This is a genomic window from Dechloromonas denitrificans (assembly GCF_020510665.1).
Classification (GTDB): domain Bacteria; phylum Pseudomonadota; class Gammaproteobacteria; order Burkholderiales; family Rhodocyclaceae; genus Azonexus; species Azonexus denitrificans_B.
Genome location: NZ_CP075187.1, coordinates 3,074,381 through 3,189,723, shown reverse-complemented (window position 1 = coordinate 3,189,723; position 115,343 = coordinate 3,074,381). Strand labels below are relative to the sequence as shown.

103 protein-coding genes and 1 tRNA gene (2 of these 104 running past the window's edge) are annotated in these 115,343 nt (G+C 59.8%); 61 read left to right on the top strand and 43 right to left on the bottom strand.

Features of this window, described 5'->3' with window-relative positions:
• The 3 genes in view from KI614_RS15020 to KI614_RS15010 are tightly spaced (at most 42 nt apart) and all read left to right on the top strand, a layout consistent with a single transcriptional unit that may run on beyond the window.
• Window positions 1-321 carry the 3' portion of a chemotaxis protein CheW gene (locus KI614_RS15020; protein WP_226406660.1) on the top strand. The gene continues 192 nt to the left of window position 1, outside the view, so only the last 321 of its 513 coding nucleotides appear in the window; the start codon falls outside the window, past its left edge; its stop codon occupies window positions 319-321.
• 35 nt (window positions 322-356) lie between these two features.
• Window positions 357-2,450, top strand: coding sequence for a methyl-accepting chemotaxis protein (locus tag KI614_RS15015; RefSeq protein WP_226406659.1), 2,094 nt, complete (start codon window positions 357-359; stop codon window positions 2,448-2,450).
• 42 nt (window positions 2,451-2,492) lie between these two features.
• Window positions 2,493-7,868, top strand: a complete 5,376-nt coding sequence (locus KI614_RS15010) for an Hpt domain-containing protein (protein ID WP_226406658.1) — start codon at window positions 2,493-2,495, stop codon at window positions 7,866-7,868.
• A gap of 31 nt (window positions 7,869-7,899) precedes the next feature.
• On the opposite strand, the gene KI614_RS15005 is transcribed toward KI614_RS15010, so the two are convergent.
• Window positions 7,900-9,306 (bottom strand): cryptochrome/photolyase family protein, encoded by a 1,407-nt coding sequence (locus KI614_RS15005; protein WP_226406657.1) that lies wholly within the window; start codon window positions 9,304-9,306, stop codon window positions 7,900-7,902.
• A 38-nt stretch (window positions 9,307-9,344) separates the two neighbouring features.
• Between KI614_RS15005 and KI614_RS15000 the strand changes: the two genes are divergently transcribed.
• The 6 genes from KI614_RS15000 (at window position 9,345) to KI614_RS14975 (ending at window position 13,512) form a co-directional block, all read left to right on the top strand.
• Entirely contained in the window at window positions 9,345-9,905 is a 561-nt protein-coding gene (locus KI614_RS15000; RefSeq protein ID WP_226406656.1) for a YqgE/AlgH family protein, read from the top strand.
• A complete protein-coding gene (gene ruvX, locus KI614_RS14995; protein WP_203467836.1) occupies window positions 9,898-10,332 on the top strand; it encodes a Holliday junction resolvase RuvX in 435 nt (144 codons plus the stop codon). The genes KI614_RS15000 and ruvX overlap by 8 nt, the downstream gene beginning before the upstream one ends.
• Window positions 10,316-10,825 carry a bifunctional pyr operon transcriptional regulator/uracil phosphoribosyltransferase PyrR gene (gene pyrR / locus KI614_RS14990; RefSeq protein ID WP_226406654.1) on the top strand — a complete coding sequence of 170 codons (510 nt, stop codon included), beginning with the start codon at window positions 10,316-10,318 and terminating at the stop codon, window positions 10,823-10,825. The genes ruvX and pyrR overlap by 17 nt, the downstream gene beginning before the upstream one ends.
• Window positions 10,818-11,777: an aspartate carbamoyltransferase catalytic subunit gene (locus KI614_RS14985; protein WP_203467834.1), complete on the top strand. Its 960-nt coding sequence runs from the start codon at window positions 10,818-10,820 to the stop codon at window positions 11,775-11,777. Before pyrR ends, KI614_RS14985 begins: the two co-directional genes overlap by 8 nt.
• A gap of 3 nt (window positions 11,778-11,780) precedes the next feature.
• On the top strand, window positions 11,781-13,034 hold the full coding sequence (locus KI614_RS14980; protein WP_226406652.1) for a dihydroorotase: 1,254 nt from the start codon (window positions 11,781-11,783) through the stop codon (window positions 13,032-13,034).
• Window positions 13,035-13,173: 139 nt separating this feature from the next.
• Window positions 13,174-13,512, top strand: a complete 339-nt coding sequence (locus KI614_RS14975) for a ComEA family DNA-binding protein (RefSeq protein ID WP_264178074.1) — start codon at window positions 13,174-13,176, stop codon at window positions 13,510-13,512.
• Between the two features lie 51 nt (window positions 13,513-13,563).
• On the opposite strand, the gene KI614_RS14970 is transcribed toward KI614_RS14975, so the two are convergent.
• From KI614_RS14970 to KI614_RS14955, 4 genes are read right to left on the bottom strand one after another with little or no spacing between them, the layout of a single operon-like run.
• The gene (locus KI614_RS14970; RefSeq protein WP_226406650.1) at window positions 13,564-13,857 is read right to left on the bottom strand and encodes a DUF167 domain-containing protein; all 294 of its coding nucleotides are present in this window, start codon (window positions 13,855-13,857) and stop codon (window positions 13,564-13,566) included.
• Window positions 13,858-13,864: 7 nt separating this feature from the next.
• Window positions 13,865-14,398 carry a YggT family protein gene (locus KI614_RS14965; protein ID WP_203467830.1) on the bottom strand — a complete coding sequence of 178 codons (534 nt, stop codon included), beginning with the start codon at window positions 14,396-14,398 and terminating at the stop codon, window positions 13,865-13,867.
• 2 nt (window positions 14,399-14,400) lie between these two features.
• A complete protein-coding gene (proC, locus tag KI614_RS14960; RefSeq protein ID WP_226406649.1) occupies window positions 14,401-15,213 on the bottom strand; it encodes a pyrroline-5-carboxylate reductase in 813 nt (270 codons plus the stop codon).
• Window positions 15,210-15,899 carry a YggS family pyridoxal phosphate-dependent enzyme gene (locus KI614_RS14955; protein ID WP_226406648.1) on the bottom strand — a complete coding sequence of 230 codons (690 nt, stop codon included), beginning with the start codon at window positions 15,897-15,899 and terminating at the stop codon, window positions 15,210-15,212. Before KI614_RS14955 ends, proC begins: the two co-directional genes overlap by 4 nt.
• Before the next feature lie 53 nt (window positions 15,900-15,952).
• Here KI614_RS14955 and KI614_RS14950 point away from each other — a divergent pair, with 53 nt between their 5' ends.
• From KI614_RS14950 to KI614_RS14925, 6 genes are all read left to right on the top strand, one after another.
• A complete protein-coding gene (locus KI614_RS14950) occupies window positions 15,953-16,996 on the top strand; it encodes a type IV pilus twitching motility protein PilT (RefSeq protein ID WP_203467827.1) in 1,044 nt (347 codons plus the stop codon).
• A gap of 30 nt (window positions 16,997-17,026) precedes the next feature.
• Window positions 17,027-18,163 (top strand): PilT/PilU family type 4a pilus ATPase, encoded by a 1,137-nt coding sequence (locus KI614_RS14945; RefSeq protein WP_319002666.1) that lies wholly within the window; start codon window positions 17,027-17,029, stop codon window positions 18,161-18,163.
• 24 nt (window positions 18,164-18,187) lie between these two features.
• Window positions 18,188-18,874 carry a DUF4197 domain-containing protein gene (locus tag KI614_RS14940; RefSeq protein ID WP_226406647.1) on the top strand — a complete coding sequence of 229 codons (687 nt, stop codon included), beginning with the start codon at window positions 18,188-18,190 and terminating at the stop codon, window positions 18,872-18,874.
• Window positions 18,875-18,922: 48 nt separating this feature from the next.
• The gene (locus tag KI614_RS14935) at window positions 18,923-19,240 is read left to right on the top strand and encodes a hypothetical protein (protein WP_226406646.1); all 318 of its coding nucleotides are present in this window, start codon (window positions 18,923-18,925) and stop codon (window positions 19,238-19,240) included.
• 98 nt (window positions 19,241-19,338) lie between these two features.
• Entirely contained in the window at window positions 19,339-21,330 is a 1,992-nt protein-coding gene (locus tag KI614_RS14930; protein ID WP_203467823.1) for a UvrD-helicase domain-containing protein, read from the top strand.
• Window positions 21,331-21,468: 138 nt separating this feature from the next.
• Complete coding sequence (locus KI614_RS14925; protein ID WP_226406645.1) at window positions 21,469-21,804, top strand: amine oxidase; 336 nt, start codon at window positions 21,469-21,471, stop codon at window positions 21,802-21,804.
• A gap of 131 nt (window positions 21,805-21,935) precedes the next feature.
• Here KI614_RS14925 and KI614_RS14920 read toward each other — a convergent pair whose 3' ends face one another.
• The 18 genes from KI614_RS14920 to KI614_RS14835 all read right to left on the bottom strand — a co-directional run bounded on the left by KI614_RS14920 (window position 21,936) and on the right by KI614_RS14835 (window position 38,964).
• Complete coding sequence (locus tag KI614_RS14920) at window positions 21,936-22,385, bottom strand: c-type cytochrome (protein ID WP_226406644.1); 450 nt, start codon at window positions 22,383-22,385, stop codon at window positions 21,936-21,938.
• Between the two features lie 226 nt (window positions 22,386-22,611).
• A complete protein-coding gene (locus KI614_RS14915; RefSeq protein ID WP_203467820.1) occupies window positions 22,612-22,794 on the bottom strand; it encodes a hypothetical protein in 183 nt (60 codons plus the stop codon).
• Between the two features lie 98 nt (window positions 22,795-22,892).
• Window positions 22,893-23,468 (bottom strand): molybdenum cofactor guanylyltransferase MobA, encoded by a 576-nt coding sequence (gene mobA / locus KI614_RS14910; RefSeq protein WP_226406643.1) that lies wholly within the window; start codon window positions 23,466-23,468, stop codon window positions 22,893-22,895.
• Window positions 23,468-23,842: a DsrE family protein gene (locus tag KI614_RS14905; protein ID WP_226406642.1), complete on the bottom strand. Its 375-nt coding sequence runs from the start codon at window positions 23,840-23,842 to the stop codon at window positions 23,468-23,470. Before KI614_RS14905 ends, mobA begins: the two co-directional genes overlap by 1 nt.
• Complete coding sequence (locus KI614_RS14900; RefSeq protein ID WP_413464164.1) at window positions 23,835-24,206, bottom strand: glycine cleavage system protein H; 372 nt, start codon at window positions 24,204-24,206, stop codon at window positions 23,835-23,837. The genes KI614_RS14905 and KI614_RS14900 overlap by 8 nt, the downstream gene beginning before the upstream one ends.
• Before the next feature lie 78 nt (window positions 24,207-24,284).
• Window positions 24,285-24,380 (bottom strand) — tRNA-Sec (locus KI614_RS14895).
• 5 nt (window positions 24,381-24,385) lie between these two features.
• Window positions 24,386-26,275: a selenocysteine-specific translation elongation factor gene (gene selB / locus KI614_RS14890; RefSeq protein ID WP_226406639.1), complete on the bottom strand. Its 1,890-nt coding sequence runs from the start codon at window positions 26,273-26,275 to the stop codon at window positions 24,386-24,388.
• 6 nt (window positions 26,276-26,281) lie between these two features.
• Window positions 26,282-26,833: a flavodoxin family protein gene (locus KI614_RS14885; protein WP_226406636.1), complete on the bottom strand. Its 552-nt coding sequence runs from the start codon at window positions 26,831-26,833 to the stop codon at window positions 26,282-26,284.
• Window positions 26,834-26,851: 18 nt separating this feature from the next.
• Window positions 26,852-28,249, bottom strand: coding sequence for an L-seryl-tRNA(Sec) selenium transferase (selA, locus tag KI614_RS14880; protein WP_226406634.1), 1,398 nt, complete (start codon window positions 28,247-28,249; stop codon window positions 26,852-26,854).
• A gap of 99 nt (window positions 28,250-28,348) precedes the next feature.
• Window positions 28,349-29,251 carry a formate dehydrogenase accessory protein FdhE gene (fdhE, locus tag KI614_RS14875; protein ID WP_226406632.1) on the bottom strand — a complete coding sequence of 301 codons (903 nt, stop codon included), beginning with the start codon at window positions 29,249-29,251 and terminating at the stop codon, window positions 28,349-28,351.
• An 85-nt stretch (window positions 29,252-29,336) separates the two neighbouring features.
• The gene (locus KI614_RS14870) at window positions 29,337-29,957 is read right to left on the bottom strand and encodes a formate dehydrogenase subunit gamma (RefSeq protein WP_226406630.1); all 621 of its coding nucleotides are present in this window, start codon (window positions 29,955-29,957) and stop codon (window positions 29,337-29,339) included.
• Window positions 29,954-30,862 carry a formate dehydrogenase subunit beta gene (gene fdxH / locus KI614_RS14865; protein ID WP_226406628.1) on the bottom strand — a complete coding sequence of 303 codons (909 nt, stop codon included), beginning with the start codon at window positions 30,860-30,862 and terminating at the stop codon, window positions 29,954-29,956. Before fdxH ends, KI614_RS14870 begins: the two co-directional genes overlap by 4 nt.
• Before the next feature lie 12 nt (window positions 30,863-30,874).
• On the bottom strand, window positions 30,875-33,940 hold the full coding sequence (gene fdnG / locus KI614_RS14860) for a formate dehydrogenase-N subunit alpha (protein WP_226406626.1): 3,066 nt from the start codon (window positions 33,938-33,940) through the stop codon (window positions 30,875-30,877).
• A gap of 174 nt (window positions 33,941-34,114) precedes the next feature.
• A complete protein-coding gene (locus KI614_RS14855) occupies window positions 34,115-34,468 on the bottom strand; it encodes a DsrE/DsrF/TusD sulfur relay family protein (protein WP_226406624.1) in 354 nt (117 codons plus the stop codon).
• Window positions 34,469-34,510: 42 nt separating this feature from the next.
• A complete protein-coding gene (locus KI614_RS14850; protein ID WP_226406622.1) occupies window positions 34,511-36,067 on the bottom strand; it encodes a PhnE/PtxC family ABC transporter permease in 1,557 nt (518 codons plus the stop codon).
• Window positions 36,058-36,882, bottom strand: coding sequence for a phosphonate ABC transporter ATP-binding protein (locus KI614_RS14845; RefSeq protein WP_226406620.1), 825 nt, complete (start codon window positions 36,880-36,882; stop codon window positions 36,058-36,060). The genes KI614_RS14850 and KI614_RS14845 overlap by 10 nt, the downstream gene beginning before the upstream one ends.
• Window positions 36,879-37,748, bottom strand: a complete 870-nt coding sequence (locus KI614_RS14840) for a putative selenate ABC transporter substrate-binding protein (protein WP_226406618.1) — start codon at window positions 37,746-37,748, stop codon at window positions 36,879-36,881. The genes KI614_RS14845 and KI614_RS14840 overlap by 4 nt, the downstream gene beginning before the upstream one ends.
• 238 nt (window positions 37,749-37,986) lie before the next feature.
• A complete protein-coding gene (locus KI614_RS14835; protein ID WP_226406615.1) occupies window positions 37,987-38,964 on the bottom strand; it encodes a helix-turn-helix domain-containing protein in 978 nt (325 codons plus the stop codon).
• A gap of 646 nt (window positions 38,965-39,610) precedes the next feature.
• Between KI614_RS14835 and KI614_RS14830 the strand changes: the two genes are divergently transcribed.
• From KI614_RS14830 to KI614_RS14780, 11 genes are all read left to right on the top strand, one after another.
• On the top strand, window positions 39,611-40,756 hold the full coding sequence (locus tag KI614_RS14830; RefSeq protein ID WP_226406612.1) for an amine dehydrogenase large subunit: 1,146 nt from the start codon (window positions 39,611-39,613) through the stop codon (window positions 40,754-40,756).
• Window positions 40,756-41,307 carry a MauE/DoxX family redox-associated membrane protein gene (locus KI614_RS14825; protein WP_226406610.1) on the top strand — a complete coding sequence of 184 codons (552 nt, stop codon included), beginning with the start codon at window positions 40,756-40,758 and terminating at the stop codon, window positions 41,305-41,307. Before KI614_RS14830 ends, KI614_RS14825 begins: the two co-directional genes overlap by 1 nt.
• Before the next feature lie 13 nt (window positions 41,308-41,320).
• A complete protein-coding gene (gene mauD / locus KI614_RS14820) occupies window positions 41,321-41,911 on the top strand; it encodes a methylamine dehydrogenase accessory protein MauD (RefSeq protein WP_226406608.1) in 591 nt (196 codons plus the stop codon).
• A gap of 27 nt (window positions 41,912-41,938) precedes the next feature.
• Window positions 41,939-42,466 (top strand): methylamine dehydrogenase light chain, encoded by a 528-nt coding sequence (locus KI614_RS14815; RefSeq protein WP_226406606.1) that lies wholly within the window; start codon window positions 41,939-41,941, stop codon window positions 42,464-42,466.
• A 5-nt stretch (window positions 42,467-42,471) separates the two neighbouring features.
• Window positions 42,472-42,930: a c-type cytochrome gene (locus KI614_RS14810; protein ID WP_226406604.1), complete on the top strand. Its 459-nt coding sequence runs from the start codon at window positions 42,472-42,474 to the stop codon at window positions 42,928-42,930.
• 3 nt (window positions 42,931-42,933) lie between these two features.
• Window positions 42,934-43,365 (top strand): c-type cytochrome, encoded by a 432-nt coding sequence (locus KI614_RS14805; RefSeq protein ID WP_226406602.1) that lies wholly within the window; start codon window positions 42,934-42,936, stop codon window positions 43,363-43,365.
• Window positions 43,366-43,419: 54 nt separating this feature from the next.
• Window positions 43,420-44,790 carry a DUF1329 domain-containing protein gene (locus tag KI614_RS14800; protein ID WP_226406600.1) on the top strand — a complete coding sequence of 457 codons (1,371 nt, stop codon included), beginning with the start codon at window positions 43,420-43,422 and terminating at the stop codon, window positions 44,788-44,790.
• 32 nt (window positions 44,791-44,822) lie between these two features.
• Window positions 44,823-46,601 carry a DUF1302 domain-containing protein gene (locus KI614_RS14795; RefSeq protein WP_226406598.1) on the top strand — a complete coding sequence of 593 codons (1,779 nt, stop codon included), beginning with the start codon at window positions 44,823-44,825 and terminating at the stop codon, window positions 46,599-46,601.
• Window positions 46,602-46,699: 98 nt separating this feature from the next.
• On the top strand, window positions 46,700-49,072 hold the full coding sequence (locus tag KI614_RS14790; protein ID WP_226406596.1) for an efflux RND transporter permease subunit: 2,373 nt from the start codon (window positions 46,700-46,702) through the stop codon (window positions 49,070-49,072).
• Window positions 49,073-49,092: 20 nt separating this feature from the next.
• Entirely contained in the window at window positions 49,093-50,052 is a 960-nt protein-coding gene (locus KI614_RS14785; RefSeq protein ID WP_226409372.1) for a WD40/YVTN/BNR-like repeat-containing protein, read from the top strand.
• Between the two features lie 67 nt (window positions 50,053-50,119).
• Entirely contained in the window at window positions 50,120-51,625 is a 1,506-nt protein-coding gene (locus KI614_RS14780) for an aldehyde dehydrogenase family protein (protein WP_226406594.1), read from the top strand.
• A gap of 139 nt (window positions 51,626-51,764) precedes the next feature.
• Here the strand turns inward: KI614_RS14780 and KI614_RS14775 are convergent, their stop codons facing one another.
• On the bottom strand, window positions 51,765-52,208 hold the full coding sequence (locus KI614_RS14775) for a winged helix-turn-helix transcriptional regulator (protein WP_226406592.1): 444 nt from the start codon (window positions 52,206-52,208) through the stop codon (window positions 51,765-51,767).
• Between the two features lie 103 nt (window positions 52,209-52,311).
• Between KI614_RS14775 and KI614_RS14770 the strand changes: the two genes are divergently transcribed.
• The 5 genes from KI614_RS14770 to KI614_RS14750 all read left to right on the top strand — a co-directional run bounded on the left by KI614_RS14770 (window position 52,312) and on the right by KI614_RS14750 (window position 57,145).
• Window positions 52,312-53,193 (top strand): alpha/beta fold hydrolase, encoded by an 882-nt coding sequence (locus KI614_RS14770; protein ID WP_226406590.1) that lies wholly within the window; start codon window positions 52,312-52,314, stop codon window positions 53,191-53,193.
• Window positions 53,194-53,208: 15 nt separating this feature from the next.
• A complete protein-coding gene (locus KI614_RS14765) occupies window positions 53,209-54,225 on the top strand; it encodes an NADP-dependent oxidoreductase (RefSeq protein WP_226406588.1) in 1,017 nt (338 codons plus the stop codon).
• A 62-nt stretch (window positions 54,226-54,287) separates the two neighbouring features.
• A complete protein-coding gene (locus KI614_RS14760; RefSeq protein ID WP_226406586.1) occupies window positions 54,288-55,103 on the top strand; it encodes an SDR family NAD(P)-dependent oxidoreductase in 816 nt (271 codons plus the stop codon).
• A gap of 22 nt (window positions 55,104-55,125) precedes the next feature.
• On the top strand, window positions 55,126-56,193 hold the full coding sequence (locus KI614_RS14755; protein WP_226406584.1) for an alkene reductase: 1,068 nt from the start codon (window positions 55,126-55,128) through the stop codon (window positions 56,191-56,193).
• A 100-nt stretch (window positions 56,194-56,293) separates the two neighbouring features.
• A complete protein-coding gene (locus KI614_RS14750; protein WP_226406582.1) occupies window positions 56,294-57,145 on the top strand; it encodes an SDR family oxidoreductase in 852 nt (283 codons plus the stop codon).
• Window positions 57,146-57,264: 119 nt separating this feature from the next.
• Here the strand turns inward: KI614_RS14750 and KI614_RS14745 are convergent, their stop codons facing one another.
• The 3 genes from KI614_RS14745 to KI614_RS14735 all read right to left on the bottom strand — a co-directional run bounded on the left by KI614_RS14745 (window position 57,265) and on the right by KI614_RS14735 (window position 59,939).
• Window positions 57,265-57,951, bottom strand: a complete 687-nt coding sequence (locus tag KI614_RS14745; RefSeq protein ID WP_226406580.1) for an SIMPL domain-containing protein — start codon at window positions 57,949-57,951, stop codon at window positions 57,265-57,267.
• Between the two features lie 85 nt (window positions 57,952-58,036).
• Window positions 58,037-58,627, bottom strand: a complete 591-nt coding sequence (locus tag KI614_RS14740) for a lysophospholipid acyltransferase family protein (RefSeq protein WP_226406578.1) — start codon at window positions 58,625-58,627, stop codon at window positions 58,037-58,039.
• A 49-nt stretch (window positions 58,628-58,676) separates the two neighbouring features.
• Entirely contained in the window at window positions 58,677-59,939 is a 1,263-nt protein-coding gene (locus KI614_RS14735) for an Hsp70 family protein (protein WP_226406576.1), read from the bottom strand.
• A 154-nt stretch (window positions 59,940-60,093) separates the two neighbouring features.
• On the opposite strand from KI614_RS14735, the gene KI614_RS14730 reads away from it, so the two are divergent.
• A complete protein-coding gene (locus KI614_RS14730; protein ID WP_413464163.1) occupies window positions 60,094-60,603 on the top strand; it encodes a CinA family protein in 510 nt (169 codons plus the stop codon).
• On the opposite strand, the gene KI614_RS14725 is transcribed toward KI614_RS14730, so the two are convergent.
• From KI614_RS14725 to ubiB, 3 genes are all read right to left on the bottom strand, one after another.
• The gene (locus KI614_RS14725) at window positions 60,604-61,041 is read right to left on the bottom strand and encodes a DUF302 domain-containing protein (RefSeq protein ID WP_226406574.1); all 438 of its coding nucleotides are present in this window, start codon (window positions 61,039-61,041) and stop codon (window positions 60,604-60,606) included.
• Between the two features lie 77 nt (window positions 61,042-61,118).
• Window positions 61,119-64,406: a DEAD/DEAH box helicase gene (locus KI614_RS14720; RefSeq protein WP_226406572.1), complete on the bottom strand. Its 3,288-nt coding sequence runs from the start codon at window positions 64,404-64,406 to the stop codon at window positions 61,119-61,121.
• A gap of 6 nt (window positions 64,407-64,412) precedes the next feature.
• Window positions 64,413-65,933, bottom strand: coding sequence for a ubiquinone biosynthesis regulatory protein kinase UbiB (ubiB, locus tag KI614_RS14715; protein ID WP_203467783.1), 1,521 nt, complete (start codon window positions 65,931-65,933; stop codon window positions 64,413-64,415).
• A 242-nt stretch (window positions 65,934-66,175) separates the two neighbouring features.
• Between ubiB and KI614_RS14710 the strand changes: the two genes are divergently transcribed.
• The 10 genes from KI614_RS14710 (at window position 66,176) to trmB (ending at window position 76,979) form a co-directional block, all read left to right on the top strand.
• Window positions 66,176-67,711, top strand: coding sequence for a sensor domain-containing diguanylate cyclase (locus tag KI614_RS14710; RefSeq protein ID WP_226406570.1), 1,536 nt, complete (start codon window positions 66,176-66,178; stop codon window positions 67,709-67,711).
• 10 nt (window positions 67,712-67,721) lie between these two features.
• Window positions 67,722-68,231: a DNA-deoxyinosine glycosylase gene (locus KI614_RS14705; RefSeq protein WP_226406568.1), complete on the top strand. Its 510-nt coding sequence runs from the start codon at window positions 67,722-67,724 to the stop codon at window positions 68,229-68,231.
• A gap of 47 nt (window positions 68,232-68,278) precedes the next feature.
• Window positions 68,279-70,042 (top strand): arginine--tRNA ligase, encoded by a 1,764-nt coding sequence (gene argS, locus KI614_RS14700; RefSeq protein WP_226406566.1) that lies wholly within the window; start codon window positions 68,279-68,281, stop codon window positions 70,040-70,042.
• A 9-nt stretch (window positions 70,043-70,051) separates the two neighbouring features.
• The gene (locus KI614_RS14695; RefSeq protein ID WP_226406564.1) at window positions 70,052-70,711 is read left to right on the top strand and encodes an SPOR domain-containing protein; all 660 of its coding nucleotides are present in this window, start codon (window positions 70,052-70,054) and stop codon (window positions 70,709-70,711) included.
• A 3-nt stretch (window positions 70,712-70,714) separates the two neighbouring features.
• Window positions 70,715-71,359 carry a thiol:disulfide interchange protein DsbA/DsbL gene (locus tag KI614_RS14690; RefSeq protein ID WP_226406563.1) on the top strand — a complete coding sequence of 215 codons (645 nt, stop codon included), beginning with the start codon at window positions 70,715-70,717 and terminating at the stop codon, window positions 71,357-71,359.
• Window positions 71,360-72,133: an SDR family oxidoreductase gene (locus tag KI614_RS14685; RefSeq protein WP_226406562.1), complete on the top strand. Its 774-nt coding sequence runs from the start codon at window positions 71,360-71,362 to the stop codon at window positions 72,131-72,133.
• Window positions 72,134-72,243: 110 nt separating this feature from the next.
• Window positions 72,244-75,135 (top strand): EAL domain-containing protein, encoded by a 2,892-nt coding sequence (locus tag KI614_RS14680; protein ID WP_226406561.1) that lies wholly within the window; start codon window positions 72,244-72,246, stop codon window positions 75,133-75,135.
• A 51-nt stretch (window positions 75,136-75,186) separates the two neighbouring features.
• Window positions 75,187-75,390, top strand: a complete 204-nt coding sequence (thiS, locus tag KI614_RS14675) for a sulfur carrier protein ThiS (protein WP_226406560.1) — start codon at window positions 75,187-75,189, stop codon at window positions 75,388-75,390.
• A 93-nt stretch (window positions 75,391-75,483) separates the two neighbouring features.
• Window positions 75,484-76,266: a thiazole synthase gene (locus KI614_RS14670; protein ID WP_226406559.1), complete on the top strand. Its 783-nt coding sequence runs from the start codon at window positions 75,484-75,486 to the stop codon at window positions 76,264-76,266.
• Window positions 76,263-76,979 carry a tRNA (guanosine(46)-N7)-methyltransferase TrmB gene (trmB, locus tag KI614_RS14665; RefSeq protein WP_203467773.1) on the top strand — a complete coding sequence of 239 codons (717 nt, stop codon included), beginning with the start codon at window positions 76,263-76,265 and terminating at the stop codon, window positions 76,977-76,979. The genes KI614_RS14670 and trmB overlap by 4 nt, the downstream gene beginning before the upstream one ends.
• Here the strand turns inward: trmB and KI614_RS14660 are convergent.
• On the bottom strand, window positions 76,960-79,743 hold the full coding sequence (locus KI614_RS14660) for an EAL domain-containing protein (protein WP_226406558.1): 2,784 nt from the start codon (window positions 79,741-79,743) through the stop codon (window positions 76,960-76,962). The genes trmB and KI614_RS14660 overlap by 20 nt on opposite strands.
• A 109-nt stretch (window positions 79,744-79,852) precedes the next feature.
• On the opposite strand from KI614_RS14660, the gene KI614_RS14655 reads away from it, so the two are divergent.
• The 7 genes from KI614_RS14655 (at window position 79,853) to KI614_RS14625 (ending at window position 87,366) form a co-directional block, all read left to right on the top strand.
• Complete coding sequence (locus KI614_RS14655; protein ID WP_226406557.1) at window positions 79,853-80,293, top strand: bacteriohemerythrin; 441 nt, start codon at window positions 79,853-79,855, stop codon at window positions 80,291-80,293.
• A gap of 67 nt (window positions 80,294-80,360) precedes the next feature.
• Window positions 80,361-81,278 carry a recombination-associated protein RdgC gene (locus KI614_RS14650; protein ID WP_226406556.1) on the top strand — a complete coding sequence of 306 codons (918 nt, stop codon included), beginning with the start codon at window positions 80,361-80,363 and terminating at the stop codon, window positions 81,276-81,278.
• Window positions 81,275-81,679, top strand: coding sequence for a YchJ family protein (locus KI614_RS14645; protein ID WP_226406555.1), 405 nt, complete (start codon window positions 81,275-81,277; stop codon window positions 81,677-81,679). Before KI614_RS14650 ends, KI614_RS14645 begins: the two co-directional genes overlap by 4 nt.
• Window positions 81,676-83,355, top strand: coding sequence for an ABC-F family ATP-binding cassette domain-containing protein (locus tag KI614_RS14640; RefSeq protein ID WP_226406553.1), 1,680 nt, complete (start codon window positions 81,676-81,678; stop codon window positions 83,353-83,355). The genes KI614_RS14645 and KI614_RS14640 overlap by 4 nt, the downstream gene beginning before the upstream one ends.
• A gap of 88 nt (window positions 83,356-83,443) precedes the next feature.
• Window positions 83,444-84,814, top strand: coding sequence for a sigma-54-dependent transcriptional regulator (locus KI614_RS14635; protein ID WP_226406551.1), 1,371 nt, complete (start codon window positions 83,444-83,446; stop codon window positions 84,812-84,814).
• 33 nt (window positions 84,815-84,847) lie between these two features.
• Window positions 84,848-86,878, top strand: coding sequence for a cache domain-containing protein (locus tag KI614_RS14630; protein ID WP_226406549.1), 2,031 nt, complete (start codon window positions 84,848-84,850; stop codon window positions 86,876-86,878).
• Window positions 86,879-86,958: 80 nt separating this feature from the next.
• Window positions 86,959-87,366 (top strand): YidB family protein, encoded by a 408-nt coding sequence (locus KI614_RS14625; protein WP_413464162.1) that lies wholly within the window; start codon window positions 86,959-86,961, stop codon window positions 87,364-87,366.
• A gap of 94 nt (window positions 87,367-87,460) precedes the next feature.
• Here KI614_RS14625 and KI614_RS14620 read toward each other — a convergent pair whose 3' ends face one another.
• Window positions 87,461-89,083 carry a methyl-accepting chemotaxis protein gene (locus KI614_RS14620; RefSeq protein WP_226406545.1) on the bottom strand — a complete coding sequence of 541 codons (1,623 nt, stop codon included), beginning with the start codon at window positions 89,081-89,083 and terminating at the stop codon, window positions 87,461-87,463.
• A gap of 236 nt (window positions 89,084-89,319) precedes the next feature.
• Between KI614_RS14620 and KI614_RS14615 the strand changes: the two genes are divergently transcribed.
• Complete coding sequence (locus tag KI614_RS14615) at window positions 89,320-89,625, top strand: hypothetical protein (protein WP_203467764.1); 306 nt, start codon at window positions 89,320-89,322, stop codon at window positions 89,623-89,625.
• A 14-nt stretch (window positions 89,626-89,639) separates the two neighbouring features.
• Here the strand turns inward: KI614_RS14615 and hemW are convergent, their stop codons facing one another.
• Genes hemW through KI614_RS14590 form a run of 5 tightly spaced genes read right to left on the bottom strand, consistent with a single transcriptional unit; the run spans window position 89,640 to window position 94,026 of the window.
• The gene (hemW, locus tag KI614_RS14610; protein ID WP_413464161.1) at window positions 89,640-90,839 is read right to left on the bottom strand and encodes a radical SAM family heme chaperone HemW; all 1,200 of its coding nucleotides are present in this window, start codon (window positions 90,837-90,839) and stop codon (window positions 89,640-89,642) included.
• Between the two features lie 3 nt (window positions 90,840-90,842).
• Entirely contained in the window at window positions 90,843-91,430 is a 588-nt protein-coding gene (gene rdgB, locus KI614_RS14605) for an RdgB/HAM1 family non-canonical purine NTP pyrophosphatase (RefSeq protein WP_226406543.1), read from the bottom strand.
• Window positions 91,431-91,438: 8 nt separating this feature from the next.
• Window positions 91,439-92,155, bottom strand: a complete 717-nt coding sequence (rph, locus tag KI614_RS14600; protein WP_226406541.1) for a ribonuclease PH — start codon at window positions 92,153-92,155, stop codon at window positions 91,439-91,441.
• A gap of 9 nt (window positions 92,156-92,164) precedes the next feature.
• Window positions 92,165-93,082: a PP2C family protein-serine/threonine phosphatase gene (locus KI614_RS14595; RefSeq protein ID WP_226406539.1), complete on the bottom strand. Its 918-nt coding sequence runs from the start codon at window positions 93,080-93,082 to the stop codon at window positions 92,165-92,167.
• On the bottom strand, window positions 93,079-94,026 hold the full coding sequence (locus KI614_RS14590) for a serine/threonine protein kinase (protein ID WP_226406537.1): 948 nt from the start codon (window positions 94,024-94,026) through the stop codon (window positions 93,079-93,081). The genes KI614_RS14595 and KI614_RS14590 overlap by 4 nt, the downstream gene beginning before the upstream one ends.
• Before the next feature lie 77 nt (window positions 94,027-94,103).
• Here KI614_RS14590 and KI614_RS14585 point away from each other — a divergent pair, with 77 nt between their 5' ends.
• From KI614_RS14585 to napH, 8 genes are all read left to right on the top strand, one after another.
• Window positions 94,104-94,970: a YicC/YloC family endoribonuclease gene (locus KI614_RS14585; RefSeq protein ID WP_226406535.1), complete on the top strand. Its 867-nt coding sequence runs from the start codon at window positions 94,104-94,106 to the stop codon at window positions 94,968-94,970.
• 79 nt (window positions 94,971-95,049) lie between these two features.
• Entirely contained in the window at window positions 95,050-95,658 is a 609-nt protein-coding gene (gene gmk, locus KI614_RS14580; RefSeq protein ID WP_226406533.1) for a guanylate kinase, read from the top strand.
• Between the two features lie 16 nt (window positions 95,659-95,674).
• Window positions 95,675-95,881: a DNA-directed RNA polymerase subunit omega gene (gene rpoZ / locus KI614_RS14575; protein ID WP_226406531.1), complete on the top strand. Its 207-nt coding sequence runs from the start codon at window positions 95,675-95,677 to the stop codon at window positions 95,879-95,881.
• Between the two features lie 21 nt (window positions 95,882-95,902).
• Window positions 95,903-98,056 carry a RelA/SpoT family protein gene (locus KI614_RS14570; protein ID WP_226406529.1) on the top strand — a complete coding sequence of 718 codons (2,154 nt, stop codon included), beginning with the start codon at window positions 95,903-95,905 and terminating at the stop codon, window positions 98,054-98,056.
• On the top strand, window positions 98,053-99,306 hold the full coding sequence (locus KI614_RS14565; protein ID WP_226406527.1) for a D-amino acid dehydrogenase: 1,254 nt from the start codon (window positions 98,053-98,055) through the stop codon (window positions 99,304-99,306). The genes KI614_RS14570 and KI614_RS14565 overlap by 4 nt, the downstream gene beginning before the upstream one ends.
• Entirely contained in the window at window positions 99,300-100,061 is a 762-nt protein-coding gene (locus KI614_RS14560) for a TatD family hydrolase (protein ID WP_226406525.1), read from the top strand. Before KI614_RS14565 ends, KI614_RS14560 begins: the two co-directional genes overlap by 7 nt.
• 97 nt (window positions 100,062-100,158) lie before the next feature.
• Complete coding sequence (napG, locus tag KI614_RS14555; protein ID WP_226406523.1) at window positions 100,159-101,031, top strand: ferredoxin-type protein NapG; 873 nt, start codon at window positions 100,159-100,161, stop codon at window positions 101,029-101,031.
• Complete coding sequence (gene napH / locus KI614_RS14550) at window positions 101,028-101,918, top strand: quinol dehydrogenase ferredoxin subunit NapH (protein ID WP_226406521.1); 891 nt, start codon at window positions 101,028-101,030, stop codon at window positions 101,916-101,918. Before napG ends, napH begins: the two co-directional genes overlap by 4 nt.
• 52 nt (window positions 101,919-101,970) lie before the next feature.
• Here napH and KI614_RS14545 read toward each other — a convergent pair whose 3' ends face one another.
• The 5 genes from KI614_RS14545 to KI614_RS14525 all read right to left on the bottom strand — a co-directional run bounded on the left by KI614_RS14545 (window position 101,971) and on the right by KI614_RS14525 (window position 109,772).
• Entirely contained in the window at window positions 101,971-103,290 is a 1,320-nt protein-coding gene (locus tag KI614_RS14545) for an IS4 family transposase (RefSeq protein WP_226404818.1), read from the bottom strand.
• Between the two features lie 118 nt (window positions 103,291-103,408).
• The gene (gene rpoH / locus KI614_RS14540) at window positions 103,409-104,269 is read right to left on the bottom strand and encodes an RNA polymerase sigma factor RpoH (RefSeq protein ID WP_226406519.1); all 861 of its coding nucleotides are present in this window, start codon (window positions 104,267-104,269) and stop codon (window positions 103,409-103,411) included.
• 223 nt (window positions 104,270-104,492) lie between these two features.
• Entirely contained in the window at window positions 104,493-106,721 is a 2,229-nt protein-coding gene (locus KI614_RS14535; protein ID WP_226406517.1) for an ATP-binding protein, read from the bottom strand.
• Between the two features lie 68 nt (window positions 106,722-106,789).
• Window positions 106,790-108,784, bottom strand: a complete 1,995-nt coding sequence (locus KI614_RS14530) for an ATP-dependent nuclease (protein ID WP_226406515.1) — start codon at window positions 108,782-108,784, stop codon at window positions 106,790-106,792.
• Between the two features lie 88 nt (window positions 108,785-108,872).
• On the bottom strand, window positions 108,873-109,772 hold the full coding sequence (locus KI614_RS14525; protein WP_226406514.1) for a hypothetical protein: 900 nt from the start codon (window positions 109,770-109,772) through the stop codon (window positions 108,873-108,875).
• 613 nt (window positions 109,773-110,385) lie between these two features.
• Between KI614_RS14525 and KI614_RS14520 the strand changes: the two genes are divergently transcribed.
• From KI614_RS14520 to KI614_RS14510, 3 genes are read left to right on the top strand one after another with little or no spacing between them, the layout of a single operon-like run.
• Window positions 110,386-111,369 carry a TnsA endonuclease N-terminal domain-containing protein gene (locus KI614_RS14520; RefSeq protein WP_226406513.1) on the top strand — a complete coding sequence of 328 codons (984 nt, stop codon included), beginning with the start codon at window positions 110,386-110,388 and terminating at the stop codon, window positions 111,367-111,369.
• A complete protein-coding gene (locus tag KI614_RS14515; protein WP_226406512.1) occupies window positions 111,357-113,531 on the top strand; it encodes a hypothetical protein in 2,175 nt (724 codons plus the stop codon). The genes KI614_RS14520 and KI614_RS14515 overlap by 13 nt, the downstream gene beginning before the upstream one ends.
• Window positions 113,522-114,781, top strand: coding sequence for an ATP-binding protein (locus KI614_RS14510; RefSeq protein ID WP_226406511.1), 1,260 nt, complete (start codon window positions 113,522-113,524; stop codon window positions 114,779-114,781). The genes KI614_RS14515 and KI614_RS14510 overlap by 10 nt, the downstream gene beginning before the upstream one ends.
• A gap of 509 nt (window positions 114,782-115,290) precedes the next feature.
• Here KI614_RS14510 and KI614_RS14505 read toward each other — a convergent pair.
• Window positions 115,291-115,343: the end of a hypothetical protein gene (locus KI614_RS14505; RefSeq protein ID WP_226406510.1), read on the bottom strand. The gene runs 1,528 nt beyond the window's last position; 53 of the gene's 1,581 nt are visible here — the last part of the coding sequence; the start codon falls outside the window, past its right edge; it ends in the stop codon at window positions 115,291-115,293.

The window sequence follows — 115,343 nt, the reverse complement described above, 5'->3', positions numbered from 1 at the left end:
TGGTTTGCCGGAATCGCCAATATTCGCGGCAACCTGCATGCCGTGACTGATTTTTCGGCTTTCCGCGGTGGGGCAGCGACTACCCAGAATGCCAGTGCGCGCCTCTTGCTTGTCGGGACCAAATTCGGGGCCAATTCTGCGCTGCTCGTATCGCGCATGCTGGGACTGAAGAATCCCGAGAACTTCGCCCTGGCGGCGCCAGATGATGCCGCACCGGCCTGGGCAGCCGCACGTTATACGGATGTAAATGGACAGGTCTGGCGCAAGCTTTCAGTGCGCGACCTGCTCGTCGATCAAGATTTCATGAATATCGGGTTCTGATCCCGGATTTTCCGGGGCCCCAGTGGAGAGTTTTCATGGCTAATAGCCTTAATCGTCCGAATGATGGGTTGACCGCAAAATTGCAGTTGCCCGCATTCATCGCCAAGCAGCCGGTCGTCCAGCAGATGAAGACACTGGGTGGTGTCTTTGTGGTCCTGCTGCTGGTGATTGCGGCGCTGGTCTTCCATGACAATCGCGAGTCGACCCACGGCACGGCTTATATCGCCGCTTCCGGTGAGATGCGCATGCTTTCGCAGCGACTGGCCAAAGCTTCTTCCCTGGCGCTGCAGGGTAATGCGGCAGCCTTCACGCAACTGGCCGAGTCGCGCGAAACCTTTGCCCAGTTGCTGCAACGTCTGACGGAAGGCGGCGACATCGGTGGCGTCAATGTGCCGGCGTCGTCCGGTTCGATGCTGGCTGGCATTGAGGCATTGAACCAGCGCTGGGCATCGACGGACAAGGACGCCCAGGCGGTAATCGCCCAGGAGAAAAGCCTGGTTGCGCTTGGTCGCAACGTGGCCACGATCGACAACAAGAATCCGGCCATGCTGGAACTGACCGATCAACTGGCGGCACTCAAGTTGCAGGCCGGTAGCTCGGCCCGCGAGATTGCGGCGGCCAACCAGCTGGTGATGTTGACCCAGCGGATCGCCAAGAATGCTTCGGCCTTGCTGGTCGGTGATGAAATCAACCCTGAAGTTGCCTTCCTGCTCGGCAAGGACACCAATGCCTTCCGCGATATTCTGGCGGGCCTGAGCAAGGGCAATGACATGCTTCGCCTGTCCGGCAACAACGATCCGGAAAGCCGGGCCAAACTGGCCGAGCTCGATACGGCGTTCAAGGAATATCAGGAAGCGATCGCCAGCATTCTGGGCAACATTCAGCCACTGGTGCTTTCCAAGCAGGCCGGTTCGCGGATTTTCCGCGAGAGCGAGGATCTGCTCAAGGCGACCGACGACCTGGCTCGCGGCTATCAGGACAGCCTCTCCGAACGGGCGATCTATATTGTGTTGCTTCTGATCTTGTTGCTTGCTTCGCTGGCCACGCTGGCGCTGCTTGCCAAGATCTATCTCGACGATACCGGGCGCCGGGCACTGGCGGCTGACCAGCAGCGTCAAACCTCGGAGCAGACCAATCGTGAAAACCAGGACGCCATTCTGCGCCTGATGAACGAACTGGGCGACCTGGCTGACGGCGATCTGACCGTGACGGCAACCGTGAGCGAAAACATTACCGGCGCCATCGCCGACTCGATCAACTACACGATTGAAGAGCTGCGCGTGCTGGTCGGGCGGATCAACGATGCGGCAAATCGAGTCACGGCGGCGACCGAAATCGCCCGCCAGACTTCGGCCGAGTTGCTCAGCGCAGCCGAGCGCCAGTCGCTTGAAATTCAGGAAGTTGGCCAGTCGGCACTGGAAATGGCCAGTTCGATGAGCCAGGTTTCCGGCAATGCAACGCAGTCCGCCCAGGTTGCGCGCCAGTCGCTGATGGCTGCTGAAAAGGGGACGCAGGCGGTACATGACTCGATCAAGGGCATGAACGAAATTCGCAAGCAGATTCAGGAAACCTCGAAGCGAATCAAGCGTCTTGGCGAAAGCTCGCAAGAAATTGGCGAAATCGTGGAGCTGATTTCCGACATTACCGAACAGACCAACGTGCTGGCCTTGAACGCAGCCATCCAGGCGGCTTCGGCCGGTGATGCCGGTCGCGGTTTTACCGTGGTGGCGGAAGAAGTGCAGCGACTGGCAGAGCGCTCCGGCGAAGCAACCAAGCAGATTGCGGCGATTGTGAAAACTATTCAGACCGACACGCAGGATGCTGTTTCCGCCATGGAGCAATCGACCCAGGGTGTGGTCGAGGGGGCCAAGCTGTCCGACGCGGCCGGTCAGGCGCTGACCGAAATCGGTCAGGTGTCGCGCGATCTGGCCGACCTGATTCAGGATATTTCAAGCTCGACACAAACTCAGGCCAATTCGGCCTCGCATGTGGCAACGCTGATGCAGGACATTCTGCGGGTGACCGAGCAAACCACCGCCGGTACGCAGCGTACTGCCGAAGCCGTGGATGAACTGACGGCACTGGCTTCCGAACTCAAGGGCTCGGTTGCCGGCTTCAAGGTCGATTGATAGGCAGCACGGGATACCATGAACGCGGCAACGGAATTTGATTTGGGCCCGCTCTCCTGGGTCAAGGCGGAGATCGACCTGGCTCTGGAGCGCGCCGAGCAGGCGTTGGCCCAGTCGGCGGGCGGAACCGATGTCACCCAGCTCAAATTCTGTCGCACCCACGTGCACCAGGTACACGGGGCCCTGGCCATCGTTGGCCTGGATGGGGTCACGCAGATCAGTGATTCGCTCGAACTCCTCTTGCAAGGGCTTGAAGAGGGGCGTCTGCTTGCCGATCAGGCTTGCTTGACGGCAATTGGGCAGGCTTTGTCGGCCCTGCGACAATATCTCGATGACCTGATGCTGGGCGAACCGAACCAGCCGCTGCGTCTTCTGCCTGTCAGCCAGGCCTTGAAGGCCGCCCGCGGAATGCCGGCCGGCCATGCCAGCGAACTGTTTTACCCCGATCTCAGCCTGCGGCCGCCCAAGCGTTGGGCTGGTGCACCAACGGTCAGTCCGGACGAATTGAAAGCGGCGCTCAAGACCGAGCGCATGCGTTACCAGAAAGGCCTGCTCAGCTGGCTCAAGAAACCGGCGGAAGCTGAAGCCGGGCGTCAGCAAATGCGCCAGGCACTGGCCGGCGTCGAGGCGCTGCAGGAAGCACCGGCGGCGCGTTCGTTCTGGTGGGTCGGGCTGGCTTTCCTTGATGCACTGGCCGCCCCGGAAGTCGCTGCCGATGCGTCGGCTCGCCAGCTTTGCTCGCATTTCGATGCCCAGATCCGGCGTTTGCTCGAAGGCTCGAACAGTATCGCCGAACGCGTGATGCGCGAAGCCCTGTATCACGTGGCGCAGGCCCCGGCGGAACTCAGCCCGCAGATTGCCCAGGTGCAATCGACCTTTGCCTTGCCGGCACTTTTGCCATCGGCCGTCCCTCTGGCCGGTCCCAAACCGCAGGATGCCGCGTTGCGCAAATTGCGCGAAGCGCTGGCCACGACCGAGGAGTTGTGGAATCGCTTTTGCACCGGCAGCGCCAGCAGCCTGACCAGTTTTGTCGACCATGCACGGGTCTGCGCGACGCTGACCGAGGACATCGGCTATACCGACCTGAAACGCCTGGGGCAGGGCCTGGGGGCCATTGCCAACTGGCTCTCCGAAGCGCCGGGACGACATAACGATACGGTCGCCATGGAAGTTGCGACCGCGATTCTGCTGTTGCAGAACGCTCAGGAAAGTTTCCACCGCCTGGGTACCGATTTCGCCCAGCAGGTCGATTTGATGGTCGCCCGGCTGTACGCCTGTATTGCCGGCAAACCGATGGCCGGCGACCAGGCCCTGCCGGCGCTCGATGAAATGACACGGCGGGCGCAGGAGCGTCTGCTGATCGGCCAGGTCGGCAAGGAAATTCAGAGTAATCTGGCACAGATCGAGCAGGCGCTCGACGTTTTCTTCCGCGAGCCGGCCAAGGGCCTGGATTTTGCACCGATCGACGGCCCGCTCAAGCAGATTGGCGGCGCTTTTGCGATGCTGGGTCACTTTGCCGCGGTCAACAGTCTGAAAGCCTGCGGCGAACACATTCGCCAGTTTGCCGCGCCGGATCAAACACCGACACACGATGACTTCGAGGCGTTGGCCCAGCAGCTTTCCCTGCTCGGATTCTTCGTCGATTCGCTGCAACACGGCGAAACCGATTTCGATGCCTTCGTTCGTCGTCAAAAAGGCGGTGCCGCGGTCGACCCGGCGGCCGAGGCAGAAATGCCCCATGCCACGGTTGAAGCCCAACTGGCCGAGCAAGCTCGTGAAACGCGCAACCTTGTCGAAGCCTTGCGTGAATCGCCGGAAGATCTCAATCTGCAGGACGAGCTCAAGCAGAACCTCAAATCGATTCAAAAAGATGCCGACCTGGTGGCCGACCGCGAGCTCGGCGAGTCAGCCAAGCTGGCCCTCGAAGCCCTGCAAAGCGGTGGCGTCGATGCCGCGCTGTCTGGCCTGCCGTCCGGCACGCTCGACGCACCGCCGCCCTCGGCCGCAACATTGCAACTGGCCGAAGCCAGTCATGCCGACATTGATGCCGAACTGCTGGCCATCTTCCTTGAAGAAGCCAACCAGGTGCTGGAAACGATCGGCGAGCAGGCCGCGCGACTGGTTGCCGCGGCAAATGACGTCGACGCGCTGACCATCATCCGTCGTTCAACGCATACGCTGAAAGGTAGCGGACGCATGGTCGGCCTCAAGGATCTGGGCGAAACCGCCTGGGCGCTTGAACAGACCCTGAATCACTGGCTGCAACAGGATCTGCCGGTTACGCCGGCGTTGCACACGATGATTGCCGACGAGCATCGCCTTTTCAGCGCCTGGGTGGCCTGTCTCGAAAGCGGGCAGGGCGCCTTGCCCGACCCGACCGGATTGATTGCCATGGCGGCACAACTGCGTGGTGCCAGCGCCCCGGAATTGCCGCTGCCGGTCGAGTCGACCGCAGCAACCTCCGCCGTTCAGCAAATTGAATTGCCGGTGCCGGATAGCGCAACCGATGCGCCATCGATCCTGCTTGATCTGCCGGAAACCGACATACTGGAAGCCGAAGCCGAAGCCGAAGCCGAAGCCGAAGCCGATGTGCATCTCCAGGTTACGGCCGAGGCGCTGGAGGATTTGCTGGTCGCCGACGAGCAAGTGCTGCGGTCAACCCCCGAAAAAGCCGAAATTGCCGCGCCCACCGTGGCGCCGACGCTGTACGACATTTTCCGAGAAGAAGCGCGTGGCCATCTGCAGACGCTGATCGACAGCCATGCCGCGCTCGACGCGGCGCCGGATGCGCCGACCACCTTTGAGATGACGCGCGCCGCACACACGCTGGGCGGCATTTCAGCCACGGTCGGCCTGATGCCGCTCAACCACCTGGCCATCGCCCTCGAACATGCCTTGCTGCGGCGTGACAGTTCCGCCCAGCCGGACAGCATCGAGGGGCTGGAAACCGTGCGTCAGAGCATCATGATGCTCGAAGAGATGTTTGCCGGCCTGGCGGCACAAAAAGCACCTGATGAACAGCCGCAACTGATTGTCGCGCTGGACGAAATCTTCCTCGCGCCAGCCGTCGACGAAACCCCGGAAACGCCGCAGCAGAGCGCACAGATCATTCCGCTGCACGCCGAGATGCCGCCTCCTGCCGCACCGGCCAGCACGCCGATTCCGTTGGCCCCCTTGCTCAACGATACGCTGGACGAACAGCTGCTGCCGATTTTCCTTGAAGAGGCCGGCGACCAACTGCGCGATCTGGCAAGCCATCTGCGTGCCTGGCGTGCCGACCCGGCACTCGATGCCCATCCCAAGGCGATTGCCCGCCTGCTGCACACCTTCAAGGGCAATGCCCGCATGGCCGGGGCGATGAACCTTGGCGAGCTGACGCATCTGCTGGAAACGCGGGTTGATGAAACACTCAAGGCCAATGCGCCTGATGGCATCCCGTTCGACGAACTTGAGGCTGGTTTCGATGCGCTGGCCCAGACGGTCGATGCATTCCGCCGCGGCGCGCATTTGCTCGCCGAACCTGGCTCCGATGCCGATACTGAGGATGACGAAACGGCGATGCCGGGCGGAAGTCCGGGGGCAGACATTGAGGTCGAAACGGCTGGGGCGCAATACGGCAGCTTGCGCATGCGCGCCGACCTGGTCGATCGACTGGTCAATGAAGCCGGCGAGTTGGCCATTGCCCGGACGCGTATCGAAGGGGAAATGCGCAACCTGAAGGGATCGCTGCTCGACTTGACCGAAAACGTCATTCGTCTGCGCCGCCAGTTGCGAGAAATCGAAATCCAGGCTGAAGGCCAGATGCAGGCGCGGGTTGCGCAGGAGGGGCAGGCCGAGTTCGATCCGCTTGAACTCGACCGCTTTACGCGCTTCCAGGAATTGACGCGCTTCATGGCCGAATCGGTCAATGACGTCGCAACGGTGCAGCAGAATCTGCTCAAGAACCTGGACGATGCGAATGCCGCAATCATCGCCCAGTCGCGCCTCAACCGCAGTTTGCAGCAGGAACTGATGGCTGTCCGGATGATTCCGTTTGCCAGCCAGTCAGAGCGCCTTTACCGCATCGTTCGGCAGACTGCCAAGGAAGTCGGCAAGCGGGCCAACCTCGACATCGCCGATGGTCAGGTCGATATCGACCGTTCGGTGCTCGACAAAATGCTGGCGCCGCTTGAGCACATGCTGCGCAATGCCGTGACGCACGGCATCGAAAGCCGCGAACAACGGCTGGCGGCCGGCAAGTCCGAAGTCGGCGAAATCACGCTGAAGCTGGCCCAGGAAGGCAATGAAATCATCCTGACGCTGGCCGATGACGGCAAGGGTCTCGATCACCAACTGATTCGCGCCCGAGCCGAAGCCATGGGTCTGCTTGCGCCGGATGCTGCGGTCGACGCGGCCCAGTTGCACGATTTCATTTTTCACCCCGGTTTCTCGACCGCGGCCGAACTCAGCCAGCTGGCCGGGCGCGGCGTCGGCATGGATGTGGTCAAGACCGAAGTGGCGGCGCTGGGCGGCCGGATCGAAACCCTCTCACAACCGGGCGCCGGCAGTACATTCCGGATTTATCTGCCGCTGACTCTGGCAATGGCCCAGACCTTGCTCGTTCGGGCCGGCGCGCAGCGTTATGCCGTGCCCTCGACGATGATCGAGCAGGTGCTTGAGCTCAAGGAAAAGGGACTGACCGCCTTGCGTGAAAAGGGCGAGGCCGAATGGCAAGGTAATCGCTACCCCTTCCATTTCCTGCCGCATTTGCTGGGCGATGCGGCGGCAGTTCCCGAAGCGCACCGTCAATACTGGGTGCTGCTGCTGCGCTCGGGGACGCAGCGGGTCGCTGTGCTGGTCGATGAGCTCAAGGGCAACCAGGAAGTCGTGGTCAAGAACATCGGTGCGCAACTGGCGCGTGTCGTCGGTATTTCCGGTGCCACGGTGCTGGGCGACGGCCAGGTTGTCCTGATCCTCAATCCGGTCGCCCTGGCGGCCCGGGCGCCGCTGGCTACCCCGCAGACCACGACACCGGCCGAGGCCGTGCCGGTTGCAGCCGGTGCTACCTTGCCGACCGTCATGGTGGTCGATGATTCGCTGACGGTCCGCAAGATCACCAGTCGCCTGCTGCTCCGCGAAGGCTATCAGGTGGTTCTGGCCAAGGATGGGGTCGATGCGCTGGAGAAATTGCTCGATGTGCAGCCCGATGTCGTGCTTTCCGACATCGAAATGCCACGCATGGACGGTTTCGACCTGCTGCGCAACATTCGCGCCGACGAGCAGTACAAGCATCTGCCGGTGATCATGATTACTTCGCGTACCGCCGACAAGCATCGCAACTACGCGCTCGAAATCGGGGCCAATCATTATCTTGGCAAGCCCTACGACGAAGACGAATTACTCGGACTGGTTGCCGGTTACTGCAAAAAGGCCGGCTAGCCCGGCACCTTCCTGAGCTTGCGCTGGCGTTTCAGCGTTTGACTACGGCATAGCGGGCCAGCGTTTCGTCGCGGGCCTTGGCATGGTCGACAATCGGGCCGGGGTAATCCCGGCCGATGACGACGCCCAGCGCTTCCTGCTCGATACGCCCGATCAGCCACGGTGCGTGGATGTATTTGTTGGCGACCTGAGCCAGTTCCGGCACGTAGCGGCGGATGAATTTGCCCTCCGGATCGAATTTTTCCGATTGGGTGACCGGGTTGAAAATCCGGAAATAAGGCTGGGCATCGCAGCCGCTCGACGAGGCCCATTGCCAGCCGCCGTTGTTGGCCGAGAGGTCGAAGTCGATCAGCTGTTCGGCAAAATAACGTTCGCCCAGGCGCCAGTCGATGCCGAGATCCTTGGTGAGAAACGAGGCGACGATCATGCGCAGCCGGTTGTGCATCCAGCCGCTGTGCTTGAGCTGGCGCATCGCCGCATCAACCAGCGGATAGCCGGTACGGCCTTCGCACCACGCGGCGAAGCCGGCCGGCCAGTCGGCCCAGCGGATGGCGTCATATTCCGGCTTGAAAGCCTGACCGACGACATGCGGGTGACGGTCAAGAATCATGAAATAAAAATCGCGCCAGATCAGCTCGCTGAGCCAGACATCCGCCTCGCGCGAGACGGCTTCGCGGACCAGTTGGCGGATCGACAGCGTGCCGAAGCGCAGATGAACCGACAGATAGGAGACGCCCTTGACGGCGGGAAAGTCGCGCAGGCTGCCATAGCGCAAGATGCGCTGTTCGCGGAAATCATCCCACAGTGCTTCGGCGCCGGACATGCCGGGGCGGATGCCGACTTCGTGCAGGTCGGTCGCGGCAAAACCGAGTTCAGCCAGTGTCGGCACGCCATTGGCCGGGCCGGGGGCGAATTGGCCGGTACAGCGATATTCGGCCCAGTCTGTTGCGGTCAACCGCTTCAACCAGGCATTTTTGTACGGCGTGAATACGGAGAACGGCTTGCCGGCCTGGGTCAGTACTTCGTCGCCATCGAAGATTGCCTGATCCTTGCAGCCCTTGAAGGCGATGCCATCAGCCGCCAATCGGGCGGCAACATCGGCATCGCGTCGCTTGGCTTCCGGTTCGTAGTCGCGGTTGGCGTACACCGCAGAAACGCCCAGTTGGCTGGCCAGTCGGGGAATTTCAGTATTTGCCGGGCCGTGCAAGACGATCAGCCCGCCCCCTTTGGCGCGCAATGCGCTATCCAGTTCAAGCAGCGACTCGTGAATGAAATGGACGCGCCGGTCGTGGCGCGACGGCAGGGCGGCGAGGATTTCCGTGTCGAAAACAAAGGCACAGTGAACTTCGCCGGCCTCGGCAAGGGCCGCACTGAGGGCGGCATGATCGTGGTCGCGCAGGTCGCGGCGGAACCAGACAAGAGCTTTTTCGTGTTTCATGGTTGGTTTGTACCCGACCGGGCATTAAAATTCCAGTCATGAACAGCGTCAACCTGACCGATCACTTCCTCATCGCCATGCCGGCGCTGGAGGATCCGTATTTTTCCAATGCCTTGGTCTACATCTGCGAGCACAACGAAAACGGGGCGCTCGGGATTATCGTCAATCGTCCGATCGACATGAATCTGGCCGGCTTGTTCGAGAAAATCGACATCAAGCTTGAAGCGCCGGAGATGGCCGATCTTCCGGTGTATTTTGGCGGCCCGGTGCAGCTTGACCGGGGTTTTGTCCTGCATCGGCCGATCGGGGAATGGCAGTCGACGCTGGTCGTCAATCCCGCTGTCGGGCTGACCAGTTCGCGCGATGTGCTGGTTTCGGTCGGCAGTGCCGGCCTGCCGGGCGAGATTCTGGTCAGTCTGGGTTACGCCGGTTGGGAGGCCGGGCAACTGGAAAGCGAATTGGCACAAAATTCCTGGTTAACCGTGCCAGCGCAGCCGAGCATTCTTTTCGACCTACCGCCGGAAGCACGTCTGCCTGCGGCGATGCAGGCCCTGGGGATCAGCTTCACGCAACTTTCCGACGTGGCCGGGCATGCCTGACGGCACGGTTCTGGCCTTCGATTTCGGCGAAAAACGTATCGGCGTGGCAACCGGCGAAACCCTGCTTGGCAGCGCTCATCCGCTGGCTGTGATCCGGGCCGAGTCGAACGACGATCGCTTCGCCCAGATCGGCAAGCTGATCGCCGAATGGCAGCCGGTCCAGCTGGTCGTCGGCCTGCCGACCCACGTCGATGGCACGCCGCACGACATGACGCGTCTGGCGACCAAGTTCGCCGAGCGTCTGAAACGCCGCTTCAATCTTCCCGTGGCTTTTGCCGACGAGCGACTGACCTCGCTCGATGCTGAATCCCGCCTGCGCGAAACCGGTCGCAACAGCAAGTCGGCCAAGCCGCTGCTCGATGCCGTAGCCGCCCAACTCATCCTTCAAACCTGGTTCGAAAGCCCGCACCATGTCACCCCTGAATAATCCCCTGCCCGACGCCGAAGCCCAGTGCCGGCAACTGGCCGAACTGATTCGCCCGCAACTGCACCGCAACCCGGCGCTGGTCGGCGTTTATAGCGGCGGCGCCTGGATTGCCGAACGCCTGCGCGAATTGCTCGGCTTGCCCGACGCCATCGGCCTGATCGATGTCTCGTTCTATCGTGACGATTTCGCCGCCAAGGGCCTGCATCCGCAGGTCAAGCCGACGGTCATCCCGTTCGACGTCGAAGGTCGTCACATCATCCTGGTCGATGACGTGCTCTACACCGGCCGCACGACGCGGGCCGCGATCAACGAGCTGTTCGACTACGGTCGTCCGGCCTCGATCGAACTGGCCGTGCTGGCTGATCGCGGTGAACGCGAATTGCCGATCGGCGCAAAGCATTGTGTCTGGGATGTCGCCCTCGGCGAAGGTCAGAGCCTGGTGCTGGCCAGGCAGGACGACGGTCAACTGGTCTGGAGGCTGGAAAATGCATAACCCGCAGCTGAACAAAAATGGCGAACTGATTCACCTGTTGTCGACCGAAGGCTTACCTAAGGCAATCATCACGCAGATTCTCGACACCGCCGAATCCTTCATGGAAGTCTCGGCGCGCGACGTCAAGAAAGTCCCGCTGCTGCGCGGCAAGAGCGTCTTCAACCTGTTTTTCGAGAACTCGACGCGCACCCGGACAACCTTCGAGATCGCCGCCAAGCGTCTGTCGGCCGATGTGATCAATCTCGACATCAACAAGTCTTCGGCGAGCAAGGGCGAAACCCTGCTCGATACCATCGACAATCTCTGCGCGATGCACGCCAACCTGTTTGTCGTGCGTCATGCCTCGAGCGGCGCGCCTTACCTGATTGCCGAGCACCTGAAGCGGGTCGGGCGCGACGACATCCACGTCGTCAATGCCGGCGACGGCCGGCACGGGCACCCGACGCAGGGCTTGCTCGACATGTACACCATTCGTCACTACAAGAAGGACTTCACGCAGCTGCGTGTCGCCATCGTCGGCGACTTGCTGCATTCGCGCGTCGCCCGTTCCGATATTCACGCCCTGACCACGCTCGGCGTGCCCGAAGTCCGCGCCATCGGCCCGGCCACGCTGCTGCCCAAGCATCTCGACAAGCTTGGCGTGCATGTCTTCCACGACATGGAGGAAGGCCTCAAGGATTGCGATGTGGTGATCATGCTGCGTTTGCAGAACGAGCGCATGACTGGTGCGCTGCTGCCCTCGGCCGGCGAGTATTTCCGCCATTACGGGCTGACGCCGCAGAAGCTGGCGCTGGCCAAGCCGGATGCCATCGTGATGCATCCGGGGCCGATGAATCGCGGCGTCGAAATCCACTCGGCGGTGGCCGATGGGGCGCAGGCCGTGATCCTGCCGCAGGTCACCTTCGGCATTGCGGTTCGCATGGCCGTCATGAGCATTGTTGCGGGGAACTGATCCATGAATATCGAAATCAAGAATGGCCGCGTCATTGACCCGAAAAATGGTGTCGACCGCAGTACGTCGCTGTACCTCGTCGATGGCCGGATTGCCTCACTCGACGCGGCTCCAGCCGGCTTCGTCGCAGGCCAGACGATCGATGCCGCCGGTTGTGTCGTCTGTCCCGGCCTGATCGACCTGAGTGCCCGCCTGAACAGTATCGAAGCCGAACTGGCCGCCGCCGTCGCCGGGGGCGTGACCTCGGTCGTCGTTCCGCCGGACGCCGATCCGCCGCTCGACGAGCCGGAACTGGCCGATCGCCTGGTCCATCGTGGCGAGGAAATCGGCAAGGCCCACATCCTGCCACTCGGTGCGCTGACGCTCGGCCTCAAGGGCGAGCGCCTGTCCGAACTGGCCGGTTTGAAGAAGGCCGGCTGCGTGGCCTTTTCGCAGGCCAACAAGCCGGTGGTCGATACCGAGGCGCTGCTTCGGGCGATGGAATACGCCGCCACTTTCGGCTTCGCCGTCTGGTTGCAGCCGCAGGATTACTGGCTGGCGCGCAATGGCATCGCCCACGAAGGCGAAGTGGCCAGCCGCCTCGGTCTGGCCGGCATCCCGGTTGCCGCCGAAACCATCGCCATCGCGACCATCGTTCAGCTGGTGCGCGACACCGGCTGCCGCGTCCATCTGACCCGCCTTTCATCGGCTGCCGGCGTGGCGCTGCTCGCCCAGGCCAAGGCTGAAGGCCTGCCGGTCAGCTTCGATGTCGGCGTGCATCACCTGCATCTGACTGAAAATGATATTGGCTTCTTCAACCGCCAGGCTCGTTTCGACCCGCCATTGCGCACGCAAAATGACCGCCAGGCGCTGTCGACCGCAGCAGCCAGCGGTCTGGCTGCGATTTGTTCCGATCACACGCCGGTCGGTGCCGACGACAAGTTACTGCCTTTTGCCGATGCCAAGCCAGGCGCCACCGGTCTCGAACTGCTGTTGCCGCTGACCTTGAAGTGGGCCGAGGCTGCCAAGTTGCCGCTATCCGCTGCCATCGCCCGGATTACCCAGGCGCCGGCCGAGGTACTGGGGCTGGATATCGGCCATTTGACGCCGGGCAGCGTTGCCGACATCTGCGTCTTCGATCCGCAGGCCAATTGGTTGGTGACGCCCGAGGCTCTCAAGAGCCGTGGCAAGAATTCGCCGTGGCAGGGCTATGAAATGACCGGCAAGGTCCGTTCAACCCTGGTTGGCGGGCGTCTTGTCTTCTCCTCGGTTGGCTGATTTCCTGGCTCAAAAATGCAAAACAAATAATTACATTTGCATTTAAAACCGGGTTGTATGATGCGAATGGCATTCTGGCTGCAAGGCTGGAATGCCATTTTTCATTGACGCATTCATCCTTCCGGGAGGCAACACATTCATGAAAACCATTCTGACCCTGATTCTTGCCATGCTGGCCAGCATCAATTTTGCATTTGCTGCGGTCGACCTCAACTCTGCAACGGCGGCTGAACTTGAAGCAGTGAAGGGTTTGGGGCCGGCCAAAGCCAAGGCAATCGTCGATTACCGCACCAAGAACGGCCCGTTCAAGTCGGTCGATGACCTCAAAGGCGTCAAGGGCTTCGGAGCCAAAAGTGTCGCCAAGATGCAGGGTGAACTGACGGTGGGCGGTGCCGGCGCCAGCGCACCCAAAGCGACTCCTGCTGCTGTCGCCCCTGTGGCCAAGCCGCCAAAGCCGGCTGCACCGGGCAGCAAGTAAATCATCATCTGGATCAATGGCAGAGCGGCGGCTTGTTCCGCCGCTTTTGCTTTACAGCGTCAGCAATCGGGCGATGGCCTGACTGTCGCTGCCGGTGACTTCCAGGATCTTGCGGCGCGAAGTCTGGCCGCTTTTCAGGTTGACCGCGGATTTCGGCAAACCGAGCACCTCGGCAACGAATTTGACCAGGGCTTCATTGGCCTTGCCATCGACCGGCGGTGCAGCCAGCCGGATTTTCAGCGCATCGCCATGCAGCCCGGCAAATTCGGTCTTTTTTGCGCCGGGCTGAATGTGCAGCGTCAAGGTGATGCGGCCATCGGCCGCGAGGCGGAACCAGTCGCTCAAATTGATCTCAGAGGAACATCAGGGCAACTTGCAGCAGCAGGATGGCGACCAGCGGTGACAGGTCGATGCCGGAAATCAGCGGGACGAAACGTCGGATCGGATCGAGCAGGGGCCGGGTCAGCTGGTGCGCCGGGGCGCTCAGCGGCGAATAGGGATTGATCCATGACAGGACGGCCTGCAGGATCAGGGCGCCGATCAGGATATAGACGCCCAGTCGAAGCACGGCACGTACGCTGAACCACGCGACCATCAATGCCAGGCTGGCTGGGTCGGCCGATAGCGCAACCGGGGAAAGTCCGATCAACAGCCCGGAAAGCAGCACCTGCATGGCCAGCGCGGCCAGTAAGCTGGCCCAGTCGAAACCGCCAGCCCCGGGGATTACCCGGCGTAGCGGCTTGACGGCCCAGTTGGTCAGCGCCACGACGAAGTTACCGAGCTGGCCGGAAAACGAAACGCGCATCGCCTGCATCATGAAACGCAGCAGGAACAGGGTGCAGAAGAAACTGACGACAGCGTCGAGCAGAAAGATCACCGGCTGCATGCTCAGGCGGCTCCGAGCAGCTTGCCAAGTTCCTGACCACGGGCTTCAGCCGCCATGACGCCGGCGATGATGCCTTCCTTGACGCCTTTGTCGGCCATCACCTGCAAGGCAGCTGCCGTGGTGCCGCCTTTCGAGGTGACCCGTTCGCGCAGTACGGAAGCGGGTTCTGGCGATTGAGCGGCGAGGGCGGCCGCGCCCTGGACGGTTTCGATGGCCAGTTGGCGGCCTTGTTCCGGTGTGAAGCCGAGGTCGGCTGCCGCCTGCTGCAGTGCCTCGATGAACAGGAAGACGTAGGCCGGGCCGCTGCCCGAAACGGCGGTGACGCCGTCCATCTTGCCTTCGTCATCGATCCAGACAGTGCTGCCGACGGCGCGCAGCACGCGGTCGGCCGCTTCGCGTTCGGCTTGGCTGACTTCCGGCAGCGGGCAAAGGCCGGTAATGCCGGCGCCGATCAGGGCCGGGGTGTTCGGCATGCACCGGACGATATGGCGATGGCCGCCGAGGAAGCGTGCCAGCGTTTCCAGGTCGAGGCCGGCAGCGATGCTGACGACAACCGCCTGGCCGAGCTTGCCGACGAGCGGTACGACAGCTTCTTTCATCTGTTGCGGCTTGACGGCGAGCACCAGCAGGTCGCCGACGGCGGGCAGCAATTCGGCTGCCGCGTAGCAGTTGACCGCGTAAGTTGCGCTCAGCTTTTCACGGGCTTCGCTGCCTGGATCGATGACATTGATATCTGCTGCGACAAACCCCTGTTTCAGCATGCCGCCGATCAGCGCGTTGGCCATATTGCCGCCGCCAAGAAAAGTAATCTTCATGTGTCGTTTCTTTCACCAAAAATGGCCGTGCCGATGCGGACAATCGTCGCACCTTCGGCAACGGCAGCTTCAAGATCGTGGGACATGCCCATGGAAAGGGTGTCGAGCGGCACGCCGGCTGCCCGTACTGCGTCGGCGATCAGTTTGAGCCGACGAAAAGGTTCGCGTTGTGCGGCCGGGTCATCGCAGGGTTCGGGAATTGCCATCAGGCCGCGCAGGTTCAGCTTGGGCAGGGCGGCGACGGCCAGACACAGGGCGACCGCTTCATCCGGGGCGCAGCCGCTTTTGCTGGCTTCGCCGGAAACATTAACCTGGACGCACACCTGAAGCGGCGGCAACCCGATGGGGCGCTGGGCTGACAGGCGTTCGGCAATCTTCAGGCGCTCGATCGAATGGACCCAGGCGAAGTGTTCGGCGACCTGGCGGGTCTTGTTACTTTGCAGCGGGCCGATGAAATGCCATTCAAAACCGTGGTCGACCGTGGCAAGCGCCTTTTCGCTACCTTCCTGGAGATAATTTTCGCCAAAGGCATGCTGTCCGGCTGCGCCTGCCGTCAGGACATCGGCCAGCGGCTTGGTCTTGCTGACGGCCAGCAAATGGACGGAATCGGGCGCACGACCGGCTGCGATGGCGGCCCGGGCGATGCGTTCCCTGATTGCTTGCAGGTTGGTAGCGATTGCGCTCATAATCTTTTGGAATTACGTCAGTTTCCAGTATACACGCGCCTCAAGGACGATCCATGGACATTACCGAACTGCTGGCTTTCAGCGTCAAGAACAAGGCTTCCGACTTGCACCTGTCGGCCGGCCTGCCGCCCATGATCCGGGTGCACGGCGATGTTCGGCGGATCAACCTGCCGCCGATGGAGCACAAAGATGTTCATGGCATGGTCTATGACATCATGAATGACGGCCAGCGCAAGGTTTATGAAGAAACGCTGGAGTGCGACTTCTCCTTCGAAATTCCCAACCTGGCGCGTTTCCGGGTCAATGCCTTCAACCAGCAGCGGGGTGCCGGCGCCGTTTTCCGGACCATTCCGACCAAGGTCATGACGCTGGAAGAGCTCAACTGTCCGAAGATTTTCCGCGAAATTTCCGAGTATCCGCGCGGTATCGTACTGGTCACCGGGCCGACCGGCTCGGGCAAGTCGACGACGCTGGCGGCGATGGTCAATCACGTCAATGAGAACCACTATGGTCATATCCTGACGGTCGAGGACCCGATCGAATTTGTGCACGATGCCAAGAAGTGCCTGATCAACCAGCGTGAAGTCGGGCCGCATACCCTGTCTTTCTCGAACGCCCTGCGCTCGGCGCTGCGCGAAGATCCGGACGTGATCCTGGTCGGCGAAATGCGCGACCTCGAAACCATCCGCCTGGCTCTGACGGCGGCCGAAACCGGCCACCTGGTATTCGGCACGCTGCACACTTCTTCGGCTGCCAAGACGGTCGACCGTATCGTTGACGTTTTCCCGGCGGCAGAAAAGGAAATGGTTCGTTCGATGCTGTCCGAGTCGCTGCGCGCCGTCATTTCGCAGACCCTGCTCAAGACCAAGGATGGCGCCGGTCGCGTGGCCGCCCATGAAATCATGATCGGCACGCCGGCCATCCGTAACCTGATTCGTGAAAACAAGGTGGCGCAGATGTATTCGGCGATCCAGACCGGCCAGAATGTCGGCATGCAGACGCTGGATCAGAATCTGCTGGACATGGTTCGGCGCGGTATTGTTTCGAGCAACGATGCCCGCAACAAGGCATCGAACAAGGATGCTTTCCCGGCCTGATCGGTCGCGGCATAAAAACCAAGGAAAAATATGGAACGCGATCAGGCAATGAAGTTCATGCACGATCTTTTGCGCCTGATGTCGCAAAAGAAAGGCTCCGATTTGTTCATCGCCGCCGGTTTTGCACCAGCGATCAAGATCGATGGCAAGGTGACGCCGGTGTCGAACCAGGTATTGACGGCACAACACACCGCCGAGCTGGCCCGCTCGATCATGAACGACCGCCAGGCGGCCGAGTTCGAGGCGACCAAGGAGTGCAATTTCGCCATTTCGCCTTCCGGTATCGGGCGCTTCCGGGTCAATGCGCTGGTGCAGCAAGGTCGCGTCGGTGTCGTGTGCCGGACGATCAACATGACGATTCCGACACTCGATGAGTTGCACATGCCGCCGGTGCTCAAGGATCTGGCGATGAGCAAGCGCGGCCTGATCATCTTCGTCGGCGGCACCGGTACCGGCAAGACGACCTCGCTGGCTGCCTTGGTCGATTACCGCAACGAGAATTCCTTCGGCCACATCATCACCATCGAAGACCCGATCGAATATGTGCACGAGCACAAGAACTGCATCGTGACGCAGCGCGAAGTCGGCGTTGATACTGACGACTGGGGGCCGGCCTTGAAGAACACCCTGCGCCAGGCACCGGATGTCATCCTGATGGGCGAAATCCGCGACCGCAACACGATGGATTACGCCATCGCCTTCGCCGAAACCGGCCACCTGGCGCTGGCTACGTTGCACGCCAACAGCGCCAATCAGGCGATCGACCGGATCATCAATTTCTTCCCCGAAGAGCGTCGCCAGCAATTGCTGATGGATCTGTCGCTCAATATGCGGGCCATGGTTTCCCAGCGCCTGCTGCCCAAGAAAGACGGCAAGGGGCGGGTTGCCGCGATCGAGGTGATGCTCAATTCGCCGCTGATCGCCGATCTGATCTTCCGTGGCGAGGTGCATGAGATCAAGGAAATCATGAAGAAGTCGCGCGAGCTGGGCATGCAGACCTTCGACCAGGCCCTGTTCGATCTCTACGAAGCCGGCAAGATCAGCTATGAAGATGCATTGCGCAACGCCGATTCGCTCAATGACCTGCGCTTGCAGATCAAGTTGTATGGCAAGGAGTCGAAGGATCGTGACCTGAGTAGCGGTCTGAACCATCTCGATATCGTCTGATTGTTTTTATCCGCGGAGATTTCCATGCGTATCCTTCAAAAAACCGTTTTTGCCCTTTGCCTGACGTTGACCGCAGCATTCGCCCAGGCCGGGGCGCTGGATGTCATTTCAAGCGGCGATGCCAGCGCCGGCGTCAAGGAAGCTCTGGCCAAGGGGGCTGACTATGCCGTGGCCTCGCTCGGCAAGGAGGGTGGATTCCTTGGCAACAGCAAGGTCAAGATTCCGTTGCCGGGCTATCTCGACAAGGCAGAGAAAGGGCTGCGCATGTTCGGCATGGGCAAGCAGGCCGACCAGTTGATCGAAACGATGAACCATGCGGCTGAGCAGGCCGTGGCTGAAGCCAAGCCGATTCTCAGCGACTCGATCAAGAAGATGAGCGTGCAGGACGCCAAGGGCATCCTGACCGGCGGTGAAGACAGCGTGACGCAATATTTCAAGCGGACATCGACCGAGCAACTGACCGCCAAGTTCATGCCTATCGTCAAGGCATCGACCCAGAAGCTTGATCTGGCCGGGCAATACAACGCTTTTGCCGGCAAGGCGGCAAGCAGCGGCCTGATTGACCAGAAAGATGCCGACCTCGATGGTTATGTCACGCAAAAGGCGATGGATGGCCTGTTTGCGATGATCGCCGAGGAAGAAAAGAAACTCCGCGCCAACCCGCTTGGGGCCGGCAGCTCGCTGCTCAAGAAAGTGTTCGGCGCCCTGTAAATTAAAGTCGGGCGTTTCAGCCGCCGTCAATACAGTCAGGAGACTGGAATGCAACTGAAACGCCTTGATTCGACGACGCAGCCCCGGGCGATTGATGCCAGGGAAAGCTTGCGCCAGCCACATGGCGAGCAGATTCGCCGGGTCGAGGCGCTGGCGGCCGTCGAGAACGACCGCCAGCGCAGCCTGCAACAGGAAATGGCCGAGGTCGATGCCCGTTCGCTCGGCCCCTTCGAAGGCAGTCAGCAGGTCTTGCAGGAGGCCCGAAGTGTGGCCGCGCGTCTGGTTGTGCTGGGTGGGCATGGTGAGGCCTTGATCAAGCTGCGGGCACTCAGTCTGGCGCTGCCGCATGTCGATGACACGGTGTGATGCTCGTTGATTTAGTCCGTGCGACGCGGCCTGGCTGCTAAAATTAGCTGATTCAAATTCGCGCCCCGCTCATCCGGGGCGCTTCGTTTTCGATCCCGATGTCCGGCCTCAATCCTCAGCAACGCGAAGCAATCCACTACCTCGACGGCCCCTTGTTGGTGCTCGCCGGTGCCGGCTCGGGCAAAACGCGGGTGATTACGCAGAAGATCGCCTATCTCGTCCAGGAGTGCGGTTTCCAGCCACGTAACGTTGCCGCCATCACCTTTACCAACAAGGCGGCGAAGGAAATGCAGGAGCGGATCGGCAAGATTCTCTCCAAGCCGCTGGCCGACGAGCTGCAAATCTCGACCTTCCACTCGCTCGGTGTGCGCATCCTGCGTGAGGAGGCCAAGGCGCTCGGCTACAAGCCGCGCTTTTCGATTTTCGACTCGGCCGATTGCGGCGGCATCATCGGTGAGGTGGCCGGTACGGTCGACAAGGCCACGCTGCGTATTTTGCAATCGATCATTTCGAACTGGAAAAATGCGCTGGTGACTCCCGAAGGTGCGTTGCACATGGCGCGCGACGAGCACGAAAAACTGGCCGCCCATGCCTACCTCTCCTACGAAGCGACGCTTAAGGCTTATCAGGCGGTCGATTTCGATGACCTGATCGGTCTGCCGGTCAAGCTGTTCAGCGAACATCCGGAGATTGCCGACAAGTGGCAGAACCGCCTGCGCTACCTGCTGGTCGATGAATACCAGGACACCAACGCCTGCCAATACCAGTTGCTCAAGTTGCTGACCGGGGTCCGTGCCCAGTTTACCGCCGTGGGTGACGACGATCAGGCGATCTACGGCTGGCGCGGTGCCGACATTGAAAACCTGAAGAAGCTGCCGACCGAATTCCCGGCGCTCAAGGTGATCAAACTCGAGCAAAATTACCGGTCGACCGTGACAATCCTCAAGGCGGCGAACAACGTCATTGCCAACAATGAAAAGCTGTTCGACAAGAAGCTGTGGTCCGAGCTTGGCTTGGGCGAGCCTATCCATGTGACAACCTGCCGCGACAACGATGCCGAGGCCGAAGGCGTGATCATGAAGCTGCAGGCGCATCGCTTCGAGCATCGCGGCAAGTTCAAGGACTACGCCATCCTCTATCGTTCGAACCACCAGGCAAGAACCTTCGAGGAATACCTGCGCGACCACCGGATTCCCTATTTGCTCTCCGGCGGCAAATCCTTCTTCGACAAGGCCGAGATCAAGGACATCATCGCTTATCTACGTTTGCTGACCAACGAAGATGACGATCCGGCCTTCATCCGTGCCGCCACAACGCCGAAGCGCGGGATTGGCGCGGCGACTCTCCAGGCGCTCGGCACCTATGCCGGCGAACGCCATATTTCGCTGTTCCAGGCGGCTTTCGAGGAAGGCTTCGCGCATCGCGTCCAGCCGCGCCAGATTGAGCCGTTGCTCGAATTCTGCCAGTTCATCAACCGTACCCAGGGGCGAGCCAGCCGCGAGCCGGCCCATCAGGTGCTGCCGGATTTGCTCAAGGCGATCGATTACGAAGGTTTCTTGTACGACCACGAGGAAGAGCGCACCGCGCAGACGCGTTGGGCCAATGTCTGCGAATTTGCCAACTGGTTGAACAAGAAGGGCGAGCTCGATGGCAAGACACTGATCGACCTGACCCAGAGCATTGCGCTGATCAACATGCTCGACAAGCAGAACGACGAAGAGGTCGATGCCGTCCAGCTATCGACGCTGCATGCTTCGAAGGGGCTGGAATACAAACATGTCTTTCTGGTCGGTGTCGAGGAAGGCATCCTGCCGCATCGCGAGTCCACCGATCCGGGCAAGATCGAAGAAGAGCGCCGCCTGATGTATGTCGGCATCACCCGCGCCCAGCGTACCCTGCATATCTCCTACTGCGAGCGGCGCAAGCAGGCACGTGAGTTCGTTCCTTGCGAACCATCGCGCTTCATCGATGAAATGGGCAAGGACGATGTCCGTTTTCTCGGAGGCAAGCAGGATGCGCCGCCCGACAAGGCGACCGGCAGCGCCCGGCTTGATGCCATGAAAGCCATGCTGGCCGGCAACAAGCGCTAACGGTTTGGTCATACACCGTTACGACGAGTTACTTTTCTGATGACATCCGGGCCGTAACGGCCTGCGTTATTCGACACAAGGCAGCGCAATTTCGCAAAGCCGGATGAACTACCGAATAAATCAATCAGGAGATTCAAAATGACCAAGCAAATTTTCGCACTTGTTATCGCCGCCGCTTTCGGTATCGCCCACGCTGCTGACGTCAAGCCAGCCGCCGCCGACCTCAAGGCCGTTGCCGCTCCAGCTGCCGCGACCGTCAAGGCCGAGGCACCCAAGGCCGCTGAAGCGGTTGTGAAATCCGAAGCCAAGGCAGCAGAAGCCAAGCCAGCGGCTGCCACGCCGGCGCCGGAAGCGAAGAAAGAAGCCGCCGCTCCGGTCGATAAAAAGGTCAAGAAAGCCAAGAAGGCGAGCAAGAAGGCTGAACCCGCAGTTGCTGCCGAGCCAGCCAAGGCAGCAGAAGCCGTCAAGAAATAAGACTCGACTCAGTTCTGGCCAGCAGCCCTCCAAAAGCTGCACCCCACAAAAAAGCGCTCACAAGGCGCTTTTTTGCGTGGACAAAAAAGAGGGAGGCCGGAGCCTCCCTCTTTTTGATGCAAGCCGGGAAATTACTTGGACAGGCCGATCAGGTGATCAACGGCCGCCTTGATTTCGCCGTCGGACAGATCGCCTGCGCCACCCTTCGGCGGCATGGCGCCCTTGCCGCCAATAGCGCTCTTGTACAGTGCATCCTTGCCCTGGCCGAGACGCGGTGCCCAGGCGGCCTTGTCGCCAGCCTTCGGTGCGCCGGCTGCGCCGGTGTTGTGGCAGGCGCCGCAAACGGTGTTGAAAACGGTAGCGCCATCTTTCGGTGCGCCGCCGGCAGCAGGTGCAGCAGCCTTGGCCAGTTCGAACTTGGCAACCGGTTGAATGCGGACATCAGCTTCATCGTTACCCTTGGCAGCATCGGCAGCCGAGGTGGATTTCTTGACGGTAAGCGGGAAGACGATGGCGATCAGAACGATGGCGATAATGATCGTTGCCCACATGATGCTCTTGGAAGAGTGCTGCTCGGCCATGCTGATTACCTCATTGCGCAAAAATAAAAGTGCGTAATTATAACGGCTTAACTTTGGCAGCTGAGCAAAAAAAACCCCGCCAGTGGCGGGGTTGAAATTCTCGAAAGGGGGAGTTTCGAGAGGAGGGGTTCAATGCACAACTGAAGTGTATGCGCCGCCGCTTCTCTCGTCTGTCGTGCTTTCGTAGCCTTGTGTAACCAAATGTTGCACCTGCAGCAAGCGCTGTTCAGTGCTCGATGCGGCAGATCTCGACCGCACTGGTCGGGATCTGGTAGTCAGCAGCCAGTTCGGTACGGGCCATATCTTCGATAGCCTGGCCTTCGCAAGCGGCGAAGCGGCGGGCGCCGGTGAAATCCTGCGGAATGCCGGCGCGGTCCTGGGTAATCCGGTAATGGATCTTGACGTTCACTGCGGTTCTCCTGAAACAATATTTTGTGGTTTGCCGGGCGCGAGGATAGTCGTTTGATGCTGCGCTGCAATAGTGGTTTTCCACAATAAGGAGATGTCTCAGGGCGCTTTCAAGTCATTGAGTGTATTGAAATTCCGGAAAGCGTCGATCTGCTCGGGGAAGTCGACTTCGACGGCCTGGTTTTCCGCACACCAATGCATGACTTTGCGGCCGCCATTGCGCAGGAAATGGTCAAGCGCATCGAAGCGGTCGCGGTGACACAGACAGAAAACCGGGTGCTGGCGTCCTCCGGCGGTGGCAATTGCCACTTTGCTGTCATTTTGTTGCAAGGCGGTGTACAGGCGAGCCACCAGATCCAGCGGCAGATAGGGAGAGTCGCAGGGCGCAGTGATGACGAAAGGCGTCTCGGTCACGCCGAGTGCCGCATGCAGACCGGTAAGCGGCCCGGGGAAATCGGGCAGGGCATCTTCGATCAGGCGATAGCCCAGGGGAGCGTAATCGTCCTGGCTGCGATTGGCATTGATTAGTAAGGTCTGCACCTGTGGTCCCAGGCGAGCTGCGACGTGTTCAACCAGCGGTTTGCCGTTGAGCAACTGGCGACCTTTGTCTACGCCACCCATGCGGCGCGCAAGGCCGCCGGCAAGGATGACGCCGGTAATCTGCTGGCGGGGCATCAAAAAACGAGCGTCCGCCAGGTCGGGTCGAGGGTTCGGGCAATAAAAGCGGTTGCCCCGGCGGCCCCCGCTGCTCCGATCAATGTTTCCTGTTCGCCGACCCAGGCGGCACGGGCCATGCTGCAGGCCAGCAGGCGGACGTCTTCGGCGCAGGCTTCACGGAGAAACTCGCCGACGGATTTTTCCTTTGCGGCGGTGGCATAAAGGTTATCGGCGACACCTTCGACCAGTAGCCTGACGGCCGGGCCGGCGAAGTGAATCTCGACGTCTGCATCGAGGGCACGCGCAGCCAGCGCATGGATCAACGGGGTGACGCACAGTTCCGGGTGGTCTGGATTGGCAGCCCAGAGCAATAGCGCCAGTTTGTCAGCCAAATGTGGCCTCCGGTTCGAGCTTGAGGATGTGTTGCCGGTAAGCGGCTGCATCGAGCAGCCCGCGCTTTTCGTCCAGCCAGTTGCGCGCCCGGCCGCGAGCCATCCAGCCGCCGCCGTAAGGTTCGGTGTTGACCCGCTTGGGGTGCTCCTCGGCGTCATCGTTGCCTTCGAGCAAATCGAATGAAATCGGGGCGTGGACCGCAAGCACCGTCTTGCGGCATTCAACCGTGCCCATGCCACGTCCGATATCGATTTCCGCCCCCTTGGGCTTGCTGGTGAAGGCGATGATTTCCCCGGCCAGGAAAATGCCGAAGCTGGTTGCGCCGATCAGGATTTCATCGTGACCGATTTCCTGAACCCACATATCGTGCCTTGGGCAATACAGACGGTCGTCGGGGATAGATCCGGAGAAGGGGGTATGGGCCATTTAGCAGTTGAAAAATGGCGGAAGGAAGCAGGAGTCGAACCTACCCAAGCCTGTTTGACAGGCCCTGACGATTTTGAAGACCGTCCGTCCCACCGGGGAACGATTCCTTCCGTTGTTCATGAGCCGAATTGCTCCGGCGAGCCGCGCAGGATGTGCGTATCGCGAACCCGGCGAGTGTAGCCGATGCGGTCGAAGAATTCGAGGATATGGATGGCGACTTTACGTCCGCCGCCGATCTGGTCGCGCAATGGCGCTGCTCGGGCGCAGCCTTCGCTGGCGTTCAGCTCGGCAACGCGCCGGGCCAAGTCGGCGACGGCGGCTGCCGTGAAGTAATGGTCGTGGGCGACCGGCCAGGCGTCGCCATGCCGGGCAATGCGCTTGAACAGGCCGCGGACGTTGTCTTCGCCCATGCCGCTCTGGCGGGCGACATCGCGCACGCGCGGCGGGGCGTATGGCGTGGCATCAAGCAGCGGCTTGAGGATTTGCCATTGTTCCAGGTCGGCTGGCGCCAGTTGCACCCGATGCTCGGGCAGGTGCAGCCAGGCATGGCTCTGGGCGATGCGGCCATCCTTCAGGGGCTGTGCCAGCAGGGCATCGAAGGCCGGGCGCGGCAAGGTCGGCAGGGTCAGACGGCGCAGGCGATCGCGTTCGACACCGGGCTGATCGGGCGCGCGTTGGTGTTCGGCGGCGAGCGCGGCGAAGAGCAATTCCTCAAGTGCTTGCCAGCGGCCGGGCGCGAAGGCCAGATCGCCGACCAGCTTCAGGCCGAGGCGCTGGCTGAGCGCCTTGAGTGCGGCGCTGTCGAGGTTGCGGTTCAGGCCATAGACGCTCAGTTCGACACCGGCGGCCTGCTGCTCGGCGGCCAGTTGCAAAGCTTTGGCCGGGTCGCTGTCGGCCAGTGCGGCGAGCATGGCCAGGCGTTCCGGGCTGCGCCGCTTGCGGCTGGGCGGGGCGATGTCGAGCACGATGCCGCCGCCGATGGTGTGGCGGGCCGAGGCGTCGCGCAGGATGAAACGGTCGCCGGCCAGCGTGCCGATGTCGCGGTCGACGGTGATTTGTGCCCAGTTTTCGCTGCCCGGTTCGATCTGCTCGCCGGCCAGAAGGGCGACGCGCGCCGGGACATCTTCGGCCCCGAGGTGCAGGTGAACCTGGGTCCAGTGTTTCAGCGCTGGTTGGCCGGCCAGGACGCGAATCCTGGCATCGAAGCGACGCAGTGGCGCATGCAGGGCCGGGGCAACCACCCACATGCCGCGCTCAACCTCGCTTTTTTCGATACCGGCCAAAGCCAGTGCGATGCGTTGCCCGGCGTGGCCGGATTCGGCGGGCGCATCCTGCACGCGCAGGCTGCGTACCCGCACCGCTTGTCTGGCGGGGGAGAGCAGTAACTGGTCACCGACTTTGACCGTGCCAGCGAAGGCGGTGCCGGTGACGACGGTACCGGCGCCGGATAGCGTGAAGCAGCGATCGACGGCGAGACGGAAGCCGCCGCTCGGCGGGCGTGCGCCCTGTTCTCCGGCGATCCGGTCGAGATGGCTGCGCAGTTCGGCAATGCCCCGACCGCTATTGGCCGCGACCGGAAAAATCGGTGCATCGGCCAGCGCCGTGCCGGCCAGCAGGGCGCGGATTTCGATTTCGGCCTGCTTTTGCCGGTCGACCGTGCCATCCGGATCAGCCAGGTCGATCTTGGTCAGGGCGATGGCGCCTTGGCGGATGCCGAGCAGCTCGATGATTTCCAGATGCTCGCGGGTCTGCGGCATCGGCCCGTCGTCGGCGGCGATGACGAGCAGCGCGAAGTCGATGCCGGTGGCCCCGGCCAGCATGTTGTGGATCAGCTTTTCATGGCCGGGCACGTCAATGAAGCCGAGCGTCGGCGTGTAGGCGTAGCCGAGGTCGACGGTAATGCCGCGCGCCTTCTCTTCCTTCAGGCGGTCGCAGTCGACGCCGGTCAGCGCTTTGACCAGCGTGGTTTTGCCGTGGTCGATATGACCGGCGGTGCCGATGATCATGAAGCGTCAGGCAGCCGTGAAGTAGTGCCGGGCGGCATCCATCGCAGCGGCGTCGCCGAGCACGGTATCTGGCGCACCGCCCTTGCCCCACAGCGGCGTTTGCCATTGCAGGTCGAGAAACTCGGCGCACAGGCGGTAGCTGTCGAGCATCGGCTGGGCTTTTTCGCGATTGCCGCTGGTCGCGATGACCCACAGCCGCTTGCCGGCCATGCGCTGCTTGAAGTCGAGATCGGGGACGCGCAGCCAGGCGCTCCAGTGATCGAGGCAGGTTTTCAGCGGCGAGGGAATCGAGAACCAGTAAACCGGCGAAACGAAGACCAGATCGGTTGCCGCCAGCGTGGCGTCGAGCAGGGTTTTGACGTCACCTTCCGGCATCGGGTAGCTGCCGGCGGTGTGGCGCAGATCGACAAAGGGCGGAATGTCCAGTTCGGCCAGCTTGAGCCAGCGTTGACTGGCTTCGGCCGGCAGTGCGGCGGCGGCATGGCGGGCGAGTGTTTCGCTGTTGCCGACATGGCCGGGTTCGCGGGTGCTGGCATTGAGGAAGAGAAAGTGCGACATCGGGTGTCCGGTAAAAAATCAGAACGTCAGTTGAGCCAGTTGCGCCAGGAAGTGGGCTTCATCCTGTGTTTCGAGGCAGCGCAGGTCGAGATGATACGCGTCGTCGCGGATATAGCCGATGACCGGCGTCGGCAGCCGGCGGAAGGAGGCTTCCACGGTCAACAGCGTTTTACCCGGCTTTTTCGCCGTCGGGCGAACGACCAGCGCGGTGGAGGGCAGGCGTTCGACCGGCAAGGCGCCGCTGCCGATCTGGCTGCTGCAGGCTTCGATGCCGACTGTGGCAAGCGGCTCCAGGGCGCTTTGCACCGCCGTCAGCAGGCGTTGGCCGGTGGCCTCGATTTCGGCGCAAGGGCGAGTCAGCAGGCGCAGCGTCGGCAGGCGTTCGGCCAGCCGGTCCGGGTCGCGGTACAGGCGCAAGGTGGCTTCGAGTGCAGCCAGCGTGGTTTTGCCGACGCGCAGGGCGCGTTTCAGCGGGTTTTTCTTGATCTTGGCGATCAAATCCTTGCGCCCGACGATCAGCCCGGCTTGCGGGCCGCCGAGCAGTTTGTCGCCCGAGAAGGTGACGATGTCCGCACCCGCCGCCAGGGCTTGCTGCGGCGTCGGCTCGGCCGGCAGGCCGTGGGCCGCGAAGTCGCACAAGGTGCCGCTGCCGAGGTCGATGACGAAAGGCAGATTGGCGGCGTGGGCGATTTCGGCAATGATTTTCTCGTCGACCGCGGCAGTGAAGCCGGTGACGGCGTAGTTGCTGGTGTGAATCTTCATCAGCAGCGCGGTCTTCGGGCCGATTGCTTCCTGGAAATCCTTGGCGTGAGTGCGGTTGGTCGTGCCGATTTCGTGCAGCTTGACCTGCGCCCGGCGCATCACGTCGGGGATGCGGAAAGCGCCGCCGATCTCGACCAGTTCGCCGCGTGAAACGACGGCTTCCTTGCCCTGGGCCAGTGCGTTGAGTGTGAGCAGCACGGCGGCAGCATTGTTGTTGACGATGGTCGCGGCGATGTCGGGCGAGCCGCCGGCAATCAACTCGGCGAGCAAGCCGGAAACCAGGTCGTCGCGGTCGCCCCGGCCGCCGGAGGCGAGGTCGTATTCGAGGGCGCAAGGCGCGCGGGCAGCATCGACCATCGCGGCGATAGCTTCTTCAGCCAGCTGGGCGCGGCCGAGATTGGTGTGCAGCACCGTACCGGTCAGGTTGAAGACGGCGCGCAGATTGGCTTGCCCGGCGGCATCGGCGCGTCGCTGGATGGCGGCGAGCAGGGTGCTTTCTTCTGGCAGCGGCAAACCGTGCTTGAGGCCTTCGCGCGCTGCGGCCAGTTCGGCCCGGATGCAGCCGGTGACCAGTTGGCGACCGTGGATTTCAATCAGCTCGGAAAGCTGGCCGAGGACGCGGTCGACCGCGGGAAGATGGCGTTTTTCGTTCATGGACTTTCACCCGGACCGGGTAGAAAAAAGGCTCCCGGTCGGTTCGGCCGGGAAACCATTAATGCGGTTGGAAATGAAACCGAGGTGTGCCGAGGGCGTTCAGGTACCGGCGCCGATCAGGAACAGGTTGGGGCCGCTGCGACTATAGCCGGCCTCATCGACCAGCATGTCGAGTGCCAGTGTGGCGAGGTCGTCGGCCACCGGGTCCACCCGCGGATCTTTTTCCTGATAGACAATTTTCAGATAGCTTTTGCAGCTATCGCAGGTTTCTGCCCGGACGGCTCCTTTCGAGCCTTCGACTTCATGCAGTGCGACCGCTTTGTCGGTGTCGCAGGTCGTGCAGGTGGCGCGCGATACATTCCATTCGGTGTTGCACAGCGAGCAGTGCAGGTAGCGCAGATTGTTGATTGCCGAGCCGAGACGGACGATGCTGGCAACCGGCAGGCTGCCGCAGCACGGACAGACACCCTGTACATCGAGCTTCTTCAGTTGATCGCTGGCCAGCCGGCTGGCCAGTGCGCTATAGACGACTTGCAGTGCCGCGCCGACGAACGGCAGGGCGGCGGCATTTTCTGGCGTGACTTCCCCGCTGAGCAGGGCGGTGGCCAGTGCGTCGAGTTGGTCGTCGCTGGCGCTGGCCAGTTCATTCAGTACCTGGCGCGCCGTGGCTGGTGCGTTTTGGCTCAGTTCGCCGACCAATTGGCGGAGAACCGGATACCAGGCGTCCGGGCGGGATTCCGGGTCGAGTGGCGGCATGCCGTGGGCCTGCGCCTGAGCGAGCGCAGCCGCATCGGGGAGCGCCAGTTCAGGGAGGGTTTTCAGTGCGGCGTGCTGGGCCTGGCTGAGTTGTCCCAGGAAATCGAGCCAGTCGCCCAGGGCGTGATCTTTGACCAGATGGGCAAAGCGTTCGGCACGTTCGCTGAACAGATGGCTGATGACCGGCAAAAGGAAAGCGGCTGCTTCTTCGGCCGGAGGATGAAAGTCGATCGGTTGGGTCTGCATGGTGACTCAAAAAAAGCGGGGGGCGCAGAGATGATCTCTGCGCAGCCCCCTCAACGCAAGGTAAAACTAAACACGGACCAGCGACTTACTTGCCGGTCACCTGACGATACCAGCCACGGTGATGCTGCTTGGCCCAGGCGCGGGTGACCGTGCCGTACCACATGGCGCGGATGGTGCCCTTGACCCAGATGGCGGCATAGACGTGGACCATGATCATGGCGATCATCACCGCACCGGCTGCGGCATGCACCACGGCGCCCAGGCGGACGAGTGTGATGTCGAAGCCGAACCAGGCACGCCAGATGAACAGGCCGGAGACCGTCATCAGCAGCATGCACACGGCGAGAACCCAGAACATGACTTTCTGGCCGCCGTTGTACTTGCCCTGTTCCGGCATGTCGTGGTCGTTGCCATCCACCATGTTCTTCGCCTTGGCCAGCCATTCCTTGTCCGCCGGGGTCATCTTGTTGAGATGCTTGAAGCGGATGTAGAGGCCGAGGAAGGAGACCGCCATCAGCATCCCGAGGTAGGGGTGGATGATGCGGGCCCAGACCGGGCCGCCGAACAACTGGGTGAGCGGGAAGAACGCCGGGTGGAAGAAGGCCAGTCCGGAGAGCGCGAGCAGGATGAAGCTGATGCCCACGACCCAATGGTTGGCCCGTTCCTTGGGCTCGTAACGCTTGAGGTCTTTCGGGTCGCGGATCATTTTGCTTCCTCCTTATTTGCCAACGCATCTTCAGCCTCGATCTCGTCTTCGATTTCTTTCGAAACCTCGTTCGGACCCTTGGTCACGTAATGGAACAGGCTGCCCAATGCAACGCCGGCCAGGGCCAGCGTGGCGAGCGGCTTGGCAAAGCCCTTCCACAACGAGACCAGCGGGCTGATCGACGGATTGGCCGGCAAGCCGGCGTACAGGTTCGGCTGGTCGGCATGGTGCAGCACGTACATGACGTGCGTGCCGCCAACACCTTCCGGGTCATACAGGCCGGCCTTGTCGTAACCGCGTTCCTTGAGGTCGGCGATCCGTGTCTCGGCATAGTCCTTCATGTCCTCCTTGGCACCGAACTGGATGGCGCCGGTCGGGCAGGCCTTGGCACAGGCCGGAGCCTGGTTGACGGCCACCCGGTCGGAACACAACGTGCACTTGTAGGCCTTGCTGTCCTTCTGCGACATGCGCGGTACGTTGAACGGGCAACCGGTCACGCAGTAGCCGCAGCCGATGCAGTTTTCCTGGTTGAAATCGACGATACCGTTGCTGTACTGAATGATTGCACCCGGTGACGGGCAGGCCTTGAGGCAACCAGGATCGGAACAGTGCATGCAGCCATCCTTGCGGATCAGCCATTCCAGCTTGCCGTTCTGCTCCGTCTCGGTGAAGCGCATGACCGTCCACGCATCGGCCGACATGTCGACCGGGTTGTCGTAGATGCCCACGCAGTTGCCTACTTCGCCGCGGATGTCGTTCCATTCGATGCACGCCGCCGTACAGGCCTTGCAGCCGATACAGACGGATACGTCGATCAGCTTGGCGATTTCGACGGTCTGCCGCACTTGCGTGGACGGTGTCGTGGTCGCGGAGCGCTGTTTGATGTCTAGCGATTGCAGTGCCATATCAGCTCTCCTTTAAGCTTTCTCGATGTTGACCAGGAACGCCTTGTACTCTGGCGTGTGCGTATTGGCATCGCCCACGGCCGGGGTCAGGGTGTTGGTCAGGAAACCCGGTTTGGTCCGGCCGGTGAAGCCGGAATTGAGCGGGATACCGATGGTGTGCACCTTCTGGCCATCGACGTCGAGTGCCTTGATGCGCTTGGTGACGACCGCCACGGCCTTGATGTAGCCCCGGTTGGAGCGCACCTTGACCTTGTCGCCGGCCTTGATGCCCTTTTCCTTGGCCAGTTCCTCACCGATTTCCACGAAATGCTCCGGCTGCAGGATCGCGTTGATCTTGCTGTGCTGCGTCCAGAAGTGGAAATGCTCGGTCAGGCGGTAGGTGGTTGCGACGTACGGGAAGTCCTTGGCCGTGCCGAATACTTCCAGATCGCCCTTGAAGATGCGCGAGACCGGATTGCTCTTGGCCTTGGCATTTTTCGGGTGCATCGGGTTGTTTTCGAGCGGCGACTCGAAGGGCTCGTAGTGTTCCGGCAGCGGACCATCGACCACCAGGTCGCGGGCAAACAGACGGGAAACACCTTCCGGGTTCATGATGAAAGGCATCACACCCTGATCCGGTGCTGCATCCGGACGCATGTCGGGCACGTCATTGCCACCCCACTTGTCACCCAGCCATTTGATCACGGTACGTGACGCATCCCACGGCTTGCCCGACGGGTCGCACGAGGCGCGGTTGTAGATGATGCGGCGATTGACCGGCCAGGCGAAGCCCCAGTTCATCGTCTGGCCGAGGCCGGACGGGTCGCTGCTGTCGCGGCGGGCGGTCAGGTTACCGGCTTGTGACCAGGAGCCGCTGTAAATCCAGTTGCCGCAAGCCGTACTGCCGTCGTCGCGCAGGAAGGCAAAGCTGGCCAGCTGGTCGCCACCCTTGACCTGGAGCTTGGTGGCATCCTTGGGGTCGTAGAGGTCGCTCAGGGCCTTGCCTGAGATTTCCATCAACAACTCTTCAGGCGAAGGCTCGTGGGTGATCCGGTACGGCCAGGACAGCTTGAGGATGGGGTCGGGGAAGGCGCCGCCATCCTTGGCGTACATGGCTTTCAGCGTCAGGTAGAGGTGGGCCATGATGTCGGCGTCACTCTTCGATTCGCCCGGTCCTTCCACGGCTTTCCAGTGCCAGCGCACGACACGGCCGGAGTTGGTGCAGGTGCCGGCTTCTTCGGCAAAGAAGGCGACCGGCAGGCGGAACACTTCAGTCTGGATGGTTGACGGGTCGGTCGGGTTGACCTCGCCGTGGTTCTTCCAGAATTCGGAGGTTTCCGTCACCAGCGGATCCATGATCACCAGGTACTTCAGCTTGGCCAGTGCGTCGCCGACCTTCTTCTTGTTGGCAACCGAGGCCAGCGGATTGAAGCCCTGGCAGACAAAGCCAGTCATCTTGCCCTGGTACATCCGGTCGAACATGGCGAGCACGTCGTAGGAGACATCCTTCTTCGGCAGCCAGTCGTAGCAGAAGTCGTTTTCCGGCGTCGCTTCCTTGCCGTACCAGGACTTCATCAGGCTGGTCCACCATTTCGGGTAGTTCTGCATGAAGTTCATCTGGTTCGGCCGCATCGCTTTCGGCGTGCGTTTTTCCAGATAACTCTTGCGGTCAAGATCCGAATCCAGCGGTGCACCGAGGTAGCCCGGCAGTGCGTCGGAATAGAGGCACTGATCGGTGATGCCCTGAACGTTGGAGTGTCCGCGCAGCGCATTGATGCCGCCACCGGCCATGCCCATGTTGCCGAGCAACTGCTGGATGATCGCCATGCTGCGGATGTTCTGGGTGCCGACCGAGTGCTCGGTCCAGCCCAGCGCATACAGGTTGGTCATCGTCTTGTTGGGGGCGGCGGTCTCGGCGATGTATTCGCAGACCTTGAGGAAGGCTTCCTTGGGTGTCCCCGTGATCTTGGCCACGACATCCGGCGTGTACCGGGCGTAGTGCTTCTTCATGATCTGGAAGACGCAGTTCGGGTCTTGCAGGGTCTCATCGACCTTGGCGTAACCGTCCTTGTCGAACTGGTATTTCCAGGAATCCTTGTCGTAGGTGCGTTTCTCGGCGTTGTAGCCCGAGAACAGGCCGTCTTCCAGCCCGAAACGTTCATCGATCAGGAACGAGGCATTGGTGTAGTGCTTGACGTATTCGTGATGAATCTTGTCGTTCGACAACAGGTACTGGATGACGCCGCTCAGGAAGGCGATGTCGGAACCCGGACGAATCGGTGCGTAATAATCAGCGACGGATGCTGTACGGTTGAAGCGCGGGTCGACCACGACCAGCTTGGCCTTACGCTGCTTTTTTGCTTCGATCACCCACTTGAAGCCGCACGGGTGCGCTTCGGCAGGATTGCCGCCCATCACGAAAACAAGGTCGGTGTTCTTGATGTCAACCCAATGGTTGGTCATCGCGCCACGCCCAAAACTCGGAGCCAGACTGGCCACCGTGGGAGCGTGTCAAATACGGGCCTGGGTGTCGAAAGCGACGGAACCGAGACTGCGCAGAACCTTGTGAGTGATGTAACCGGATTCGTTGCTGGCCGATGAGCTGGCCAGGAAGCCGAAGGTGTTCCAGCGATTGACTGTGACCCCGGCCGCATTCTTGGGAATGAAGTTGGCATCGCGGTCAGCCTTCATCCGCTTGGCAATACGCTCAAAAGCCTCGTGCCAGGAAATGCGCTTCCATTCGTTGCTGCCCGGTTCGCGTACTTCCGGGAATTTCAGGCGGGTCGGGCTGTTGACCATGTCCATCAGGCCGGCGCCCTTGGGGCACAAGCTGCCACGGTTGACCGGATCGTCCGGATCGCCTTCGATATGAATGATCTTGCCCGGCGCATTCTTGGATTTGTCGCCGGTCGAGTAAATGAGTACGCCGCAGGACACCGAGCAGTACGGACAGTTGTTCCGTGTTTCGGTGGCGCGGGCGAGTTTATAGGTACGTACTTCCGCGAGGGCTGCTGTCGGTGAGAATCCCATCAGTGCGATGGACGACCCTCCCAGCCCGGCGGAGCAGACCCTGAAGAACTGCCGCCTGTTCATGTTCATTGAGTTTCCTCCTCATGCGACCCCATGTCGCAAGGGAAGATCTTTGCAATGAATGTGCCATTTGCCGTAAGTGCTTGAACTATCGGTAATCGCCCGCCTGTTGGTGGTGTGTGATGTGGGACATTTTGTCTGCCGGGCGGCGTGCCAGGACAAAATGTCCCACATCGCTTTTTGCTAGAAGGTAATGACCTTGTCCGCCTGCAGCGTCGCTTCGGCCAGTTCAACCAGCGTGCCGATAGCCGTGCCGGGAATCAGCGGCAACTCACCGAGGCCGCGGGCCAGCGCACAAGTCCGGCACAAACGGATATCGACACTCTGCGCAACCAAGCCTTCAACCATGCCCTGCAAACCGTTGCCGGTGCCGTCGATCTGGTTGGGCAAGCCGAGCACCGTGGCGTCGGACATCAGGAAAACGCGGATCGCCGGCTTGGCATCGTTGCCCGCCAATGCCGTGGCCAGGCGCAGCGCGGACAGGCAACGCTCGCTGCCGTAGGGGGCGGCGTTGATGATGATCAGGATGTTTTGCATGGCTTGCTTTCGTCTATCAGAAAAGCATGATAATAGCCTTGCTCAGCGCATTTTTTGCCGCAACCACGTACTGGCCTGATCGACGGCAATCGACAGTAAAAGCATGGCGATGATCACGGTCGACGCCTGGGCGTGGTGAAAAAGCGAAAGCTCGAAGTAGAGGAGTTGCCCAAGCCCGCCGGCGCCGACGAAGCCGAGGATGGCGGCCATGCGGATGTTCATTTCCCAGCGGTACAGCGTGTAGGCGATCAGTTGGGGCGCAGCGCCGGGCAGGGTGCCGTACAAAAAAGCGAGAAGGCCGGGCGTTCCGGCCAGGCGCAGCGCTGCTCCCGGTGCGGGTGGCGCGTTATCGAGTGCTTCGGCGTAGAGCCGGCCGAGCACGCCGGCGGTGTGCAGGGCCAGGGCCAGCGCGCCGGCAAAAGGACCGAGGCCGACGGCCAGTGCGGTGATCGTTGCCCAGACCAGTTCCGGCACCGAGCGCAGCGTGTTGAGCAGGAAACTGCATGGCGTGCGCCATTTGGGCAGGGCCAGGATCAGGCCGGCGATAGCGGCGAGCAGGGTGCCAACGACTGAAATGGCCAGCGTTTCCCAGATGCCTTTCGCTACTTTGCTCAACCAGTCGGTGGATAAGTCAGGCGGGAAGAAGCCGGCGATGAATTCGCCGATGCTGTGGGCGGCTTCCGCGGTCAACAGCGCTTTCAGGCCGATTTCCAGATAATTGAAACTGGCGACGATGCCAATGCCCAAGGCCACGCCAAGCAGGCTGCTGCGCCAGCCGAAGGGAGAGGCGCGATGGGCCGGCGGCGTGTCGAGCGCCCGGCGTAGCCAACCGGACAGGCCATCGGCCGAAAAAACGAGGAGCATGAAGGCGAGCAGGATGCTCGCTGCTTCGCCGCCGTTGAGCATTTTCATCGCCTGGTCCATCAGCTGGCCGAGGCCTCCGGCTCCGACGAAGCCCATGACGACCGAGGCTCGGATGGCGCATTCCCAGCGATAAACGGTGTACGAAGCGAGTTCCTTCGAGGCCTGTGGAATCAGGCCGTACAGAATGGCCAAGGGGCGGCTGGCACCGCTGCGCCGCAGGGCCAGGGCCGGGGCGGCATCGACTGATTCGAGAATCTCGGCGTAAACCTTGGCCAGCATACCGCCGTAGGTCAGGCCGAGGGCCAGCACGCCGGCCGCCGGACCAAGGCCGAAGACGCGCACGAAAACCAGCGCCCAGACCAGTTCCGGAATGCCGCGCAGGATGGTCAGCAGGCTGCGCGTGAGCGGGTTGAGCGTTGCGCGCTCGCGTCCGGCTGCGGTGGCCAGATAGCCCATCGGCACGGCGATCAGAAAGGCCAGCGCCATGCCGGCGGTGGCGATCGCCAAGGTTTCGAGTGTTGCCTTGGCCAGATAGCCGATGAATTCGGCACCGCTTTCCGGCGGCAGGAAGCCGGCCAGAAAATGGCCGATGACCTTGAGGTTGCCGGCATCGAACAGCAGGCCGGGTTTGACCTCGGCGGCCCGGAACAGCGGCCAGAGGATAGCCAGGGTAGCCAGCCCGCCGATCAGGCGCGGGCGTGCGGCCGGGTCACGGTCGGCGGGATTCAGCAGCATGCGGCGCGGGTGGCTGCATCGTTGGCTGCCTGCAACAGGAAATTCGGTTCGTGTGCCTGCACCGGGAGTTCTCCGCCTTCACTGGCGTACAACTCGTGGAGCAGCGGAATGCTGACTTCATCGGCCGGCAAGTCAAAGGCGATGCGTCCGGCCCGGACGCCGACAATCCGCGAAAAATTGCCGAGTGCCAGATCGACGGCGTGCAAGCTGGCGACCAAGGTGGCATTGCGCGCTTCGGCTTCGGCGATCAGCAGGCGGATGGTGGCCAGCGCCAGTGTCGGGTCGAGCGCTGAAACCGGCTCGTCGGCAAGGATCAGTTCAGGCTGCTGATAGAGCACGCGGGCGATGCCGACGCGCTGCAACTGCCCGCCGGAAAGTTGGTCGCAACGGGCGAACAGCTTGTCGGCCAGATCGACCTGGCCCAAGGCGGCGCGGGCACCGGGAATATCCTGCGGGTAGAGCAGCGAGGCGAGCGACTTCCAGGCCGGCCACTGCCCCAGCTTGCCGGCCAGAACCGCCGTGATGACCCGTTGCCGGCCGGGAATCGGTGGTGCTTGATGGACGGTGCCAAGGCGCGAGCGCAGGGCTTTGATTCCTGCGGTCGACGCTGACTCAAGGCCGAAATCGAGAACCTTTGCCGTCCCCGCTGTTGGCGCCAGCGCCGTGCCGAGCACCGAGAGCAGCGAAGTTTTGCCGGCGCCGGAAGGGCCGATCAGGGCGATATGCTCGCCCTGGCCGGCATTCAGCGTGATGCCGGAGAGTGCCGTAAAGCCATTGGCGTGGGTCAGCCCCACGCCGTTCAGGCAAAAACTCACTTCAGCAAGCCAGCGGCGTGCGCCGCCTTCTCGATGCCGTCGTAGTTCTCCTTCTTGGTCGGGATGAACTTGGCGGCACGTTGCAGGGCGAGGATTTCCTTGTGTTCCGGGTTGGCCGGGTCGAGCTTGAGGAAGGCGTCGGTCAGTTTCTTGACGACGACTGGGTCGAGGTCGCCGCGTACCGTCCAGTTGTAGTCGAAATAGGGCGGCGTGGTGGCGAAGACGCGGACCTTGTCGGTGTCGACCTTCTTGGCCTCGACCAGCTTGTCCCACACCGAGGCGTTGAGCACGCCGGCTTCGGCCTTGCCGGCGGCAACGAAGGCGACGGTGGCGTCATGCGCGCCGGAGAAGGCGACGTTCTTGAAATCCTTTTCCGGATTGAGGCCGGCCTGCTGGATGAAGAAGCGCGGCATCAAGCTGCCCGAGGTCGACGATGGCGCGCCGAAGGCGAAGGTCTTGCCCTTGAGGTCGGCCAAGCCCTTGATCGCCGGATCGGCGGTGATGAATTTGGAGGTGAACTTGGCATCTTCCTCGCGCTGGGCGATGGGAATGGCCGTGCCGTTGGTGCGGATCTTGGCCTGCACGAACGTGAAGCCGCCGAGCCAGGCGAGGTCGATCTTTTTGGTGGCCAGCGATTCGACCACCGCGGCGTAATCGGAAACCGGCGTAAACACGACCTTCATGCCGGTTTGCGCTTCAAGGTATTTGCCGAGCGGGGCGAATTTGCGTTGCAGTTCGGTCGGTGCTTCGTCGGGAATGGCCGAAACGCGCAGGACGGCATCGTTGGCAAACGCCGGCAGGGCGGCAATGGCGGCGCAAGTAAACGCGCCCTTGAGCGCCAGGCGGCGCAGGGTGGAAAACGTCATTGATAACTCCGATTTTTACAGCAACCACCACCGAGCGGATGTCACGGCAGCTTACAAAGCGCCGAAGCGCCACCTTTCAAATGCGGTACTCAGACCGCGTGCGGCATTTTAACCGCGAAGGTGCATTGCAAAATCAATGCCAGTACTTTGATGCCTGATTAGGGGTGGTTTTTTGTCTGCTTGCCGGCTTGCGGCTGCGACATTTTGTCCGGCAGGGCCAGAATGTCCGGCCGGCGCTTCAGTTGCGCCAGTGGCGAGCCGTATCCGACGGCAGTTCGCCGAACAGGGCACGATACTCGGCGGCGAAGCGCGGTAAATGCCAGAAGCCCCATTTGCCGGCGATGTCACGAATCTGGGTGTGCGACGGCATGGGCTGGCGCAGTTCGCGGCGCACGCCGTTGAGGCGCAGCGAACGCAGGTAGTGCACCGGGTTGGTGTCTAGCACTTCCTGAAAGCAGTAGTTGAGCATGCGCCGGCTGATGTTCAGCTTCTGGCACAGGTCGGCGACGGTGATCGGTTCTGATGTGTTTGACAGCGCGTAATCGGTCGCTTCCTTGACAACGTGGCAGCGTCCCTTGAACGAGCGGGTTGGCAAGGGGGCGTGGCTGGAGGCGTGCAGGACTTCGGCCAGGTGTCCGATCACGGCGGAGCTCATGGCACGCTGTACCTGCGGGTAGCGGAGCAGGGCGGGTTCAAAACTGGCCGGATCGAAAATCGACAGCAGGCAACTGCGCAATTCGTTGATCAATTGGGGTTCGGCCACCATGACGGTCGGTGCTTTGGGGAACACGTGGCGCAACTGGTCCTGCGCCTCGGGATGCATGGCGTCCAGCAGGGTCGTTTCTGGAATGGCCAGTGCCACGACATCGAAATGTTCCGGTGAGGTCAGCGAAAATTCCTGGTCGCTGTGGAATGTGAGCATTGAATCGTGGGTCAGGACCTGGCGGGCAAACAGGCCGGTACCTTTCATGCTGACCGGGATGCCGACGACGAAACAGCCATTCCACGAGCTGCCGCTTTGCGAGACCGAACGATTGGTCGTTTCGCGAAATATCTGCAGCCCCTTGAAACGCAGGTCGACAACCTTGCCTTCGAAGTTGCCGGGCGATAACTGATCGTAGACCTGGTCCCAGTCTTTCAGCGCTTCGGCGTGCTCATCCGAGTCGCGTGTAATGCGATTTTGAAACGAGTATTGGGTGGCGGCGCTGTGGGGCATACAAAGACACTTTCAGTCATCGGGCTGTTCAGTACGATCAACTGGCAGATCGAACACTATGCCCTTAAGGATAGTAGAGAAATTTCGTTTAGTGGAATCAATCTTGAATAGTGACAATCTGATTTTTCCGATTCCGGATATTCAGGATTTGCTGTTGATCGATTTGGCGCCTGGTTTACAGGCCGGATTGGTGCGTTGAGAAATGCAAGTGCACCAGATTTGGCAGTTGAAAATCACCTTTCATTTTAAATTTATATTTAAAAATCATTAGGTTAGTGGTGTTCGTGTTTGATGGTTGGCGGTTCTGCCGCGGATTGCCCAGTATTTTCAGCACAAGCTGTGCCAATTGCCCTGGCAGCGATTGACTCAGTGTTTTAGTCGGTTATTTGCCAGGTACCTGGATGGCCTGATCCGAGTGTCGCTTCAGGTCATTTTTTGGTCGGCCCGGCTTTGTCTCAGGTCAAGAATTTGATCTTTGAAGTGACGACTTTTCCGATTCCGGATACTGCATAGCCAGTTTCCGGGATTTCGGTTCCGATTTCGGATACCGCCTTCCTTCTCCCCGAGACAACAATTTGAGCCATCCGCCAGAGCATCAATTTGCTCCGGTTCCGGTCCAGATTCGATAACAAAAAGGAGGTCGCTGGTGATACCCAAGAGAGCAGTTCTACTTTCCCTGCTGGCAGCGCTGGGGGCTGCGCTACCCGCGCATGCCGAGTTGCCGGTCGATGAGATCACGGTCGGCAAACTGGCGCCGGCCCATCCCTACCGCCTGTACTACACCGATGTCGCATTACCGCATCTGGCCGATGGCAAGCTGACGGTGATCGACGGGCGCACCCTGAAGGTCGAGGGCATGGTGTCTACCGGCATGTTTGCCCAGACCACCTTGTCGCCGGACCGCAGTGAGCTCTATGCGGTGACGACGTACTACAGCAAGTTGAATCGTGGCGAACGGATCGAGGAAATCCTCGTGTATGACGCCAAGACCCTGGCGCTCAAGGAAGAAATTCCTTACTCCGCGCGTCATGCCCAGGCATTGCCTTATCGCGGCACCTTGCGGACCTCGGCCGATGGGCGCTTCATCATCGTCCAGAACGCCACGCCGGCGACTTCGGTCAGTATCGTCAATCGCCAGACCGGCAAGCAGGTCAGCGAAATCCAGACGCCGGGCTGCTACATCGTCTATCCGGCGCAGACCGCCAACCGTTTCTCGACCTTGTGCGGCGACGGCACGATGCTGACCATTTCGCTGGATAACGACGGCAATCCGGTCGGTAAGAAGAAGAGCGTCAAGTTCTTCGATCCGGATGAGGATGCGCTGTTCGTTTCGGCTGCGCAGGAAGGCGACAACTACCATTTTGTCTCCTACAAGGGCAATGCGGTGACCGTCAATGTCGGTGGCGAAGCCGCGGTTCCGGGGACATTCTGGAAACTGGGCAACGACGCCGATGTGAAAAAAGGCTGGCGTCCCGGCGGTTACCAGCCGGTCGCCCTGCACCAGGCCAGCGGCACGCTGTATGTCGGCATGCACCCCAAGGGCTTTGAAGGCAGCCACAAGGAAGGGGCGCGTGAAATCTGGGTCTACGACCTGGCCTCCAAGACGCGTGTCAGCCGTACCAAAACCACCCCGGCAACCGGGCTGGCGGTCAGTCAGGGCGATGCGCCGCGCGTCTTTGCCTTCGATAGCGCCAAAGCCGGTGTTGCCGCTTTCGACGGCGGTCGCAAGTTGAAGCCGGTCGGTGCTGCCGTTGGTTTTGGCGACACCCCGACGCAACTGGAAGTGCAGTGATGGAAACCATTCTCTCCCTGTTTTCCGATCCGGTGGTGACACGGGCGCTCGGGGCGACCTTGTCGGTGGTCCTGCTGGTCGGCGCCTGGCACAAGTTGAAAGACCCGCTGGTGTTTTCGGCAGCAGTCGACAACTACCGTCTGGTGCCCGAACGCCTCTCGCCGTTGGTGGCCGGTGTGCTGCCCATCGTCGAGCTAGCCGCCGGCGGCTTGCTACTCTTCCCGGAAATGGCCTTCATCGGTGGTCTGCTCGCCTTGCTGTTGCTGGCAACGGTGACCTCGGCAGTGGCCATCAATGTCCTGCGCGGCCATACCAAGATCGACTGCGGTTGCGGCGGCTTGTCCGGCCAGCCGCTGTCCTGGGCACTGGTCGTGCGCAACGGCCTGCTGATGGGCATGGTCGCCCTGGCCATGCAGGAAGGCGTTGCCCGCACGCTGGTCTGGGCCGATTACCTGACGGTCGGTGGTGCCGTACTCGCTCTGGTCGGTATTTATGTCTCGGCCAATCAACTGATGACCAACGCCCCGCTGGCGCTGGCTGTTCGCAAATAGAAAAGGAAATGCCATGAACGAAGCAATGCTTGTTTCCAATGTTTTTCTCTGGGCCGTGGTCCTTGGTCTGGTTGTCGTCGTGCTCGCCCTGGCTCGCCAGATCGGCATTCTCTACGAGCGTGTCGCGCCGATGGGGGCGCTGATGATGGATCAGGGGCCGAAAGTCGGCGAAGTCGCTCCGGCCTTCACGCTGGATTCGATTGGTGGCGGCAAGCTGAGCGTCGGAGGCCATACCGGCCGCAGCCAGTTGCTCTTCTTCCTCTCGCCAACCTGCCCGGTGTGCAAGAAATTGTTGCCGGTTCTCAAGTCGATCCAGAACGTCGAAAAGGGCTGGCTCGATGTGGCGCTGGCCAGTGACGGCGACCTGCCGGAACACGCCGAGTTCTACCGCAAGGCCGACCTGAAGAGCTTCCCCTATGCCTTGTCGACCGACCTGGGCATGACCTACCGCATTTCCAAGCTGCCCTACGCCGTACTGATCGGCGAAGACGGTCGCATTCGCGGCAAGGGCCTGGTCAATTCCCGCGAGCAGCTGGAAAGCCTCTTTACCGCCAAGGAAGCCGGGGTGGCTTCGATCCAGGAATTCATCGATCAGCGCGCCTGATCGATACCGAACACAAGGAGAACAAACGTGAAATGGCTAGATGATTTCTTCGAGCGCAAGACCCGCCGTGTCGCCCAGTCGGCTTCCCGCCGCAGCGCGCTGGTCAAGGTCGGCAAGCTCTTCGTCGGTACCGCATTCATTCTGCCGGTGCTGCCTTTCGACCGCATGATGCCGACGGCGCATGCCGGCGAAAACAAAAAGGCGGTTGAGGACGACACCAGCTGCGACTACTGGCGCTACTGCGCCCTGGACGGCTTCCTTTGTACCTGCTGCGGCGGGACGATTTCGAGCTGCCCGCCGGGCACCGAGATTTCCAAGGTGACCTGGGTCGGTACCTGCCGCAATCCGGGTGATGGCAAGGATTACCTGATCAGTTACAACGATTGCTGCGGTGTCACGATGTGCGGCCGTTGCGCCTGCAACCGCAATGAGCGTGAGCGTCCGGGTTATCGCCTCGGGGTCCATAACGACATCAATTGGTGCATGGCCAACGGCAGCAATGCCTACCATTGCACGGTCGCCGCCATCGTTGGCGTCGGCGAGCAACGAGGCTGATCCCGATGCGCCAACTGCTCTCCGCCGCCCTCCTGGTTCTTGCTGCGGCTCCCCTGTCGGCTCAGGACAAGGCAGGGGCCGGGCTCTACGCTACGCACTGCGTCGCCTGCCATCAGGTGGAAGCAGTTGGTGCCCCCGGGGTCGCTCCGCCGCTGGCCGGCAATATCGGTCGCCATGCGAGCACCGCCGAGGGCCGGGCCTATCTGGCCCGCGTTCCACTGACCGGCATGGTCGGGGCGATCAATGTCGGCGGTGTGCGCTACACCGGCAACATGCCGTCTTTCGCCAAGTTGTCGGATGGTGAAATTGCCAGCGTCCTGACTCATGTCCTCGGTAGTTACGAGGCGGTCGGCGATCTCGGCTGGTTGACGCCGGAGTTTGTCGCCGCTGTTCGCCAGGCCGGTGGGACACCGAACGAAACTCACAAACTGCGCAGCCGTTTGCCGGCTGCGAGCGGAGGTTGAGGCATGCGAAAAACCATCTTGTTGCTGGCGCTGGGTCTGTTTGTCGGCCCGTTGTCGGCGAATGACGCAGGTTCGCCGCGCATGAATTTCATGTTGCATTGCTCTGGCTGCCACGGCCAGGACGCCACCGGCAGCCCGGGGGCGGGAGTGCCGAGCATGCGTGGGGCGCTCGGCCATTTTCTCAAGGTGGAAGGTGGTCGGCAGTTTCTGATCCAGGTACCGGGGACGGCCCAGTCGGCACTCAACGACGGCCAGACGGCCGAGTTGATGAACTGGATTCTCAAGACCTTCAGCAAGAACGAAATGCCGGCTGCTACGCCGCCTTATACCCAGCGGGAAGTGGCGCAGTTGCGGGCGAATCCATTGGCTGATGTCGCGGCCGAGCGGGAGGCAATCATCAAACGTTTGCAGGCGCAGGGCATTGCCATCGACTGAGTTCGGTCGGCGGCTTCGGGGTGATTCATGTATTTCGAGAGAAGGGAATCAAAAATGAACAAGACCAACAGAGTAAAACCGCTGTTCACGCTGCTTGTCGGCGTGTTCGGCATCGCGGTGACGGCCTGTGCTGCGGTCAACGAGCAGGAAGCGGCACAATTGGGCAAGGAACTGACGCCGGTCGGGGCTGAACGGGCCGGCAACAAGGATGGCACGATCCCGAAATGGGAGGGCGGCTTGCCCAAGGGCAAGCACAAGCTGGGCGATGCGCGGGTCGATCCGTTTGCGGCGGAAAAGCCGCTGTATTCGATTGATGCGAGTAACGTCGATAAATACAAGGACAAGCTCTCGGCCGGCCAGATCGAACTAATCAAGACACGCAAGGGCTACCGGATGGATATCTATCCGACGCATCGCAGCTGCGGCTACCCGGAGTCGGTCTACGGTCAAACCCGGATCAACGCGACCACGGCCAAGCTGACTGGCGACGGCAAGGACAATCTGGCACAGGCCGTCGGCGGCGGCTTTCCGTTCGCTATTCCGAAAAATGGCGCCGAGGCGGTATGGAATCATCGTCTGCGCTGGCAGGGCGAAGGTCGCTTCGAGTATTACCAGACCAACTTCATTAATCCGGATGGCAGCTTTTACGGCCTGGCCCAGGATCAGGTCGTGATGACGCCGTTTGCGTCGGCCAAGGCCAAGTCGATCGAGGATGTCGGCGGTTTCCAGATGAAGCTGCTCAATCTGGCGACGGCGCCGGCCTCGCGGACTGGCGAGATCATTCTGGCGCATTACTTCCTCAGCAAGTCGAATGATGCCTGGATGTATTTTCCGGGACAGCGTCGTGTCCGTCGCCTGCCGGCTTTTGAGTACGACAACCCGATCCCCGGTTACGAAAACCTCGAAACGGCCGATCAATACCCGATGTTCGCCGGGGCGCTCGACCGCTACGACTGGAAACTGGTCGGCAAGCAGGAAATGTATGTGCCGTACAACAGCTTCAAATTTGTCGCCAAACGCAAGTTGTCCGAGGTCTTTGAAGGCATGTATCCGAAGCGTGACCTGATGCGCTACGAACTGCACCGCGTCTGGAAGGTGGAAGCAACGGTCAAGCAGGGCATGCGCCACATGTTTGCCAAACGCACCTTCTATATCGACGAAGACACCTGGATGCTGCTCGCCGCCGACCAGTACGACGCTCAGGGCAAGCTCTGGCGCGTGATGGAAGGTTCGCTCTATCCGGCGGTTGAACTCGGTGCCTGTGTCAGCCAGGAATTCATGTCCTGGGATCTGACGGTGAATCGCTACATGGCCGAGAACGCGACCCAGGAAAGCAAGCCGACCGACTGGCTGGCCGGGCAGGAAGGTCGTATCGATGCCAAGCGTTTCGAATCCGACGAGTTGCGCCGGGCCGGTGACCGCTGATCGCGGTCAACCATAAAAAAGAGGGGAATTCCATGCACAGCACAGCAATCCTGCGCCGTACCCCGGTCGCCCTGGCGCTTGCCGCCATCGGCCTGGGGCTGGCCAATCCGGCCTTCGCGTTCAAGTTCGATCTCGACAACGGGATGAGCGGCACCTTCGATTCGACCATTTCGGTCGGCGTTCAGCGACGCATGCAGTCGCCGGACAAAACCATTATCGGTCGTGACTCCGGGGGGAGCGCGCCGACTTCCGGCGAACTTGGGCAACGGGTGAACGGCAATGCCGCCAGCTCGAACGGCGATTTCAATTACACCAACATCGATGACGGCAACCTGAACTACAAGAAAGGCGACATCGTTTCGGCCGTCCTCAAGGGCACGCATGAACTTTCGCTCGGCGAGCGGGGCAACTGGGCGGCGCTCGGCCGGATGACCTGGTCGTCCGATTTCGCGGCGATCCATACCGACCGCACGCCGCTTGACGACGATGCCAAGAAAGCCCTGCGGCAGAGCGTTTCGCTGCTCGATCTGTGGGTCTCGAAAGACTTTAACTGGGCCGGCAACTCGGCCAAGTTGAAGGTCGGCAATCAGGTGATCAACTGGGGCGAGGATATTTTCATCTTTGGCGGGATCAACTCGATCCATGCTTTCGATATCCGCAAGGCCCACATCCCCGGAACCCAGGTCAAGGAAATCCTCATTCCGGCCCCGATGATCTCGCTCAACACCGCCGTCTTGCCGGGGGTGTCGATGGAAGGCTATTACCAGTTTGCCTGGAACAGCTTCAAACTCGACCCGGCCGGCAGCTACTGGTCGACCGCCGACTTCCTCGGCAAGGGCGGCCGGCGCGGTGCCTTCATTCCCTCCAGTCTCGGCGTCGGCGGTACCGGCGACTACGATCCGACACGTGGCCGGACGCTGGATTCGATCAATCAGGCCGGTGGCGGCGCCGGGGTGATCCCGACCGAACGCCAGAAGCCGAGTGGCGGCCAGTATGGCGTCAATATGCGCTACAAGCCGTCCGGGAGCGATACCGAGTACGCGGCCTACTACATCCGCTACCACGACAAGCTGCCCTTCGTCGGCTTCAAGGTCAATGGGGCGGCCAACGTGCTCGGCATGACGGCCGTTGAGCAGTACGGTCAGGATCTCGACCTGTACGGCTTGTCGATGAATACCAAGGTGGGTGATTGGGCTTTCGGGGCGGAATTGTCGTACCGGCCGAAAGACAGTGTGGCGATTGACCCGACGGTGCCGACGCAGACCGGTTCGAAGGCCAAGCAGCAATACAACCTGGCGGCGCTGTCGAACAACTACACCTCGAATGCCATGGCCAACGGCTATGTCGGCGAGAAGAAGTTCCAGGCTCATATGACCGCTTTCACCTGGTTGCCGAACCAGATTACGCGGGCACTCGGTGCGGCGGATGGCGCTTTCCTGTTTGAAGTGGCGGCGACGCATTACCCGGAGCTTGATCTGTCCGGCGCCGTGCCTTACCTGCTCAACAACTACGCCATGCCGGACAAGACCTCCTGGGGTTACGTGGCTGAAGTCAGTCTGACTTACGCCAATGTCTTCAACTCGGGCTGGACGGCGACGCCGATTGTCGACTTCTACCACGACGTCAAAGGCACCAGCCCGAACACCGTGCCCTTTGTCGAAGGACGCAAGGCACTGGCGATGGGCCTGACCTTCGATTACCACAACAAGTGGAAGGTCGGTTTCGGCTACAGCAACTTCTTCGGCGGCGGCAATCTCAACGTGCTGCGCGATCGTGATGTGGCCACGGCGACGGTTTCTTACGCGTTCTGATCCGTTTTAAGGGCAGCCCTTCCTGTCCCTGACAAGGGGCTGCCCGACCACTGCCTGAACCGGACGGTCCGGCAGTGGCTCATTAGAGGTTAAATCCGATGTCGAGCATCGTAGGTTTCGTAAAATGCCTGGAAGATTTTTTCTTCCGCTACCGGGCGACCACCCTGCTGCTTCTGCTGGCCTTGACCGTCGGCATGGGCATCCTGGCCTCGCGCCTGCACATGTCGGCCGGCTTCGACAAGCAGTTGCCGCAAGGCCATGAATACACCGATACGTTTTTCAAATATCGCACCCAGCTCTTCGGTTCCAACCGGGTGATGGTCGTTGTCCGGGCGCGCGACGGCAATATCTGGACGCCGGCTTCGCTTAAAAAACTGCATGAAGTGACCGAGGCGGTGCTCTATCTGCCGGGCGTCGATCGCCGTTCGGTGCAATCGTTGTGGACACCGAATACGCGTGTCTATGAACTGACCGAGGAAGGCTTCCAGGCCGAGGATGTGATCGGTGGCACGGTAACGCCCGAGGCGCTCGATGCCGACAAGATCAGCGTCATTCGCGACCGTGCGGCGCGTGGTGGCTACACCGGCAATCTGGTGGCCAACGATGGCAGCGCGGCGATGATCGTCGCCGACCTGCTTGAAGAAGACCCGGCTACGCACGAACAACTCGACTACCTGGCGCTGGCCGCCAAGCTCGAAGCCGATATTCGCGGCAAGCTGGAAACGCCGGAACATGAAATCGAGATCGTCGGCTTCGCCAAGCAGATTGGCGATATCGCCGATGGCGCCAAGGGCGTGGCCGGCTTTTTTGCCCTCGCCACGCTGTTGACCGCGCTGGCCGTCTATTGGTACTGCCGTTCGGTCTTGCTTACCCTGCTGCCGATTTTCTGTTCGATGGTTTCGGTGGTCTGGCAGTTCGGTACGCTGACCCTGCTCGGTTTCGGCCTCGATCCGCTGGCCATCCTGGTGCCTTTCCTGGTCTTCGCGATTGGCGTTTCGCACGGTGTTCAGCAGATCAACGCCATTTCCAAGGCGGTGGCCGAAGGGGCGGATTCGATCACGGCAGCGCGTGAAAGCTTCTCCAGTCTGTTCATTCCCGGCACGCTGGCGCTGGTCACGGCTTTTGTCGGCTTCATCACGCTGGTCATGATCCCGATTCCGATGATCCGCGAACTGGGTATCGCCGCGTCGATCGGCGTCGGCTACAAGATCATCACCAACCTGATCATGTTGCCGGTCGTTGCTTCGTACTTCCGCTTCTCGCAGAAATACGCGCTGCATCTGGAATCGATCCAGAACAAGCGCGGCGAATTGATCCAGCGTCTCGGCTTCATCGCCGACATCAACCATGCCCGCCTGGTGCTGGCGGCGGCCGTCGTGCTGCTCGGCCTGGCCGTCTGGCAGAGCCATGGTCGCCACATCGGTGCGCTGCAGCCGGGGGCGCCGGAACTGCGCCCCGATTCGCGCTACAACCAGGACGTCGAAAATATCGTCAAGCGCTTCGATCTGGGCATGGATGTGCTGACGGTCGTTTTTGAAACGCCGAACGATTCCTGCAACAACTTCGAGGTCCTCAACTACATCGACCAGTTCAGCCAGTACATGGGGCAGGTGCCGGGCGTGCTGTCGGTCCAGTCGCTCTCCGGGCTGGCCAAGTTTGCCAATGCCGGGCTCAACGAAGGCAATCCGAAAATGGCGGCCTTGCCGCGTGATACCAAGGCGCTGCAGGTGGCCATCGGTTATCTGCCGGAAGCCGGCGGCCTGTTCAACCGGGCGTGCACGATGATGGCAGCCAATATCTACCTGGCCGACCACAAGGCAACGACCATCGAACCGGCGATCCACGCAATCAAGGATTTTCGCCTGAAATACAACCCGGAAGCGCTCGGTGTCACGCTGCGTCTGGCCTCGGGCAATGTCGGTGTGCTGGCGGCGACCAACGAGGAAGTCGAAGCACGCGAATTGCCGATGATGCTTTATGTCTACGCCGCGATCATCGTGCTGGTCCTGCTTGCCTACCGCGACTGGCGGGCGATGCTGGCCTGCTGCCTGCCGCTCACAGTGGCCACTTTCCTCGGCTACTGGTTCATGAAGAGTCTGGATATCGGCCTGACCGTCGCGACCTTGCCGGTGATGGTGCTGGCGACCGGGATCGGCGTTGATTACGCCTTTTACATCTACAACCGCCTGCTGATTCACCTGGCGCGTGGCGAAAGCATGAAGGTTTCGCTTGAGGGCGCACTGCGCGAAGTCGGCGTGGCCACCATCTTCACCGCCATCACGCTGTCGGTCGGCGTCGCCACCTGGGGTTTTTCGGAGCTCAAGTTCCAGGCCGACATGGGCATCCTGCTGACCTTCATGTTCATGGTCAACATGCTGATGGCGATCACCGTGCTGCCGGCTTTCGCCGTCAAGCTGGATTCCCTCTTCCCACGTCGCGGCCCGGTCAAGGCACCGGCCATCGGCCACTGAACGGAGTAAAGAAAGTGAAGATGCAATTCAAGGCTTTGGCGCTTTCCCTTGCCGCCGTTGTTGCTGTCCCGCTGATTGCGGCGACCGCGACGACGCCGGCCTCGGTGGGCAATTATTTCAGCCAGGCTCCGCAGTTGGTCAATGCGGAAAAGGCGCCGATCTACGCGGCAACCCGCGCTGGGCAGCGCATTGTCGCGGTCGGCGATTACGGCCTGATCAATCTATCGGATGACGGCAAGGTATTCCGTCAGGCCAGCGTACCGACGCGCAGCCCGCTGACCTCGGTGTTCTTCATCGACGAAAAGCGAGGCTGGGCCGTCGGCCACGACGGCACGGTGATCGGCAGCAGCGACGGTGGCGAAAACTGGCAGGTGCTGCGCGACAGTCGTGGTCAGGATCAGGTGCTGATGTCGGTCTGGTTTGAAAATGCCGAACACGGGCTGGCCGTCGGCCAGTTCGGGCTGGCGCTGGAAACTCGCGATGGCGGCAAGAACTGGTCCGAGCGCACGCTGTTGGAAGGCGAGGCCGGCGAGCGCCATCTGCTGCAACTGGTGCCCGGTGCCAAGGGCCTGCTTTTCGTCGCCGCCGAGGCCGGCACCATTCTCCGTTCGGAAGATGCCGGTGCCCATTGGACAGCGGTGCAGACCGACAACAAGGGTTCGTTCTGGACCGGTGCGGCACTGGCCGACGGCAGTCTGCTGATGGCTGGCATGCGCGGCCATGTCTATCGCAGCGCCGATCGGGGCTTGCATTGGCATGAGGTGCCGAGTGGCACGCAGCAATCGCTGACCGGCATCGTTCAGCGCGGTGATGGAAGCGTACGTCTGGTTGGTCTGGGTGGCGCTTCCTTGTCGAGCAAGGATGGCGGACAACATTTCGAACTGGCCACCCGGCCGGATCGGGCCGGAATGACGGCAATTGCGCGGTCGACCGCGGGAGAGGTCGTATTTACAGCGAGCGGCCAGTTGTTGAAGGAATAGCAGGACGGATTGGGCCGCGCATCTAGCGGTCGGCAAAGGTAGCAAAACCTATAAAAGGAGACAGTCAATGAGCAATGCAGATATCCCCCAACTGACCCAACGAACCACCGATTTTCTGGCACGCGGCAAGCATGCCATGCTGATCGGCGGCCAATGGGTCGCGTCCAGTTCCGGCCAGACGCTGGAAGTGACCAATCCGGCGGATGAAAGCCTGCTCGGCAGCGTGCCGGCGGCAACCGAAGGCGATGTCGATAGCGCGGTACGTGCTGCGCGTCAGGCCTTCGAGTCGCCGGCCTGGGCCAAAATGCGGCCCGATCAGCGGCAGCGTTTGCTGCTCCGTCTGGCCGATCTGGTCGAAGAGCACGCCCGGACGCTGGCTGAAATCGAATCGCTCGACAATGGCAAATCGGTAGTCATTGCCGAGCACGTCGATGTCGCGCTGGTGGCCAGCTATTTCCGCTACATGGCCGGCTGGGCGACCAAGATCGAGGGCAGCACGCTCGATGTGTCGATTCCCTTTGCGCCGCAAAACGAGTTTGTCGGCTATACGCGCAAGGAGCCGGTCGGCGTTGTTGGTGCCATCGTTGCGTGGAACTTCCCGCTGCTGCTGGCGGCGTGGAAACTTGGCCCGGCGCTTGCCACCGGTTGTACCGTGGTACTCAAGCCGGCCGAACAAACACCGCTCTCGGCGCTTTACCTCGGTCAACTCATTCAGGAGGCCGGTTTTCCCGATGGCGTGGTCAATGTCGTGACTGGCGACGGTCCTTCGGCCGGTGCGCCGCTGACCCGCCACCCCGGCGTCAACAAGCTGACTTTCACCGGCTCGACCGAAATCGGCAAGCTGATCGGCAAGGCAGCGATGGACAACATGACGCGCATCACGCTCGAACTCGGCGGCAAATCGCCGGTCATCGTGCTCGAAGACTGCGATCCGGCAGTGGCAGCAGCCGGCGCTTCGCAGGCGATCTATTTCAACCAGGGCCAGGTTTGCTGTGCCGGTTCGCGCCTGTATGTGCACAAGAAGAACTTCGACCGCGTCGTCGCTGATCTGGCCGATCACGCCAAGGCGCTGAAAATTGGCCACGGGATGGACCCGGCGACCCAACTCGGCCCGCTGGTCTCACGTGAGCAGATGGATCGTGTTTGTTCCTACATCGATATCGGGCGTCAGCAAGGCGCAGAAGTCGTTGCCGGGGGCGCTCGCGCCGGCAGCCTCGGTTACTTTGTCCAGCCGACCGTGCTGGCCAAGGTCGACCAGAAAGCCCGCGTCGTCCAGGAAGAAATTTTCGGACCGGTCGTCGTCGCCATGCCTTACGACGATCTCGACGAGGTGGCTGCGCTGGCCAACGACACGCCCTTCGGTCTCGGTGCCAGTATCTGGTCGAACGACCTGTCGCGCGTGCATCGCCTGATTCCCAAGATCAAGTCGGGCACTGTCTGGGTCAACTGCCACAACATGCTTGATCCGGCGCTACCCTTCGGCGGCTACAAGCAGTCCGGCTTCGGCAAGGAGATGGGGCGTGCTGCGCTCGACGCCTATCTGGAGCAGAAGTCGGTGTTGATGATGGTTTGAGTTTCTGTGCTTGATTGATGTACCCAGCCCGACGGGATGACCGTCGGGCTTTTTTATGTGTGGGCCGAATTCGGGTGGCTCGTTGATGCCGGGAAAAAGCTATCCCGAGCGCAGCTATTCCTCGATAGCGGTCGGCCAATCAGCTTTCATCTGGCGTGACCATGCGCATGGGACGAGTCCCGATCTTCGCACCGGTCACTTCATCGACCGCCACGGCTTTAATTTCGGTTCCCGTTTCAGCATCCAGGAAACGGACCAGCTTGCCGCTACCCCGGTATTGGCGTCCCCAACTGCCAATCATGAAGAGTACCGGCAGGAAATCGCGACCGGCAGCCGTCAGCAGATATTCCTCGCGCGGTGGATGTTCCGAGTAACGCCGTTTCTCCAGCAGCCCTTCCTCCGTCAGTGTCGCCAGCCGGCGGGTCAGCATCGTTGGGGCGATGCCCAAGCTTTTCCGGAACTGGTCAAAGCGTGTCAGCCCGCCATTGGCATCGCGCAGGATCAGGATGCTCCATGCGTCACCCAGGAAAGCGAGGCTGCGCGCGATCGGACAGGGGTCATTGCAAGTATTTTTATTGTTCATACTATTTAAGTAGTGACTAACTATCAAATTGGTAGTATTGTTCGTTTCAAATTGATAGTAACACTTTGGTGGCAGGCAATCCACCTTGTACGGAGATTTTGTTATGGGCAAGAACGATATCGGGACCACCTTGGTGGCGCCTCAGATGAGCAATATGAAGTGGAAAGATGTCCCGACCCGCACGATTGATGTCAACGGCGTGCCTTTCGCCTATCGCGAACTTGGCCCCGATTCTGGTGTGCCGCTGATCTTCCTGCACCATCTGATGGCGGTGCTCGATGACTGGGATCCGCGGGTGATCGACGGCATTGCCGTCCAGCGTCGGGTGATCGCCTTTGACAACCGCGGGGTCGGTGCTTCAGGAGGATTGGTGCCGTCGACCATCGAGAAAATGGGGCGGGATGCCATCGCCTTCATCCGGGGCCTGGGATACAAGCAGGTCGACCTGCTCGGTTTTTCCCTGGGCGGTGGTGTCGCACAAATGATTACCTTGCAGGCTCCCGACCTGGTACGTCGGATGATCCTGGCCGGAACCGGGCCTCGGGGCGGCGGCGGGATCGACGAGATCAACCGAGTTGCAGTCATCGCTTATCTCAAGGCGGCGCTGACGCTGAGCGATCCGAGGAACTTCCTGTTTTTCCCCCGCACCCCGGAGGGCAAGCGTGCCGCCAAAGACTATTTCGCCCGGCTGAAGGAGCGTAACGAGAACCGCGACAAGCCGATTTCCCTGCAGGCCCGACGGGCGCAGTTACAGGCGATTAGAACGGCAGGGCTGAGTGCGCCCGATGATCTCTCGGTCATCAAGCAACCCGTTTTCGTCGCCAATGGCGACCGTGACCTGATGGTGGCCAGCAGTCTTTCGGCCGACATGGCGCGCCGTTTGCCAAATGCCCAGCTGACGATCTATCCGGATGCCGGACACGGTGGCGTCTTTCAGCACCATCGGGCCTTTGTCCCTGCGGTTCTGGGCTTCCTCGCCGACTGATCTGATTGGATGAAAATGAAAGCCCAAACAATGAAAGCACTCACCTTCAAACGCTATGGCAAGTCGCCCGAAATCGGTATTGCCGATGTTCCCCTTCCCACGCTGAAGGCCGATGAGCTGCTGGTACAAGTCCACGCTGCGAGTGTGAACCCCATCGACAACATGATCACGACGGGAATGTTCAAGCCGGTCCTGCATTTTCAACTGCCGGCCACGCTGGGCAGCGATCTGGCCGGTGTTGTAACCAAGGTCGGCAGCAACGTGACCCGCTTCAAGCCGGGTGATGCCATCTTCGCCAATATCTTCGATCTGGGTACCGGCGCTATCGCCGAGTTCGCGGTGGTGCCTGAGCATCTTGCCGCGCTTAAACCAGCCAATCTCGATTTCGTGCAGGCGGCATCGATCCCGATGGTTGGACTCACCTCGTGGCAAGCGCTGCGGGAGCGTGCCACGCTTCGGGCCGGGCAGAAGGTGTTCATCCCGGCGGGTTCCGGCGGTATTGGCACATTTGCCATCCAGTTGGCCAAGCATCTCGGTGCCAAGGTGGGAACGACGACCAGTACGGGAAACGTCGAACTGGTGCTCAGCCTCGGTGCTGATGAGGTGGTCGACTACAAGAGGCAGGCATTCGAGAAGGTACTGCGCGGCTACGATGCAGTACTCGGTACGGTCAGGGGGGATGCGATCGAGAAATCGCTCGGCATCGTCAAGCCGGGGGGCGCCATCGTTTCCCTGGTTGGTCCGCTGGATGCCGCATTTGCTCGTGCTCGACAGCTCAACTTCGTCCTGAGATTCGTGTTCGGTTTGATGAGCCGCAAGATCATGCGGCTGGCCAAAAAGCGGGACATTTCCTACTCATTTCTGTTCACGCGCCCCGATGGCACCCAACTCGGCGAAATCGGCAAACTTCTCGAAGCCGACCGTATCCGGCCGGTGATCGACCAGGTGTTTCCGTTTGAGCAAGCACAGGATGCTCTGGCCTATCTTGCCCAGGGGCATGCCAAGGGCAAGGTTGTCATCCAACTGTGTTGAAGATGAAGTTTCTGCGTAGCAAACCGGCCGAGACAGGCAATTAATTTTAAGGACGTAAAACCATGCCCCCATCTACAAAAATCGCTGTTGTTACCGGCGCCTCTTCCGGCATCGGATCGGTCTATGCCGATCGTCTGGCCCGCCGAGGCTATGACCTCCTGCTCGTCGCCAGGCGCGGCGAGCGCCTGCAGAGTCTCGCCGCAAGGCTTGAGCAGGCTTGCGGCATCAAGGCTGAAACGCTCGTCGCAGACCTTGAGAGGGAAGACGATCTGACGCGTCTGGAAACCGTGCTCGCCGCTAATCCCGCCATCCGGGTATTGGTCAACAACGCCGGTGTTGCCAGATTGAGCCCTGTTGCCGAAACACCGATCAAAGACTCGTTGTCGCAGATTGCATTGAACATCACGGCGCTGACCCGCCTGACGCATGCCATCCTGCCTGCGTTCAAGGAACGCAACGATGGTGTCATTATCAACATCGCCTCGGCATTGTCGTTGCATGCGCTGCCGGTGAGCTCCGTGTATAGCGGCACCAAGGGTTTCGTGCTCAATTTCAGTCGCGGTCTGCAGCAGGAGCTGGCGAATACCGGCATCCGGATTCAAGTGGTGCTGCCTGCTGCCACCGCCACCGACCTGTGGGATATCGCTGGCGTGCCGCTGGTCGCATTGGCGCCTGAAACGGTGATGTCGGTCGAGCATCTCGTCGATGCAGCCCTGGCCGGTTTCGACCTGGGCGAGTTGGTCACTTTGCCGTCCATGGCTGATCCCGGTCTCTGGGATCGATTCGACGCGGCGCGCACGGAGCTCTTTGCCGCAATGCAAACCAGTCAGCCTGCACCACGCCTGCTTTCGCTGTCAGCAACGCAACCTTCCATCTGAACTAAATACCGAGGAAACTTTCATGAGCCGCACACTATTTTCTCCTACCCAACTCGGCAGCCTGCCGCTGAAAAACCGTATCGTCATGGCGCCGCTGACGCGCAGTCGCGCCATTGGCAACCTGCCCAACGCCCTGATGGAACAGTATTACCGCTTGCGGGCAGAAGCCGGACTGATCATTACCGAAGGTACTGCACCATCACCCAACGGCCTTGGCTATGCTCGCATTCCCGGACTGTTCAACGAGGAACAGGTAAAGGGCTGGAAACGTGTGACAGGTGGCGTCCATCAAGCTGGCGGCCGAATTTTCGTACAACTGATGCATGCCGGACGGGTCAGCCATCCCGCCAATCTGCCGCTCGGTGCCAGCGTCCTGGCGCCCTCGGCGGTCGCTGTTCCGGGAGAAATCTGGACCGATGCGGACGGCATGCAGCCGCATCCCGTGCCACGTGAAATGAGCGAGGCGGACATTGCGCAGAGCATCGCCGAATATGCCGCCTCGGCCAAACTCGCCATGCAGGCCGGCTTCGATGGTGTCGAATTACATGCGGCGAATGGCTATCTGATCGACCAGTTTCTCAATACCGCCGCCAATCAGCGGAATGATCGCTGGGGCGGTAGCGTCGCCAACCGTATCCGCTTCGCTGTCGAAGTTGCCAAGGCGAGTGTTGCAGCGATTGGCGCCGAGCGCGTCGGCATGCGGATTTCGCCTTATGGCGTATTCAACGCTCAGGTGCCGGATGCAGAGATGGATGACTTGTACCTGCATCTGATCGACGAACTGAATAAGCTCGATCTGCTCTACATCCATGTTGTGGATCACAGTGCCATGGGCGCACCCGAGGTCAGTCCCGAATTGAAAGCCAGGCTCCGTGCCGCGTTCAAAGGGCAATACATCCTTTCAGGTGGCTACGATGTCACACGAGCCAATGCCGATCTCGATGCGCAACGTGGCGATCTGGTGGCTTTTGGTCGTCCGTTCATCTCCAATCCGGATCTGGTCGCCAAGCTGAAGTCGGGGCAGGAGCTGGTGGCGCCGGATTTTGCCACTTTTTATACGCCGGGAGAAAAGGGCTACACCGATTACTGATGGGTGCTTGAGCCTGGTGGCACCCTTCTCCATCTCGTTTGCCCGCCGCCACGTACGCACTCGCTACTGCCTGTTTCAACAAAATAAAGGAAATTCAAACATGGTTGTTATTACTGGTGCTTCCGGCCAACTCGGTCGTCTGGTCATCGAAGCCTTGCTGGAAAAACTGCCCGCCGATGAAATTGTTGCCGCCGTACGCAATCCCGACAAAGTGGCCGACCTGGCGGCGCGTGGCATCCAGGTTCGCCTGGCCGACTACGATCAGCCGGCCACGCTGGCTGCCGCCTTCAACGGGGCTGACAAGCTGCTCCTGATTTCGGCCAGCGAGGTTGGCCGCCGCGTGCCACAACATCGAGCCGTGATTGAGGCGGCCAAGGCAGCCGGTATTCGTTTGCTGGCTTATACCAGCCTCCTGCATGCCGATACCTCGCCCTTGCAACTGGCGGTCGAACACCAGGAAACGGAAAAGCTGATCCAAGCCTCCGGCCTGCCGGCGGTTATCCTGCGCAACGGCTGGTATACCGAGAACTACATGGCGGGTATTCCGGCCGCACTGCAATACGGTGTCGTGCTGGGCAGCGCGGGACAAGGAAGGATTGCATCGGCCGCGCGTGCCGATTATGCCGCAGCAGCGGCTGCCGTACTGCTGCAGGAAAATCAGGCTGGGTTGATTTACGAACTGGCGGGCGAAGCGTCTTACACGCTAAGCGAACTGGCCGACGAAATCGCCCGTCAATCCGGCCAAGCTGTGGTTTACCAGGATTTGCCGGAAAGCGAATTCAAGGCGGCATTGCTCGAAGCCGGCTTGCCTGATTTCCTGGCGACGCTGCTGGCTGAATCCGATGTTGGTGCTTCAAAGGGCGGCTTGTTTGATGACGGGCGGCAATTGAGCGCCTTGATTGGTCGCCCGAGCACAACGCTGGCTCAATCGGTCAGGCTGGCATTGAGTTGATAATTGAATGGCGGGAAGCGTCGACTTCCCGCCATTCAATTCCCCGGCCCAGTTTTGCCACCCGAAACTGGCCCGCAGTATGCCGAGGGCGCTCTTCCTTGGCTTGTGCCCAGGCCGGCTCAGTCGCCCAATTCGATCTGCCCGCTGACGCTGGTGGTAATCAGGCTTTCGCCGGCTTCGATCGGGGCGGCTACGTCGGCGGCCATCATCACGCCACGGGCGGCGCGCATCATCGGCATCGGCGGTTGGGCGCCGCCGTTTTGCTGGATGCTCATCTGCTTGATCTTGTAGGGCTTGCCGAGTGTGGCGGCGATGACGGCAGCGCGTTTCTGGAAGGCTTTGATCGCGTCGCGCGTCGCTTCGTCTTCAACCAGTTGCCGGGTTTCCGGTGACGGCAGTTGGGTCAGGTTGCCGACGGCCAGGCGCATTTGCTGCAGGCGGCCAAGCAGTTCGGAGACGGCGGTCGGGTCGCGTGACTCAAGCACCAGTTCGGAATGCATGCGCCAGTTTTCGATTTTCTGGTTCTGGCCGTAAATCGGGTAGGTATTCTGGTGGCCGGATTTGGCGGTGATGCCGGGTTTGGCCTTGATCACCTTGAGTGCTTCGCTGATGTCCTGGTTGACCTTGCGTGCCAGTTCGGCCGGGTTGTTGCCGTTGGCTTCGGCGTAGACCGTGGCGCGCACCATGTCGTTGGCGGCGGGGCGGCTGGCTTCGGCCGAGAGATCGATGCTGGTGCCGGCCAGTACGCCGCCTGAGAGCAGGGCGCTGGCGATCAGGGCGAGGGTCTTTTTGTGGCGCTTGGACATGGCGTGACTCCGTGGTTGGGAGTCCTGATCTTAGCCCGCCGTTTTGTACCTGAGTTTGAAGATTCGTAAGCGGATGTTTCGCGGTCTACTCGCCGTCGGCGGCAAATTGCTGCGGATTCTTGCCGCTGATTCCGCTGTAGAACGCCTTGATTTCCTTCATGTCGGCTTCGAGGTCACCGCTGGGGTGAAAGAGGCGGGCGATGCTTGCTTCTTTCTTGCTGAAATCGAGATAGCCCAGTGCAATCGGCACCTGGGCGCCGAGCGCGATGTGATAAAAGCCGGTTTTCCAGTGCGACACACGGGCGCGCGTGCCTTCGGGCGGGACGATGACAATCAGTCGCTCGTGGTTTTTGAAGGCGTCGATCGTGCTATCGACCAGATTGTTCCGCTGCCGGCGGTTGACCGGGATGCCGCCGAGCCAGCGCATGATGCTGCCGAGCAGTGGTGGAAAGAGGCTGGCCTTGCCCATCCAGTACACCTGCAGGCGCAGCGCGAAGCAGACCATCAGGGTGTAGGGGAAATCCCAGTTGCTGGTGTGCGGAGCGGCGATCAGGACATATTTCGGGATGTCCGGCGGGCTGCCGGCGATGCGCCAGCCGAGTCCGCGCAGCAGGCGGACGGACAGCCAGTGCATCGCGCTGTTGATCAGGGGCGTAGCGAAAATGGTGCGATGCATGACGGGGTTCCGGCGTGGCAGGTAGCCGGATTATCCCCGATCTGCGTGGCTAGCCGAAGCGCCGCGCCGCATCGACGGCCAGGCCGGCCCCGATGCTGCCGAACAGGTCACCTTCGACGGCTCGGGCGCGCGGCAGCAGGGCGGCGATGCGCTGGCGCAGGGCGGGAATGCCGCTCGACCCGCCGGTAAAGAAAATGGTGTCGATCCGTTCCGCTGCAATGCCGGCCTGAGGCAGCAGCTGTGTCACGGTCGACTCGACTTTTTCGACCAATTGCGTGCTGGCCAGTTCGAATTCGATACGGCTCAGCGTGTGCATTTCGTCAGCCGAAAAGGCGTCGAGCGGCAGCGTTGCGTGGCTGTGGTCGGAAAGCGCGATCTTGGCTTGCTCGATCTGGTGGGCCAGCCAGTGGCCGGCGCGTTTTTCGATCAGCGAGATCAGGCGTTCGAGCTTTTCCGGCTCCAGCGCATCAATATAGAGACGCTGTTGTTCGGCCCAGACCTGGCGGGTGTAGGCAAAGTTGATGGTGTGCCAGGTGGCCAGGTTGAAATACAGGCTGGCCGGCATTTCGCGGCCGTTTTTCAGTGTGCTGCGATAACCGAGCAGGGGCATCACGCTGTTCAAACTGAGCTGGCGGTCGAAATCGGTGCCGCCAATATGAACGCCGCCGTTGGCCAGCACGTCGCTGCGCCGCTCGGCCGCTTTGGCGCGCTCGGGCGACAGGCGGACGATGGAAAAATCGGAGGTGCCGCCGCCGATGTCGGCGATCAGCACGATTTCCTCGTGTGCAATGCTGGTCTCGTAATGGTAGGCCGCGGCGATCGGTTCGTACTGGAAACCGATGTCCTTGAACCCGACAGCATGCGCGATGTCGCCCAGTGTTTTTTCGGCTTGCCGGTCGGCCGCACTGTCGTCATCGACGAAAAATACCGGCCGGCCGAGAATGGCTTGCTCGAAACTGCGGCCGGCTTGCATCTCGGCGCGCTGCTTGAGCGTGCCGATGAATTCGTTGAGCAAGTCGCGAAAGACGATGGCCCGGCCGTTCACTTCTGTCCGGCCATCGATCAGGCTGCTGCCGAGCAGGCTTTTCAATGAGCGCATCAGTCGGCCTTCATAGCCGTCGAGATACTCTCCCAGGCCGGCACGACCGAAACTGACCGTATCTTCTTCGGCATTGAAGAAGACGACAGAGGGCAGCGTGACCTTGCCGTCTTCGAGCGGCAACAGCGTGGCCTGGCCGGGGCGCAGCCAGCCGACGGTGGAGTTGGAGGTGCCGAAATCGATGCCGCAGGCGCGGGCAGGAGAAGCGTGCATTAAAAAGCCGGGGAATTGCGGGGGGCGCGATGCTACGTGGGGCTGTGCAGAAAGTCCAGCAGGCATTGTGTGCAGGATGATGCTGGAATTTGGTGCTGGATCGCCGGTTTTTTGCCCGAAAACACCGCTTCATCTATGACTTTTGGGGTGTAAGATGCGCGCCATGAATGAACTTGAAGATATCGCCCAACGCCTTGGAGCAACGCTTTTGGCCCGTGGGGAGTGGTTGACCGCAGCAGAGTCGTGCACCGGCGGCGGTCTTGCCCAGTCAGTGACGGCGATTGCCGGCAGTTCCGGCTGGTTTGATCGCGGCTTCGTGACTTATTCCAACGCAGCCAAGATCGACATGCTCGGCGTGCCGGAAACGACGCTTGAGCGTCATGGTGCGGTCTCCGAGCAAACAGCCCGGGCCATGGTCCAGGGCGCCTTGCGCCACAGTCGTGCCGACTGGGCCGTGGCGATTACCGGTATTGCCGGCCCGGCCGGCGGTTCCGCCGAGAAGCCGGTCGGTACCGTGTGCTTTGCCTGGGCCCAGAAAGACCGCGGCTGCGAAGCCCAGACCTGTCATTTCAGTGGCGATCGTGCCGAGGTCCGCGAACAGTCGGTGCGACACGGCCTGAATGGTCTGCTCAAGCGGGCCATGGCGGCCAGCATGCTGGCCTGATCAGCGGGCAGCTTCGCTCGTGATGTCGCGCAGCAGGGCGCTGACCGGCGCGGCAGTTTGGCCCTGCGGCTTGCGGTAGGCGATCCAGGTACCTTGTTCGCCCGGCAGGGTATAGATCGAAATGGAAAACGGGCAGAGCACGATATTGTGTGGGTCGGCTTCCATCATCTGGCGCGAGAGCTTGGCCGAGCAGAATTCGATGATTTCCGCCCGCTCGAAGAGTTTCTTGCTTGCCCCGATATCCGCACCGGTGCGCGCCAGCATGTCGGCGATATGCGAGGTGTAATTGATCACCAGGCCACGACCTTCGATCGCCATGACCACGGCGTCGCGCGTATCCTCGAAGTTGTAGCCGACTTTTTGCCGACTGGCCCATTCCTCAGCCCGGAGTAGCGGGCTGAGACAGAGCAGGGCGACGAACAGGCTGATCAGACGCATGGCAACTCCCGTGTGGGTCATACGGTTGCAGGGCAGGACATGCTGCGGTCTACGCCTCGCCAAAGGCAAATATCAGCTTAGACCGGCAGCGGTTCGAAGAGCGCAGCCAGATCGTCGGTGCCGAATTTGACTTCGACGCCGCGATCTTCCGACAGAATACCGGCCGCCAGTTCAGCCTTGCGTTCCTGCAGCGCGAGAATCTTTTCCTCGATACTGCCGCTGACGATCAGCTTGTATACGAACACCGGCTTGTCCTGGCCGAGGCGGTGGGCGCGGTCGGTCGCCTGGTTTTCGACCGCCGGATTCCACCACGGATCGTAGTGGATCACGGTATCGGCCGCGGTCAGGTTGAGACCGACGCCACCGGCTTTCAGGCTGATCAGGAAAATCGGCACTTCGCCTTCCTGGAAGCGGCGGATCGGCGTTTCGCGGTCGTTGGTGTCGCCGGTCAGCAGCGTGTAGCCGATGTTGTGCTTGTCGAGTTCGTGCTCGATCAGCGCCAGCATGCTGGTGAATTGCGAAAAAATCAGGATCTTGCGGCCTTCATCGACCAGTTCCGGGACCATCGCCATCAACAAATCGAGTTTGGCCCGTTCGCTGACACGGCGTGCGGCGTTGGCCTTGACCAGGCGCGGGTCGCAACAGACCTGGCGCAGCTTGAGCAGGGCGTCGAGAATGACGATCTGGCTGCGCGCAAAGCCCTTGCTGGCGATTTCATCGCGCACCTTGGCATCCATCGCGGCGCGGACGGTTTCGTAAAGGTCGCGCTGGGCACCTTCAAGTTCGACGCTGCGTACGATGATCGTTTTCGGCGGCAATTCCTGCGCCACGTCTTCCTTCTTGCGGCGCAGGATGAATGGCCGGATGCGGCGGGCCAGCAGGTCGCGGCGCTGGGTGTCGCCCTGGCGCTCGATCGGCGTCCGCCAGTGACGGGTGAATTGCTTGGCCGTACCGAGGAAACCGGGCAGCAGGAAATCGAACTGGCTCCACAACTCGCCAAGGTGATTTTCCAGCGGCGTACCGGTCAGGCACAGACGATGCCGCGCATCGATCTTGCGCACCGCTTCGGCGCTCTGGCTCTGGGCGTTCTTGACCGTCTGCGCTTCATCGAGAATCAGCAGGTGATAGCTGTGCTGCATCAATTCGTCGGCATCGCGCCAGAGCAGCGGATAGGTTGTCAGGATGACTTCGCTGTTGGCAATTTCGCCGAACAGTTGCTTGCGTTCCGGGCCGTGCAGCGACAGCACCTTGAGCGTCGGCGCGAAGCGCGCTGCTTCGTTCTTCCAGTTGAAGATCAGCGAGGTTGGCAGAATGACCAGCGCCGGCTTGTCGAGGCGGCCAGCTTCTTTTTCCAGCAGCAGGTGAGCCAGTGTCTGGGCGGTTTTGCCGAGGCCCATGTCATCGGCCAGAATGCCGGACAGGTCGCGTTCACGCAGGAACTGCAGCCAGGCCAGGCCTTCCTTCTGGTACGGGCGAAGTTCGAGGTTGAAACCGGCCGGCGGGGTGATGTCCTTGATGCCCTGGGCATCCTGCAGCCGTTCGGCCAGCGCCATGATGTCGCTCTGGCCGCGGAACTGCCAGCGGCTGACGTCGTTCAACTCGGCCAGGCGGGGCGCATCGAAGCGCGACAGGCGCAGTGTTTCGCCACCGGAAAAGCCGTCGAACAGGTCGATCAGCGTCGAAGCCAGCGGCTTGATGCGGCCGGCCGGAACGCGCAGTCGCTTGCCGCGCGAGGTGTGCAGTTCGATGCCTTCGCTGTCGGGGATGCGTTCCAGTTCGGTCGCCTCCAGCCAGCGCGGGTCGCGCCGGAACAGGCCGGCGAGCAGCGGAGCGAGCGGCAGGCGCTCACCTTCGACGATGATCCCCATGTCGAGATTGAACCAGCCGTTGTCGGATTCGACCAGGTCGGCTTCCCAGCCTTCGACTTCGACGACGTGATGGCGGAAATCTTCCGGGAATTCGATCTGCCAGCCGGCTTCCTTCAACTGTTGCGTGACTTCCTGCATGAAGCCTTGCCAGCTGCTTTCGTGCGGCAGGCCATAAATGCCTTCCGGCGGGCTGCCGAAGGTGTACAGCGTATTGCCGGGGATTTTCTGCAGGCTGGTCGTGGCCAGCGCTTCGAGTGCCTTGGCCTCGGCTTCGGGGCGGCGCTTGAGGCGAATCGTCTCGCCTTCCGGCAGGGTGATGAATTCGTTGCGCTCTTCCGGCCGGATGTCGGCGTCGGCGTAGCGGAAGACGATCTTGGCAATGTCGAACAGGCCGTCGTTGTGGCTGGCCGGATAGTCGCGCCAGGCGCGCTGGCCGTGCGTGTGCAGCGTGTCGAGCTGAAGGATAGGAATCAGCGGCGCATCGACCAGGCGCAGGCGGGCGCTGGCATCGTCGCCGGGGGGCGGCAGGACCGGAGCCAGTTCGCTCAATGCCTCGGCTACCTGGGCGGCTTCCTTGGCCGACAAGGGCGGCAGCGAAAACAGGCGGTTGATCACGCTCGGATTGCCGGCCACCTTGAGCGGCCCGATTTCACCTTCAGCCAAATCAAGGTACCAGGGCGGGTCGACCGCGATAATCATCTCGGCCGATGGTTCCGGCTTGAGGTATGGCCGCTGGAAACCCTGATTGTCGAGTTGCCAGCCGATGCTGGCCGGGCGAAGCGCTCCCGCCTGCAGAGGCAGGCCGAGGTCGTCTTCGGGATAAAGGCGGTGGCTGGCCACCATGCGTTGCAGGATTTCGGCCCCGTTTTTCGGGCCGATGCCAAAGGCGCGCAGGCCGGTTTCGTGGCCGCGTTCAGCCCAGATCAGGCGCAGGATGCCGAGGTCGTCTTCGGTAACGAATTGTGGCGGCGTGGCAATGGCGCGGTCGACCTTCCACCATTCTTCGGCGCTTTCTGGAAATTTGCCCTTGCGGATTTCAACGCCGAACTGGCGGCGGTCGGCCGTCCACTTGATGATGTAGAACAGTTGCTGCCGGGCACCGGCCGGCCGGGCTTTTTTCTTGGCCACGGCAATCGAGGTCCGGCGCAGATCGTCGGCCCAGGAAAGCATGCTGCTCGGTGCGGCCGGGCTGCCTTCCTTCGGAGCGCGTTCGGCGACGACCTTGAGCAGCATGGCGGCAACGTGCTTGCAATGACGTCCGGCGCTGCAGGTGCAGCGGCTCATCAACATCATTTCGCCACTTTGGCCCTGGCTCAGCATCGCCTGGGCAATGTAAGGAGCGGCAGCCGAGCCGGGAACGGCGGCCTTGATCTGGCTGCTGGTGATTTCCAGGTCGTGCACCAGGTCGACGTAAGGACGGGCCTTGGTGATATCCCGGGCGGCAAACCAGCCGAGGACTTCGCTTTCGGTAAACGTGGCAAGTGTAACTGTGGTCATGGTCGATCAGCTGAGTTGCGCGCTGATGATCAGGGCGAGCAGTAGCGCAATGATGGCCAGCCAGCGATTTTGCTGCTGCTGGGCGGCGATCAGTCGCTCCATCTGGGGTTGAAGGTCGGTTTTGGCCGGCTGGGCCAGGGCCTGATGTACGAGGCGGGGCAGTTGCGGAATGGTGCGCGCCAGATAAGGCGCTTCCTGCTTGAACGACTTGACCAGACCGCGCCAGCCAATTTGTTCGCTCATCCAGCGTTCGAGGAATGGCTTGGCGGTTTTCCAGAGATCAAGTTCCGGATCGAGTTGGCGACCCAGGCCTTCGATATTGAGCAGTGTTTTTTGCAGCATGACGAGTTGTGGCTGAATCTCGACATTGAAGCGGCGCGAGGTCTGGAACAGCCGGAGCAGGATCTTGCCAAAGGAAATATCCTTCAGCGGGCGGTCGAAAATTGGCTCGCAGACGGCGCGGATGGCGGCCTCGAATTCATCGACGCGGGTGTCTTTCGGTGCCCAGCCGGATTCGATATGGGCTTCGGCGACGCGTTTGTAGTCGCGGCGGAAGAAAGCGAGGAAGTTCTGCGCCAGGTAATTCTTGTCGCTGTCGGTCAGTGTGCCGACAATCCCGAAATCGAGTGCAATGTAGCGGCCGTCGGCATGCACGAAGATGTTGCCGGGGTGCATGTCGGCGTGAAAGAAACCGTCGCGGAAAACCTGGGTGAAAAAGATTTCAACCCCGGCCGCCGACAGCTTGGAAAGATCGATGCCGTCGTTGCGCAGTTTGTCGATCTGCGAAATCGGCGTGCCCTTCATGCGTTCCATGACCATCACGGTCGACGTGCAAAAGTCCCAGTGAACCTCGGGCACGATGAGCAGCGTCGAATCGGTGAAATTACGGCGCAGTTGCGACGCGTTGGCTGCTTCGCGCATCAGGTCGAGTTCGTCGCGCAGGTATTTGGCGAATTCGGCGACCACTTCGCGTGGCTTGAGCCGCTTGCCATCCGACCACAGCTTTTCGAGCAGCATGGCCAGATTGTCCATCAGCGCCAGATCGTGCTCGATGACCGCCAGCATGTTTGGCCGCAGGATCTTGACGGCCACTTCATGGCCGCCATCTTCGTCGCGCAACTTCGCAAAATGAACCTGGGCAATCGACGCTGAAGCCACTGGCGTGGCGTCGAATTCGGCAAAAACTTCGCTGGCTGTGCGGCCGTAGGCTTTTTCGATCTCGGCCAGGGCGAGTTGCGAGTCAAACGGTGGAACGCGGTCCTGCAGCTTGGCCAGTTCGTCGGCGATGTCGGCCGGCATCAGGTCGCGCCGGGTGGACAATACCTGGCCGAATTTGACGAAAATCGGACCGAGCGCTTCCAGGGCAAGGCGCAGGCGAACCGCCCGGGGCAGTGACAGGTCGCGCCAGAATTGCAGGCGATTGGCGAGGCGAACCAGTCGGCCGCTTGGCTCGTGTTCGAGCACCATTTCATCCAGGCCGAAGCGGCTGGCGACAGAGGCGATCTTGAGCAGGCGGAAAAGGCGCATGGGTAGCGAGTACGCCCGGAACTCGGGCGGCAACGATAAACGAGCATGTTAACACGCACTTGGCCGCTGCGCCGTGGCGGTTTGTCGATTCCGGGGCTCAAAGATCGACGGTCGCAATATTGCAAGCCGGCTTTTTTCTGTTTGGGATAAACTGGCGGCATGCAGCGATTCGTCTGGATGCCCCGTCAGGCGGCATTTTCCCGTCTGTCTATCGTGGTCGAGCCAAGAATTCACCTCAGTTCATGAGCGAACTCAAAAATCCGTCTGAAATTGCCCGGGAAGCTTTGAAGCGCCTGGCAGCCCGTCAGCTCGCACCGACGCCGGCCAACTATCAGGCGTGCTACAACGAAATCGCCAATTTGCCGAATGTGGCGCCCTTCCCCGAGCCTTCGCTGCGCCAGCTGGCCGCGGCGCTGGTGGCGAGAAACGAGGCGCAGGAGAAAACGCTGGCCGTGCTTGATGCCGAAATCGGTCGGCGCAGCTGGCACGGCGTGCAGGAAGCGCTGATTGCATTTACCAATGCTGCGGGTGGCCCAGGCAAGGAGGCCGGGACAATTTTTGTCCAGAACCCGTCGCCGGCCTTGGCCTTACCCAAGGATTTCACTGCCAAGCTGGCTCGTCTTGTCGAGGGCGTTTTGCCGGCGCTGGGGGACGACAATCCGCGCATTCCGGAAATGGCCAGCGACTTTCTCGCCGCCTTGCGCCAGCCCGAGCTTGATTTGCCGTGCGTTCAGGACAAGCTGGCCAGTTTCAGTCATCAGATTTCCTTTGCCGCCGAAGAGCAGGTCGAGATTCGTGATGCCTTGCTCAATCTGCTGCATTTGATCATCGAAAACATCGGCGAACTGGTGCTCGACGACAGCTGGCTCAAGGGGCAGGTCGATGGTTTGCTGGCCGCGGTTGCTCCGCCGCTGACGCTGCGCCATCTCGATGACATGGGACGCCGTCTGCGCGACGTGATGGCCAAGCAGAGCGAAGCCAAGAACCGGACGGTGGTTGCCCAGGAAGAGTTGCGCCAGATGCTGGCCGCCTTCATCGAGCGCTTGTCCACCATGAATGAGTCGAGCGGTACCTTCCAGGGGCGTCTTGAAGAGAGCGCCGAGCGCATCGAAAAAGTGACGCGGATCGAGGAGCTGGCTCCCTTGCTGCGCGAGGTGATCGCGGCGACGCGCAACATGGCCGAGGACACCGCGCAGGCCCGCGATCAATTGAAGGGCTTGCAGGACAAGGTGCTGGCGACCGAGGCCGAACTTGTCCAGCTGCATCTTGAACTGGATAGTGCCAGTGCGATGGCGCGCCACGACCCGCTGACCGATGCCTTGAACCGCAAAGGCCTCGACGAGGCGCTCGAACGGGAGATCGCCAGCGTTCGCCGCAAGGAAACGCCGCTTGCGGTGTGCCTGCTCGATATCGACAATTTCAAGCGCCTGAATGACAGCCTCGGGCATGCCGTCGGCGATCAGGCGCTGGTTTATCTGGCCGATCTGGCGCGCAAGTGCATGCGCTCGACCGATACGCTGGCACGTTATGGTGGCGAGGAATTCGTCATCCTGATGCCCGATACGCCGCTTGAGCTGGGAATTGAAACGATGGTTCGCCTGCAGCGCGAACTGACTCGCAACCTGTTCATGTCGGGCAAGGAAAAGCTGCTGATTACCTTCAGCGCCGGCGTAGCCCAGCTGGCAACGGACGAGACCGGCAAGGAAGCAATCCGCCGCGCCGATCAGGCGATGTATCTCGCCAAGCGCTCAGGCAAGAACCGGGTTCTCGGCGGTTAGTCCGTCGGCCATGTCCTTGCTGGCCGGTTTTCCTCCGCTTGTCGCACCGGGGGCGCGCGCCCTCATTCTGGGCAGTATGCCGGGAAAGGCGTCGCTGGCTGCGGCGCGTTACTACGCACACGAGCGCAACAGTTTCTGGCGGATCATGGGCGATTTGCTTGATGCCGGCCCGGATCGCCCCTATGCCGAGCGCCTGCACCGATTGGCTGGGGCGGGCATTGCCGTGTGGGATGTGATTGCGGCCTGTGAACGCGAGAGCAGCCTTGATGCGGATATTGTTTCGGCAACCGTCAGGGTCAATGATTTTCAGTCGTTTTTCGCGGTCTACCGCGATATTCGGGTCATTTTCTTCAATGGCGCGGCGGCTGAGACAAATTTTCGGCGGCATGTCCTGCCCGGTCTGGAAGAAGGGCGCTTCGTATTGCAGCGTTTGCCTTCGACCAGCCCGGCCCATGCCGCGCTGACTTATGCCGAGAAGCTGGCGGCCTGGTCGGCAATTGTTGCACTGCCCAATAACTAGGCTCGGGCAGCGTATAATCGGCGTTTTGCTTTTTTAGCCGCGAATCAATGGCCCACGACGTCAAATCCCAGCTGACCACCTTGTTGCAACAGGCGCTTGCCAGCGTTGCTCCAACCGCAACCGAAACTCCGATTCATCTCGAACGTCCGCGCGATCCGACGCACGGCGATTTCGCGACCAATCTGGCCATGCAACTGGCCAAGGCGCTGAAGAAGAATCCGCGCGAAATCGCCAACCAGCTGCTGGCTGCCTTGCCGCCTTCAAAGCTGGTCATCAAGGCCGATGTCGCCGGTGCCGGCTTCATCAATTTCACGCTCGATCCGCGGGCCAAGCTCGGCGTGGTCAGCGCCGTACTGGTTGATGGCGCCAATTATGGCCGTTCGACGCAGGGCGGCTGGCAGAAGGTCCAGGTCGAGTTCGTTTCGGCCAATCCGACCGGGCCGCTGCACGTCGGGCATGGTCGCGGCGCCGCCTACGGCGCTTCGCTTTCCAGCCTGCTGACGTTTGCCGGCTGGGATGTGACCCGCGAGTATTACGTCAATGACGCCGGGCGCCAGATGGATATTCTCGGCCTGTCGACCTGGTTGCGTTACCTCGAACAACATGACGCGGTCGTTCCTTTTCCGCCGAACGCCTACCAGGGTGCTTATGTGCGCGACATGGCGGCCCAGCTCAAGCATGCTCACGGTGACAAATACCTGCGCAGCGCAGAGGCCGTTCAGGCCGGTACGCCGGGCTTGCCGGAAGCCGGTCGGGCCGATGACGAGGCCAAGCAGCAGCGCGAACTGCATCTCGATGCCTTGATCGCCAAGGCCAAGGAATTGCTCGGTCCGGATTGGGAATACGTCCATCAGCATGCACTCAACGAGCAGTTGGCCGATTGCCGTGACGACCTGAAGGAATTCGGCGTTGAATTCGAGGTCTGGTACTCCGAAAAAGCCTTGTACGACACCGGGCTGGTTGCCCGCTGCGTCGACTTGCTGGAAAAGAAGGGGCATCTCTACGTCCAGAACGGCGCCCGCTGGTTCAAGTCGACGGCTTTCGGCGACGAGAAGGATCGTGTCGTCCAGCGCGAAAACGGTCTCTACACCTATTTCGCTTCCGACATCGCCTACCACCTGAACAAGTTCGAGCGCGGTTTCGACAAGGTGATCAACATCTGGGGCGCCGATCACCACGGCTACATCCCGCGTGTGACCGGTGCGATCAAGGCACTGGAACTCGATTCGGACAAACTGCAGGTGGCGCTGGTCCAGTTCGCCGTGCTCTATCGCAATGGCCAGAAAGCCTCGATGTCGACCCGCTCGGGCGAGTTCGTCACGCTGCGCGAGTTGCGCAAGGAAGTCGGCAACGATGCCTGCCGTTTCTTCTACGCCCTGCGCAAGTCGGATCAGCACCTCGATTTCGACCTCGATCTGGCCAAAAGCCAGACCAACGAAAATCCGGTCTATTACATCCAGTACGCCCACGCCCGTATTTGCTCGGTGATCAACCAGTGGTCGGGTGATCTCGACAGCCTGCCAGAAGCCCCGCTGGCCCGCCTGGAAAGCCCGCGTGAACTGGCGATTGCCAATCAGCTGGCCCAGTTCCGCGAAATCATCGAAACCGCCGCGCGCGATCTGGCGCCGCACCTGATCGCTTTCTACCTGAAAGACCTGGCCGGTGAATTCCACGGCTGGTACAACGCCGAACGCATGCTGGTCGATGATGCTGAACTGCGTGAAGCCCGTATCGCCCTGGCGGCTGCCGTGCGTCAGGTAATTCGCAACGGTCTGGCCATTCTGGGCGTCAGCTGCCCGGAATCGATGTAAGGAAAACTCATGACCCGCGATATGAAACCGCGCAGGAATCAACCGGCGAAAAAGAAATCGGGCGGCGGTACGCTGATCGGCATGTTCATCGGTCTTGTCCTCGGCGTCGGTGTCGCGGCCGGGGTTGTCTGGTACATGAACAAGGCGCCGTTGCCGTTCAACAAGCAGGTTCAGGCATCGGCCAAGCCCGATGCCGCGCCGGCCAACGGCAAGCCGGCAGCGAATGCTCCGGCCACCCAGCCGGCCCAACCGGTCGCCTTGCCGGGCAAGCCGGGTGATCCGGTGCCGGAGAAGCGTTTCCAGTTCTACGATATCCTGCCAGGCAAGGCCGATGCCGTGCCGGACAAGGCCGGCAAGCCGGAAGCGCGGAAAGACGAGCCTAAAAAAGACGAAAAGAAGGAAGAGCCGAAGAAGGAAGAGTCCAAGGAAAGCAAGACACCGCTTTTCCTGCAGGCCGGTTCTTTCAGCACGGCGCAGGATGCGGACAACCAAAAGGCCAAGCTTGCGTTTATGGGAGTGGAAGCCGTCATCCAGCAGGTGATGATTCAGGACAAGACGCTGTACCGGGTACGGGTCGGTCCTTATACCAAGATCGATGAATTGAACAAAACCCGCGCCGAACTGGCCAAAGCCGGTATCGATGCCCAATTAGCCAAGAACAAGGAGTAAGCCGTGAAGTTTGCCCGTCGCAGTTTTGTTGCCGCCATTTTTGCCCTTGGCGCCGCGTTGACCGTCGCATTGCCTGCGCAGGCCCAGAGCGCTGGCAAGGATTACACGGCGATCACGCCAGTCCAGCCGACTGAGGATGCCGGCAAGATCGAAGTGCTGGAGTTTTTCAGCTACGGCTGCCCGCACTGCAGCGATTTCCATCCGCAACTGTCGTCGTGGATCGGCAAGCTGCCATCCGACGTGGTCGTCAAGCGCGTCCCGATCACTTTCGGGCGTGGTGCCTGGGCGAATATCGCCAAGCTTTATTACACCCTGGAAATCACCGGCGATCTGGCCAAGCTGGATGGCGATGTCTTCAAGGCCATTCATGCCGAACGGATCAATCTTTTTGAAGAAAAGGCGCTGGCCGAATGGGTCGTCAAGAAAGGCGTCGATCCGAAGAAGTTTGCCGAAACCTTCAATTCCTTCGGTGTCATGAGCAAGGTCAAGCGTGGTGACCAGATGGCCCAGGCTTACAAGATTCAGGGCGTGCCGGCGCTGGCTGTCGAAGGCAAGTATCTGGTTGGCGGCAAGGATTTCACCGAAACGCTGCAGATTTCCGACAAGCTGATCGCCAAGGTTCGCAGCGAGAAATCCGGCAAAAAATAATTGAGCCGTCTCAAGGTCGTCATTACGGGCGCCTCGTCGGGTATCGGCGAGGCGCTTGCCGTTTACTATGCCGCACAAGGCGCGCAATTGGGGCTGATGGCCCGGCGGGCCGAGGTGCTTGCTGATCTCAATCAGCGCTTGGGCGGGCAGCATGCCTGTTATGCGCTCGATGTTGCCGATGCGCCGGCATTGCATGCGGCTGCGAATGATTTCATTGCCCGTTTCGGTGCGCCGGATATTGTCATTGCCAGTGCCGGCGTTTCGGCCGGTACGCTGACCGAGTGCGAGGAAGACCTGGCGGTTTTCCGCCGGGTCATGGAAATCAATGTGTTCGGGCTGGCCGCGACTTTTGCGCCTTTCATCCCGGCAATCAAGGCCGCTGGCGGCGAGCGGCGCCTGGTCGGGATTGCTTCGGTGGCCGGTATTCGCGGTTTGCCCGGGGCCGAAGCCTATTCGGCATCAAAGGCCGCGGCGATTGCTTATCTCGAAAGCCTGCGTCTTGAAATGCGGCCTTACGGTATCAAGGTCGTGACGATTGCGCCCGGCTATATCGCAACGCCGATGACTGCGGTCAACCCCTACAAAATGCCGTTTTTGCTGCCGGCCGACAAGGCCGCCGAGCGTTTTGCCCGTGCCGTCGAGCGCGGCGTCAGCTATACGGTCATCCCGTGGCAGATGGGCATCGTCGCCAAAGTGCTGCGCTTGTTGCCGAACTTTCTTTACGACCGCTTGTTTGCCAGTGCGCCCCGCAAACCCCGAGGGTTGCCGCTCTAGGATTCCGGCTGGCAAGCGGGTAATATTCCGTATATAACAAAAGTAATAATTAAGATTGCTCGGGCCGGGCGTGCGCTTGCCCGGCGGATGCCACAGGTACGGAGACGAAGGTGACAACTGCAAGCGGGCATTCGGCCGATCTCGGGATCGACCTGAAACAGCTCGACGAGATTCTCGATGGCTCGCCGGTGCCAACGTTCGTGATCAATCTGGATCACTGCGTGACGCACTGGAACCGCGCTTGCGAGTTCGTGCTGGGCTACTCTGCCGGCCAGATGCTGGGAACTACCGATCAATGGAAGCCGTTTTACCCGGCTGCCCGCCCGGTGATGGCCGATCTGGTCGTCTCCGGCGAGCTCGAGTCCGGCGTCGGCGCCTATTACAGCAACAAATTCCGTCGTTCGACCATCATTCCCGGCTCCTACGAGGCGGAAGATTTTTTCCCGCACATGGGGCCGGCCGGAACCTGGCTGTACTTCACGGCGGCACCGTTGCGCAACATGGCCGGCGAGGTGGTTGGTGCGATCGAAACGCTGCAGGATATTTCGGCCCAGCGCCGGGCCGATGAAGCCTTGCGCCGCGAGCACCAGATCCTGAATGCGATGATCGAGCACTTTCCCAGTGCCATTTCCGTGACTGACAGCGATCTTCGTCTGATCAAGCACAACCAGCAGTTTCGCCGGATTCTGGACTTTCCCGAGACCTTGCTTGATGGCCCGACGCCGCTCGAAGACTACATCCGCTTCAATGCCCGGCGCGGCGAGTACGGTCCGGTCGATATCGAGGCCTATGTCGCCGAAGCGCTGGTCCGGGCGCGCAGTGCGAAGGCTCACTGTTTCGAGCGCGTCCGGCCCGACGGGACGGTGCTTGAAATCAAGGGATCGCCCTTGCCGGATGGCGGGTTCATCTCGTCCTATACCGACATCACGGCACGCAAGAATGACGAAGCGCGGATCATGCGTTTGCTCGAAGAGCAGCGCCTCATTTTCGACAATGCGCATGTCGGGATCGTCTGGGTCCGCCAGCGCCGGATCATCAGTTGTAACCAGCGCCTCGCCGAGATGTTCCTGTATGACGATCCCGGCCAGCTCGAAGGTGGGCTGACCCGGCCGTTTTATGACTCCGATGCGCAATACGAGAAAATCGGCAACGAGATGTACGCCGACCTGGAAAGCAAGGGCGCGGCCCAGAGCGAGTACGAAATGCGCCGGCGCGACGGCTCACCGGTCTGGATCATGCTCACCGGTCGCCCGCTGGACCGGGGAAATGTGACGGAAGGCTCGATCTGGGTTTACACCGATGTAACGACCAAGCACCAGCAGGAAGCCGAGTTGCATCTGGCCGAGCGGGTCTTTGCGCACAGCTCGGAAGCCTTGATGATTACCGACCGCTCCGGGGTGATCGTCAACATCAATCGGGCTTTTACCCAGATTACCGGTTATGAGCGGGACGAAGTCCTGGGGCAGACGCCGCGTATCCTCAAGTCCGGGCGCCACGATCCCGCATTTTATGCCGCGATGTGGGCGGCAGTGGTCGAGCGCGGCGTGTGGGAGGGCGAGGTCTGGGATCGGCGCCGGAACGGACAGGTTTACCCGAAATGGCTGTCGATTACGGTGGTACGCGACGCCGTCGGCGAAGTGATCAATTACATCGGCTGTTTTTCCGATATTACGGAACGCAAGGCGGCGCAGGAGCGCATCCAGTATCTGGCGCACCATGACCCGCTGACCAGCCTGCCCAACCGTGTTCTGCTGCGCGAGCGATTCAACCAGATCATGGCGCAGGCGCGGCGTTCGGGGCGCAGCATCGCCTTCATGTTCCTCGATCTCGATCACTTCAAGCGGATCAATGATTCGCTCGGCCACCGCGTCGGCGACAATTTGCTGATTGCCGTGGTCAAGCGCCTGCGCAGTTGCCTGCGCGAATGCGATACCTTGAGCCGTCTGGGGGGCGATGAGTTCATCCTGATTCTGGGCGACATCGAAGGGCGGGAAATCGCTGCCCGGATTGCTGAAAAGGTCATTGCCAGTCTCGCCCAGCCTTTCCAGATCGGCGAACACACGCTGAATACCTCGGCTTCGCTCGGCATTGTCATCGGGCCGCAGGATGGCGATGACTTCGATTTGCTGATGCAAAAAGCCGATACCGCGATGTATGCCTCGAAAGAACAGGCGCGCGGCACCTACAGCTTCTTCCTGCCGCAGATGGACGAGCAGGCCAAGCGCCGGATGAACCTCGCCAACAGCCTGCGGCGGGCGCTGGGTGGCAACGAATTCAATCTGGTTTACCAGCCGCAGATTTATGCCGACTCGGGTCGGGTTTTCGGTGCCGAAGCCTTGTTGCGCTGGAACCCGCAAGGCGGGCCCGCCGTATCGCCGGTTGAGTTCATTCCGGTGGCTGAAGAAATCGGCTTGATCCTGCCGCTTGGCGAATGGGTCATCAACCAGGCTTGCGAACAGGCGCGGCGCTGGCGCGATGCCGGGCTGGATTGCCGTATCGCGGTCAACGTCTCCGGGGTGCAGATTTACCGTGCCGATCTGGTTGATGCGGTACAGCGCGCGGCGCGTCAGGCCGGGATTTCACCGGAACTGATCCAGATCGAACTGACTGAATCGACGCTGATCGACGACAGCATTCTGGTTCAGGATGTGATCGGTGCGCTCAAGGGAATCGGCGCCACGGTCGCCATCGATGATTTCGGCACCGGTTACTCCAGCCTTGCCTATCTCAAGCGTTTCCGCGTCGACAAGCTGAAAATCGACCGTAGCTTCATTGCCGATGCCTGCGTCAATGAAGAAAGTGCGGCGATGTCGCGTGCCGTGATCAGCATCGCCCAGTCGCTTAACATGCGGGCCATTGCCGAAGGTGTCGAAACGGCCGAACAGCTCGACTTCATCCGGCGCGCCGGCTGCAACGAGATTCAAGGCTATTACTACAGCCGGCCGCTGGCCCCGGCTGACTTCCTGCAATTTGCCCAGGTCGATGGACGCACGCCGCGCTGAAGTCTGTTCGACGGCGCGGCGTCCGGTCTTTGCTTCGGCTAAAATAGCCGGATGCTAGAACTTACCCTGAATGGCGTCAGCCGCCAGTTCCCCGATACCCTGACCGTCGCTGCGCTGGTCGACCTGCTGGGTTACACCGGCAAGCGGATCGCTGTCGAACGCAACGGCGAAATCGTTCCGAAAAGCCAGCATCCGGCAACCCAGTTGTGTACCGGCGACCGGCTTGAAATCGTCGTCGCCGTCGGCGGCGGCTGAAGCATGCCGAGGAACGAGGCTGCGGGATCGGGGGCCATCGTTCTGGTGTCGCAGTGACTCGATCCGGAATATTTACGACAGGACTCCACGCTCATGCACCAATTGACTATCGCCGGTAAGGCGTACCGCTCGCGTTTGCTGGTCGGTACCGGCAAATACAAGGATTTCGCCGAAACCCGGGCGGCAATTGACGCCTCCGGCGCCGAGATCGTTACCGTTGCCATCCGCCGGACCAATATCGGCCAGGATGCCAGCCAGCCGAATCTGCTCGATGCGCTGCCGCCTTCGCAATTCACCATCCTGCCGAATACCGCCGGCTGCTATACGGCCGATGACGCTGTGCGCACGCTGCGCCTGGCGCGCGAACTGCTCGATGGCCATCCGCTGTGCAAGCTCGAAGTGCTCGGCGATCCGACCAGCCTGTTCCCGAACATGCCGGAAACGCTGAAAGCCGCCGAAACGCTGGTCAAGGATGGTTTTCATGTGATGGTTTACTGCTCGGACGATCCGATCCAGGCCAAGATGCTCGAAGAAATCGGCTGTGTTGCCGTAATGCCGCTGGCTTCGCTGATTGGCTCCGGCATGGGTATCCTCAATCCGTGGAACCTGCGCCTGATCATCGACAACGCCAAGGTGCCGGTGATCGTCGATGCCGGCGTCGGCACGGCTTCCGATGCGGCCATCGCGATGGAACTGGGTTGCGACGGCGTATTGATGAACACGGCCATCGCTCATGCCAAGAACCCGATCCTCATGGCCAGCGCCATGCAGAAGGGTGTTGAAGCGGGCCGCGAGGCTTTCCTGGCCGGCCGCATGCCGCGCAAACTTTACTCGGCCGACCCATCGTCGCCGACTTCCGGATTGATTGGCTCATGAGCGAAGGTATCTACACCGAAGGCCGGGCCGGCGACGAGCCGGAAAAGAACCACGGCCACATCAAGAGTTTCGTCCGTCGCGCCGGCCGCATGTCGGAAGCGCAGGAGCGTTTCTACAGCGAGATGATGCCGAAGATCGGCGTCGTCTATCAAAACGGCCCGATCGACCTTGCTGCGGTCTACGGCCGTGACAACCCGAAAATCCTAGAAATCGGCACCGGCATGGGTGAAACCACGGCCAAGATTGCCGATGCCAATCGTGATAACGATTATCTCGGCGTCGAAGTCCATGTGCCGGGCGTCGGTGCACTGTGCAAGCAGATCGCCGAGCGCGAACTGGGCAATCTGCGCATCTGCCAGCACGATGCCGTCGAAGTCGTTCGCGACATGCTGCCGGAAGGTTCGCTGTCTGGCATTCATGTCTTCTTCCCCGATCCGTGGCACAAGGCACGGCACAACAAGCGCCGGTTGATCCAGTCGCCCTTCGTCGCGCTGCTCGCCTCGCGTCTCAAGCCGGGCGGCTATTTCCACTGCGCTACCGACTGGGAAGAGTACGCCCACCAGATGCTGGAAGTGCTCTCCGCCGAGCCGACACTGGTCAATGGCAGCGACGGCTTTGCGCCGCGCCCGGATTATCGTCCGTTGACCAAGTTTGAAAATCGCGGCCTGCGTCTTGGCCACGGTGTGTGGGACGTTATTTTCCGCAAGCGCTGAGCGCGTTGTCGCGGTCGACAGCGATCGGGGGGCGGAATTCGCCGCGCCCGATACGCTGGCTCAGTTCGCCGGCCGGCATCGGCTTTCCGTAGAAATAACCCTGGAAAACCTGGCAGCCCGATTCCGCCAGGAAATCCCGCTGCGCTTGCGTTTCAACGCCTTCGGCCAGAACCTCCATGTCGAGATTGAGGCCAAGGGCAATGACGGTGTTTGAAATCGCCCGGTCGCTGGCGTTGTCCGGCAGGTCGCGGACGAACGCCCGGTCGATCTTCAGCCGGTCGAGCGGGAAAGCCTTGAGATAAGCCAGCGACGAATAACCGGTGCCGAAGTCGTCGAGTGCGGTGCGGACGCCCATGGCATGCAGGCCACGCATGATCTCGATGGCGCCCAGCGGATCGCTCATCAGCAACCCTTCGGTAATTTCCAGTTCGAGCAAATGGCTCGGCAAACCGGTTTCATCGAGGATTTGCGCCACCGTGGCCAGCAGATCGCTGCGCCGGAACTGCCGGGCCGACAGATTGACCGCGACCGGGACTTCGAAGCCGAGTTCCTTATGCCAGGCCAGCGCTTGCTGACAGGCGACGCGCATCACCCATTCGCCGATGGCGACGATCAGCCCGGTTTCTTCGGCCACGGGGATGAACTGCACCGGAGAAACCTGGCCCAGTTCCGGATTGTTCCAGCGCAGCAGTGCTTCGACGCCGACCAGCCGCTCATCGCCGGCGCTGATCTGCGGCTGATAGACGACCGAGAATTCGTCATGGTCGAGCGCCAGGCGCAACATGCGCTCCAGCTTGAGCAACTGGGCGCCCAGTTCATTCATTTCCCGCGCATAGTATTTGTAGAGGTTCCGGCCATCGGCCTTGGCGCTGTAGAGGGCGGATTCGGCCGCCATCATCAGTGTCTTGGTGTCGTGACCGTCGGACGGGAAAATGGCCGCACCCAGGCTGGCGGTCACGTGCAGGATGACGCCGTCCAGCTCGAAAGGCTCGACGAAGGCGGCCAGCAGCTTTTCGCAGATCGTCGCGACATCCTGCGGGCTGGTGATTTCATTGAGCAGGATGGAGAAGCGATTGCCGCCGGGGCGGGTGACCAGATCCTGCTTGCGCAAGGTGTTCTTGATGCGTTCTGCGGTGTCGATCAGGATGGCATCGCCCGCGGTATGTCCCATCGAGTCGTTGATCACCTTGAAGCGGTCGAGGTCGAGTTCGAGCACGGCAAAGCAGCCCTGGTTGCGTTGACCTCCGGCAATCGCCTGGTCCAGGGCGGAGAGCCAGAATTCGCGGTTGGGCAGTCCGGTCAGCGCATCGAAAGTACGCAGTTGTTCCAGTAGGGCTTCGACTTTTTGATGCTGGCTGAGATCGAAAATCATGCCGGTGTAGTTGGTCGTCTGCCCCTCATGGTTCCTGACCGCAACAATCGACAGCAAGGCCGGGTAAATCTCGCCATTCTTGCGGCGGTTCCAGACCTCGCCTTTCCAACTGCCGCTGGCCTGCAGGTGATGCCACATCCGCTCATAAAAATCGGCGCCGTGACGGCCGGACTTGAGAAGTCGTGGGTGGCGGCCGAGTATTTCCTGGCGCTCATAGCCGGTCACCAGGCTGAAGGCAGGATTGATGTCGATGATCTTGAGTGCGGCATCGGTGATCAGAATGGACTCGACGCTGTTCTGATACACCGCATCGGCCAGGCTGAGCCGATGCTCGGCGACGCGACGCCCGCGCTGGATCTGGTTGAGCAGGACGGCGGCCAGCACGAAAGAGAGCAGGGCCAGCAGGCCATTGATCATCAATTCATGGCTGGCCCGGTTTTCCAGTTGATGCGCGCTGAGATTCACCGCCAGGCCGAGTTCATCTTCCAGCCTCTTCAATGCATCGATCTTGCTTGAGGAGACACTGAACCATTCCTCGGCTTTCGGCAGCGGATAGTCGGATTCGGTATTGCCGTTGGCTTCGCGCAGGCTGGCAGCAACGATATTCAGTCGAATCCGGTCGGCCCGGGCGGCATCCGGCTGGGTCAGTATTTCCTGAAACGTATGGGTTGCCGCCGGATGCGCCAGGCGAAGGAAATTGCTCACCCGGGCATCTTCAACGGCCTTGATTCGATGGTAGGCAGCCATCCGGCCGGCGCTGAAATTCTTGTCGGAGAGCATGGCGGCGAGCAGGGCGCGTTCCTGGCCGGCCATTTCCTTGGCCTGCATCAGCGAGACGAAGGCCATTTGCTGGCGCAGCACGGCTGCTTCAATGTCCTGGCCGAAGGTGGTCAGTTGCAGCTCGAACAAGTCGTCGATCAGGTCGGTATAGCGTTCGACAATGAATTCGCGGGACAGCTTGAGTTCGCTGACGTTATCGCGCAGCCTGGGCAGGGCGGCCAGTTTTTCACGCAGTCGCTCGACGACAGGCGGTGTTGCGTCGCCGGGCAACAGCTTTTCATCCAGTGCGGCGAGCGACTGATCGGTCGATAGGCGCTGGAAACCCAGTGTTTCGGCGAAGTTCCGGCTGCTCGAAGCGATGAAGCCGCTCGACATGCCGCGCTCCTTCTGCAATTCATGAATCACCAGGCTGATCGTCGTACTCGTCCGGGTCCAATCCCGGATGGCGGCTGCATTGCTCAGGCCATCGGCTTTTTCAGCAATGTTGCGCAGGGCGAAAATCGAGAGTGCGACCAGAAAAGCAACGAGAAACCAGTAGACGCTGCGCCGGGCCACGGTTTGGGCGTGAGGCGGGTGAGGTTCGTCGGTGCTGGAGGGCGCAGGAGCTGGCATTGATCTATCGGTTCTTCCGCGGTTGAGCCTGGCAGAGGGATGGCCGTGAAGCTACGTTGCGTAATATACACTTCAGGCTGTGCGTTGGGATTTGACGGGAGACAGAAGCATGCAGATTGTCTGGAACAGCAGCATGGAAACCGGTATCCGTACCATTGATCGGCAGCATGAAGAGCTGATCGGCATGATCAATGAGCTGGCGGCCATCCTTGAGACCCGCCCCGATCAGGCGACGCTGGAGGATATTCTCCGGCGCCTCAAGGCCTATGTCATTTTTCATTTCAGCACCGAGGAGAGCCTGCTGGCCAATTTGCCCGATCAGCAGGAGCATGCCCTGGCCCATCTGGCCATGCATCGCGAGTTTGCCAGGCAACTTGCTGCGCAGGGCGAAACGCTCCGGGCCGACGATGCGGCGGCACTGCAAGGCCTGCTCGATTATCTCCAAAGCTGGCTGCTTAACCACATCCTGAAAACCGATCGGCAGCTGGGGCAGTTGCTGAATCGGCAGGTCGTCGAATCTGCCGGTATCGAGCGGGTTGTTTCGCGCTAAACTGCCGCCCCGTTCGTGCTGCATCAATGCGCCGACCTTCTTTATCTATTCATTGAGCAATTGAGTCATGTGGTTTAAAAATCTCCAGCTGTACCGTCTGCCGACACCGTGGAATATCGATCTTGCCAAATTCGAGGAACTGCTCGGTCGCGGTCCCTTCGTCAAATGCCCGAGCAACCAGCCGATGTCGCGCGGCTGGGTGTCGCCGCGCCGTGACGGCACGCTGGTCTTCTCGCTCGGTCGTCAGTGGATGATCGCCCTGTCGATCGAGCAGCGCCTGCTGCCTTCGTCGGTGGTCAATGAAGAGGTCAAGGAACGGGCCGATGCGATGGAAGCCCAGCAGGGCTACGCCCCGGGTCGCAAGCAATTGAAGGAACTGCGCGAACGCGTTACCGAAGAACTGATGCCGCGCGCCTTCACCCGCCGCCGCACAACCTATGCCTGGATCGATCCGACCAACGGCTGGTTCTGTGTTGATGCCTCCAGCCCGGCCAAGGCCGAGGAAGTGATCGAGCATCTGCGCCATTGTCTCGACGAACTGCCGCTCAGCATGGTCCATACCCAGATTTCGCCGCAGACCGCGATGGCCGACTGGCTGGCGGGCGGTGAAGCGCCTGCCGGTTTCACCATCGACCGCGATTGCGAACTCAAGGCGGCCGGCGAAGAAAAGTCAGCCGTGCGCTACGTCAAGCATCCGCTCGATGGCGAGGAAATCAGCGGCGAGATCAAGGCCCACCTGGCCAGCGGCAAATTGCCGACGAAGCTGGCCCTGACCTGGGACGACCGGATTTCCTTCGTGCTCGGCGAAAAGCTTGAAATCAAGCGTCTCGCTTTCCTTGACCTGCTCAAGGAAGAGGCCGAAAAGAGCGCCGAGCGCGCCGACGAGCAATTCGATGCCGATTTCGCGCTGATGACCGGCGAATTCGCCCGTTTCCTGCCGCAAGTCATCGAGGCCCTGGGCGGCGAAGTCGTCGAGACACCATGAAGCCGGCAGCGGCTTGCCCCTGTGGCGGTGGCAAGCCTTACGCGGTTTGTTGCGGTCAACTGCATTCCGGGGCCGAAATCGCGTCGACCGCGGAAGCGCTGATGCGCTCGCGCTACAGCGCCTATGTGCTGAATCTGGCGCCTTACCTGCTGGCCACCTGGCACGCCTCGACGCGCCCGTCCGAACTCGATCTGAGTGACGACGGCACGAAGTGGCTGGGCCTTAACGTCAAGTGTCACCAGGCCGTCGATGAAAATCATGCGACGGTCGAATTCATCGCCCGCTACCGTATCGGCGGGCGCGGCTACCGACTCTATGAAATCAGCCGCTTCGTCCGCGAAGACGGGCGCTGGTTCTATGTCGATGGCGACCTCAATCCCCAGGAAAAGAACACCGCATGATCCTCCTCAGAAACGTTACCTTGCGCCGTGGCAGCAAGGTCTTGCTCGACAAGACCTCGGTTACCGTCAATCCCGGCGAAAAGGTCGGCCTGGTCGGCCGTAACGGCGCCGGCAAATCAACGCTGTTCGGCCTGATCAACGGCACCTTGCACGAAGATGGCGGCGATTTTTCGATGCCGACCTCGTGGCGCATGGCGCAGGTGGCGCAGGACATGCCGGAAACCGATCAGTCGGCGACCGACTTCGTGATCGAAGGCGACAGCACGCTGCTCGCCGCCAATGCCGAAGTGGCCGCTGCTGAAGCGAGCGACGACGGCATGCGCATGGCCGAAGCCTACATGGCGCTGCACGATGCCGGTGCACATGACGCCCCGGCTCGCGCCCAGGCGCTGATCCTCGGCCTCGGTTTCTCGGTCGCCCAGCTTGAAGAGCCGGTCAACAGCTTCTCCGGCGGCTGGCGCATGCGCCTGCAACTGGCCCGCGCGCTGATGTGTCCGTCCGACATCCTGCTGCTCGACGAACCGACCAACCACCTCGACTTGGACGCGCTCGTCTGGCTTGAAGCCTGGCTCAAGCGTTATCAGGGCACGCTGGTGATGATCAGCCACGACCGCGAATTCCTCGATGCGATCACCAGCGTCACGTTGCATATCGACAACGCCAAGCTGGTCCGCTACGGCGGCAACTACAGCAAGTTCGAAGACATGCGCGCCGAACAGATGCTGCTGCAACAGGCGACGATGGCCAAGCAGGCCGAAAAAATCGCCCACCTGCAATCTTTCATTGCGCGCTTCAAGGCCAAAGCCAGCAAGGCCAAGCAGGCCCAGAGCCGGGTCAAGGCGCTCGACCGCATGGAAAAGATCGCGCCGGTGCTGGCCGACGCCGAATTCACTTTCGAATTCCAGGAACCGCAGAACCTGCCCAACCCAATGCTGTCGATGGTCGATACCACCATCGGCTACCCGCCGGCCGACGACGCGCCGGAAGGCACGCCACCAACCGTCATCGTCCGCGGCATCAACCGCTCGGTAATGGCCGGTCAGCGCATCGGCATTCTCGGTGCCAACGGTCAGGGCAAGTCGACACTGGTCAAGACCATCGCCCGCGATCTCAAGGCGATCAGCGGCGAAGTGACCGAAGGCAAGGGCCTGAGCATCGGCTACTTTGCCCAGCAGGAACTCGACGTGCTGCGCCCGCAGGACACACCGCTCGAACATATGGTGCGTTTGGCGAAGGAAGCCATCGCCGCCGGCCGGAGCAATGTGCCAGGTCGCGAGCAGGAACTGCGCAACTTCCTCGGTACCTTCAACTTCGGTGGCGAAATGGTCAAGCAGGCCGTCGGCACGATGAGCGGTGGTGAGAAGGCCCGGCTGGTGCTGTGCATGATCGTCTGGCAGCGCCCGAACCTGCTGCTGCTCGACGAGCCGACCAATCACCTTGATCTCAGCACCCGCGAAGCCCTGGCCGTCGCGCTCAACGAGTTCGAAGGCACCGTCATGCTGGTCAGCCACGACCGCGCCCTGCTGCGCTCGGTCTGCGACGAGTTCTGGCTGGTTTCCAAGGGCGGCGTCGGGCCGTTCGACGGCGACCTTGAAGACTACCAGCGCTACCTGCTCGACGAAGCCAAGCGGGTGCGCGAAGAGGCCGCTGCCGCCCACAAATTGCGCGGTAGCTGAGGCATTTGGCCGGCCCGGAGGCGTCGACCGCGGCAGTTGCCAGGCGGCGCCCTTGTTTGCGATGATCCGGGGCTGAACGGGAGAAGTCATGGATTCAAACAAAGCGTCGGCCGGCGAAGCGCCCTGGAAACACTATTCCGTCCTGGTCGTCGATGACGAGCCGGGCATGGTCAGTTTTCTCCAGCGCGCCCTGGTCCAGCGGTGCGGCAGTGTCGATGCCGCCGGCAGTGTCGAACAGGCGGCACCGATGCTGCAGCGTCGGCTCTATGACCTGATCGTGCTCGACATCTCGCTGCCCGGCCGTTCCGGTATCGACTGGCTGCACGAATTGCGCGACGAGGGTTATGCCGGCGATGTCGTGCTGATGACGGCCTATGCCGACCTCGATACGGCAATTGATGCGCTGCGCGCCGGGGCGGCGGATTTCCTGCTCAAGCCGTTTTCGCTGGCCCAGATGCTGAATGCCATCCAGCGTTGTTTCGAACGTTCAAAACTGATTCGGGAAAATTTCGTACTGCGCCGTGAAGTGAGTGAGCGGACGGCCGATGTCGAAGGCGTCGTCGGACAATCCGACGCCATGCTGGCCGCCTGCGAGCGACTCAAGCGGATTGCGCCGACCCCGGCAACGGTGCTGCTGACCGGCGAATCGGGGACCGGCAAGGAAGTCGCGGCGCGCGCCCTGCACCGGATGAGTCAGCGCGCAGCCGGGCCGTTTGTCCCGGTCAACTGCGCAGCGATTGCCGCCGAATTGATCGAATCCGAGCTGTTCGGCCACGTCAAGGGTGCCTTTACCGGTGCCCAGAAAAACCGCGAGGGTTTGTTCTACTACGCGCGCGGCGGCACGCTGTTTCTTGACGAAATTGGCGAGTTGCCAGCACCGGCGCAAGCCAAGCTGCTGCGCGTGCTTGAGGAACGGCGCATCCGTCCGGTCGGTTCGGAACAGGAAATTCCGGTCGATGTGCGGGTCATCGCCGCAACCAACCGCGAGCTGGTCGAAGAGGTTGCCGCGCATCGTTTCCGGCAGGATCTTTACTACCGCTTGCAGGTCGTTGAAGTCACCTTGCCGCCCTTGCGCGAGCGGCCGGAAGACCTGCCGCTGCTGGTCGAGCATTTCATCGGCCAGCTGGCGCCGTATCTCGATGTTCCACGCCTTGAACTGGATGACCGCACGCTGGCCCGGATGGCGGCTTACGACTGGCCGGGCAATGTGCGCGAACTGCGCAATTTTGTCGAACGTTCCTTGATCCTCGGCTGGTTCGATCTTGGGCCGGAACCGAAAGCCACGGCCCTGCCGGCCGGGCATGCCGACGAAAGCCTGGAGTCGGTTGAGAAGCGCCACATTCTGGCCGTGCTGGCTGCTTGCGACGGGAATAAATCGGAAGCCGGGCGTCGGCTGGGGGTGTCGCGCAAGACGCTGGATCGCAAATGCCATGTCTGGGGCGTCACGGAAACGGTATGACCGTCAGTTTGCCGTTTCGACAACAGGCTGGCTGTGACTGAGCGCAAGCCCGTCCTGTTCGAGCCGCCGAGTCGTCGTTCGGTTCGCGTGCGCCTGCTGTTGCTGGCGCTGTTGCCGCTCGGCATTGCCTTGCCGGCCATGGTGGCCGTCTTGGCAAGCTGGGGGGGCGACTACTTCGATCGCTTGCTGGTGACCAAGGTGCGGGCCGATCTGGCCGTGGCGCATGGTTATTTCGAGCGGGTTTCGGACGGCCTCGGTCGCTCGGTCGAAGGCTTGGCCGGCTCGGCTCGTCTGGTCCGGGCGCTGACTTTGCCGGCGAAGCCGCAGGAGGCTGCGCTGGCGGATTTGCTCGATGGCGCACGAGCGGCTCAGCGACTCGATTTTCTGCATTTTCTGCCGGTCGACCGCAGCACTCGGCTGGCTGCCATCTGGCCCGTCATCGGTGCGGCCCGCCAAGGTGTGGCGCGCACCGAAACAGAAATATTTTCAGCGGATCAATTGCGGCAGATCGATCCTGCGCTGGCCGAGCGGGCGGTCACTCCCTTGCTCGCCACAGCCAATGCAACCGTCGATCACCGTGTCGTCGAGGCGCGTGGCTTGCTGCTGCATACGGCCGCCCCGGTTCGCGATGCTCACGGTGGGCTGCGCGGTGTGCTGGTCGGCGGCGTGTTGCTCAACAAGAATCTGGCCTTTATCGATCGGCTCAATGCCATTGTTTATCCGGACGGGGCATTGCCGCTGGGCAGTGCCGGGACGGCGACGCTTTTCCTCGATGATGTGCGCGTTGCCACCAATGTCCGCCTGTTTCAAGGCGAACGGGCCATCGGCACGCGGGTTTCCGCCGCGGTGCGGCAGGCGGTGCTCGATGAAGGGCGGACCTGGCTGGATCGGGCTTTCGTCGTCAACGACTGGTATGTCTCGGCCTACGAGCCGTTGCTCGATAGCCATGGCAAGCGGATCGGGATGCTTTACGTCGGTTTTCTTGAAGGCCCCTTCGAAGCCGCCAAGCGCAGCGCACTGGGCGTCGTGGTCGGGCTGTTTGCCTTGGTCATGCTGGTGGCCGGTGTTTTTGCCGTCCTGTGGGCGCGTCGGGTTTTCAAACCGATCGAACGCATGCACGCCACCATGCACGCCATTGAGAACGGGGATGGCGATGCGCGCGTCGGGCCGGTCGGCAGTCATGATGAACTCGGTATCGTCGCCTCGCACTTCGACCGTCTGCTCGACCGCCTGCAGGCGCAAGCGACTTCGCTGAAACGCTGGGGGGAGTCGCTCGACGCCGAAGTGGCTGCCCGGACGGCCGATCTGGAGCAGGCAGTGGCCGACCTGAAGGCGGCGCAGTCGCAACTGGTGATGAACGAGAAATTGGCCGCCATCGGGCAGTTGACCGCAGGCGTCGCCCATGAAATCAACAATCCGATTGCCGTCATGCAGGGCAATCTCGATGTGCTGCGCGACATCCTCGGGCCGGCTGCCGAACCGGTGGCTCCGGAAATCAAGCTGATTCACGAACAGGTCCAGCGTATCCGGCTGATTGTCGCCAAGTTGCTGCAATTCGCCCGGCCGCAGGATTATGTCGGCTATCTCGAACCGGTCGCCCCGGCGCAACTGATCCAGGATAGCCTGGTCCTCGTCGGTCACCTGCTCAAGCAAGGCAACATCGCCATCGAACAGCATTTCGATTCGAGCCGGCATGTCCTGTGCAACCGCAACGAATTGCAGCAGGTGCTGATCAACCTGCTGGTCAATGCCATCCAGGCCATGCCCGAAGGTGGCGTACTGCGCCTGATCGCGGAAGACTGGGATGAAAGCGACATGCCGGTCGGCTTGCGCCTGGTTGTCGCCGACTCCGGTGCGGGGATCAGCGATGCCGACAAGGCGCGTCTGTTCAAACCTTTCTTTACCGCCAATAAAACGGATGGCACCGGATTGGGCTTGTGGGTCAGCCAGTCGCTGATTGAACGTTACGGTGGCCGGATCACAGTCGACAGCCTGGCCGGCCGTGGTACGCGTTTTGCCGTCTGGTTGCGTTTCGAGCCGCTCGCCGTCGAACGGCCGGCCTAGCCTTTCGTTTCGCAAAACTTCACAGTTGCTGGCAGCCTGTTTGGCTAGGATGCTTGCTTCAACTTCCAATGGAGCAACAAATGGGTCTTTTCGATCAGGTCGTCGGCGCACTGGCCGGTAGGCAGTCTGGCGGCAATGCAGCGTTGCTCGAAACTGTCATGCAAGTCATCAATAACCCGCAAACTGGTGGGCTGGCTGGACTGGTCCAGTCATTCCAGCAAGGCGGTCTGGGCGAAATCGTCAATTCCTGGGTGTCGACCGGGGCAAACCTGCCGATCTCGGCCGAGCAAATCCAGAGCGTACTCGGTGGCGGCTCCCTGCAGGATATTGCCGCCAAACTCGGCATCGGCCAGCAACAGGCCTCCGGCTCGTTGGCTGAACTCCTGCCGCAGGTGATCGACCAGCTGACTCCGAACGGTCAGTTGCCGCAAGGTGGCGACCTGATGGCGCAAGGCCTGGAACTGCTCAAGGGCAAGCTGTTCAGCTAGTTTGGCTGGCCGAATGCAAAGCCCCGCCGGTGTGGCGGGGCTGTTCGTTTTTTTGAACCCTGTTCTGCGTCAAGTTACGGGGCCGCGCAATCGATTAGCCCAGTCTGAAAAAATCGACAGAGGTTCTCAATTTCTCCGAGGCGGTCGCCAGTCCTTGAGAGGCGTTCGTGACGGCAGAGACTGCCGCCATGTTTTGTTCTGACATTTGAGCAATTGCCTCAACATTCGTTGCAAGCTCTGTCGACGCAAGACGTTGTTCATCAAGTGCCGCTGCAATGTCGTTTATCGACTCAACAATTTGAGCGGTCGCATGGCAGGTGTCTCGAATTGACATGCTCGACTGTCCGGACAAACCCACTACTTCGCAAACAACCGCGCTACTTTGGCGCATCGATACAACAGCAGCTTGAGTACCCTGTTCAATGCTGCCAATCATGTTGTTGATTTCCTGGACTGAGCCTGTAGTTCGTTCGGCAAGCTTGCGAACTTCATCGGCAACAACGGCAAAGCCGCGGCCTTGCTCTCCTGCACGGGCTGCCTCAATGGCGGCATTGAGGGCGAGCAGATTCGTTTGCTCGGCAATTTCACGAATGACTGTTGCGACATGTCCAATCTGTCGAATTGATTCCGAGAGCTGATCCATCTCGTGGGAAGTGCTGTCTACCGCAGTTGCAACCATTTGAATCTGACGGCTGGCTGCATCTACATCACGCCCACTGGCACTGGCAATATTGCCCGTTTCAGTAACCTTGGAATTTGCTTCACGGGCTCCGGTCGCTACGTGATCGATGCTTACTGTAAGTTGCTCGACGGCAGCGGCAGAGGCTGCCGTCGATGTTGCCTGACGGTCTGTTGCCACGAGTAGTTGCTGAGCGCCAGAGTTAAGCTGCTCGGCTGAATGGGAAACATAATCGGCCGTTTGTTTAACATCGCCGATGACTTCTGCCATCTTTCTGACCATTCGTTGCAGCGACAACAACAGTAGCGCTGTTTCATCGCGACCTTGAGGGGCGATCTGCACAGCAAAATTGCCCTGCTCCAGTTCTCCTGCAATGGAGACAGCCTCGGTGAGTGGCTGTGTAATGCTGCGTGTGATCCAGAACCCGGTCATTGCAGCAATTAATAGTGCCAATACAGCAGCAAAGATCATGTGATTGCGTGCATCAGTGTATTGCTGCTTCGCTGCCTCCCCCGTTTCCGCCATCAAATCTCCCTGAAAGGCAATCAGCGCGTTGAGGCGTTTTCTGTACTCTTGGCTGATCGAGATAAAGTCGCTCAGGTAAGTTCGACCTTCCTGAATTCGCCCTGCCTCTGCCAGTTCGACTAATTTATTTTGCCCGCCAATGTAAGCCTCACGTATTTCAAGCACTTTCCCAAACAGCTCAATGCCGCGAGGGTCATTCAAGGTGGGTTTCAGTTTTTCGAAAACACCGCTGATTTTGTTGCGCTCTTCAATAATCAGTCTCTTGTATTTCTGAATGGATTCTTTCTCCTCTGAATGCATAAGGTCCCGTGCGGTAACGGCAATTCCGTTCACGCTGGCAAGACTTTCCTGGAGGAGGGTGACTTTGGGCCAGCGGTCATTGATAACCGAGTCAATTTTATGATTGATACTGGCCATCCCTGATTGGGCGACGACCAACATGGCCATCATCAAGATGACGAGGCTGCCGAGCATTAAGGCAAGGCGAGTACCAATTTTCAAATTGTTCAGCATGGGGATATCTCCTTGGAATAATGTCCTTATTCTAGTTCTGGATTCTTCTATCGGGGGGTATCAAAAGAGTTGCCTGGGGTTAGTTAAAAATGACTAAAAATAGTTTTCCGCAGTTTTTGTGGTTATCTTGAAGAGCGGCTTGGGCAAATTTTTATCATGTTTTTCTTCTTCAGGGCTTTGGCAACCCGGCGACTGGTGCACTATGGTTCCTTGATCATCACCGAGGGGATTTATCCATGAGCACCAATCCGTATCTCGCCGGGCTGCATTTGCTCAAGCAGCATCCGGGGACCAAGAGCCAGGCTTGTCTGGCCAAGTGCATCCTGTCGCTCTACAACGTCCGGCACACGTTCGGGATCGGTGAAATCCTCAGTCCGCTCGATAGTCGTTATTCAAAGGCCGTCTTCGACATGCTGCGGGCGTACGCCGAGCATGGGGCCTGCGAGGAACTGAATCATGCTGGCGAGTACGTTGCGGCGCATTTTGCCAATCTGGTTGCTCAGTCGGATGCGATGGCGGAAGCGCGTGCTGCAGTCGGTTGACCGCAGCAGGTTGTTCAGCGGTCGAGGAATTTTTCCAGCAGCACGTTGAGAAAGCGGCGGCCGCGCAGGGTCGGGGCGATTTGCTCCGGGCTGAGCGTGAGCAGGCCGTCGTCTTTCGCCGCGATGAGTTGCGGCATGATGCGCTCAATTGGCTGGGCCGTCCGAGCCTCGAAAAGCGAGGGGTGGAAACCGTCGGCCAGGCGCAGGGCGTTCATCATGAATTCGAAAGGCAGGTCGGCGACGGCGACTTCGTTCGATTCCTGGAGCGGGTTGCTGAACGCATTGTCGAGGTAGGCCTTGGGGTGTTTCCAGCGCATCTGGCGCAGCACGCGGTCGTGCTGGGTCAGTTTGGAATGGGCGCCGGCCCCGATCCCGAGATAATCACCGAAATACCAGTAATTCAGGTTGTGACGGCATTGCTTGCCGGCTTGCGCGAAGGCCGAGGTTTCGTAGTTGGCGTAGCCGGCTGCGGCCAGCCGGGTTTCGATGGCGTCCTGCATGTCGGCACAGGTGTCGCCTTCCGGCAGCTCCGGTGGAAAAGCGGCAAAGCGGGTATTCGGTTCGAGCGTCAGCTGGTAGCACGACAGGTGCGGCGGCTTGAAGCTTAGCGCCGTGTCGACATCGAGCAGCGCTTGTTTCAGGGTTTGGCCGGGCAGGCCGTACATCAGGTCGAGGTTGAACGAGTCGAAATGCTCTCCGGCCAGTTGTGCGGCGCGCCGGGCTTCGTCGGCGCCGTGAATCCGGCCGAGCGCCTTGAGATGGTCATCGTTGAAGCTCTGGATGCCGAGCGAGATGCGATTGACGCCGGCAGCACGAAAGCCGGCGAACTTGGCGGCTTCCACCGTGCCCGGATTGGCTTCCAGGGTGATTTCGGCTTCCGGCGCGAGCATGGCCAGCGCGCGGAAGGCGGCGATCAGTTCGTCGATTGCGGCCGGCGAAAGTAGACTGGGCGTGCCGCCGCCGAAAAAGACGCTGACCACCGGCCGGCCCCAGATCAGCGGCAGGGCCGATTGCAGGTCGGCAATCAGTGCGTCGACGTACTGGCGCTCGGGAATGGCACCGCTGGCTTCATGCGAGTTGAAGTCGCAGTACGGACATTTCTGGACGCACCATGGCACATGAACGTACAGGGCCAGTGGCGGGGAAACGCGAAATTCCAGGTTTGTCGCGGTCGACACCGGTTTTGCGGCAAAAATCGGGATGGTACGAGCCACGAATCAGAGCGCCGGCAGGCGGGTAATGAGTTGCTGCATGGCGCGACCACGGTGCGAGACGCGGTTCTTGGTCTCGGCGTCGAGTTCGGCCGCGGTCTGACCAAATTCAGGCACGAAGAACAGTGGGTCGTAACCGAAGCCGCCCTCGCCGCGCAATGCCGGCAGGATTTCACCGTGCCATTCGCCTTCGGCGATCAGCGGTTGCGGGTCGTCGGCATGACGCACCAGCACGATGACCGAGACAAAATGGGCGCGTCGGTCCGGGTTGCTGCCGAGATCGGCGAACAGCTTTTCATTGTTGCGGGCGTCGGATTTCGGCTCGCCGGCATAGCGTGCCGAATAAACGCCGGGCGCGCCGCCGAGTGCCGCGACGCACAGGCCGGAATCGTCGGCCAGGGCCGGCAGGCCGGACAGCTTGGCGGCGTGGCGGGCCTTGGTCAGCGCATTTTCGACGAAGGTGCAGTACGGCTCTTCGGCTTCCGGAATGCCGAGGTCGCCCTGGGCGATGACTTCGAAACCGAGCGGGGCGAGGAGCGCGTTGAGCTCCTTCATCTTCTTGGCGTTGTTCGAGGCGAGAACGAGTTTCTTCATCGTGCGGCTCACGACGCCAGGGCGGTTTGCTGGGCGGCAACCAGCTGACGGATGCCGGCTTCGGCCAGATCGGCCAGGACATTCATCTGCTGGCGGGTGAACGGCTCGCCTTCGGCCGTACCCTGAACTTCGACAATGCCGCCGGCACCGGTCATCACGACGTTCATGTCGGTGTCGCAGTTGGAGTCTTCCGGGTAATCGAGGTCGAGTACCGGCGCACCGTTGAAAATGCCGACTGAAATCGCGGCAACATGGTCACGTACCGGGTTCGCGGTCAACTTGCCGGAAGTGACCAATTTCTCGCAGGCTTCGTAGAGTGCAACCCAGGCGCCGGTGATCGAGGCGCAACGGGTGCCGCCATCGGCTTGCAGCACGTCGCAATCGAGCGTGATCTGGCGTTCGCCGAGCGCTTTCAGATCGACTACGGCGCGCAGGGCGCGGCCGATCAGGCGCTGTATTTCCTGGGTCCGGCCAGTCTGCTTGCCCTTGGCCGCTTCGCGGGCCGAGCGCGTATGCGTCGCGCGCGGCAGCATGCCGTATTCGGCGGTGACCCAGCCTTGACCCTTGCCACGCAGGAAGGGCGGCACGTTTTCTTCGACGCTGGCGGTGCACAGCACGCGGGTGTCGCCCATTTCGATCAGTACCGAACCTTCGGCGTGACGGGTGAAGTTGCGGGTGATCTTGACGGTGCGGAGCTGGTCCGGCTGGCGTTGGCTGGGGCGCATGGTGTTTCCTTAGTTTTTGGGCGTGTATTTGTCGATGGCGTTGCGGATTTCCTCAATCGCCTTTTCGATTTCGTCTTCGGTCAGATCGCTCTTGAAGGCCGGATTGCGACCGAACTCTTCCATCTGCGTGTTGAATTCGTCGAGCGCCATGGTCTGGGTTGAAATGACGCTGGATGGGTCCTGTTGATAGCTTTGTTCCCAATGCAAGGCAACCATCGACAGATTGTCCCCGTGCGGGCCGCCTTTGAGTTCGGCCTGGGCCAGCAGCATCGGTGCCGCTTCAAGTACCGTGCTGCCTTTCAGCGTGATGGCCATCATCTCGCCGGAGGTGACGCCCCACAGGCCGTCGGTGCACAGCATGACGACATCGCCGTGTTCGAGCGGGGTTTTGCGGGAGAAGTCGATTTCCGGCGTATTCGGGCTGCCCAGGCAACTGTAGATCTTGTTGCGGTCGGGATGGCGGGCCGCCTGGGCTTCGGTGATCATGCCTTCATCCATCAGCAGGCGAATGCGCGAGTGGTCGCGGGTCTGGGCGATGACCTTGCCGCCGCGCATCAGGAAGAGGCGGGAGTCGCCGGCGTGCGCCCAGTAGGCAACGTTGTCCTGGACGATGCAGGCGACGCAGGTCGTGCGCGGCGCGTCGCTCAGGTCGTGCCGCATGGCGTAGTCGAGAATCGCGTGGTGGGCGTTGTTCAAACCCTTTTGCAGAAAGCGGAAAGGGTCGGCCAGGGTTGGCGAGGCTTCGCGCTGGAAGCCATTGACCAGCGTCTGGATGGCGATCTGGGCGGCGACCTCGCCATAGTGATGCCCGCCCATGCCGTCGGCGACAACCATCAGCAGCGCATCGCGCGAGTAGCAGTAACTGGTTCGGTCTTCGTTGTTGTCGCGCCCGCCCTGACGACTTTCCTGATAAATGGTGAATCTCATTTATTCGGCTTCCTGATTTTGTCGACAAAGCGGTTCAGCCAGTTGGGCTGAACTTTCGGGCTTGCCGGTGTAATGGTTTCGACCAGCGCTTTTTGCAGCGCAAAAACGCTTTGCGGACGATAAAGATGGTTGAGGTTCAGGCACCAGTCGATGATTTCCAGCAGGCGATCGGAGAACTGCCCTTCCCAGCGCATCATCGCTGGTGCCAGGGTGTCCTTTTTCAGGCGCTCATCGGCGGCTTGCGGCGGAACGCCCGCCAGGCAGGCATACATCGAGGCACCGACGCTGTAGATGTCGCTCCATGGCCCGAGGTCGGTCCGGCTGCCGTAATGCTCAGGCGAGGCGAAGCCGGGGGTGTACATCGGCTTGAGCATCGGCTGTTCGCTCGACAGCGTCTGGCGGGCTGCGCCAAAGTCGATCAGGACCGGGGTGTTGTCGGTCCGCAGATAGATGTTCGATGGTTTGAGATCGAGGTGCAGCAGTTTGTGCGAGTGCACTTCACGCAGGCCGTTGAGCAGGCGCGTGAAGATGCTGCGGATGAAACGTTCGGAAATATGGCCCTGGTGTTTCTGGATGAACTCTTGCAAGGTCCGCCCGTGTTCATACTCCATGACCATGTAGACCGTGTCATTGGCGCGGAAAAAATTGAGCACGCGGATCACGTTGGGGTGCGACAGCCGGGCCAGCGAACGGCCTTCTTCGAAGAAGCATTTCATGCCATAGCGGAAAGCCCCGGCATGGTCGGCCGAAATGATCGGGCTGATTTCACCCTTGGCCCGCAAGGCCAGGCTGTTCGGCAGGTATTCCTTGATTGCTACCAGCTTTCCATCGGCATCGGTGGCGAGATAGACGATCGAAAAACCGCCGAGCGAAAGCTGGCGGTCGATCGTGTATTCCTCCAGCGGGTGACCACTGGGCAGGGGCTGATTGGCTTGTTGCGCCATTGATCTCGCGGTTATGATGCAATTTCAGGCATTTTCGGGCGTGTTGTCCCGCCTGTAAAGCTGGAGACTCCCCTCGTATGATCAGTAGTATGACCGGTTATGCAGTCAAGACGCGAGATATTGAGCGCGGTACGCTGCAACTTGAACTTAAAAGCGTCAATTCCCGCTATCTCGATTTCCATTTTCGGATCAGCGAAGAACTCCGTTCGCTGGAAATGCCATTGCGTGAATTGCTCGCCGCACGCCTCTCACGCGGCAAGGTCGAGTGTCGCTTGTCGTTCAATGCAACGGCCAGCCGGGGCGATCAGCTTGAGTTGAACGGCGATCTGCTGGCCTCGCTCAAGTCGCTCAACCAGCGCGTACGCGATGAAATGCCGGACGCCCGACCGCTGTCGGTCAATGATGTTTTGCGCTGGCCCGGCATGTTCGGTGACCAGTCGATCGATTTTGCCGCCTTCGGTGCGCCGGTGCTGGCACTGGCCCGTGAAGTGCTGGAAGAGTTTGCCGCCAGTCGTGGACGTGAAGGTGAAAAACTGGCCGCCATGATCGTCGACCGCGTCAATGCCATGCGCGACATCGTCCGTCGCGTTGCGCCGCGCATTCCCGAAGCCCAGGCGGTTTATACCGACAAGCTGCGCCAGCGCCTGACCGAAGCGCTGGGCAATGCCAGCGATGAGCGCATCCTGCAGGAAATAGCCGTTTTCGCGACGCGGATCGACGTGGCAGAGGAAATTTCCCGCCTCAACACGCATCTCGATGAAGTCGAACGTGTGCTCAAGCAGGGTGGAGCCAGCGGCAAGCGCCTGGATTTCCTGATGCAGGAACTCAACCGCGAAGCCAATACGCTCGGTTCGAAATCGGCGATTACCGAAGTGTCGCAAGCATCGATGGATCTCAAGCTGCTGATCGAGCAAATGCGCGAGCAGATCCAGAACCTGGAATAAGCCGGACTGTCTGATCAGTGTCCCGGCTTGGTGATGCCTTGGCCGGGATGCACGAATAACCTGGATTGGAATTTCGCCGATGGCTGGAAATCTCTATGTTGTAGCCGCACCTTCGGGGGCGGGAAAAACCACCTTGGTCCGCCTGCTGCTCGAACAGGAAAAGGCGGTCAATCTCTCCATCTCCTACACGACGCGCGCGCCGCGTCCGGGAGAAGAGAATGGTCGCGAATACCATTTCGTCGCGGCGGAAGCGTTTCGCGCCATGATCGCCCGTGAGGAGTTCCTCGAGTGGGCCGAAGTGCATGGCAATTACTACGGCACGTCGAAAAAGTGGATTGCCGATCAACTTGCGGTCGACCGCGACGTTTTGCTCGAAATCGACTGGCAGGGCGCCCAGCAGGTTCGCCAGTTGTTTCCGGAGGCCATCGGTATCTTCATCCTGCCTCCGTCGATGGAAGAGCTGACCCGCCGCCTGACCGGTCGCGGAACCGATGCCGCAGAGGTGATTGCCCGCCGGCTGGCCGCGGCACAGGCCGAGATGCGCCATGTCGGCGAATTCGACTATGTTATTATTAACGACTGTTTGGAGCAGGCGCTCGACGATTTGCGCTCGATAGTGCGTGCTTCCCGCCTGAGCCTTGGGGCTCAGCGTGCACGACACGCCGCCCTTTTTGCACGATTGTTCTGATTTTTGAGGTTTTACCATGGCCCGCGTTACCGTTGATGACTGCCTGAAATTGATCCCGAATCGCTTCCAGATGACTCTGGCTGCTGCCCACCGTGCCCGCCAGCTGGCCAATGGCGCCACGCCGCTGGTCGACGCTGAGAAGCACAAGCCGACGGTTGTTGCCCTGCGCGAAATGTCGCTTGGCAAGATCGGTATCGAAGTGCTCAACCGCGGTCAGGGCTGAAGCAACAGGCGGTGAAGACTGATGGATTCCGTGCCGTCACCTCTGCCGCCAATTTCCGAGGAACCCGCCTACCGGGTTTTCCTCGATAGCCTCGACTATCTGGGTCAGGCTGATGTAGACCGCATCAAGGCGGCCTACGCCTTTGCCGCACGTGCGCATGCCAATCAGAAGCGCATGTCCGGCGAGGCTTACATCACGCATCCGCTGGCAGTTGCCGGTGCCGTCGTCGAGTGGCGCATGGATGGCGATGCTGTTGCCGCTGCGCTGCTCCACGATGTACTCGAAGATACGGGAACCACGAAGCGCGAGCTGGCCGAAAAATTCGGCAAGGAAGTCGCTGAACTGGTCGACGGCCTGTCCAAGCTCGACAAGATGGAATTCGCTTCCTATCAGGAAGCGCAGGCGGAAAACTTCCGCAAGATGCTGATGGCCATGGCGCGCGATCTGCGCGTCGTGCTGATCAAGCTGGCCGACCGCCAGCACAATCTGCAGACCATGTCGGCCATGCGCCTCGACAAGCGTCGGCGGATTGCTGAAGAAACCCTCGATATTTACGCGCCGATCGCACTGCGTCTGGGCTTGAACAAGCTCTATCGCGAGTTGCAGGACATCTGCTTCAAGCTGATCCATCCGCATCGTGCCGAAGTGCTGGCCCGGGCGCTCAAGGCGGCGCGCGGCAACCGCAAGGAATTGCTCACCCGCATTCTCGACGGGATCAAGGGCAAGCTCGACTCGGCAGGCTTGCGGGCCGATGTGTTCGGCCGCGAAAAGAGTTTGTACTCGATTTTCTGCAAGATGAAGGACAAGCGCCTGTCGTTTTCGCAGGTGCTGGATATCTACGGTTTCCGGGTCGTGGTCGACAACGTGCCGACCTGCTATCTCGCCCTGGGGGCGCTGCATGGCCTGTACAAGCCGGTGCCCGGCAAGTTCAAGGATTACGTGGCGATTCCCAAGGCCAATGGCTACCAGTCGCTGCATACCACCTTGATCGGGCCTTACGGCACGCCGGTTGAAGTCCAGATCCGTACCCAGGAAATGCACCACGTTGCCCAGGAAGGTGTCGCGGCGCACTGGCTGTACAAGGATATCGAGGAAAGCGGCGCCGATCTGCAGATCAAGACGCATAAATGGCTGCAGTCGCTGCTCGAAATGCAGAGCGGCGACTCGGCTGAGTTCTTCGAGAACGTCAAGATCGACCTGTTTCCCGACGAGGTTTACGTCTTCACGCCCAAGGGCAAGATCATGGCGCTGCCGCAGGGCGCCACCGTGGTCGACTTTGCCTACGCAGTGCATACCGACGTTGGTCATCATTGCTCGGCCGCCCGCGTCAATCACGAGCTTGCCCCGCTGCGCACCGAGTTGCGCAATGGCGATCTGGTCGAGATCATCACCTCGGCCCAGTCCAGCCCGAATCCGATCTGGCTGAGTTATATCAAGACCGGCCGGGCGCGCAGCAAGATCCGTCATTACCTGCGGACGATGCAGAACGAAGAGTCGGCCCGTCTCGGCGAGCGTCTGCTGCGCCAGGAGTTGCTGGCCCTCGGCGTGGTGCCGATTTCGATTCCGACCGATGCCTGGGACCAGTTGGTCAAGGCGGGTGGCCAGAAGTCGATCGAGGAGCTGTATACCGACATCGGTCTCGGCAAGCGCCTGCCTTCCGTTGTGGCCCGCCGCCTGCTGGCGCGTGAGGATATGGCGGGTGGTTCGCCCAATGGCCTGGCCCTGGCGATCCACGGGACCGAAGGCATGGCCATTCAGCTGGCGCATTGTTGTCAGCCGATTCCGGGGGATCCGATCATTGGTTCGATCCGCAAGGGTAGCGGCCTGATCATTCACACGCACGATTGCCCGACGATCCGCAAATCGCGCTCGGCCGAGCCGCAAAAGTGGATCGATGTCGAATGGGAGCCGGAAGAAGGCAAGTTGTTCGATATCCGCATCCGGGTCGAGGTCAAGAATACGCGCGGTGTGCTGGCCCAGGTGGCGGCAGCCATTGCCGAGGCCGGTTCGAACATCGAACATGTGGCGATGGACGCTGACCCGGAGCGCCTGTTCACGCTGCTCCGCTTCACCATCCAGGTTGCCCATCGCAATCACCTGGCGGCCGTCATGCGCGGCATGCGCCATATTCCCGAAGTCACGCGCATCATCCGTGAAAGGGGAGGCGACGCTTGAAGGTTCTCGTGCTGGGCGCCGGCGTTGTCGGCACGGCGAGTGCATGGTATCTGGCCAAGGCCGGGCATGAGGTGACGGTGGTGGATCGCCAGCCGGTGGCTGGTAACGAAACCAGCTTTGCCAATGGCGGCCAGATTTCCGTGTCGCATGCCGAACCGTGGGCCAATCCGCATGTTTTGCCGCGCGTCATCAAGTGGCTGGGGCGCGAAGATGCACCCTTGCTCTGGCGCTGGCGGGCCGATCCGGCCCAGTTGGGCTGGGGCCTGCGCTTTCTGGCCGAGTGTTTGCCGGGCCGGACACGGCGCAACATTGCCGCAATCGTCGCCCTGGCGCTTTACAGCCGGGGCTGCCTGCAGGAACTGCGCAAGGAGCTGGCGCTCGACTACGATCAGCTCGAACGCGGCATCCTGCATATCTACACCGATCACGAAGAGTTTGGCCGGGCGGTTGAAGCGGCCCGGCTGATGCGCGAGTTTGGTCTGGATCGTGACACGGTCGACGTCGATCAATGCCTCAAAATCGAACCGGCGCTGGCTGGCGCCCGTTCCTTGTTGATTGGCGGCGATTACACGCAGTCCGACGAATCCGGCGACGCCCATCAATTCACCCGTCAACTGGCGGCTCATGCGAAGGCCGCCGGTGTTGATTTTCAGCATGGTTGGACGGTCGACCGCATCGCGCCGGCCGGCGGGCAAATTGCCGGGGTTCTGGTGCGCAGCGAGCGGAGTTCGGAATTGCTGACGGCCGATGCCTATGTGCTGGCTTTGGGCAGCTACTCGCCTTTGTTGCTCAAGCCGCTGGGGATCGGGCTGCCGGTTTATCCGGCCAAGGGCTATTCGGCCACATTGCCGCTGGCCGACGATGCGCAGGCCCCGATGGTCAGCATTACCGACGATGAACACAAGATTGTTTTTTCCCGGCTCGGCAAGCGCTTGAGAATTGCCGGCACGGCTGAGTTCAACGGTTATAACCTTGAGCTCAACCCGGTTCGCTGTGCCGCTTTGATGAAACGGACGCGCCAGCTTTTTCCCGAACTCAAGGCCGATGGCGAGCCGGTATTCTGGACCGGCCTGCGTCCGGCGACGCCCTCGAATGTGCCTTGCATCGGGCGCAGCCGCTACGGCAATCTGTGGCTTAATACTGGCCACGGTACGCTGGGCTGGACGATGGCCTGCGGTTCCGCGGCTGCCTTGGCCGATCTGATCAGCGGCCGACGCGCCGAGCCGGATTTCCCCTTTATTCGATGCTGATCGACACCCATTGCCATCTCGATGCGGTTGAGTTCGAGGCCGATCGCGATGCAGTGCATGCCGCCGCACTGGCGGCCGGCATCGGGCAGATCGTTGTGCCGGGTGTCGCGGTCGACGGCTTCGCCAGGCTGCAATCCGTCGTTGCGCGCTATCCCGGCTGTCATGCGGCGTACGGGATTCACCCGCTGTACGTCATGGCAGCGCAGGAGTCCGATCTGGCGACGGTGCGACACTGGCTTGAGTCCGAGCGGCCAGTCGCCGTGGGTGAAATCGGCCTGGATGGTTACGTGCCTGATCTCGACCCGGACCGTCAGACGCATTTTTTTGTTGAACAACTCAAACTGGCCCGCGAGTTCAAGCTGCCGGTGATTCTCCATGTGCGCCGCTCGATCGACCCGATTCTCAAGCAGTTGCGCCGGATTCGTGTGTCGGGTGGCATTGCCCACGCCTTCAATGGCAGTCGTCAGCAGGCTGATGAATTCATCAAGCTGGGTTTCAAGCTCGGTTTTGGTGGCGCCATGAGCTACAGCGGCTCAACCCGTATCCGGGCGCTGGCCGCCGAGTTGCCGCTGGACGCCATTGTCCTCGAAACCGATGCGCCGGATATTCCGCCCGCCTGGCTTGACCGGGGGCGCAATACGCCGGCACAACTGTCGGCGATCGTCGATGTGCTGGCTGAATTACGCAACTTGCCGCGTGGTGAAATCATCGCGGCCAGCCGTCTGAATGCGCAACAAGTATTGCGTTTCGCTTGATCTGGGCTAAAACCATTAAACGCTTATAAGCGTAAATTACGCGGGTCAAAATCGGCCTCGGTCGTCGAGCCCGCTTGCGGCATGAATGTGGAAAGCCATGACAAAAAATTCCCCCAAAAACGGTGCGGCGCGCCGCCAGTTTCTCTTCGATTCAGCCCGGATGGCCTGCGGTGTCGGGATGCTCGGCCTTGGACTCGGGCTCTACGCCAAACAATCGAAAGCCTTGCCCGCCCTGGCATTGCGGCCACCTGGCGCACTGCCGGAGGACGATTTTCTCGGCGCCTGCATCCGCTGCGGCCTGTGCGTGCGCGATTGCCCGTACAACACGCTGGAACTGGCCAAGCCGGAAACACCGGTGGCCACCGGTACGCCTTACTTCACGGCGCGCAACATTCCCTGCGAAATGTGCGAGGACATTCCTTGCATCAAGGCTTGTCCGACCAAGGCCCTCGACCATCAACTGACCGATATCAACAAGGCCAAAATGGGTGTCGCGGTGCTGATCGACCACGAAACCTGCCTCAATTTCCTCGGCTTGCGCTGCGATGTCTGTTATCGCGTCTGCCCGGTCATCGACAAGGCCATCACGCTTGATTTGCAGCCCAACCAGCGCACCGGTCGGCATGCCATGTTCCTGCCGACCGTTCATTCCGAACACTGCACGGGCTGCGGCAAATGCGAAAAATCATGTGTGCTGGAAGAGGCTGCGATTCGCGTCCTGCCGCCCAAGTTGGCCAAGGGCGAGTTGGGGCACCACTATCGCGTGGGTTGGGACGAGCAAAAGAAAGCGGGCCATTCATTGATGGATGAATCCAAATTGATCGACCTGCCCGATCGCGTACCTGAGGGCGCCGTCCTGCCTGGTCACTACGACCCGGCCAGCGGCCAGACAGCACCGGCCCGTGGTTTGCCCGGCAGCGAGGCCGGGGCAGTGCCCAGTCATCCCCCTGGTCTGGGAGAAAAGCCATGAGCCAGATTCGCCATAAAAAACGCATTGGCGCCGAGGCCGTCGAGGAAAAAGGCTGGTGGCGTGCCTACCGCTGGCTGATCCTGCGCCGGGTGTCGCAATTCAGTATCCTCGGCCTCTTCCTGCTCGGCCCTCTGGCCGGTATCTGGGTGGTCAAAGGCAATTTGAACTACAGCTACACGCTTGATGTACTGCCGCTGACCGATCCGTATGTCGCCCTGCAGTCGATGGTTGCCGGCCATGTGCCGGAAACGCTGGGCTTGATCGGGATGGCGATTGTGGCCTTGTTCTACTTTCTGGTCGGGGGGCGGGTTTACTGCAGTTGGGTTTGCCCGGTGAATGTTGTGACCGATACTGCCGGCTGGCTACGTGATCGCCTTGGCATCAAGGGCAGCGTGCATCTGTCGCGGCAGACCCGTTACTGGATTCTGGGCATGACGCTGGTCGGTTCGGCCTTGACGGGCGTGGTTTTGTGGGAACTGATCAACCCGATCTCGATGCTGCATCGCGGGTTGATTTTCGGCCTGGGAGCAGCGTGGACCGTGGTACTTTCGGTTTTCCTGTTCGATCTCTTTGTGATGAGTCGCGGCTGGTGCGGTCGACTCTGTCCGGTCGGCGCTTTCTACAACCTGCTGGGTCGGCGCAGTCTGCTGCGCGTTTCGGCCCCGGCCCGCGTGGCGTGCAACGACTGCATGGATTGCTTCGAGGTTTGCCCCGAGCCGCAGGTGATTCGTCCGGCCTTGAAAGGCGAGGCCAAAGGCGTCGGGCCGATGATCCTGTCGGCTGATTGTACGAACTGTGGCCGTTGTATCGACGTTTGTTCGAAAGAGGTTTTTACCTACAGTTTGCGCTTCAAGAACCCTGCTTCGACCCTAGCGGGCGATCAGTAAGCCGGCTGCTGAGGCAAGAAAAAAGGGGGCCAACCGGCCTAATGCAGTTCAGTTAAGGCTCTTTTAGGTGACGAACGGCGTAACGAGCCGGTCTGGCTTTGACGACACGGGGGCATTTTCGCCCCCGTCGTTTTTCCACGATAGCCATCTGCAACTGCAAACGCAGGCGCGCCAGATGGGACGGCAGTTTCCCCGGACTCATTCCCGCCGCCCAGATCAGTTCGTGCTGGATGATGTGCAGTGCGCGCAGGAAGCTCAGATCGGTCGGAGCGACGCGCGCTTCAGTGGCCGCCTTGGCGATTTCAAGTCTGATCAGGTTGTAGGCAATTAAGGCCCCCCAGATTTCCTGATTGACCCCTTCGGGCAAACGCGAGCGCAAGGTCAGCGCTTCGCCCAGCATCGATTGCTTGAGCTCGCGGTAGCTGGTTTCAATTTCCCAGCGCCGGCGATAGCAGTCCGCCAGATCCTGCGCTTTGAAGCGGCGGCGATCGAACAATGAGGTCAGCAGTACCCGGCTTTGACCATTGGCCGACTCGACTCGAATGGCACGGGCCTCCCAGGCCTCGGGCAGATCAGGGACCTTGACGCGCGCTTGAGGAGATATACGCAAACGAACCCGACAATCCTCGGGCGTTCCCGACAGGACTTCGTATTGCGTGTTGGACTTGGCGGGGATCAGGTAATGCCGCTCGGTGCCCGCAGCACTCAAGCCCAACAATATTTCCGCAGAAACAAAGCCCTTGTCGAAGACGGTCAGGGAATGGTCCTCGATCCGACCGATCAGCGCCTTGGCGTAAAGCATTTCGTTCTGGCCGTATTGGCCAAACTCGATGGCCGAGACCAGATGGGTGGGCAGTGCCGTCAGGCTGACGGCACGCACCTGAGGATAGGAGGCCACTTTGCCGCTGGCGTAGCGTTGGGCACCAAAGAATTCGCGGTTCTCGGGGCTGTCCGGCACCCGAAAGGTGGTGCCATCGACCGCCCATAGCGAAAGTCCCTTCCACTGATTCGCGACCTTCTCCTGTGCGCACCAGGCTTGGGCCGTTTGCTCGAACAACCATTGCAGCGGGGCTTGGCCAAGGCGAGCCCGCGCCTGCGTGATCGCACTCTTGCAGACCGCCTCGATTCGGGTGTCGGGCAAGGCCAGATCCAGGGTGCTGAGTACTTCTTCCATCGACTGGCGACGAAACAACGCCAGGGCGATCACCAGCCAGACCACTTGCTCCGCCGGCAAACGACGGCGGCGAACACTCGCCACCCCATGCGCGCTGAGCGCCTGCTCAATCCACTCATACGGCAAATGAGCCGCCAGACGATCGAATCCGATCGTCGGCATGACATCTGTCGTAATGGAGAGCTGGCTGGACAACATCGTTCGCCACGTTAACCATTCGGCGAACTGTCCACAAGCCCCAAAATGAAAAATGCCGCTCACCTAAGTGAACGGCATTAGAGCCTCGGCTCCCCTTTTTGCATGAAGCAAGGACCGCTCAGCTTGCGCTGAGTACGCCGCGCATTTTTTGCAGCGCCTTGACCTCGATCTGGCGGATACGCTCGGCGGATACCGAGAACTCGGCGGCCAGGTCATGCAGAGTGGCGCCTTCGTCATTGTTCAGCCAGCGTGCTTCAACAATCCGGCGGCTGCGTGGGTCGAGTGCCGACAGGGCGTTGTGCAGCCCTTCATCGTGCAGGCGGGCGATGGCCTTGTTTTCCATGACGCGCGTCGGCTCGTAGCGCGAGTCGGCCAAGTAGTCGATCGGGGCAAAAGCCTCGTCACCATCATCCGGATTGCCTTCCAGCGCGAGATCGCGGCCGGTCAGGCGCGTTTCCATCTCGACGACTTCTTCCTGCTTGACGCCCAAGCGCGCGGCAACTTCGGCAGCCTGGGTGCCGGACAGCGTATCGACACCTTCGTAGTTGTTTTTCAGGCTGCGCAAATTGAAGAACAGCTTGCGCTGGGCCTTGGTGGTGGCCACTTTGACCAGGCGCCAGTTTTTCAGGATGTATTCGTGGATTTCAGCCTTGATCCAGTGCATCGCAAAGGACACCAGGCGCACGCCACGAGCCGGGTCGTAGCGCTTGACCGCCTTCATCAGGCCGATATTGCCTTCCTGGATCAGGTCGGCGTGCGGCAGGCCGTAGCCGAGATAGCCGCGGGCAATTGAAACGACAAGGCGTAAATGCGAGAGCACGAGCTGACGTGCCGCTTCCACATCGCCATCGTTGTGGAAACGCTCAGCCAGCTTTGTCTCCTCGGACTCGCTAAGCATCGGATAACGGTTCGCAGCCTGAATGTAGGCGTCGATGTTGCCGACCGCAGAGGGAATTGGAAGGGCCATAGCTTGGGTCATCGCGTAATTTTCTCCTTGAAAACCTGATTCAATTTTAGCACTCGCTGCCTATGAGTGCTAACAAGTGAAAAAAGTTTCTCGCGGGGAATCTGTTCGTTGCCAATAAAGTCTGAGACAGTGCAATAGAGTCAGAGACAAGACATTAATGTTTGCGACAAATAGCTAAAGCGAAAAGCCTTCGATCAAATTGGAGGCTGTCCAAAGCGTAGACTTAGATTGGCAGTCAGTCGCCTAGGAGTTGGGTCTGGAGAATTGCAAAAAGTGATCTCACTTCGGAGTCAGAAGCATCTATATCTCTGCCTAAGGGGGCTGATGGCTTGTAGTCTTTGTCGTTACGGTCAGCCTCTTTTTCTTCGAGATAGTCACGGTGTTTGTTTAGCTCGAGCTGACTATCCGAGGGAATTTTGAGGTCGAAAGCTGAAAGCGCAAACTCCAGTTCATCCTCAAAGGAGTTCAACTCTGAAATGGACGAAATGTCATCAAGCCGATTTTCCAGGCATTCGATGAAACCATGCAGTGCGTCGCAAGCTGCATTTTTGGCGAGTGTTGGGGCTTCTCCATATCTCTCAATTGCACTGGCGACTTCTTTAATCTCGTCTAATGAAAGTGTATCCCCCGCACCAGAAAGCATATCTGCAGTGACCTGTGCAAGTACGGTATTTGAGGGGAGGGCTTGTTGTTCGTCTAGCGAGTGATTTTGGAATAATTCAAGTGCACGTCTGCATTCGCTCTCATCAATGGGATCCGCGCCTTCTACGGACAGCCTCTTAAATGCATCTTCTGCTAAAGCGAGGGTCGGGTACTTTTCGTCCAGGTGTTCGCTCATATCAAGTGCGAGTCGGAGATGCTCGATAGCCGCTCCTCGGCCGGAAACCATTAGTCTCTTAACCGCATCGATCCAGACTATTTCATCGCTAAACTGTTTTGAGCAAACGTCATAATGTTTTATGTAAAACCCCCAAGCATTATCGAGTTCAACAAAGGTGCCTGCGCTCTTAACGATAGATAGAAGTAAATGATCTTCGATGATGACTGCGCTCATGAAGTCTCGAATGCCGGGATTGCTAAAGAAGATATAGTTGTTCGATAGAGAGACTATCGATCCTTCAAGTGGCTTAAGTGCATGCCTGAAGCTTACGACCATCTGGGAGTCATCAATGTGGTGCGAGAAGCGTTTAAATGCTTGCAGGATTGTGTCGACAGACGGCCAGTGTCCTGAGAAAAATAACGCGAGCATGATGGTACGAGAGTCTGCACTTAGATGGGCACGGTAAGGCCTCTCCCACAGAGCACTTGGATTATTGAGCGCATTAATAACAGCGTCCCTGATGGGTAGATCTTGAATAGCTTGGAAATCTGCTGAAGTAAGCAGTTCGATCAAGCGAGGGCTGAAATTCCTGTGGTCGATAATTCTTAGATAGAAGTCGTCACTTAGTAGTGAACGCTTTTCCTCGTTGGTCAGATCGGAAAAATAAATGTGATTGAAGAGAATTTGGGCGCGAATGCCTCGAGTGTACGATCCAACGTTGAGGATCAACTCACTGGCTGTAATTTTTTCCGACGATAGCTTCGTAGATTGCAACTGCGCCTGTAAAAGCAGGTAACTTCTCGTTGTCAGGATGAAGCGTAAATCCTTATTGCATCGAACTCGTTCAAGGAAAATAGGCAACCGCTGATCTGTATTTCGGATCACTTCATTTGTTAGGCTAATTTGGCCAAGAAAATCATCAAAAAAGATGAGTCTCTTCTCGCCTTTTGAGCAGATTTCCATGGCCTCAGTAAGGTCGTCCACCACGAAGACACGCCATTCCTGTGCAAGGTGAAGCCAGGTCAGAATTCGCGCAAGAGTTGTTTTGCCAACACCAGGGTCTCCAGCGATGATTAGCGCCCCTCGCTGCTCTAGAATTGCTTCAGCTTCAGCGACGCTCCGGTTCTGAACAAATTTTGGGACAAGGCTTTTTATTACGTCGAGTTCAGCATCTGTGCGGTTATATATGCCGCTATGTAAGATACGTTCAAGGATATCGGTGTGCGTCAGCCAAAGTTTGAAGTGCTGTCTTAACACCGAAGGGTGTCGTTCCAGCAGATTGTTCAGGTCCTCTTTTCCAAATACATCTTCGCGCTTCAAAGGAGCGTTTGAGAGCGCTGAAATTAATTTATCTTTTAGAGCTGGCGTGAGGGCAGTAGAAGTGGCCAGAATGTAACGGCTCGGTCTTAGGAGTGCTACTTTCTCATTTTCATCTCGAGCAGCTTTCAGTAACGCTCTGCTTGGGCTATCAATGTAATGCTTGACTTGTATAACCGTGGTATTGCCTGCGTGCGCGAAACGGAAATCTATCCCTCCATCGGCTCCTGGACCAAAACTTTCTATGTAGATGCCAAGCTCAGCCTGAAGTAGATCTCTGACGAGGTTTTCAAAATCAAGAGGAGATAATTGTCTAAAATCATGCATATAGTTATTCGGCTCCTAAGCATCAATGATGCTGGTGCATTGGCTTCAGATTGCTTCAAAGAGCTCGGTTACACAGTTCGTGCATACTCGAGAATGCTGTCGCAGAGCATCTCTAGTGTGTTTGATCGAAAACCATCTCCGTAGGAGGAGGTTAGCCATTCGGCGATGAACAGATCATGCTTCTCGAGGCCCCCTTCGTGGTGATAAACCTGCCTAGCTTGTTCAACGTGAGTTTTGTAATGATCTTCTTGGAAATCTGATTTAACTGCGGTCCCCATGTTTTCAGGCCAAATAACGCAATTGGCCTCAACTGTAATGCAGCTTGGGAAGTCATCAATTTCCATACCCAACAAAGAAATAATGGCGTGGTTGTCCAATTGTTGACGCCTTCTGTGGTCTTCCCGAGTTGTATTTCCATCGGCATCAAATACGACAAAAAATGGCGTATTTAGCTCCAAAGCCATGGCGATAGGTTGTATTAGTTTGTCTTTGCCGTGCACTGGAATTAAGTGACAGCCTAGCCTCCGAAATTCAGACCAGCGACCACTCAGATGTAGATAAGTGGTTATGTACGAAACATCTTCAAGCCCTTCAATTAAGATCGGAACCTTTGCAAAAAACATTTCAGAAATGCCCGGCTGCAAACTCTGGTGTATTTTTGCTATTAACCCCGCATTTCGATTTCGTGGCGCTTGCCCGGTAGCCGCTCGGATCCGGCTACATAAAGCATCGAACGTGAGGAATTTAACTTCCGCTGTATTGCCGGATGCCGTAACAAGCCTAACGTTCTCAAACCCTTGCCCTCGTACAAAGATAGGGGAGTGTGTGGTAATTAATATCTGATTGTTTTCACAGGAAAGCGTTTCTAGTACGTCGGCCAAGTGCCTCGCCTGTGGAGGGTGTTGATATAGCTCAGGCTCTTCAATTCCCAACAAGAGAGTTGGAGCATTTTCCTCATCAGAAGCTGCCAATTCCTGAAGCAAAGCAAGTAAGTAAGAACGTTGGAGGCCGTGCCCCATTCTGGTGAGACTTCCAAAGAAGTTTGCATCGCCAGTTCTAATTCCTGCGACAGGCTGTTGAACAACTACGGATTTATTAAGATCTGACATCCACTCAAGGGCCAAACGAACATCTGGATGAGCCCATTCGCCTAGTCGGCGTTGTAGCGAAGCAGATATCTCGTTGAGACTCTCTTGATTTCGATTCAGCAGCTCAAGATAACGCTCTAACGTGTCTGACTTTAAATTTTCGATCTCTTGATCAAAATTAATACGCGAGCGAACGGTTCGCGCAAGCAATTTCCCTAGAGCGCTGGTTTTTGCTTCCTGGCTTTCATCGGTTGCATCCTTTACTGCGGGAACATATACCCACTGTATAAATGGAGAAAGCTTCCCTGCTCCATTTATTCCATAGAAATTATCCTCGCTTGGAATAAGTTCGCATAGCTCAGCGTGCCCAGCTTCATATATTTGCAAAGCTTCAATTTTGTCAGCTTTTGATCGGGCATTCGGCAGGTCAGGATAATTTACTTGCAATTCCTGATAGAGCCTATTTAGATCGGCAGCAGATGCTCCTCTTTTTTCTGCCTCAAAAAAGCCCCGAAAAGCTCCCATACCGGATCGCTCACCGTAGTGGCGGACCACCGCAATACCTGTTGCATCATCAAACGTAGCCTCTGCTGTAACCGCTAGTTCCCCTTGGCGAACGTAGTTCGATAGTTCGTGAGTTGCAGCTTCTCCTAAAGAGTCAAAGGTCACTGTAATCTTTATCGGTTGCCTAGTGTTTTGGCAGGAAAAATCTTCTACAGACAGTTTTGTAACATCGGTTGAGCTGCCTGATTGCTCTTTGAAAAAAATATTGAGAGCAGCAAGAACGGTCGATTTCCCAGCGCCATTTTGTCCAACAAAGCAGGAGTAGTTGGCTAAAGGAATTGTGATATCGGCCAGTCTCCGGAAATTCTGGATTCGTACGTTTTTGACCCTCATGGACTCTCCCGATTCTGGTTGTTTCATGGCTACAGCCATGAAATTTGATTTGGCTGTGCGAGATGCAATCGGCATCATACAGAATGCGTAATGCTGAGCAGAATAGCCAATAGGTTTTGTTGGTCATGCAGGTAAGCGGCGCCCGATAGCCAAGGGCAAATATGAATTATGGAGTTTGGGGGGGCGCTAAGCAGATTGGGGAATCGAGGATGTCCCCCCGCCTACCGTCCAAAAGAGCAATGCGCAGAGCGATGCGCTCTTCGTTGGTGAATAGTCGGTTCTCGTCCCCTTCAATGAGATTGGCTGCAACACTAAGGCGCCTCGCCACTGACTGATAGCCGCTACCCCCGTATTGGTAGTGTCTTCCGTCTAAAGTTGCTAGCGGAAGTAGCTCTTGCTCGAAATACTGTACCAATGGGGTTCCGATACCTATAGCCGAGAGTATTGGCCCCAAAATTAACAACATTCGGCATACACGCCTGCTAACAGTTTGTGCGAAAACGCCATCGTGGTTTTCTACTGCCTGGCGTAGCAGTATTACTAAACAGGCCAATGCATCTGGTCCAGCTCGACGCTCAAGCATGGCGAGCTGAGTCTGATTTAGTGATCGGTGGGGTGTTTTTCCAAAGCCGAGATTGGATTCGCGCTGATAAATGATCTTTTGAGTCTCCGGGTGAAGTTCGCCAAACCAAAACTCAGAGTGCAACGAAATCAAGCAGTCGCGCCTCAATGTCTTCCAAAGCACATGGTTTAGAACAGCGTATCCGCCTGCATAGATCGTTTCAATTGCGTTCACCAGATCCGGACTTGGTGTATGGAGGCCTTTACGATAGCTGCGCCATTTGTTCTTGTAGTCGCATTCCCTTGTCTTGCCATGCGCGGGGCGTATCTCTAGCCGCTGGTCCATTTGGTAGGTAGAAGTCGCACCGCAATGTCTTTTCAGAAAATTGAACCAGGCGACGGTACGAAATGCATCGACGACATGCCGCTGTTTGCCGACCGGGTTTTTTCGCGTCTTTGACGCGTCAATGAACTCGTCGATGGAGGATGTCGATGTTTCAATCACTTAATGACAATTCATGCTCGAAAATAGGGTGACGATTGCCAAAATCGTGTGGCTTGTTGGGTTTTCCTAGGAAACATAGCATTTCCATGACAACCAATGACAGGGCATGACGTGCAAAAAGAGGATTTTCCGGAGCTATCAAGTGATTCGCTGGCCAAGGAGCTCAACGATGAACTTGTGCGTCGGTATGGCTTGCTCCTGTCTTCGTCAGATCTGGCCAAAGTGCTGGGCTATCCATCTGCAAATGCCTATTGCCAAGCTGTTGTGCGGGGTGCTGTCCCTGTGCCGTTGATGCGGATACCGAATAGGCGAGGGAAATTTGCTTTAGCACGTGACGTGGCGGTTTGGCTGAGTCAGCAACGCCGATTGGCTACTTCGGCACCCGTGCCTTCTGAACGAACGGAGTCGATCACACTATAAATAATTTGGGCCGGCACGCGCTAAGGTCGTGTCGTGCGTAGTTGGGGCTACCGCCCCGGCCGAATCGAAGGGAGTGTTAAATCGAAATGAACTAAATACGACTGCACAAACAAAAACGCCACAGGGTTCGAGGCCTGCGGCGTTTCGTACTGAGGGGTGCCCCCAGATTTCGCGTTCAAAATGAAATGTACTCGTGCCTTCTGCACGCGTCAAGGGCATCTCTTTTCCGGTTTGTTTATTGCCGTTGAATGGCAAGGAAGGAGATCCCATGAGAAAGGGACTGCGGTTTACTCCTGCGCGTCTGGCAAAGTGGCGCGATGAAGGCCGAGGAACTGGCACAGGCGCCGATTACCAACCATGGCATCAAGTCACACGCTCTGATCCTGGTAGTCGAGGCAGATCACACCTGATCAACTGGCGCTTCGGGCGATTGCATCATCTCCTGTCAGATAAGGAAATGGTAGCTTTCGCCTTTGCCTCAATGTTGCCTAACCTGGTTGATCTACGAGAACAGTATCCGCTCGCCCATGATGTTGGCGAACCGGAGATAGCTGCCTATCAGTCGAGTTCGCGCGTTCTTGCGTCTGAGGGCACATTGCAGATTTCAGAAGATCTGGGGCACAAACATCCAGTAGTTCGCAAAGACGGGATTGTCGCCCTGTGGGTGATGACCACGGACCTTGTTCTTACACTAAAGAATCCGGCCGGGCGTTGTGAATTGTTAGCGATTAGCGTGAAGTACGACAGTGAGTTGAGCGATCCGCGAACAATTGAGTTACTTCGGATAGAACGTGAGTACTGGTTGCGTCAGGATGTCTTCTGGTTGCTGTTGTCGCCTTCGCTCTATTGCGACTCGGTGGCCAATACGATTCGTATTGGTATGCCTTGGGCTGTCGATGTCTCGCCAGTTTCGAGCGAAATACTCGATGCACTGGCTGTCACGCTTCCATCCCCAGGAGGCATGACGCTAAGTTCAATCATTGCGCACGTGACTCACGTGCTGCCTGTCGCCAAAGCCAATGCCTTGTATGTATTTTGGCAGGCAGTTTGGACAGGCCGCGTCCCGCTCGATATGTCTCATTCGATGCGCCCCAACGAACCCATCGCCTTGCTTTCAAAAACCGATTTCTGGAAGCAGAACCCAATTGCATCGAGGAGAACGGCATGGCACTACTAATATTTAACGCCGCCTTGCGCATTGAAAGTGATGATCTTTGCGGTTTCTACCGTGTCGTGGCAACGCCACCGGGATTCAGTTATGTTTGGCTAGCTTTCGCCGCCCCGTGGGGAGCTGCTGGGGGGAAGTCGACTTTTCCGGGAACCCTTACCAAGATTGAGAGAGCGACCTTGGAGGCTTTCGAGGAGGCAGGAAAGTTGGTTGATGTCGATCTTCAGCCTGAGGGCAAGCTTTTGACGCCAACTTCTGCATTGGACTTTGCTGAGAAAAATCTCTGGGAACGTCGCTGTGAGTTGATGAAGCCATTTTTTGATCATCGCGCAATTTGTGATGCGCTTCAGAGTTCGCGGGGCCTTGGCCCTCTTGTCAGAGCTGCAATGAGTACCGGAAAAGGTTCGCGAGCCAGCATCTACCGACTATGGCCAATGCTTTGTAAGCATGGTTTCGATCAGCTATCTCTGATGCCTCGCTTTGATAAATGCGGGGCTCCTGGGGTGCCTCGACCTGTTACTCCAACCCGACGTAAGGCGGGTGCCAAGACCTTGAACGCACGGCTGGGAAATCCTGAGCCAAATCCTCAGGCTGGCGTGACAGAGGAGGACCGCATCAAGATCGTGCATCACTACCGAGCATTGGTAAAACCCGGAAAAGCTTTCAGGCAGCTCTATGATGAGACGATTGAGCGTGCCTATGTCACGCAATATCAGCAGACAGATTCTGGGCGGGAACCAATTCTCCCCATCCAAGGAAGCTTTCCGAATCAGCGTCAGTTTCGCAACGTCATTGAGTTCGATGTGAAGCGACTGGAGCGAACGATGCTCCGAACGACGAAAGGGCATTTTGATCGGAATATGCGCGGACTTCGAGGTCGGTCATATGACGGTGTTGCCGGTCCTGGCCATGTGTATGCGATTGACTCAACTATTGGTGACATCCATCTTCGCAGCTCGATCAACAGGGCTTGGCCAATTGGCAGACCCATCGTCTATATCGTGATTGATGTTTGGTCGACGGCTATTGTTGGCTTCTATGTGTGCCTGTCGGGTCCCTCGTGGGAGACCGCCAAACTCGCATTGTTCTCGGCATTTTGCGATCCGAAACTGCTTGCCGAACTTTGGGGAGTTGAGTTCGTTGATGTGTTGACTCCTTTTCCGACGGCACCCTACAAGGTGCTGTGTGATCGCGGTGAATACCTGTCCTTTGGGGCTCGTGAGACATGTGAGCAACTTGCAATCAACTTCATGATCAATGCGGCATATCGGCCGGATTTGAAGGGGCTGGTCGAGGTGGTGCATCGGATTGCAAAAGACCAGCAATTCAGTTTTTTGCCTGGAGCCATCGATGCACGTCGCAGAGAGTTGGAGTTGAAGACATCGGGCAAAGAATCAGCACTGACGCTTAGGGAATACGTTGCTTTTCTGCATGGCATCTTCAATCACTACAACTTGTTTGCAGATCGCTCACATCGAATGACGAGCGAGATGATCGCTGCCAACGTCATGCCAAGCCCTGCCGGGCTTTGGCGGTTTGGGCATGAAATGGGAATCGGATATCAGAAGGCGATGCCGCAGGACCGATTGTTGAGCGGACTTCTTCAGCAGAAAGTGGCGCTTTCCAGGAGGGATGGGGTTTTTCTGGAGTCACTTCAATACGAGTCGCCGATTGCTCATGAACAGAATTGGTCTGCTTTGGCCCGAAACTTTGGCTCGGATGAGAAAACGGTATTCCAGTTTCCTGGATCGACTTCACGAATCTGGTGGCCTGACCCTGTGGGTAGGTTACACGAGTTCAAACTTAGGGCTAATGCTCGTGCGCCGGGAAATGTCAGCGTGGATGAATGGCGCGACGCGGTGATGGATGCAAGCTCGAAGAAAAATGATCGCGCATACCTTCGACTGCAGGCTGCTGTGAATAATATTGACCGACAAGCTGCAGTCAACAAGCGTGCGGTAGAGCTTACGCGAGAAGCTGAACGTGAGTACGAGGGTCCAAGGCTCACGGCGCGTGAAGCACGGCTGCTGGAAACCATGCCCAAGAGATCCATTCTGCCACCACCGGACAATACCAATCATGGAGATGTCACCGAACGTAATCCCGGCTATGAATCGTTGATGAACCAGGTTTTTGCCGAAATCGACAAAGAGGCCGGCGAATGCAATTAGTCGCTGGCACCGCAAAGGTCTCCGAGGTCGAGGCCTATGCGGGGAATATCCTGATTGATGCCTGCGGTCCCATTTTGTCGCCAGCAGAGATTTTGAGGCAAATGATCTACCTACCGCCTCTACCCAAAGATATTGAAGCGACGCCAATCCATATCCGGAAGCATCAGCTTGCGGACATTCTTCGGGTTCACATACCTACATCGACAGGTCTGGAGCTTGCTGAAAGCATCGGGTTCATGATTCGGCAAGGGTATGTGCATCGGAATCCGGTGAATCCATCAACGTGGCAGCGTATCTATGCTCCGGGGGCTACTGATTCTTCTCATGCGGCGGTCCAGCTAGGTAGTACGGTGGTCGGTTTATCGGGTGTCGGTAAATCTACAGCGGTTGAAAGGGCATTGGCATTATTTCCGCAAGTCGTTACCCACGAGCGATTTCCCGGGCTCATTGGGTCAGTACGTCAACTGCTGTGGCTGAAGGTCGATGTGCCTCAATCAGGAAAAATCAAAGAGCTGGTGGAGAATTTTGCAATTGCGACAGATAGTGCGCTTGGAACGAACTACGCTGATCAACTGCTTTCGAACTCTAATAAAAAAGGTGGGACGCTGGCTAATCAATGGCTGCAAATGATCTTCTGCCACTTCCCAGGGCTGCTTATTCTCGATGAGATTCAGAATCTCTTCAAAATTGAAAGAAAAGCGGTTCGGGAGGCGGCCGCAAGGCGTAGGGTTGCTCAAAGGCCTGCACTAAGAGTGGCTGATGATGAGGCGGTTAAGCTCATCCTGACCTTAACCAATACCACCAAGATACCGGTGCTTGCCAGTGGGACTCCCGATGGGATAGAGGCTTTGGGATCACGGATGAGCACGATTCAGCGATTGGTGACTGCAGGGTTTCACCGAATACCGCATGCGGTGTCTGCTGAGGACGATTTTTTCAGAAACCGCCTGTTTCCTCAATTGTGCAAATACCAATGGCAACCGGATTCGTTGGAGCCTTCGGATGAGCTTCGTCATCTGTTGCATGAACTCAGCGGCGGCATATTCCGAATCTGTATGGCACTGTGGATTCATGCCCATCGGCGGTCGTTTGAGCGAGGTGGAAGGCAATTGTTGCTGGATGATTTTCGCTATGCGGCTGCCAACGCTCTGGCGCCCTTGCAGCCCGCCGTCAAGGCAATACTTAGCGGAGATCCTCGTCTGCAATTGCAGTATGAAGATCTCCTGCCTGCGAAATTCGCGTATTGGTAGACGTGCCCTTGAATCCCTACCTCTTCGCATGCATCGTAAGGCAGGGCGGGGAGTTGGGTTAGCCTCCTCAGGAAAGAATTTTCGGCCTACGGTTAGGAGCGAAAACCCCCTGCTCGATACGGGCCGTGACCAAGGAGTCGTCGAATTCCGGGCGACCCTGCGGGCCACGGTCGAATACGGAGAGGCGGATACCGTCCCCGTAGCGTTTTTTCAGGATGGGGAGGAGTGCCTCTAAATAACGCCTGGCCAAGGATTCCGAGGATAGGCAGGCTGAATTGGCGAAATCGCAGAGCTTTGTATTCGCGGAAACGAAGCATTCGTCCTCCACTATCAGGCGCCCAATGTTTAGGTTGGTCGCCACTTTTCCCTGCACCCAGACTGTCCAGCTATCGTACAAGTTACATTCTCCCTTTCGGCACCACGGCGGTTTCGGCTCAACTCAGAACTATTATCGTATCGTTATTCCCTCTACTTGAAAGCCGTCCTGCTTGTTCAGCCACAGCGGCGAGCTATTGGATCAGGCCAGCCGACAACCAGATGCCCCGCAGCAAGCCGACCGAAT

Bases quoted from the DNA above. Each gene is read 5' to 3' on its own strand.
- KI614_RS14670 (WP_226406559.1), top strand. From the start codon at position 75,484: ATGCACCAATTGACTATCGCCGGTAAGGCGTACCGCTCGCGTTTGCTG.
- KI614_RS14855 (WP_226406624.1), bottom strand. From the start codon at position 34,468: ATGCAAAACATCCTGATCATCATCAACGCCGCCCCCTACGGCAGCGAG.
- KI614_RS15015 (WP_226406659.1), top strand. From the start codon at position 357: ATGGCTAATAGCCTTAATCGTCCGAATGATGGGTTGACCGCAAAATTG.
- KI614_RS14510 (WP_226406511.1), top strand. From the start codon at position 113,522: ATGCAATTAGTCGCTGGCACCGCAAAGGTCTCCGAGGTCGAGGCCTAT.
- KI614_RS14655 (WP_226406557.1), top strand. From the start codon at position 79,853: ATGCAGATTGTCTGGAACAGCAGCATGGAAACCGGTATCCGTACCATT.
- KI614_RS14805 (WP_226406602.1), top strand. From the start codon at position 42,934: ATGCGAAAAACCATCTTGTTGCTGGCGCTGGGTCTGTTTGTCGGCCCG.
- KI614_RS14945 (WP_319002666.1), top strand. From the start codon at position 17,027: ATGGAACGCGATCAGGCAATGAAGTTCATGCACGATCTTTTGCGCCTG.
- KI614_RS14800 (WP_226406600.1), top strand. From the start codon at position 43,420: ATGAACAAGACCAACAGAGTAAAACCGCTGTTCACGCTGCTTGTCGGC.
- KI614_RS14720 (WP_226406572.1), bottom strand. From the start codon at position 64,406: ATGACCACAGTTACACTTGCCACGTTTACCGAAAGCGAAGTCCTCGGC.
- pyrR (WP_226406654.1), top strand. From the start codon at position 10,316: ATGTCACCCCTGAATAATCCCCTGCCCGACGCCGAAGCCCAGTGCCGG.
- KI614_RS14750 (WP_226406582.1), top strand. From the start codon at position 56,294: ATGGTTGTTATTACTGGTGCTTCCGGCCAACTCGGTCGTCTGGTCATC.
- ruvX (WP_203467836.1), top strand. From the start codon at position 9,898: ATGCCTGACGGCACGGTTCTGGCCTTCGATTTCGGCGAAAAACGTATC.
- KI614_RS14885 (WP_226406636.1), bottom strand. From the start codon at position 26,833: ATGTCGCACTTTCTCTTCCTCAATGCCAGCACCCGCGAACCCGGCCAT.
- selB (WP_226406639.1), bottom strand. From the start codon at position 26,275: ATGATCATCGGCACCGCCGGTCATATCGACCACGGCAAAACCACGCTG.
- KI614_RS14810 (WP_226406604.1), top strand. From the start codon at position 42,472: ATGCGCCAACTGCTCTCCGCCGCCCTCCTGGTTCTTGCTGCGGCTCCC.
- KI614_RS14595 (WP_226406539.1), bottom strand. From the start codon at position 93,082: ATGAGATTCACCATTTATCAGGAAAGTCGTCAGGGCGGGCGCGACAAC.
- KI614_RS14985 (WP_203467834.1), top strand. From the start codon at position 10,818: ATGCATAACCCGCAGCTGAACAAAAATGGCGAACTGATTCACCTGTTG.
- KI614_RS14635 (WP_226406551.1), top strand. From the start codon at position 83,444: ATGGATTCAAACAAAGCGTCGGCCGGCGAAGCGCCCTGGAAACACTAT.
- KI614_RS14770 (WP_226406590.1), top strand. From the start codon at position 52,312: ATGGGCAAGAACGATATCGGGACCACCTTGGTGGCGCCTCAGATGAGC.
- KI614_RS14870 (WP_226406630.1), bottom strand. From the start codon at position 29,957: ATGATCCGCGACCCGAAAGACCTCAAGCGTTACGAGCCCAAGGAACGG.
- KI614_RS14615 (WP_203467764.1), top strand. From the start codon at position 89,320: ATGAGCACCAATCCGTATCTCGCCGGGCTGCATTTGCTCAAGCAGCAT.
- KI614_RS14785 (WP_226409372.1), top strand. From the start codon at position 49,093: ATGCAATTCAAGGCTTTGGCGCTTTCCCTTGCCGCCGTTGTTGCTGTC.
- KI614_RS14900 (WP_413464164.1), bottom strand. From the start codon at position 24,206: ATGTGGGTTCAGGAAATCGGTCACGATGAAATCCTGATCGGCGCAACC.
- rpoZ (WP_226406531.1), top strand. From the start codon at position 95,675: ATGGCCCGCGTTACCGTTGATGACTGCCTGAAATTGATCCCGAATCGC.
- fdxH (WP_226406628.1), bottom strand. From the start codon at position 30,862: ATGGCACTGCAATCGCTAGACATCAAACAGCGCTCCGCGACCACGACA.
- KI614_RS14740 (WP_226406578.1), bottom strand. From the start codon at position 58,627: ATGCATCGCACCATTTTCGCTACGCCCCTGATCAACAGCGCGATGCAC.
- KI614_RS15000 (WP_226406656.1), top strand. From the start codon at position 9,345: ATGAACAGCGTCAACCTGACCGATCACTTCCTCATCGCCATGCCGGCG.
- KI614_RS14955 (WP_226406648.1), bottom strand. From the start codon at position 15,899: ATGAGCGCAATCGCTACCAACCTGCAAGCAATCAGGGAACGCATCGCC.
- KI614_RS14695 (WP_226406564.1), top strand. From the start codon at position 70,052: ATGACCCGCGATATGAAACCGCGCAGGAATCAACCGGCGAAAAAGAAA.
- KI614_RS14925 (WP_226406645.1), top strand. From the start codon at position 21,469: ATGACCAAGCAAATTTTCGCACTTGTTATCGCCGCCGCTTTCGGTATC.
- KI614_RS14730 (WP_413464163.1), top strand. From the start codon at position 60,094: ATGCGCGCCATGAATGAACTTGAAGATATCGCCCAACGCCTTGGAGCA.
- KI614_RS14980 (WP_226406652.1), top strand. From the start codon at position 11,781: ATGAATATCGAAATCAAGAATGGCCGCGTCATTGACCCGAAAAATGGT.
- selA (WP_226406634.1), bottom strand. From the start codon at position 28,249: ATGAACGAAAAACGCCATCTTCCCGCGGTCGACCGCGTCCTCGGCCAG.
- KI614_RS14935 (WP_226406646.1), top strand. From the start codon at position 18,923: ATGCAACTGAAACGCCTTGATTCGACGACGCAGCCCCGGGCGATTGAT.
- KI614_RS14790 (WP_226406596.1), top strand. From the start codon at position 46,700: ATGTCGAGCATCGTAGGTTTCGTAAAATGCCTGGAAGATTTTTTCTTC.
- KI614_RS14515 (WP_226406512.1), top strand. From the start codon at position 111,357: ATGGCACTACTAATATTTAACGCCGCCTTGCGCATTGAAAGTGATGAT.
- KI614_RS14920 (WP_226406644.1), bottom strand. From the start codon at position 22,385: ATGGCCGAGCAGCACTCTTCCAAGAGCATCATGTGGGCAACGATCATT.
- KI614_RS14975 (WP_264178074.1), top strand. From the start codon at position 13,174: ATGAAAACCATTCTGACCCTGATTCTTGCCATGCTGGCCAGCATCAAT.
- napG (WP_226406523.1), top strand. From the start codon at position 100,159: ATGACAAAAAATTCCCCCAAAAACGGTGCGGCGCGCCGCCAGTTTCTC.
- trmB (WP_203467773.1), top strand. From the start codon at position 76,263: ATGAGCGAAGGTATCTACACCGAAGGCCGGGCCGGCGACGAGCCGGAA.
- KI614_RS14940 (WP_226406647.1), top strand. From the start codon at position 18,188: ATGCGTATCCTTCAAAAAACCGTTTTTGCCCTTTGCCTGACGTTGACC.
- KI614_RS14640 (WP_226406553.1), top strand. From the start codon at position 81,676: ATGATCCTCCTCAGAAACGTTACCTTGCGCCGTGGCAGCAAGGTCTTG.
- KI614_RS14620 (WP_226406545.1), bottom strand. From the start codon at position 89,083: ATGCTGAACAATTTGAAAATTGGTACTCGCCTTGCCTTAATGCTCGGC.
- KI614_RS14535 (WP_226406517.1), bottom strand. From the start codon at position 106,721: ATGCATGATTTTAGACAATTATCTCCTCTTGATTTTGAAAACCTCGTC.
- KI614_RS14795 (WP_226406598.1), top strand. From the start codon at position 44,823: ATGCACAGCACAGCAATCCTGCGCCGTACCCCGGTCGCCCTGGCGCTT.
- KI614_RS14745 (WP_226406580.1), bottom strand. From the start codon at position 57,951: ATGTCCAAGCGCCACAAAAAGACCCTCGCCCTGATCGCCAGCGCCCTG.
- KI614_RS14850 (WP_226406622.1), bottom strand. From the start codon at position 36,067: ATGCTGCTGAATCCCGCCGACCGTGACCCGGCCGCACGCCCGCGCCTG.
- KI614_RS14775 (WP_226406592.1), bottom strand. From the start codon at position 52,208: ATGAACAATAAAAATACTTGCAATGACCCCTGTCCGATCGCGCGCAGC.
- rpoH (WP_226406519.1), bottom strand. From the start codon at position 104,269: ATGACCCAAGCTATGGCCCTTCCAATTCCCTCTGCGGTCGGCAACATC.
- KI614_RS14570 (WP_226406529.1), top strand. From the start codon at position 95,903: ATGGATTCCGTGCCGTCACCTCTGCCGCCAATTTCCGAGGAACCCGCC.
- KI614_RS14725 (WP_226406574.1), bottom strand. From the start codon at position 61,041: ATGCGTCTGATCAGCCTGTTCGTCGCCCTGCTCTGTCTCAGCCCGCTA.
- mauD (WP_226406608.1), top strand. From the start codon at position 41,321: ATGAACGAAGCAATGCTTGTTTCCAATGTTTTTCTCTGGGCCGTGGTC.
- napH (WP_226406521.1), top strand. From the start codon at position 101,028: ATGAGCCAGATTCGCCATAAAAAACGCATTGGCGCCGAGGCCGTCGAG.
- KI614_RS14735 (WP_226406576.1), bottom strand. From the start codon at position 59,939: ATGCACGCTTCTCCTGCCCGCGCCTGCGGCATCGATTTCGGCACCTCC.
- KI614_RS14965 (WP_203467830.1), bottom strand. From the start codon at position 14,398: ATGCAGCCGGTGATCTTTCTGCTCGACGCTGTCGTCAGTTTCTTCTGC.
- KI614_RS14835 (WP_226406615.1), bottom strand. From the start codon at position 38,964: ATGCCCCACAGCGCCGCCACCCAATACTCGTTTCAAAATCGCATTACA.
- proC (WP_226406649.1), bottom strand. From the start codon at position 15,213: ATGAAGATTACTTTTCTTGGCGGCGGCAATATGGCCAACGCGCTGATC.
- KI614_RS14760 (WP_226406586.1), top strand. From the start codon at position 54,288: ATGCCCCCATCTACAAAAATCGCTGTTGTTACCGGCGCCTCTTCCGGC.
- KI614_RS14765 (WP_226406588.1), top strand. From the start codon at position 53,209: ATGAAAGCCCAAACAATGAAAGCACTCACCTTCAAACGCTATGGCAAG.
- gmk (WP_226406533.1), top strand. From the start codon at position 95,050: ATGGCTGGAAATCTCTATGTTGTAGCCGCACCTTCGGGGGCGGGAAAA.
- KI614_RS14705 (WP_226406568.1), top strand. From the start codon at position 67,722: ATGTCCTTGCTGGCCGGTTTTCCTCCGCTTGTCGCACCGGGGGCGCGC.
- fdhE (WP_226406632.1), bottom strand. From the start codon at position 29,251: ATGCAGACCCAACCGATCGACTTTCATCCTCCGGCCGAAGAAGCAGCC.
- KI614_RS14545 (WP_226404818.1), bottom strand. From the start codon at position 103,290: ATGTTGTCCAGCCAGCTCTCCATTACGACAGATGTCATGCCGACGATC.
- mobA (WP_226406643.1), bottom strand. From the start codon at position 23,468: ATGCCCCGCCAGCAGATTACCGGCGTCATCCTTGCCGGCGGCCTTGCG.
- KI614_RS14590 (WP_226406537.1), bottom strand. From the start codon at position 94,026: ATGGCGCAACAAGCCAATCAGCCCCTGCCCAGTGGTCACCCGCTGGAG.
- KI614_RS14660 (WP_226406558.1), bottom strand. From the start codon at position 79,743: ATGCCAGCTCCTGCGCCCTCCAGCACCGACGAACCTCACCCGCCTCAC.
- KI614_RS14950 (WP_203467827.1), top strand. From the start codon at position 15,953: ATGGACATTACCGAACTGCTGGCTTTCAGCGTCAAGAACAAGGCTTCC.
- KI614_RS15005 (WP_226406657.1), bottom strand. From the start codon at position 9,306: ATGAAACACGAAAAAGCTCTTGTCTGGTTCCGCCGCGACCTGCGCGAC.
- KI614_RS14560 (WP_226406525.1), top strand. From the start codon at position 99,300: ATGCTGATCGACACCCATTGCCATCTCGATGCGGTTGAGTTCGAGGCC.
- KI614_RS14530 (WP_226406515.1), bottom strand. From the start codon at position 108,784: ATGATGCCGATTGCATCTCGCACAGCCAAATCAAATTTCATGGCTGTA.
- KI614_RS14625 (WP_413464162.1), top strand. From the start codon at position 86,959: ATGGGTCTTTTCGATCAGGTCGTCGGCGCACTGGCCGGTAGGCAGTCT.
- KI614_RS14650 (WP_226406556.1), top strand. From the start codon at position 80,361: ATGTGGTTTAAAAATCTCCAGCTGTACCGTCTGCCGACACCGTGGAAT.
- KI614_RS14710 (WP_226406570.1), top strand. From the start codon at position 66,176: ATGAGCGAACTCAAAAATCCGTCTGAAATTGCCCGGGAAGCTTTGAAG.
- KI614_RS14585 (WP_226406535.1), top strand. From the start codon at position 94,104: ATGATCAGTAGTATGACCGGTTATGCAGTCAAGACGCGAGATATTGAG.
- KI614_RS14780 (WP_226406594.1), top strand. From the start codon at position 50,120: ATGAGCAATGCAGATATCCCCCAACTGACCCAACGAACCACCGATTTT.
- thiS (WP_226406560.1), top strand. From the start codon at position 75,187: ATGCTAGAACTTACCCTGAATGGCGTCAGCCGCCAGTTCCCCGATACC.
- rdgB (WP_226406543.1), bottom strand. From the start codon at position 91,430: ATGAAGAAACTCGTTCTCGCCTCGAACAACGCCAAGAAGATGAAGGAG.
- argS (WP_226406566.1), top strand. From the start codon at position 68,279: ATGGCCCACGACGTCAAATCCCAGCTGACCACCTTGTTGCAACAGGCG.
- KI614_RS14840 (WP_226406618.1), bottom strand. From the start codon at position 37,748: ATGACGTTTTCCACCCTGCGCCGCCTGGCGCTCAAGGGCGCGTTTACT.
- rph (WP_226406541.1), bottom strand. From the start codon at position 92,155: ATGCGCCCCAGCCAACGCCAGCCGGACCAGCTCCGCACCGTCAAGATC.
- KI614_RS14930 (WP_203467823.1), top strand. From the start codon at position 19,339: ATGTCCGGCCTCAATCCTCAGCAACGCGAAGCAATCCACTACCTCGAC.
- KI614_RS14755 (WP_226406584.1), top strand. From the start codon at position 55,126: ATGAGCCGCACACTATTTTCTCCTACCCAACTCGGCAGCCTGCCGCTG.
- KI614_RS14825 (WP_226406610.1), top strand. From the start codon at position 40,756: ATGGAAACCATTCTCTCCCTGTTTTCCGATCCGGTGGTGACACGGGCG.
- KI614_RS14645 (WP_226406555.1), top strand. From the start codon at position 81,275: ATGAAGCCGGCAGCGGCTTGCCCCTGTGGCGGTGGCAAGCCTTACGCG.
- ubiB (WP_203467783.1), bottom strand. From the start codon at position 65,933: ATGCGCCTTTTCCGCCTGCTCAAGATCGCCTCTGTCGCCAGCCGCTTC.